Annotated in this window: 90 protein-coding genes, 1 tRNA gene, 1 riboswitch and 1 other annotated feature (2 of these 93 only partly in view); of the genes, 14 read left to right on the top strand and 77 right to left on the bottom strand. The window is 50.6% G+C overall.

From position 1 onward, the window contains the following. The 3 genes from BN7444_RS06235 to BN7444_RS06225 form a co-directional block, all read left to right on the top strand. Positions 1–111, top strand: partial view of a hypothetical protein gene (locus tag BN7444_RS06235; RefSeq protein ID WP_068457252.1) — the end only. The gene continues 1,488 nt to the left of window position 1, outside the view; only the last 111 of its 1,599 coding nucleotides appear in the window; the start codon falls outside the window, past its left edge; its stop codon occupies positions 109–111. A gap of 13 nt (positions 112–124) precedes the next feature. Beyond that, complete coding sequence (locus BN7444_RS06230) at positions 125–1,003, top strand: DMT family transporter (protein ID WP_068457248.1); 879 nt, start codon at positions 125–127, stop codon at positions 1,001–1,003. A 684-nt stretch (positions 1,004–1,687) separates the two neighbouring features. Further along, positions 1,688–3,019, top strand: coding sequence for an IS3 family transposase (locus BN7444_RS06225; protein ID WP_068455548.1), 1,332 nt, complete (start codon positions 1,688–1,690; stop codon positions 3,017–3,019). Positions 3,020–3,273: 254 nt separating this feature from the next. On the opposite strand, the gene tuf is transcribed toward BN7444_RS06225, so the two are convergent. The 10 genes from tuf to BN7444_RS06175 all read right to left on the bottom strand — a co-directional run bounded on the left by tuf (position 3,274) and on the right by BN7444_RS06175 (position 18,744). Continuing rightward, positions 3,274–4,467: an elongation factor Tu gene (gene tuf / locus BN7444_RS06220; protein ID WP_068455550.1), complete on the bottom strand. Its 1,194-nt coding sequence runs from the start codon at positions 4,465–4,467 to the stop codon at positions 3,274–3,276. 29 nt (positions 4,468–4,496) lie between these two features. After that, entirely contained in the window at positions 4,497–6,572 is a 2,076-nt protein-coding gene (gene fusA / locus BN7444_RS06215; protein WP_068457246.1) for an elongation factor G, read from the bottom strand. Positions 6,573–6,587: 15 nt separating this feature from the next. After that, on the bottom strand, positions 6,588–7,058 hold the full coding sequence (gene rpsG, locus BN7444_RS06210; protein ID WP_068457244.1) for a 30S ribosomal protein S7: 471 nt from the start codon (positions 7,056–7,058) through the stop codon (positions 6,588–6,590). A gap of 96 nt (positions 7,059–7,154) precedes the next feature. After that, positions 7,155–7,571: a 30S ribosomal protein S12 gene (gene rpsL / locus BN7444_RS06205; RefSeq protein WP_068457242.1), complete on the bottom strand. Its 417-nt coding sequence runs from the start codon at positions 7,569–7,571 to the stop codon at positions 7,155–7,157. 165 nt (positions 7,572–7,736) lie between these two features. Next, complete coding sequence (locus BN7444_RS06200; protein WP_068457239.1) at positions 7,737–8,279, bottom strand: biotin transporter BioY; 543 nt, start codon at positions 8,277–8,279, stop codon at positions 7,737–7,739. 92 nt (positions 8,280–8,371) lie between these two features. After that, the gene (rpoC, locus tag BN7444_RS06195; RefSeq protein WP_068457236.1) at positions 8,372–11,911 is read right to left on the bottom strand and encodes a DNA-directed RNA polymerase subunit beta'; all 3,540 of its coding nucleotides are present in this window, start codon (positions 11,909–11,911) and stop codon (positions 8,372–8,374) included. Positions 11,912–11,957: 46 nt separating this feature from the next. Further along, positions 11,958–15,653, bottom strand: a complete 3,696-nt coding sequence (gene rpoB / locus BN7444_RS06190) for a DNA-directed RNA polymerase subunit beta (RefSeq protein ID WP_068457234.1) — start codon at positions 15,651–15,653, stop codon at positions 11,958–11,960. 187 nt (positions 15,654–15,840) lie between these two features. Then, positions 15,841–17,193 (bottom strand): VanW family protein, encoded by a 1,353-nt coding sequence (locus BN7444_RS06185; RefSeq protein WP_068457231.1) that lies wholly within the window; start codon positions 17,191–17,193, stop codon positions 15,841–15,843. After that, a complete protein-coding gene (gene nth, locus BN7444_RS06180; protein WP_135122044.1) occupies positions 17,193–17,834 on the bottom strand; it encodes an endonuclease III in 642 nt (213 codons plus the stop codon). Before nth ends, BN7444_RS06185 begins: the two co-directional genes overlap by 1 nt. A gap of 1 nt (position 17,835) precedes the next feature. After that, positions 17,836–18,744, bottom strand: coding sequence for an epoxyqueuosine reductase (locus BN7444_RS06175; protein ID WP_068457226.1), 909 nt, complete (start codon positions 18,742–18,744; stop codon positions 17,836–17,838). Between the two features lie 58 nt (positions 18,745–18,802). Between BN7444_RS06175 and rodA the strand changes: the two genes are divergently transcribed. Then, complete coding sequence (rodA, locus tag BN7444_RS06170; RefSeq protein WP_068457223.1) at positions 18,803–20,044, top strand: rod shape-determining protein RodA; 1,242 nt, start codon at positions 18,803–18,805, stop codon at positions 20,042–20,044. A 153-nt stretch (positions 20,045–20,197) separates the two neighbouring features. Further along, positions 20,198–20,845, top strand: coding sequence for a 50S ribosomal protein L25 (locus BN7444_RS06165; protein ID WP_068457219.1), 648 nt, complete (start codon positions 20,198–20,200; stop codon positions 20,843–20,845). 124 nt (positions 20,846–20,969) lie between these two features. Here the strand turns inward: BN7444_RS06165 and BN7444_RS06160 are convergent, their stop codons facing one another. From BN7444_RS06160 to BN7444_RS06145, 4 genes are all read right to left on the bottom strand, one after another. Continuing rightward, positions 20,970–22,349, bottom strand: a complete 1,380-nt coding sequence (locus BN7444_RS06160; protein WP_068457216.1) for a Na+/H+ antiporter NhaC family protein — start codon at positions 22,347–22,349, stop codon at positions 20,970–20,972. Between the two features lie 151 nt (positions 22,350–22,500). After that, positions 22,501–23,109: an ECF transporter S component gene (locus BN7444_RS06155; protein WP_068457214.1), complete on the bottom strand. Its 609-nt coding sequence runs from the start codon at positions 23,107–23,109 to the stop codon at positions 22,501–22,503. A gap of 59 nt (positions 23,110–23,168) precedes the next feature. Next, positions 23,169–23,283: riboswitch (FMN riboswitch) on the bottom strand. A 108-nt stretch (positions 23,284–23,391) separates the two neighbouring features. Then, entirely contained in the window at positions 23,392–24,075 is a 684-nt protein-coding gene (locus tag BN7444_RS06150; RefSeq protein ID WP_068457211.1) for a phosphoribosylaminoimidazolesuccinocarboxamide synthase, read from the bottom strand. Positions 24,076–24,217: 142 nt separating this feature from the next. Then, positions 24,218–25,600 (bottom strand): L,D-transpeptidase family protein, encoded by a 1,383-nt coding sequence (locus BN7444_RS06145; RefSeq protein ID WP_068457208.1) that lies wholly within the window; start codon positions 25,598–25,600, stop codon positions 24,218–24,220. A 138-nt stretch (positions 25,601–25,738) separates the two neighbouring features. Between BN7444_RS06145 and BN7444_RS06140 the strand changes: the two genes are divergently transcribed. Next, a complete protein-coding gene (locus BN7444_RS06140) occupies positions 25,739–26,503 on the top strand; it encodes an IclR family transcriptional regulator (protein WP_068457205.1) in 765 nt (254 codons plus the stop codon). A 40-nt stretch (positions 26,504–26,543) separates the two neighbouring features. Here BN7444_RS06140 and BN7444_RS06135 read toward each other — a convergent pair whose 3' ends face one another. The 7 genes from BN7444_RS06135 to BN7444_RS06105 all read right to left on the bottom strand — a co-directional run bounded on the left by BN7444_RS06135 (position 26,544) and on the right by BN7444_RS06105 (position 32,258). After that, positions 26,544–27,278: a cyclase family protein gene (locus BN7444_RS06135; protein ID WP_068457202.1), complete on the bottom strand. Its 735-nt coding sequence runs from the start codon at positions 27,276–27,278 to the stop codon at positions 26,544–26,546. Positions 27,279–27,388: 110 nt separating this feature from the next. Next, entirely contained in the window at positions 27,389–28,813 is a 1,425-nt protein-coding gene (locus BN7444_RS06130; RefSeq protein ID WP_068457199.1) for an NCS2 family permease, read from the bottom strand. 47 nt (positions 28,814–28,860) lie between these two features. After that, positions 28,861–29,190: a branched-chain amino acid transporter permease gene (locus tag BN7444_RS06125; RefSeq protein ID WP_068457196.1), complete on the bottom strand. Its 330-nt coding sequence runs from the start codon at positions 29,188–29,190 to the stop codon at positions 28,861–28,863. Continuing rightward, positions 29,180–29,857 (bottom strand): AzlC family ABC transporter permease, encoded by a 678-nt coding sequence (locus BN7444_RS06120; RefSeq protein WP_068457194.1) that lies wholly within the window; start codon positions 29,855–29,857, stop codon positions 29,180–29,182. The genes BN7444_RS06125 and BN7444_RS06120 overlap by 11 nt, the downstream gene beginning before the upstream one ends. A 58-nt stretch (positions 29,858–29,915) precedes the next feature. Next, the gene (gene rplL / locus BN7444_RS06115) at positions 29,916–30,308 is read right to left on the bottom strand and encodes a 50S ribosomal protein L7/L12 (protein WP_068457192.1); all 393 of its coding nucleotides are present in this window, start codon (positions 30,306–30,308) and stop codon (positions 29,916–29,918) included. Between the two features lie 32 nt (positions 30,309–30,340). Then, positions 30,341–30,877: a 50S ribosomal protein L10 gene (gene rplJ, locus BN7444_RS06110; RefSeq protein WP_068457188.1), complete on the bottom strand. Its 537-nt coding sequence runs from the start codon at positions 30,875–30,877 to the stop codon at positions 30,341–30,343. A gap of 17 nt (positions 30,878–30,894) precedes the next feature. Next, positions 30,895–31,011 (bottom strand) — a sequence feature (ribosomal protein L10 leader region). A gap of 35 nt (positions 31,012–31,046) precedes the next feature. Next, the gene (locus BN7444_RS06105; RefSeq protein ID WP_068457185.1) at positions 31,047–32,258 is read right to left on the bottom strand and encodes a BaiN/RdsA family NAD(P)/FAD-dependent oxidoreductase; all 1,212 of its coding nucleotides are present in this window, start codon (positions 32,256–32,258) and stop codon (positions 31,047–31,049) included. 80 nt (positions 32,259–32,338) lie between these two features. Here BN7444_RS06105 and pepT point away from each other — a divergent pair, with 80 nt between their 5' ends. Further along, a complete protein-coding gene (pepT, locus tag BN7444_RS06100; protein WP_068457182.1) occupies positions 32,339–33,556 on the top strand; it encodes a peptidase T in 1,218 nt (405 codons plus the stop codon). Next, complete coding sequence (gene crcB, locus BN7444_RS06095; protein WP_068457180.1) at positions 33,556–33,912, top strand: fluoride efflux transporter CrcB; 357 nt, start codon at positions 33,556–33,558, stop codon at positions 33,910–33,912. The genes pepT and crcB overlap by 1 nt, the downstream gene beginning before the upstream one ends. A 48-nt stretch (positions 33,913–33,960) precedes the next feature. Here crcB and BN7444_RS06090 read toward each other — a convergent pair whose 3' ends face one another. From BN7444_RS06090 to purF, 27 genes are all read right to left on the bottom strand, one after another. Further along, a complete protein-coding gene (locus tag BN7444_RS06090) occupies positions 33,961–35,607 on the bottom strand; it encodes an amino acid ABC transporter ATP-binding/permease protein (protein ID WP_218016014.1) in 1,647 nt (548 codons plus the stop codon). Continuing rightward, the gene (locus BN7444_RS06085; protein WP_068457176.1) at positions 35,600–37,339 is read right to left on the bottom strand and encodes an ABC transporter ATP-binding protein/permease; all 1,740 of its coding nucleotides are present in this window, start codon (positions 37,337–37,339) and stop codon (positions 35,600–35,602) included. The genes BN7444_RS06090 and BN7444_RS06085 overlap by 8 nt, the downstream gene beginning before the upstream one ends. Positions 37,340–37,397: 58 nt before the next feature. Next, a complete protein-coding gene (locus BN7444_RS06080; RefSeq protein ID WP_068457173.1) occupies positions 37,398–38,255 on the bottom strand; it encodes a stalk domain-containing protein in 858 nt (285 codons plus the stop codon). Positions 38,256–38,266: 11 nt separating this feature from the next. Beyond that, positions 38,267–40,561, bottom strand: a complete 2,295-nt coding sequence (locus BN7444_RS06075) for an S-layer homology domain-containing protein (RefSeq protein ID WP_068457170.1) — start codon at positions 40,559–40,561, stop codon at positions 38,267–38,269. After that, the gene (locus BN7444_RS06070; protein WP_068457167.1) at positions 40,558–41,073 is read right to left on the bottom strand and encodes a flavodoxin family protein; all 516 of its coding nucleotides are present in this window, start codon (positions 41,071–41,073) and stop codon (positions 40,558–40,560) included. The genes BN7444_RS06075 and BN7444_RS06070 overlap by 4 nt, the downstream gene beginning before the upstream one ends. Continuing rightward, the gene (locus tag BN7444_RS06065; RefSeq protein ID WP_068457163.1) at positions 41,074–41,841 is read right to left on the bottom strand and encodes an ABC transporter ATP-binding protein; all 768 of its coding nucleotides are present in this window, start codon (positions 41,839–41,841) and stop codon (positions 41,074–41,076) included. Next, the gene (locus tag BN7444_RS06060) at positions 41,831–42,847 is read right to left on the bottom strand and encodes a FecCD family ABC transporter permease (protein ID WP_082941294.1); all 1,017 of its coding nucleotides are present in this window, start codon (positions 42,845–42,847) and stop codon (positions 41,831–41,833) included. The genes BN7444_RS06065 and BN7444_RS06060 overlap by 11 nt, the downstream gene beginning before the upstream one ends. After that, positions 42,831–43,715: a heme ABC transporter substrate-binding protein IsdE gene (isdE, locus tag BN7444_RS06055; RefSeq protein WP_068457160.1), complete on the bottom strand. Its 885-nt coding sequence runs from the start codon at positions 43,713–43,715 to the stop codon at positions 42,831–42,833. The genes BN7444_RS06060 and isdE overlap by 17 nt, the downstream gene beginning before the upstream one ends. Next, on the bottom strand, positions 43,687–44,667 hold the full coding sequence (locus BN7444_RS06050) for a heme-binding Shp domain-containing protein (RefSeq protein ID WP_068457158.1): 981 nt from the start codon (positions 44,665–44,667) through the stop codon (positions 43,687–43,689). Before BN7444_RS06050 ends, isdE begins: the two co-directional genes overlap by 29 nt. Beyond that, positions 44,664–46,526: an NEAT domain-containing protein gene (locus tag BN7444_RS06045; RefSeq protein ID WP_167627203.1), complete on the bottom strand. Its 1,863-nt coding sequence runs from the start codon at positions 46,524–46,526 to the stop codon at positions 44,664–44,666. The genes BN7444_RS06050 and BN7444_RS06045 overlap by 4 nt, the downstream gene beginning before the upstream one ends. A gap of 20 nt (positions 46,527–46,546) precedes the next feature. Beyond that, complete coding sequence (locus tag BN7444_RS06040) at positions 46,547–46,924, bottom strand: YbaN family protein (RefSeq protein ID WP_068457153.1); 378 nt, start codon at positions 46,922–46,924, stop codon at positions 46,547–46,549. A 16-nt stretch (positions 46,925–46,940) separates the two neighbouring features. Then, positions 46,941–47,774 (bottom strand): helix-turn-helix domain-containing protein, encoded by an 834-nt coding sequence (locus BN7444_RS06035; protein WP_068457150.1) that lies wholly within the window; start codon positions 47,772–47,774, stop codon positions 46,941–46,943. Positions 47,775–47,910: 136 nt separating this feature from the next. Next, the gene (locus tag BN7444_RS06030; protein WP_068457148.1) at positions 47,911–54,156 is read right to left on the bottom strand and encodes a S8 family serine peptidase; all 6,246 of its coding nucleotides are present in this window, start codon (positions 54,154–54,156) and stop codon (positions 47,911–47,913) included. A gap of 35 nt (positions 54,157–54,191) precedes the next feature. Further along, the gene (locus tag BN7444_RS06025) at positions 54,192–59,639 is read right to left on the bottom strand and encodes an S-layer homology domain-containing protein (RefSeq protein WP_068457145.1); all 5,448 of its coding nucleotides are present in this window, start codon (positions 59,637–59,639) and stop codon (positions 54,192–54,194) included. A 292-nt stretch (positions 59,640–59,931) separates the two neighbouring features. Then, positions 59,932–60,648: a hypothetical protein gene (locus BN7444_RS06020; RefSeq protein WP_068457143.1), complete on the bottom strand. Its 717-nt coding sequence runs from the start codon at positions 60,646–60,648 to the stop codon at positions 59,932–59,934. A gap of 139 nt (positions 60,649–60,787) precedes the next feature. Further along, complete coding sequence (gene rplA, locus BN7444_RS06015) at positions 60,788–61,486, bottom strand: 50S ribosomal protein L1 (protein ID WP_068457139.1); 699 nt, start codon at positions 61,484–61,486, stop codon at positions 60,788–60,790. Between the two features lie 42 nt (positions 61,487–61,528). Beyond that, positions 61,529–61,954 (bottom strand): 50S ribosomal protein L11, encoded by a 426-nt coding sequence (rplK, locus tag BN7444_RS06010; protein ID WP_068457136.1) that lies wholly within the window; start codon positions 61,952–61,954, stop codon positions 61,529–61,531. A gap of 58 nt (positions 61,955–62,012) precedes the next feature. After that, on the bottom strand, positions 62,013–62,570 hold the full coding sequence (gene nusG / locus BN7444_RS06005) for a transcription termination/antitermination protein NusG (RefSeq protein ID WP_068457134.1): 558 nt from the start codon (positions 62,568–62,570) through the stop codon (positions 62,013–62,015). A gap of 19 nt (positions 62,571–62,589) precedes the next feature. Further along, a complete protein-coding gene (gene secE, locus BN7444_RS06000; protein WP_068457131.1) occupies positions 62,590–62,811 on the bottom strand; it encodes a preprotein translocase subunit SecE in 222 nt (73 codons plus the stop codon). Between the two features lie 11 nt (positions 62,812–62,822). Continuing rightward, a complete protein-coding gene (gene rpmG, locus BN7444_RS05995; protein ID WP_068457129.1) occupies positions 62,823–62,972 on the bottom strand; it encodes a 50S ribosomal protein L33 in 150 nt (49 codons plus the stop codon). A gap of 135 nt (positions 62,973–63,107) precedes the next feature. Beyond that, positions 63,108–63,671, bottom strand: coding sequence for a hemerythrin domain-containing protein (locus BN7444_RS05990; protein WP_068457126.1), 564 nt, complete (start codon positions 63,669–63,671; stop codon positions 63,108–63,110). After that, entirely contained in the window at positions 63,658–65,208 is a 1,551-nt protein-coding gene (locus BN7444_RS05985) for an NAD(P)/FAD-dependent oxidoreductase (protein ID WP_068457123.1), read from the bottom strand. Before BN7444_RS05985 ends, BN7444_RS05990 begins: the two co-directional genes overlap by 14 nt. 114 nt (positions 65,209–65,322) lie before the next feature. Then, positions 65,323–70,266, bottom strand: a complete 4,944-nt coding sequence (locus BN7444_RS05980; protein WP_068457120.1) for a phosphoribosylformylglycinamidine synthase — start codon at positions 70,264–70,266, stop codon at positions 65,323–65,325. Positions 70,267–70,275: 9 nt separating this feature from the next. Next, on the bottom strand, positions 70,276–71,802 hold the full coding sequence (gene purH / locus BN7444_RS05975; RefSeq protein WP_068457118.1) for a bifunctional phosphoribosylaminoimidazolecarboxamide formyltransferase/IMP cyclohydrolase: 1,527 nt from the start codon (positions 71,800–71,802) through the stop codon (positions 70,276–70,278). After that, positions 71,799–72,353, bottom strand: coding sequence for a phosphoribosylglycinamide formyltransferase (purN, locus tag BN7444_RS05970; protein WP_068457114.1), 555 nt, complete (start codon positions 72,351–72,353; stop codon positions 71,799–71,801). Before purN ends, purH begins: the two co-directional genes overlap by 4 nt. After that, a complete protein-coding gene (purM, locus tag BN7444_RS05965; RefSeq protein WP_068457110.1) occupies positions 72,350–73,384 on the bottom strand; it encodes a phosphoribosylformylglycinamidine cyclo-ligase in 1,035 nt (344 codons plus the stop codon). The genes purN and purM overlap by 4 nt, the downstream gene beginning before the upstream one ends. Positions 73,385–73,392: 8 nt before the next feature. Then, the gene (gene purF, locus BN7444_RS05960; protein ID WP_068457108.1) at positions 73,393–74,739 is read right to left on the bottom strand and encodes an amidophosphoribosyltransferase; all 1,347 of its coding nucleotides are present in this window, start codon (positions 74,737–74,739) and stop codon (positions 73,393–73,395) included. Positions 74,740–75,165: 426 nt separating this feature from the next. On the opposite strand from purF, the gene BN7444_RS05955 reads away from it, so the two are divergent. Beyond that, positions 75,166–76,002 carry a patatin-like phospholipase family protein gene (locus tag BN7444_RS05955; RefSeq protein ID WP_068457105.1) on the top strand — a complete coding sequence of 279 codons (837 nt, stop codon included), beginning with the start codon at positions 75,166–75,168 and terminating at the stop codon, positions 76,000–76,002. 115 nt (positions 76,003–76,117) lie between these two features. On the opposite strand, the gene BN7444_RS09525 is transcribed toward BN7444_RS05955, so the two are convergent. From BN7444_RS09525 to BN7444_RS05935, 4 genes are all read right to left on the bottom strand, one after another. Next, complete coding sequence (locus BN7444_RS09525) at positions 76,118–78,748, bottom strand: S-layer homology domain-containing protein (RefSeq protein WP_245654202.1); 2,631 nt, start codon at positions 78,746–78,748, stop codon at positions 76,118–76,120. Between the two features lie 181 nt (positions 78,749–78,929). Further along, positions 78,930–79,559, bottom strand: a complete 630-nt coding sequence (locus tag BN7444_RS05945; RefSeq protein ID WP_068457102.1) for a hypothetical protein — start codon at positions 79,557–79,559, stop codon at positions 78,930–78,932. A 68-nt stretch (positions 79,560–79,627) separates the two neighbouring features. Continuing rightward, complete coding sequence (gene mgtE / locus BN7444_RS05940) at positions 79,628–80,953, bottom strand: magnesium transporter (RefSeq protein ID WP_082941292.1); 1,326 nt, start codon at positions 80,951–80,953, stop codon at positions 79,628–79,630. 195 nt (positions 80,954–81,148) lie between these two features. Continuing rightward, positions 81,149–81,225: transfer RNA gene (locus BN7444_RS05935), tRNA-Pro, on the bottom strand. Between the two features lie 134 nt (positions 81,226–81,359). Here BN7444_RS05935 and BN7444_RS05930 point away from each other — a divergent pair. Further along, on the top strand, positions 81,360–81,830 hold the full coding sequence (locus BN7444_RS05930; RefSeq protein WP_068457099.1) for a hypothetical protein: 471 nt from the start codon (positions 81,360–81,362) through the stop codon (positions 81,828–81,830). A gap of 48 nt (positions 81,831–81,878) precedes the next feature. On the opposite strand, the gene gloB is transcribed toward BN7444_RS05930, so the two are convergent. The 19 genes from gloB to rpsF all read right to left on the bottom strand — a co-directional run bounded on the left by gloB (position 81,879) and on the right by rpsF (position 103,245). Beyond that, positions 81,879–82,571 carry a hydroxyacylglutathione hydrolase gene (gloB, locus tag BN7444_RS05925; RefSeq protein ID WP_068457097.1) on the bottom strand — a complete coding sequence of 231 codons (693 nt, stop codon included), beginning with the start codon at positions 82,569–82,571 and terminating at the stop codon, positions 81,879–81,881. A gap of 81 nt (positions 82,572–82,652) precedes the next feature. Further along, on the bottom strand, positions 82,653–83,813 hold the full coding sequence (locus tag BN7444_RS05920; protein WP_068457094.1) for a double-cubane-cluster-containing anaerobic reductase: 1,161 nt from the start codon (positions 83,811–83,813) through the stop codon (positions 82,653–82,655). A gap of 26 nt (positions 83,814–83,839) precedes the next feature. Beyond that, positions 83,840–84,607 (bottom strand): acyl-CoA dehydratase activase, encoded by a 768-nt coding sequence (locus BN7444_RS05915; protein ID WP_068457093.1) that lies wholly within the window; start codon positions 84,605–84,607, stop codon positions 83,840–83,842. 4 nt (positions 84,608–84,611) lie between these two features. Next, positions 84,612–84,839: a putative Se/S carrier protein gene (locus tag BN7444_RS05910; protein WP_068457090.1), complete on the bottom strand. Its 228-nt coding sequence runs from the start codon at positions 84,837–84,839 to the stop codon at positions 84,612–84,614. Further along, a complete protein-coding gene (locus BN7444_RS05905; RefSeq protein WP_068457087.1) occupies positions 84,832–85,971 on the bottom strand; it encodes an aminotransferase class V-fold PLP-dependent enzyme in 1,140 nt (379 codons plus the stop codon). Before BN7444_RS05905 ends, BN7444_RS05910 begins: the two co-directional genes overlap by 8 nt. Positions 85,972–86,220: 249 nt before the next feature. Continuing rightward, complete coding sequence (locus BN7444_RS09155; protein ID WP_082941291.1) at positions 86,221–86,388, bottom strand: DUF362 domain-containing protein; 168 nt, start codon at positions 86,386–86,388, stop codon at positions 86,221–86,223. A 228-nt stretch (positions 86,389–86,616) separates the two neighbouring features. After that, on the bottom strand, positions 86,617–86,778 hold the full coding sequence (locus BN7444_RS09150) for a FeoB-associated Cys-rich membrane protein (protein ID WP_082941290.1): 162 nt from the start codon (positions 86,776–86,778) through the stop codon (positions 86,617–86,619). A gap of 9 nt (positions 86,779–86,787) precedes the next feature. Then, entirely contained in the window at positions 86,788–88,893 is a 2,106-nt protein-coding gene (feoB, locus tag BN7444_RS05900) for a ferrous iron transport protein B (RefSeq protein ID WP_068457085.1), read from the bottom strand. Further along, positions 88,890–89,138, bottom strand: a complete 249-nt coding sequence (locus BN7444_RS05895; RefSeq protein ID WP_068457082.1) for a FeoA family protein — start codon at positions 89,136–89,138, stop codon at positions 88,890–88,892. Before BN7444_RS05895 ends, feoB begins: the two co-directional genes overlap by 4 nt. A gap of 8 nt (positions 89,139–89,146) precedes the next feature. Continuing rightward, on the bottom strand, positions 89,147–89,371 hold the full coding sequence (locus tag BN7444_RS05890; RefSeq protein WP_068457078.1) for a FeoA family protein: 225 nt from the start codon (positions 89,369–89,371) through the stop codon (positions 89,147–89,149). A gap of 349 nt (positions 89,372–89,720) precedes the next feature. Beyond that, the gene (locus BN7444_RS05885) at positions 89,721–90,539 is read right to left on the bottom strand and encodes an undecaprenyl-diphosphate phosphatase (protein ID WP_068457076.1); all 819 of its coding nucleotides are present in this window, start codon (positions 90,537–90,539) and stop codon (positions 89,721–89,723) included. A 9-nt stretch (positions 90,540–90,548) separates the two neighbouring features. Then, complete coding sequence (dnaB, locus tag BN7444_RS05880; RefSeq protein WP_068457072.1) at positions 90,549–91,877, bottom strand: replicative DNA helicase; 1,329 nt, start codon at positions 91,875–91,877, stop codon at positions 90,549–90,551. Next, positions 91,877–92,323, bottom strand: coding sequence for a 50S ribosomal protein L9 (gene rplI, locus BN7444_RS05875; protein ID WP_068457068.1), 447 nt, complete (start codon positions 92,321–92,323; stop codon positions 91,877–91,879). Before rplI ends, dnaB begins: the two co-directional genes overlap by 1 nt. Continuing rightward, the gene (locus BN7444_RS05870; protein ID WP_068457065.1) at positions 92,320–94,320 is read right to left on the bottom strand and encodes a DHH family phosphoesterase; all 2,001 of its coding nucleotides are present in this window, start codon (positions 94,318–94,320) and stop codon (positions 92,320–92,322) included. The genes rplI and BN7444_RS05870 overlap by 4 nt, the downstream gene beginning before the upstream one ends. A 3-nt stretch (positions 94,321–94,323) precedes the next feature. Next, positions 94,324–95,190 carry a DUF2232 domain-containing protein gene (locus BN7444_RS05865; protein ID WP_281189586.1) on the bottom strand — a complete coding sequence of 289 codons (867 nt, stop codon included), beginning with the start codon at positions 95,188–95,190 and terminating at the stop codon, positions 94,324–94,326. Between the two features lie 196 nt (positions 95,191–95,386). Beyond that, the gene (locus BN7444_RS05860) at positions 95,387–101,878 is read right to left on the bottom strand and encodes an S-layer homology domain-containing protein (protein WP_068457060.1); all 6,492 of its coding nucleotides are present in this window, start codon (positions 101,876–101,878) and stop codon (positions 95,387–95,389) included. 322 nt (positions 101,879–102,200) lie between these two features. Continuing rightward, the gene (rpsR, locus tag BN7444_RS05855) at positions 102,201–102,425 is read right to left on the bottom strand and encodes a 30S ribosomal protein S18 (RefSeq protein ID WP_068457057.1); all 225 of its coding nucleotides are present in this window, start codon (positions 102,423–102,425) and stop codon (positions 102,201–102,203) included. Positions 102,426–102,446: 21 nt separating this feature from the next. After that, complete coding sequence (locus BN7444_RS05850; protein ID WP_068457054.1) at positions 102,447–102,941, bottom strand: single-stranded DNA-binding protein; 495 nt, start codon at positions 102,939–102,941, stop codon at positions 102,447–102,449. 19 nt (positions 102,942–102,960) lie between these two features. After that, positions 102,961–103,245 (bottom strand): 30S ribosomal protein S6, encoded by a 285-nt coding sequence (rpsF, locus tag BN7444_RS05845; protein ID WP_068457050.1) that lies wholly within the window; start codon positions 103,243–103,245, stop codon positions 102,961–102,963. A 298-nt stretch (positions 103,246–103,543) separates the two neighbouring features. Here rpsF and BN7444_RS05840 point away from each other — a divergent pair, with 298 nt between their 5' ends. Beyond that, positions 103,544–104,473, top strand: coding sequence for a DMT family transporter (locus BN7444_RS05840; RefSeq protein ID WP_068457047.1), 930 nt, complete (start codon positions 103,544–103,546; stop codon positions 104,471–104,473). 18 nt (positions 104,474–104,491) lie between these two features. On the opposite strand, the gene BN7444_RS05835 is transcribed toward BN7444_RS05840, so the two are convergent. The 3 genes from BN7444_RS05835 to BN7444_RS05825 are packed head-to-tail and all read right to left on the bottom strand — an operon-like array spanning position 104,492 to position 108,927. Next, the gene (locus BN7444_RS05835) at positions 104,492–105,454 is read right to left on the bottom strand and encodes an AraC family transcriptional regulator (RefSeq protein ID WP_068457044.1); all 963 of its coding nucleotides are present in this window, start codon (positions 105,452–105,454) and stop codon (positions 104,492–104,494) included. Positions 105,455–105,463: 9 nt separating this feature from the next. Beyond that, the gene (locus BN7444_RS05830) at positions 105,464–107,185 is read right to left on the bottom strand and encodes an ABC transporter ATP-binding protein (protein WP_068457042.1); all 1,722 of its coding nucleotides are present in this window, start codon (positions 107,183–107,185) and stop codon (positions 105,464–105,466) included. Beyond that, positions 107,182–108,927, bottom strand: coding sequence for an ABC transporter ATP-binding protein (locus tag BN7444_RS05825; RefSeq protein ID WP_068457039.1), 1,746 nt, complete (start codon positions 108,925–108,927; stop codon positions 107,182–107,184). The genes BN7444_RS05830 and BN7444_RS05825 overlap by 4 nt, the downstream gene beginning before the upstream one ends. 265 nt (positions 108,928–109,192) lie before the next feature. Between BN7444_RS05825 and BN7444_RS05820 the strand changes: the two genes are divergently transcribed. Genes BN7444_RS05820 through BN7444_RS05810 form a run of 3 tightly spaced genes read left to right on the top strand, consistent with a single transcriptional unit; the run spans position 109,193 to position 112,726 of the window. Beyond that, positions 109,193–110,848, top strand: a complete 1,656-nt coding sequence (locus BN7444_RS05820) for a histidine kinase N-terminal 7TM domain-containing protein (RefSeq protein ID WP_068457037.1) — start codon at positions 109,193–109,195, stop codon at positions 110,846–110,848. Next, complete coding sequence (locus tag BN7444_RS05815; RefSeq protein ID WP_068457034.1) at positions 110,845–112,110, top strand: sensor histidine kinase; 1,266 nt, start codon at positions 110,845–110,847, stop codon at positions 112,108–112,110. Before BN7444_RS05820 ends, BN7444_RS05815 begins: the two co-directional genes overlap by 4 nt. Then, positions 112,100–112,726: a response regulator transcription factor gene (locus tag BN7444_RS05810; RefSeq protein ID WP_082941289.1), complete on the top strand. Its 627-nt coding sequence runs from the start codon at positions 112,100–112,102 to the stop codon at positions 112,724–112,726. Before BN7444_RS05815 ends, BN7444_RS05810 begins: the two co-directional genes overlap by 11 nt. 90 nt (positions 112,727–112,816) lie before the next feature. Here BN7444_RS05810 and BN7444_RS05805 read toward each other — a convergent pair whose 3' ends face one another. The 3 genes in view from BN7444_RS05805 to BN7444_RS05795 are tightly spaced (at most 27 nt apart) and all read right to left on the bottom strand, a layout consistent with a single transcriptional unit that may run on beyond the window. Continuing rightward, positions 112,817–113,548, bottom strand: a complete 732-nt coding sequence (locus BN7444_RS05805; protein WP_068457031.1) for a copper amine oxidase N-terminal domain-containing protein — start codon at positions 113,546–113,548, stop codon at positions 112,817–112,819. A gap of 27 nt (positions 113,549–113,575) precedes the next feature. Then, entirely contained in the window at positions 113,576–115,045 is a 1,470-nt protein-coding gene (locus BN7444_RS05800) for a TFIIB-type zinc ribbon-containing protein (RefSeq protein WP_245654201.1), read from the bottom strand. Between the two features lie 9 nt (positions 115,046–115,054). After that, positions 115,055–115,343: the end of an SHOCT domain-containing protein gene (locus BN7444_RS05795; protein ID WP_068457028.1), read on the bottom strand. 902 nt of this gene lie beyond the right edge of the window; the window shows 289 of its 1,191 coding nt (coding positions 903–1,191); its start codon lies off the right edge, out of view; its stop codon occupies positions 115,055–115,057.

The following is a 115,343-nucleotide window of genomic DNA, read 5'->3' as shown; positions in this document are numbered from 1 at the left end:
ATTATGACCAAGGCGCCCCTTCTCTACGCCGCCCTGCTCACCCTTATTTTTGTGGCGGGCAATGTGGTCCTCTACTTTCTCACCCGAGACATGACCGTCTATCATCAATAATTAAGGAGGTATTATGAGCGAAAAAAGCGCATCTATACTCCTGGCCGCCGTCATCATCGCCCGCGCCACGAGCTACTACTTTATAAAAATCGGCATGCAGGGACTGGACGTCTTCAATCTTCTGTCCGTCCGCTTTACCATCGCCACGATTCTACTCACGACACTGTTTTTTAAAAAGCTTCACCCCATGACGCGAAGCACCTTTGCCCACGGCACCGTTTTAGGCGTGGCATTCTTTGCCGTCATGGCCTTTGAATTTATGGCACTGAAGACGGCAGCGGCATCTACCGTGGCGTTTTTGGAAAACACATCCATCGTCATCGTGCCCATACTAATCGCTATTACCACTCGCAGCCTGCCCACGAAAAGTGCCCTCATCGGCATCGCCGTGACCGTCTTAGGCGTCGGCTTTTTAACCTACAACCCCGGCGGCCTCTCCCTGTCCCGCGGCGAAATCTACGCCCTCCTGGCGGCAGTAAGCTACGCCGTGGTCATCCTTTTGACCGCCCGCTACGCCTCCGGCAGAGACGATTCCTTTCAGTTGGGCTACCTGCAGGTCTTTTGGATCTTTATCTTCTCCACGGCAGCCACCTTTTTACTCGAAACACCCCAAATGCCCCAAAGCCAAACGGAATGGACGGCTATCCTCGCCCTTGCCGTCGTCTGCACCGGCTTCGGTTTTACCCTGCAACCCGTGGCGCAACAACACACCACCCCGGAGCGGGCGGGTATGTTCTGCGCCCTGAACCCCCTCTGCGCCACCATTATGGGCACCACACTGCTGGGCGAAACCCTGTCCGTCTACAAACTCCTGGGCATCGCCTGCATCATCGTAGGCCTTACATTGCCCATCCTGTTAGACATCCGAGAAAAGAAAAAACAAATACAATGACGATAGAAAAATCCATTGGGAGAAAGATCCCCAATGGATTTTTTAGTGGCTACTTTTTCTTTTCTCGATTAATATTCTTTCTTCCATTTTTTCTAAAGATGTGAGAAATCCCATCACCCTGAATTTAATTGCGCAACTGAATTCTTAAAATCAATTTATTTTTTCGTTTAAAATTTCATCCCTACATGGTTTTTAGACCCGGGGAAGGGCCTAGGGCGTTGCGATTCGCCCTCTGGCCCTTCCCCTGGACCCCATCCCACTCGACCCACAAAACGCCTTTTAGCAGAGCAAATGCCTGACGGCATTTGATTCCTGTTGGGCTTCTTCGCTACTGGATGATTTTTATTTGGGCAATTTCTCTGTTGAGTGTTTTAAGTGCGACACTCATGAGCGAGCAAGTCTAAAATGGAAGGCGATCGCTCAGAGTAACAGGGGCGGCGGGTTATCAGTGAAGCCAGTCATCTGCATAGTGCCGCTCAGCTTTTGTGTCATAGGTGTCCTATCGCGTCAACGAAAAGGGAAATATGTAGAAAATGCCGCAGGCATTTTCTTTCCAATCACACGCGGCCAGAAAGGGGGCAAGGGGTCCCGGGGACGGGGGAAATGCGGCCTTTAACCCGGTCCCCAAGATTTGGACATTCCCCCTACCTTAAATCGTGTATAATTCAATTAAGGAGGGAAACCATGGGACGAGGAAAACTAACTGCTGAAGAGCAAGCCATCTTACGCACCAATCCAAATGTCAAATCAGTCAACGATAAATGTATTCTCTATACGGATGAATTTAAAAAACACTTCATTGATGCGCTGAGCACAGGCAAGCGGCCTAAACAAATCTTTGTTGAAGCCGGTTTTGACCTGGAAATCTTAGGCGACAAACGCATCGAGCGGGCCACCGCGCGGTGGAAAGAGCGCCACATTCGGGACACCATTCTCGCATCAATAGACCAAGAAGCCGCAAAAGAAGCCCTTCAGGCTATCGATGCCATTGACGATCTGAAAAAAGCCAAAGAGCAACTGGCAAAGCAAGAAAAAACCATACAACAACAAGCTGCGGAGATCGAAGCATTAAAAAAAGCTGGCTGGCTAGGAGGGAGGCGATGCGACAAGAAGGAATATGGAACGACTGATCTCTGTAAAATTATCGAAGAAACCGTCGAAATCTACGGGAAAGCCATTAACATCAAAGCCCTTTGCGAAAATCTTCAACTGCCTCGAAGCACCTATTACTACTACAAAGCCAGCAAAGAAAACCGGCAACGAAGAGAAGAAGCAGATCAAGAAGCCCTGTACTTCATACAAAAAGCCTATGACCATAGCGGCAAATACTACCACAAAGGCAGCCGCTCCCTTCGCATGGTCCTGAAAAACGACTACGACATCATCTACAATCGCAAAAAAATCCAACGCATCATGCGGAAATACCAACTCAAATGCCCGGTGAAAAAAGCACGGCCCTACGACAAACGGAAAAACGACGGCCAAGAAAGCAAAATCGCCCCGAACCGCGTCAAGCGCGCCTTCAAGCCGGGCAAAGCCAGAAAACTCTTCCTCACCGACATCACCTACATCAAACACCAAGGCCACTTCTCCTACGTCTCCGTCATCATCGACGCCCAAACCAACGAACCCGTCGCCTACAAAACCAGCACAAGCTACAGCCTCGACTTCGTCCTCGAGACCCTCGAGCAACTCAACGCCTGTGGCTACAGCCAAAACGCCATCATCCACTCCGATCAAGGCGTTCACTACACAGCAAAAAAATTCCGAGACACCGTCCAATCCATGGGCCTCATCCAATCCATGTCAAGAAAAGGCAACTGCTGGGACAACGCGCCCTGCGAATCCTTCTTCGGAAAAATGAAACAAGAAGTCCCATTTGACGAAAACGCCGACGACCAAGAGATTGAAGCCGCCGTCGCCGACTACATAAACTACTACCGCTACCGCCGATACCAAGAAGGCCTCGGCGATATGACGCCATACGAATACGGCTCAACACTGCTCCACGCATAGGGGTTGACGTGTCCAAAGAACCGGGTCCACCTTACTTCGCTCTGAGCCCTTTCCCCCGTCCCCGGGTTTAAGAGGCATGTAAGAATGAATATTTTAATTAAAGAAGTATCTTGATTATAGTCAGTCGGCTATGCCGTTAAGGATGAGTCGTTACTCAAAAAAAAGAGAAAGGGGTATGATCCCGCCGAGAAATATGTATTTTTAAATAGAGAAAGGACGTGTTTCCACGTCCTTTTCTCTATTTGTTTTGGTTTTTATTCTACGATTTTGGATACAACCCCGGAGGCGACGGTGCGACCGCCTTCTCTGATGGCGAAGCGTAATCCTTCGTCCATGGCGACGGGGGTGATGAGTTCTACTTTGAAGGTGGCGTTGTCGCCGGGCATAACCATTTCCACGCCGTCAGCGAGGGTGATGTCGCCGGTTACGTCGGTGGTTCTGAAGTAGAATTGGGGACGGTAGCCGTTAAAGAACGGGGTGTGGCGTCCGCCTTCTTCTTTGCTCAGGACGTAGACTTCGGCTTCGAATTTGGTGTGGGGATGGATGCTGCCGGGGGCTGCAAGTACTTGGCCGCGTTCGATGTCGTCTCTTTGGACGCCACGAAGGAGGAGGCCGACGTTGTCGCCTGCTTCGGCGCGGTCGAGTTGTTTTCTGAACATTTCAACCCCGGTAACGACGACGGTTCTCTTTTCGGTGGTGAGGCCGACGATTTCGACGTTGTCGTTGATTTGGATGGTTCCGCGTTCTACACGGCCGGTAGCGACGGTGCCGCGGCCGGTGATGGAGAAGATGTCTTCCACGGGCATGAGGAAGGGGTGGTCGATGTCACGAACGGGATCGTCGATCCATTCGTCGACGGTTTCCATAAGGGCGACGATTTTGTCTCCCCATTCTCCGTCCGGATCTTCTAATGCTTTTAAGGCGCTGCCCACGGTGATGGGGGTGTTGTCGCCGTCGAATTCGTATTCGCTTAAGAGGTCGCGTACTTCCATTTCGACGAGTTCGATGAGTTCGTCGTCATCGACTTGGTCTTGTTTGTTGAGGAATACGACGATTTTGGGTACACCGACTTGGCGGGCCAAGAGGATGTGTTCACGGGTTTGGGGCATGGGGCCGTCTGCTGCGGAGACGACGAGGATGGCGCCGTCCATTTGGGCTGCACCAGTGATCATGTTTTTAACGTAGTCGGCGTGGCCGGGGCAGTCGACGTGAGCGTAGTGACGCTTTTCGGTTTCGTATTCGACGTGGGAAGTGGAGATGGTGATTCCACGTTCTCTTTCTTCGGGGGCTTTGTCGATGTTTGCGTAGTCGACGAATTCGCCGCTGCCGAAGCGTTTGTTTAATACGAGGGTGATTGCTGCCGTAAGGGTGGTCTTGCCGTGGTCGACGTGGCCGATGGTGCCGACGTTGACGTGGGGTTTGTTTCTTTCAAATTTTCCTTTTGCCATTGTAAATCCTCCTTTAGTGTAGAATAAACTTATTTATTTTTTCCGTTGAGTACTTCTTCGGACACGTTCTTGGGAACTTGTTCGTAGTGGTCGAATTGCATGGAGTAGTTGGCACGACCTTGGGTGTTGGAACGCAAGCTGGTTGCGTAGCCGAACATTTCAGCCAAGGGGACGTAGCAGGTGACGATTTGTGCGCCGGCTACCAGTTCCATCCCTTCCATGCGGCCGCGGCGAGAGTTGATGTCGCCGATAACATCGCCCATGTACTCTTCGGGAGTGACGATTTCAACTTTCATGACCGGTTCTAACAGGACGGGGTTTGCCTTGGACAGTGCGTCGCGCAGTGCCATGGAGCCGGCGATCTTAAATGCCATTTCCGAGGAGTCCACGTCGTGGTAAGAGCCGTCATAGAGGCTGACTTTGACGTCCAGGACTTCGTAACCGCCCAGGACACCGTTTTGCATAGCTTCTTCGATCCCTTGTTGGGTGGGGCCGATAAATTCCTTGGGAATAACGCCGCCCACGATGTTGTTTTCGAATACGAAGCCTTGACCTGCTTCCAAGGGTTCGACCTTGATTTTGGCGTGGCCGTATTGACCGCGACCACCGGATTGACGAACGAATTTGCCTTCGCCGTCTGCGGATCCGAGGATCCCTTCGCGATAAGATACTTTCGGGTTACCGATGTTTGCTTCGACTTTAAATTCGCGGAGCAGACGGTCGACGATAATATCCAAGTGCAATTCGCCCATGCCGGCGATAATGGTTTGTCCGGTTTCTTCGTCGGTGTAGGTTCTGAAGGTGGGGTCTTCTTCGGCGAGCTTTTGCAGGCCGATGGACATTTTGTCTTGAGACGCCTTGGTCTTCGGTTCGATGGCGACGGAGATAACGGGTTCGGGGAATTCCATGTTTTCCAAAATGATTTGATCATCTTCGTCACAGAGGGTGTCCCCGGTGGATGTATCTTTTAAACCGACGGCAGCGGCGATTTCACCGGCGTAGATTTCTTCCACTTCCTCACGCTTATTGGCGTGCATTAAAAGGATACGACCGACGCGTTCTCTCTTGCCCTTGCTGGAGTTGTAGACGTAGCTACCGGCCTTCAAGGTACCGGAGTAAACGCGGAAGTAAGAAAGTTTCCCTACATAGGGGTCGGTAACGATTTTAAATGCCAATGCGGAGAAGGGTTCTTCGTCGCTTGCGTGGCGATCTTCTTCCGCTTCCGTATCGGGGTCGATGCCCACGATGGCGGGAATGTCTACCGGCGAGGGCAGGTAGTCGATAATGGCATCCAGCAGTAACTGAACCCCTTTGTTCTTGTAAGAGGAACCGCAGGTTACCGGGGTCATTTCCACGGCCAAGGTTCCCTTACGGATGGCGCGCTTAATATCTTCTTGGGTTACTTCTTCCCCTTCGAGATAGGCCATCATTAAGTCTTCGTCGAATTCGGAGACTTTTTCGATGAGGTTTTCGCGCCATTCTTCGGCTTGTGCCTTGTATTCTTCCGGCACTTCCGTAATTTCGATTTCGGTTCCCATGTCGTCTTTGTAGATTTCAGCTTCCATGGTGACCAAGTCGATCATGCCGATGAAGTTTTCTTCGGCGCCCATGGGAATTTGAATGGGCACGGGATTGCCGTGTAATTTATCTTCGATGGTTTTAACCGAACGGAAGAAGTCCGCGCCGGTTACGTCCATTTTGTTAATGTGCGCAATTCGGGGGACGTGGTAGCGGTCAGCTTGACGCCAAACCGTTTCCGATTGGGGCTCAACGCCGCTCTTGGCGTCGAAGAGGGATACGGCACCGTCCAACACGCGAAGGGAACGTTCAACTTCGACGGTGAAGTCAACGTGGCCCGGTGTGTCGATGATGTTCAGGCGGTAGCCCTTCCAGTGTGCGGTGGTAGCAGCCGAGGTAATGGTGATACCACGCTCTTGTTCTTGCTCCATCCAGTCCATTTGGGCGCCACCGTCGTGGGTTTCTCCGATCTTATGAATCCGACCGGTGTAATACAGGATACGTTCGGTCGTCGTCGTTTTACCGGCGTCGATGTGCGCCATAATTCCGATATTGCGTACTTTATTAAGCGGCACTTCTCTAGCCACGTAATTTCCCCTTTCTTACCATCTGAAATGAGCAAAAGCTTTGTTCGCTTCTGCTGCACGATGCATTTCGTCTTTACGCTTTACAGCGCCGCCTAAGTCGTTGGATGCATCCAAGATTTCTTTGGCTAAGCGTTCGACCATGGTTTTTTCACCGCGGGCTCTGGCGTAGCGGACGATCCAGCGAAGTCCCAGGGTTTGACGTCTTTCGGGACGTACTTCCAAGGGTACTTGATAGTTGGCACCGCCGATACGGCGTGCTTTAACTTCCAAAACCGGCATGGCGTTGTTTAACGCTTTGTAGAATACTTCTAAGGGTTCTTCACCGGTTGCTTCTTTTACGGCATCCAATGCGCCGTAGACGATTCGTTGGGCCGTGCCTCTCTTGCCGTCCAACATGACATTGTTGATTAATTTGGTAATAACAACATCGCCGTAGACGGGATCGGGCATGACCTCTCTTTTAGGAATATGTCCTTTTCTTGGCATTCTCTTCCCTCCTTAACTATTTGGTTGAGAAAAATCAACGGTACTCGACATACGTCGTGTGCCAAGAGCATCTATTAAAAAGATTGTGCTCTTTGATTAGTTACTTTTCGGTTTCTTTGCACCATATTTGGAACGCGCTTGTCTTCTTCCGTCGACGCCGGCGGTATCCAAGCTTCCGCGTACGACGTGATAACGTACACCGGGAAGGTCTTTGACACGACCACCGCGAACTAAGACGACACTGTGTTCTTGTAAGTTATGGCCGATTCCGGGAATGTATGCCATGACTTCATAGCCGTTGGAAAGACGAACACGGGCAACTTTACGAAGCGCGGAGTTCGGTTTCTTCGGCGTTACAGTACGAACCGCGACGCAAACGCCTCTTTTTTGAGGAGAATTGACGACGGTTTGCTCTTTTAGTAAAGAGTCGTAGTTGAATCCTAAAGCCGGAGATTTCGACTTGGTTTCGGATTTCTTTCTACCTTTCTTTACAAGTTGGTTGATTGTAGGCACTTAGTGCACCTCCTTTAATAATTGGGATTTTCTAACAGCACAAATCGATTTCAATCATGAAAAACTACCCGTAGAGCGGGTAGTTCCTAATGCGTTCGATTTACACTCTGGTAGTGTACCATCTTTTCCTTCAATTTTCAAGCATTTTGCGGGATTTATCCCCTTTTATCCCTGAATTTCTTTTAAAAAACCGGGCTTCGATACGTAAATCCGTTGCGCCACCCAGGCGACAGGCACGGCCTTGATGAGATCCACGGGAATAAAGGCGATCATGGTCTTAAAGGCGGCGGATAAACTTTCGCTGTTATGGTACAGACTCAACAGGCCCGAGAAGTTAATGAGCAGGGCGCCGAAGAGGACGAAGACGATCAGATAGGTCACATAGCTGCGACTCGTTACCTTTTCCAGGGCGAGGCCCACAAAGTAAGGCGAAAGCAGGTAGCCGATAAAGTAAGAGCCGGTGGCGCCTAAAAAGACGGCGGCGCCGCCGCGACCTCCGGGCAGCACGGGAAGCCCCAAGGCAATGCAAAGCAAGAAGACGAGGACGGTGAGTGTGCCGTGTTTCTTCCCGAGGACCGCGCCCGCCATGGCACAGACCATGTTTTGAAGCACGATGGGCACGCCAACAGGCGTGGGAATAATCAATAAACCGCTGAGAATAATAAGGGCCAGGTACATGGCCATGGCCGTCAAGTGTTTTGTTTTCATTGGACATCTCCTTTTACAATGTTATTGTAAATGGTATTCCTTTACGGCTTTCTTGTCAATAGAAAAAACTCCGCCGAAGCGGAGTTTCTTATTTACAGGCTCATTCCTTCGAGAATGTCCAAATCTATTTTTCGCTTGTCCTCTTCTTCCCAGTAGACCGTGCCGTTCTTGCGAACGCCGGTACCGGCGGGAATCAGTTGGCCGATGATGATATTTTCCTTTAAGCCCTTGAGGTAGTCCTGCTTTCCTTCAATGGCCGCATCGGTTAAGACGCGGGTCGTTTCTTGGAAGGACGCCGCAGAGAGGAAGGAATCCGTAGCCAGGGAGGCCTTGGTAATCCCGAGTAAGGTGGGGATCGCCGTGGCTTCTTGAAGGCCGGCTTCCGCCGCCTTTTTGTTGGCCCGTTCGAATTCTTTTTTGCTCACCATGCTGCCGGGGAGGAGGCTGGTTTCGCCGGCATCGTCGATGCGGACCTTGGACATCATTTGTTTAACGATGACTTCGATGTGCTTGTCGTCGATGTCTACCCCTTGCAGACGGTAAACCCGTTGTACTTCTCTGACGATGTATTCCTGAACGCCCATGACGCCTTTGACGCGAAGCAGGTCTTGGGGATAGACGGAGCCTTGGGTAAGCTCGTCGCCCTTTTCTACCCGGTCGCCGGGTTTTACCTTGATGCGGGCGCCGTAAACCACGGTGTAAGCTTCCGAGGTGCCGTCGTCGGCGGTAATGACGATTTCACGCTTCTTCGACGTTTCGCGAATGTCCACCGTGCCGCTGATCTCGGCGATAATGGCGAGACCCTTGGGCTTACGCACTTCGAAAAGTTCTTCGACACGAGGCAAACCTTGGGTAATGTCCGCTGCCGCTGCGACCCCGCCGGTGTGGAAGGTACGCATGGTCAGCTGAGTCCCGGGCTCGCCAATGGATTGTGCGGCGATGACGCCGACGGCTTCGCCGATGCCCACGGGGCGACCCGTAGCCATGTTTTCGCCGTAGCACTTGGCGCAGACGCCATCTTCGGAATTACAGCCCAAGACGGAGCGAATCTTCACTTCTTCGATGCCGGCGGCAATAATGGCTTCGGCTTCTTTGGAACCGATCATGTCACCCGCCTTGACGAGGAGGGCGCCGGTTTCCGGATGATGCACGTCTTCGTAAGAGGTTCTGCCTTCGATACGATCCTGCATTTCTTCGATCATTTCGCGACCGTCTTTAAAGGACTTGGCCACGATGTAGCTGTCCGAACCGCAATCTTCCTCGGTGACGGTCACTTGTTGAGATACGTCGACCAAACGACGGGTCAGGTAACCGGAGTCGGCGGTACGCAGTGCCGTATCCGCCAAGCCCTTCCGAGAACCGTGAGTGGACATAAAGAATTCCAGTACGTCCAGACCTTCGCGGAAGTTTGAGGTAATGGGAACTTCGATGGTACGTCCGGAAGGCGAGGCCATGAGCCCGCGCATACCGGCCAATTGACGAATTTGGTTCTTGGAACCACGGGCTCCGGAGTCGGCGAAAATAAAGATATTGTTTAATTCGCCGAAGCCTTCCATAACCTTGTCCGTTAAGTGGTCCGTGGCTTCGTTCCAAATGTCGATAACGTGTTCGTAGCGCTCTTCGTCGCTGATGAGACCCTTGCGGAACGCCTTTTCGTATTTTTCAACGTCCAGATCCGCTTGATGGAGAATGTCCGGCTTTTCCTTGGGAATTTCAACGTCGCCCATGGAAATGGACATGGCGCCGATGGTGGAGTAGTGGTAGCCTAAGCTCTTCACTTCGTCGAGGAAGGCCGCGGTTTCCAAATTGTCGTGGAGTTTATAGCAGCGATCGATGATTTTGCCTAAGAGCTTTTTGTTAATCACCTGATCGATTTCCAAGCCGTAGGGATCTTTTTCCCTGTCCACAAAACCAAGGTCTTGGGGAATGGCGCGGTTGATCATAAAGCGACCGACGGTGCTTTCCACGATCTTGCCCCGCTTGTCTTCTTCATCTTTAAAGCGACGCACCTTGACGTGGGAATGGAGATGAACCCAGCCGCAGGCATAGGCATGCAACATTTCCTTTTCATCCATAAAGGTCATGCCGTCGCCTTTGACGTGGCTCTTTCTGTCCATGGTCAGGTAGTACATCCCTAGAACCATGTCTTGAGACGGCGTGGTAATGGGCTTGCCGTCTTTCAATGCCAAAATATTGTTTGTGGAAAGCATTAAGAGGCGAGCTTCCGCTTGGGCTTCCGCCGACAAGGGCAAGTGAACCGCCATTTGGTCCCCGTCGAAGTCGGCATTGTAGGCCGTACATGCCAGGGGATGGAGTTTAATGGCTTTGCCTTCCACGAGCACCGGTTCGAAGGCTTGAATCCCCAAACGGTGCAGGGTAGGCGCACGGTTTAAGAGCACGGGATGGTCTTTAATGACATCTTCCAGCACGTCCCATACTTCGGGGCGCACCCGTTCCACCATGCGCTTGGCGCTTTTAATATTGTGGGCCAGTTCCCGTTCCACGAGCTCCCGCATTACGAAGGGCTTGAACAGTTCCAAGGCCATGTTTTTCGGCAGACCGCATTGATAGAATTTCAAGGACGGTCCGACGACGATAACGGAACGACCGGAGTAGTCCACCCGCTTACCCAGCAGGTTTTGACGGAAGCGCCCTTGCTTGCCCTTCAACATTTCGGAAAGGCTCTTTAAGGGGCGGTTCCCCGCGCCGGTGACCGGGCGGCCGCGGCGGCCGTTGTCGATTAAGGCGTCCACGGATTCTTGGAGCATGCGCTTTTCATTGCGCACGATGATTTCAGGCGCACCGATGTCCATGAGCTTTCTCAGGCGGTTGTTCCGGTTAATGACGCGGCGGTACAGGTCGTTTAAGTCCGATGTGGCGAAGCGACCGCCGTCTAATTGCACCATGGGGCGCAGTTCCGGCGGAATGACGGGGATGCAATCCAAGATCATCCACTCGCATTTGTTTCCGGAGCTTCTGAAGGCTTCGATGACTTCCAAGCGGCGGGTAATGCGCACCCGCTTTTGCCCGGTGGCGTCGTCTAATTGTTCTCTGAGATCCTTGGAAATCTCGTCTAAATCGATTTTGCGCAACAGATCCCGAATGGCTTCGGCACCCATATTCGCTTCGAATTTGTCGCCGTATTCCCGCTTAAATTCGCGGTATTCCGTTTCGGTCAAAAGTTGCTTTTCGTATAGATCCGGCACCCCTTCGTCGACGCGTGTGACGATGTAGGATGCGAAGTAGAGGACTTTTTCCAGTGCCCGGGGGCTGATGTCCATGACCAGGCCCATGCGGGAAGGAATGCCCTTAAAGTACCAAATGTGAGAGACCGGTGCGGCCAATTCGATGTGGCCCATGCGTTCCCGGCGCACCTTGGACTTGGTGACTTCCACGCCGCACTTTTCGCAGACCACGCCTTTGTAGCGCAGGCGCTTATACTTTCCGCAGGAACATTCCCAGTCTTTCGTGGGTCCGAAAATCTTTTCGCAGAAAAGACCTTCTTTTTCGGGCTTTAATGTTCTGTAGTTAATGGTTTCCGGCTTCTTGACTTCCCCATAGGACCAAGATCTGATTTTTTCCGAGGATGCTAAGCCGATTTTAATGGAATGAAATAATTCGTTTCTGCTCAAGGAGCAAGACTCCTTTCTTTATATACCTTCAACTGCCGAAAAGGACTTATTCCTCTTCTTCGTCTTGTGTAAAGCCTGTCGGAATCGTATCGCCGGAAATCTTGCGAATGCCGGCCAAGGCATCCACCGCAGATTTTCCTTCGATAAGCTCCCCAGCATCTTCTCCGTCAATTTTTCCGTCCATGGAATCCAAGTGGTTGAGATCGTCGTCATCGGTGCTCAGATCCACTTCGTTTTCGTCTTCGTCCAGGACTTGTATTTCAAGAGCCAGTGCTTCCAGCTCTTTAATCAGAACCTTAAAGGATTCGGGAATGCCCGGTTGCGGAATATTTTCGCCCTTGACGATGGCTTCGTAGGTCTTGACACGGCCCACGATATCGTCGGATTTAACCGTCAGCATTTCCTGCAAGGTGTGGCTTGCGCCGTATGCTTCCAGGGCCCACACTTCCATTTCCCCGAACCGTTGGCCGCCGAATTGAGCACGGCCGCCCAAAGGTTGTTGGGTGACGAGGGAATAGGGACCGGTGGAGCGGGAGTGGATTTTTTCGTCGACCAGGTGGTGAAGCTTAAGCATGTACATATAGCCCACGGTGACCGGGTGATCGAAATCTTCGCCGGTGCGGCCGTCTCGAAGCTGTACCTTGCCGTCGGCGGAGTAGCCGGCTTCCTCCAAGGTGTCGAAAATATCCTGTTCGTTGGCGCCGTCGAATACGGGGGTGGCTACGTGCCAGCCCAGCTTTTTAGCGGCGAGGCCCAAGTGCACTTCCAGTACTTGACCCAAGTTCATACGAGAAGGTACGCCCAAGGGGTTCAGTACGATTTGAATGGGACGTCCGTCGGGCATATAGGGCATGTCTTCCTTGGGAAGGACGCGGGAGATAACCCCCTTGTTCCCGTGGCGACCGCACATCTTGTCCCCGACTTGAATCTTGCGCTTCGTGGCGATAAAGACGCGGACCATTTCGTTGACGCCGGGCTGCAGCTCGTCGTCATCGGCGCGGCTGAAGACCTTCACGTCCACGACGATCCCCGCTTCCCCGTGGGGCAGGCGGAGGGAGGTGTCTCTGACTTCTCTTGCCTTTTCGCCGAAGATGGCGCGCAAGAGACGTTCTTCTGCGGAAAGCTCCGTCTCACCCTTGGGCGTGACTTTGCCGACGAGAATGTCGCCGGGATTGACTTCCGCACCGACACGAATAATACCGCGTTCGTCCAAGTCTTTAAGCATGTCGTCGCTGACATTGGAAATGTCCCGGGTGATTTCTTCCGGTCCCAATTTCGTGTCGCGAGCTTCGGCTTCGTATTCCTCGATGTGGAGGGAGGTCAACACGTCGTCGATCACCAGCTCTTCGTTAATGAGCATGGCATCTTCGTAGTTGTAACCTTCCCAGTTCATAAAAGCGATGAGAATATTTTTACCCAAGGCCATTTCCCCTAAGTCCGTGGAGGGGCCGTCGGCGATGACTTCGCCGCGCTTCACCTTTTGACCTTCCGTCACAATCGGGCGTTGGTTAATGGTGGTGCCTTGGTTGGCCTTTTCGAATTTGTGGAGGCGGAAGACGATGTCGTCTTTGCCGCCATCCGGTGTCAGGACGATTTTATCGCTGGCAACTTTTTTAATGGTACCGTCGTCGGTGGAAATGACGCAGACGCCGGAGTCGCGAGCCGCCTTGTATTCGATCCCCGTAGCCACGATGGGGGCTTCAGTTTTCAACAAGGGCACCGCTTGACGCTGCATGTTCGAACCCATGAGGGCGCGGTTGGCGTCGTCGTTTTCCAAGAAGGGAATCATGCTGGTCCCTACGGCGACGATTTGTTGCGGCGAGACGTCCATGTAGCTGATGTCTTCGCTCTTGTAAACGTCGACTAAGCCGTCGATGCCTCGGGCGATTACCCGATCGTTAATGAAGTGGCCGCTTTCGTCCACTTTTTCGTCGGCTTGGGCGATGATGTTTTCGTCTTCCACATCGGCGGTAATGTATTCGATTTCGTTGGTAACCAAGCCTTCGCCTTTGACGACCTTTCTGTAGGGCGCTTCAATGAAGCCGTATTCGTTAATACGGGCAAAGGTGGTTAAGGATGTGATCAAGCCGATGTTCGGACCTTCAGGCGTTTCAATGGGGCACATTCTTCCGTAGTGGGAGTTGTGCACGTCACGAACTTCCATGCCGGCACGGTCTCTGGACAGACCGCCGGGCCCCAAGGCGGAGAGACGACGCTTGTGGGTCAGCTCCGACAGGGGATTGTTTTGGTCCATAAATTGTGACAATTGGGAGGAACCGAAAAATTCCTTAATGGCCGCCGTCACCGGACGAATATTGATCAAGGATTGAGGCGTGGCGGAATCGGGATCTTGCACCGCCATGCGTTCGCGAATCACCCGTTCCATACGGGTTAAGCCGATTCGGAATTGATTTTGCAAAAGCTCGCCCACGGAACGGATGCGACGATTGCCCAAGTGGTCGATGTCGTCGGTTTTACCGATGCCGTAGAACAAGTTAAATTCGTAGTTAACCGCCGCCAAAATATCGTCCACTAAAATATGTTTCGGGGACAGTTCTTTATAATGTAATTTCAAACGGGTAAGGAGCTCTTCCCCTTCGTACTCTTCCATGAGTTCTTTCAGGCGTGGCAGATAGATTTTTTCTCTAAAGCCCAGGGCTTCAAAGTCGATGTCCGTATCCAAGGCATCGGGATCCACGAAATTATTTCCGAGGAGGACGATTTTCATCTTTTCCCCTAATTCGTCGGGATCGTCGACGAGGATTTCCACCCGATTGATGCCGGCATTTTCGATGGCCACGGCTTGCTCGCGGCTGACGCGTTCGCCGGCGGTGCCCATGACTTCGCCGGTTTCGCCGTCGATGACATCTTCCGCCAAAATTTGATTTTGCAGGCGTTCGCGCAGGGCGAGTTTCTTATTGAATTTATAGCGGCCCACTTTCGCCATGTCGTAGCGACGGGCATCGAAAAACATGTTCTCGAAAAGGGATTGGGCGCTTTCCACCGTGGGCGGTTCGCCGGGACGCAGCTTTTTGTAGATTTCCAGGAGCGCTTCCTGTTTATTGCTGGTTTGATCCTTTTCAAAAACTTTTAAGAGCTCTTCCGTTTCGCCCATAAGGTGGGTGATTTCCATATTGCTTTCCACACCGATAGCACGGAGCAAAATCGTAATGGGAATCTTTCGCGTGCGGTCGATGCGCACATTGACCACGCCTTGGGCGTCGGTTTCGAATTCCAACCAGGCACCGCGATTGGGAATCAGGGTCGACGAGAACAATTGCTTGCCCGTCTTGTCGAATTCCACCTTATAATAGGCGCCGGGGGAGCGAACCAATTGGCTGACCACGACACGTTCCGCCCCGTTAATGACAAAGGTGCCCGTGGCGCTCATTAAGGGGAGGTCTCCCATAAAGACCTCTTGTTCCTTGACTTCGCCGGTTTCCGTATTAATGAGCCGGACCTTAACTTTTAAAGGTGCCGAATAATTGGTGTCCTTTTCCTTTGCTTCTTCGAAATCATACTTTTTCTCCTCGGACACGTAGTAGTCCACGAATTCCAGTATTAGATTTCCCGCAAAGTCTTCGATCGGCGAAATATCCCGAAACACTTCCCTGAGACCTTCGTCGATGAGCCACTTGAACGAATCGGTTTGAACGCCCAAAAGATTTGGGATTTCCAACACGTCATCGATTCTGGAGTAGCTCATTCTCTCCCGTTTACCATATTGAACAGGATGTACCATCTAAATTCCTCACCCCTTACAGTTTCTTCGAAAAACAAAAAATGTATGTGTAAGAATTTCCTCATGCATGAATCGTCAATAACTTACAAATACATCTTCTTCCGTAGCTGCGACCGTCTTTTCCATATAATTTTAGATTATTATGCAATTTATTATATTAACATGACGCGTTTTAAAAAGCAAGGATTTATTTTCCCTTCCCGATTAAAACTTTTCCGTCCACGGGGACGTAGCGGCTCTTTGCCACCAACAGCCGTTTGCTTCCCTTTCCCTCTTGGGAATAGACGGCATAGGTATTGTAGATCGATCCGTTCACTTGCTTTTGCAGCACTTTGATTTCCCCTGCGGGCAGATCCGTGGTGTAGCTTTCTTCATTGGATGCCGGCAGGTCTCGCACCTTTTCCGGCACCAGGTCGATGGTGTAGGGCTTTTCTTCTCCGGGGCCGTAGACGGTGCAACTGAGCTTGCCGTCCGTGGCCGTGGTTTCTATATACACGGGCTTGGTATAGGGATTGGCGAAGATAAAATCTTTGTAGCCGTCGCTCACGGCGCAGTCCAAGCCTTCTCTTGCATAGGGCACGGGTTTGGAGTGATTGAATTTTGTGATGATGTTGAGCCCCGCCCGGGCCACGGCATTGTACATGGTGGTGGACACTTGGCAGACACCGCCGCCGATACCTTCGGTCTCTACGCCGTTTGATACGGTCTTGCCCTTGACGAAACCGTGGGCCTCGTCGATGCCGCCGATGGTGGAGAGGAAGGAAATCTTTTCTCCCGGCGCCAAGACGATGCGGCGGAAAAATCCCGCGCCCACTTCCACATTGGTGGTGCGGTTTTTGTCCTTCACATCGTATTCGGTGACGGCCGTGGCCATTTTTGCGTCGATCCCCGCCAGGGCCTGTGCTTCGATGGCGGGCTCCACGATTTTCGTTTGAATCTCCACGGGCTCGTCGATGCCGTGAGACAAGTCCACGATGGCGCGGGCCGTGTCGGGCATTTCTCCTTGATTACCCGGGCGAATGACTACCTTCTCCCCTTCCATTGCCACGGTGGCGGGCTTCGCCGTGGCGTACAGGACGCCGTCGAGGCTCCCGAGCCGGCGGTTAAGTACGGCTTCATCCACCTGAATGGGCGTGTGCACGGCTTCCCGCTTAAACACCTGGCCCATGCGGCCGAGGAAGTGACGGCTCCGACTTTCCTTCAATGCATCTTTCGCCGCCTGCTCGCCGTTGACGGAAAGGCCCATCTGGCCGGCGGTTAAGGCGGTGGATTTTTCCTTGTGAGTCAGGGTGACGGTCTTTGTTTGAAAATCTTCGCGATGCTTATTGATTTTTTCCTCTGCGGCCTTCACCGTCAAAAAACCCAGTCTGTTGCCGCAGTAATGGGTCCCGGGGCTGATGATCCCGAAGGTGGGCAGAAAGCCCACGGCGATGAAACAGACCAGGACCGCGGCGCCCGCCACGGTGGCCATGCGCTTTCTCTTCTGTTTTTTTAAATGGCGCCGCTTCTTGCGACGAAAGTGTAAGTAATTTTTCTCCATTAATTCGATGCTCCTTGCACATGGAGGCAGAGATCCTTCAGATCGCAGTCTTCGCAAAGGGGCCGTTGCGCCTTACAGATTCTTCTGCCTAAAAAGATTAAGAGATGATGCCCCTTGGTCCAACACTCTTTCGGCCAAATGGCCATGAGTTGTTTTTCCGTCCCGTCCACATTTTTGCTTTCGGCGAGGCCCAGGCGATTGGACACGCGAAAGACGTGAGTGTCCACGGCGATGGCGGGAATGCCCAGCACATTGGATGCCACCACATTGGCAGTCTTTCGCCCCACGCCGGGGAGGGTCATTAAATCTTCGATGGTAGGCGGAATTTCCCCGCCCCAGGATTCTAAAATAATGCGGGATGCCGCCAAGATGTTTTTCGCCTTGTTTCGATAGACGCCGCAGCTTTTCACATAGCTTTCCAGCTCTTCTTGAGACAAGGTCACCATTTTTTCCGGCGTGTTGTACTCTTGGAACAGAACCTTGGTCACTTTATTTACCCGCACGTCCGTGCATTGGGCCGACAAAATCGTGGCGATTAAAAGTTCGTAGGGGGTGGTGTAATCCAGCTCCGCCCGCGCGTCGGGAAACATGGTTTCCAATCGTTCATAGACTTTTAAAGCGTCTTCTTTCGTTAAAGGCATATTACTTCTTCCTCTCATCAAAATAACGGCGAATGTAGGCGGCGTTTTTCACCCACTGCTTCTTTCCCCGCCAGGAGCCGCTCAAGTGCCCGTAGCGTTTTTTAAAGGAGCGATTCGATTCCTCTTCCAGCCCTTCCAGGGGAATGTGGTGGACGGGATCTTCCATCTCGAATACCTCGTCGATCCCCACGTTCTTCGGGCAGACCATTTGACACACGTCGCAGCCGTAGATCCAATCGGCCATGACCGCCCGCTCTCCTTCCGTCAATTCGCCCCGCTTTTGGGTGATCCATGAGCGGCAGCGGCCGGGATGGAGCACGCCGCTCATGTCGATGGCCCGGCCCGGGCAGGCGTCGACACAGGCTCTGCAATCTCCGCAGCTGTCTTCGGAGCTCAGGACTTCGCCGCCTTCCACATTCGTAAGCAAGAGGCCGATGGCCACATAGCTTCCCAGGCGATGATGAATGAAGCTGCCGTTTCTTCCGATATAGCCCCTCCCCGTCATGGCGGCAAAGCCCCGCTCGTATAAGGGCCCCGTGTCCACTTGGCGGTGGTATTCGATGCCGGGGACGGTATCCTGTAAGTAATTTTCCAGACGGGCCATTTTTTCATTTAGAATCAAGTGGTAATCCCTGTCCCGTGAAAAGCCCGCCAAGCGGCCGTAGCCTTCCTTCGGCGCCGGCTCGCAATGGGAAAAGGGCACTTGTTCAAAGGCGACGAAAATAGACTTCACCGAGGGCAGGGACTGTGCCGGATCCATGCGCAGGAGCAGATCCTCTTCTTCGATGGGCAGCATGTCCCCCGCCGCTTTTCTTTTCGCGAAAACAGAAGCCATGGCATCCAGCGAGCGGGCCGGCACCAAAGCCAAATCGTGAAAGTGCAAGCGGTCTTTGATTCTGTCTACTTCCATCCCAAGTCCTTTCTATTGTTGTATAATAATACTATCACACTCTGACAAAGGAGATACTATGATTCAGCGAAAGCTTTTTGAAAAAATCAAGCCTTTTTTTAAACGGGAGAATCCGGGCAAGTGGGACGTGGATCGAAGCCTGGTTTTGATCGTCGCCGCCATTATCCTCTTGGGCTTCGTGGTGCTGTCCTCGGCGACCCTGTCCTACGGCAACCGGCCCTTTTTAATCAAACAGGGCGTCGCCACCCTGCTGGGCGCGGCCATTGCCTGCGGGCTCATGCTGGTGGACTACCGCATCTGGCGAAGCTATTATCCATTTCTTTACGGCCTCAGCGTCTTGCTTTTAGTGGCCACGCTCCTCTTCGGCCACGGGGACACGACCTGGGGATCCAAGAGCTGGCTCGCCATCGGCCCCATTAACTTTCAGCCGGCGGAATTCGTCAAGATCTTTCTCGTCATCTGCTTCGCCTTTTATTTAGAGGCCCACGGCGACAAGATCAACGAGCCGAAAGAACTGGCGAAAGCCCTGGTTTTTGCGGGCTTTCCCGTCGGGCTCATTATGCTCCAGCCCGACTTCGGCACGGCCATGGTCTTTCTGTTTTTCATCGCCGTCATGTTGTTCTTTTCCGACTTGGACTGGAAATATATTTTCGGCGCCATGGGGGCGGGCTTTTTGTCTCTGCCCATTCTCTATGCCCGCCTGGACGATTACCAGAAGGACCGGATCCTGGACTTTTTAAAACCCGACGCCAACACATCGGGCAGCGGCTACCAAGCTTACGAAGGTCGCATCGCCATCGGCGACGGCCGCCTCTTCGGCCGAGGCCTTTACAAGGGACCCCAGACCCAATTTAATTTTATTCCTACGAAGGAAACGGACTTTATCTTCCCCGTCCTCGTGGAAGAATTGGGCTTTCTCGGCGGCGCCCTTCTGATTCTCTTATACGCCCTGTTATTTTACCGCCTCTTGCAACTGACGAAGCTTGCCAAAGACAAGGGCGGACAATTGATGATATTCGGCTTTTTAAGCGTTCTCTTCATCCACATCTGGGAGAACATGGGCATGACCTTGGGGCTCATGCCCGTCACCGGCATTCCCCTTCCCTTCATCAGCTACGGTGGCACCTTCCAAATGGTGAATCTGGCCATGATCGGCCTATGCCTCAGCGTGCGCTACCACCGCTCCACCGGAGTAAGGGAGCATCACATGCCGAGCTTTCTCACCGGCATAAGCGATCGAATTGCCGACTTTCAAGATCGCCAGTGGAATAAGGAGCGCTTGAAGCGCTGGAGAAGATAGACCGAGAAGCTTCGTCTATTCGCCCGGATTTTTTCTTTTTCGCAGGAATTTTCTCCCTCTTCCGGAGAAAAACCCGACGAAGTGAATGAAAACGTGGAAATCAAGCACAATTTCAGGTATAATAGATTGCTGAGTAAACAAAGGAGGAAATGAATGAACACCATTAAATTAAATTTAGTTAATCGCGAACACACGGGCACGGCCGGCGCGAAGAAGACCAGAGGCGAAGGTTACGTCCCCGGCATCTTCTATGCTCAAGACTCCGAACCCGTCGCCGTTGCCGCCAAGGCCAACGAATTGGAAAAAGTCGTCGATGAAGCCGGTACATCCGCTTTGGTCGACGTCAATGTCAACGGAAAGGATTACAAGATCCTGTTTAAGGAAATCCAATCCCACCCCTTCAAGAATCAACTGATTCACTTCGACGCATACGGCGTTAACTTGAAGGAAAAAATCAAGCTGTCCATTCCCGTCGTATTGGAAGGTCGCGAAGACATTCGCGTAGAACCCTCCGTCTTATTGCAACTGTTGGAAGAAGTGGAAGTCGAATGCTTGCCCACCAGCCTTCCCTCCGACGCCATCGTCAATGTTGCCGATATGCAAATTGGCGATACCTTAACCGTCGCCGACTTAGACGTCGCATCCATCGACGACATCGAAGTCTTGACGGATTTGGAAGAAGCCGTCTGCTCCTTACAAGAACCTCGTGAAGAAGAAATCGTCGAAGACGAAGACGATGCCGATGCAGCCGAAGTTCCCACTGTAGACGAAACCGAATCGGAAGACGAAGACGAAGAATAAGACAGACCGCTCCGGCGGCCTATGAAAAGATAAGATCGGACGAGCCGGTCTTATTTTTTTGTGCCTGAACATGGCGGAGCATGAAAAAAGCGCCGAGGAGATTTCTCTCATCGACGCTTTGTTTTTACTTACTAACGGAAGACGGCATGGGCACATCATTTTCAAAATCCCATTCGTCCTTGGGATCGGCGAAGCGAATGAAAATGGAGGCCAGGGCGAAGACCGCCAACAGACCTTGGTACCAGAGGAAGGGAATAATTTCCACGGGAGAGACCGCCGCCGCCCCCAGTTCCTTGGTGAGCCCCGCGGCGATTAAAATTTGCGCGCCATAAGGGATGATCCCCTGCATGACACAGGAGAAGGCGTCGAGCAAGGAGGCGGAACGCCTGGGATCCACTTTAAAATCCCTGGAAATTTCCTTGGCCACCGGCCCGTCGATAATAATGGCCACCGTGTTGTTCGCCGTTGCGGCGTCGGTGACGAGGGTCAGAAGGGCGATGGATAGTTCCGCCGATTTCACGTCTTTTGCAAAGCCGCGAATCTTTTGCACCAACCATTCGATGCCTCCGTTTTGAGACACCATGTAAGAAAGGCCGCCGGTAAGCATGGATAGGAGAAAGATCTCGAACATGCCGCTAAAGCCCTCGAAAATGTTTTGGGCGAAGCTCATCATGGTAAGCCCGCCGGTGGCCATGCCGATGATCCCGGAAAGGACGATGCCGCTGGTCAGAACCAAAAAGACATTCATGCCGGCGAGGGCGGAAATTAATACGAAGAGATAGGGAATGATCAAAACGAAACTGTAGCTCAAATCGTCCAACACCACATCGCCCGCAGGCTTGCCTACAAAGAGCAAGATGATGAAGGTAATAATCGCCGCGGGAAGGGCGATTTTTATATTCGTGCGGAACTTATCTTTCATTTCCACATTTTGCGTCCGCGTCGCGGCAATGGTGGTGTCGGATATGACGGAGAGATTGTCGCCGAACATGGCGCCGCCCACCAAGGCACCGATGACCAGCGCCAAGGGCAGATTCCCCTTTTGCGCCACGCCGACGGCAATAGGGCCCACGGCGGAGATGGTGCCTACGGACGTGCCCGTGGAAAGGGAAATAAAACAGCTGATAAGAAAGATCCCCGCGGTAATGTATTGAACGGGAATCAGAGACAGGGCGAAGTTGACCACGGAGTCCACGCCGCCGGAGGATTTCGACACGGTGGCAAAGGCGCCGGCCAATATGTAAATCAAACACATGATGATGATGTTTTCGTCGCCGCAGCCTCGCACAAAGGCGTTGAACTTGTCGTCGATCGAGCCCTTAAACATAATAAAGGCCAAAATAATGGCGGGAAGAATACATACCGGTGCCGCCACTTGGTAAAAGGCCATTTCTACGCCCATGGCATTTAAAATCAGGCCCGTGGCGAGATAAACCAACACGAAAAGAATAAAGGGCAAGAGCGCCGCGCCGTTGGCTTTCACTTTTACTTTATCGTCTCCCATAACATCCTCCTAAATTTTTTCAATGTAACAAATGATGGTCCTCCCCTTTCGAGACGAACCATTTCCTCAAGGTCATTATAGTGGAGGGACTATCCTTTGTAAAGAACGCTCCGCCCCACGAAAAAAACTCCCGCATCGGCGGGAGTTTCCATCAGTCGTGTAAGAATCGTGAGATGCGCTTGTACAAGGCCAAGGTCGCCGCCGAAATAATGAGCCCTTTGACGAGATTGAAGGGCACGATGCAATAGATCATCAGATCCCACAAGGTGTTGACCCGAGGGGTGACGGCGCGGCCCATGTTTATAATGGCATCCATGGGCATGATTTTTCCGTAAAGGGGAAAGACCACGAAGTAATTGCTCAAGGTCGCCACCACGGTCATGCCGACGACGCCGAGCAAGAGGCCGACGACGGCACCGCGATAGGTTCTGCGCTCGCTGTAAAATTTCGCCGAAAGGCCGACGAACAAAGCGCCGACGATAAAGTTCGACAGTTCCCCGACGCCGCCGGTGGTGGTGCCGCGGACGAAAAAGGTGAGGATGCACTTCACCAGCTCGATGGTGATCCCCGCCACGGGACCCATGGCAAAGCCGCCGATGAGGGCAGGAATGTCGGACAGGTCGATTTTAATAAAGGGCGGCGCGATAAAGGCCAAGGGAAATTCGATGTACATAAATAAAAATGCGATGACGGATAAGAGGGAAAGGCGGGTTAAACTCCTCGTGGAATAGCGCGCCTTTGTCCGCTGAATTTGGTTCATGGTTCCTCCTTTGTCGGGCACAAAAAAAGCCCGCGTCTCCGGGCATCAAAACATGAAAAAATTATCTTCTTCCATCCGGACTGTCACCGTCGGTATTGGAATTGCACCAATTCAGTCTTTCGACACGTGGACTTTACCACCGATGAGGAATTTCACCTCGCCCTGAAGATCATTATCTTATTCTGTTTTTATTATACCACGTCCATAGAGAAATGAAACCATTTTATATTCGGGCACAAAAAAAGCCCCGAAGGGCTCTTTTCGCGATTTCGAAAACAGTGCTTACTTGCCGACGATCATATCGGAAAGACGTAAGGGTTCGATGTATTCGTCCCCTTTAAAGACGCGCATATTGCCGCCGGAGACTTCGTCGATTAATACGACTTCGTCGCTGCCTTCCAGGCGACCGAATTCCAATTTAATATCGTACATTTCCAGGCCACGTGCCTTTAAGTCATCGTAGATGACTTGGGAAATGGAACGAGTGAGTTCCTTAATGCGGTCGTATTCCCCTTCCTTCAAAATGCCCAAGAGAACCAAAGCATCTTCGTTGATCAGGGGATCTTGGCGTTCGTCGTCCTTTAAAGTAAATTCCACGTAGCGATTTAAATCGTCGCCGTCGTTGGCGTATTTGCCGTAGCGGCGAATGAAGCTGCCCGTGGCTTTAAAGCGGCAGATGACTTCCAAGCCCTTGCCGAAAACTTTGGCGGGCTTGATTTCCATGAGACGATTGTCCACGTCGGCGGAAATAAAGTGTGTAGGGATTTTTTCTTCTTCGAATTTTTCAAAGAAGTATTTGCTCATGGCGATGCATGCGCGGCCCGAACCTTCGATGGAAAGGCCTACTTGGTTTTCACCGGGATCGAAGACGCCGTCTTTGCCCGTCACGTCGTCCTTGAAATAAAAGTAAGTCTTGCCGTCTTCTTGAAGAATGTTCTTCGTCTTTCCTTCGTAAATAGTTTTCAAAAAAAACCCTCCTGTCATACAAGCAAATCGTACAATTTATTTTACAACAAATGACCGCGGGAAAACAGACTCCGATTCATATTTTCCCATAATTTTCACGACAAATTTTCCTTCAAGCAAAAAAGCGCCCGCAGGCGCTTCCTTAAATAGCGTGTTTGTTGGAATTGTAGACGATGACAGGCATGCCTATAAAGGCATTTTCGTAGAAGGTCGGCGCCTTGGAGGGAGGCGTGTTCACGCAGCCGTGGCTCCCGCCGCCGCGGTAGATGTTGCCGCCGTAGCTTCCCCGCCAACTGGAGTCGTGAATGCCGCAGCCCGTCCAGTTAAAGGGCATCCAGTATTTGACGTAGCTCTTCCAGGTGTCCCCGGTCAGGTAGCGGTTGCGCTCCATCATCCAGACTTCGTGGGTCCCGGTGGGCGTGCTGTTGCCGGCGTAGGGATTGCCGGTGACCACCGGCGTGTCGATGACCAAATTGCCTTCTTTGTACAGCCACATATGCTGACGGGCGATGTCGATTTCGATGTAGCTGTTGCCGATGTCGTTCACATTCCGGCTCCTGGCCCGGCGCTTATACACCGGCTCCATGGTTTGAGTCTTCATGTCATTCATGGCCGTCATCAGCTGCTCCACGGTCTTGGGCCGGTCGATTTGCCAGCCGTAAATGCCGCCCACTACGCGCATCATGGCGCCGCCGGTGGCTTGGAAGTCGCGGGTGCCTTTAAAGGTGTCGTACTTTTCCCCGAGCCCGGCCACATAGGCCTTGACCTTTTCCTCGTCGGGCTCCAAGCTGCCGTCTTCGGCAGATTTATAGAGATTGATTAAAGGTTCCCCGGCCAAGACTTCTTCTCTGTCGGAGAAATTGTAGGTCAGCTTGTATCCTTCGATGGTATTTAAACTGGCTACGTGCTTTTTCATGTGGTCCAAATCTTCCGCCGGTGCGGCCTTCAGATAAAGATCCGCTTTCTTCGCGTCCAGCTCTTTGTCCTGCTTATGGAAGGAATCCAGCACGGCCTTCTTCAGCTTGGGTCCGTCTAAGCGGGTGCCTTCCTTGGCATCGGCAATGGAGTAGCCTTCCCCTTCCTTGTAGACGATCATCTGTGGGGTGGGATCCGTAATATCTTTGTCCGCCACCATGTGCATGTACGCCAAAGCAGTTTCAAGCTTTGCGTCGTCGTAGCTGATGTTTGTCTTCACCTTATAATCTTTTTCCGTAAAGGCGTAAACGGGCCATCCCCAGGAACTGTATTCTTTTATTTTAAAATCGGGCATGGTTTCCACGTAGTCGATGGTCGATGCCTTGATGGTGTCGGTCTTTTCGTCCTTGCCTACGACGGTTAAGGCATAATCCTTCCATGACTTTTTAAAATTCTCCTTTAAGTCCGCCTTGGGCTGCAGGGATATATCGGCTCCGTTTACGGAAGTCTTCGGCATGTAAACCTGCGTAAACAGAATGCCGCCCAGAATGTATATGACAGCCAAGATGCCCAGCACGATGGCCGCAATTTTTCCGAATCGATTGCTCAAAGTTGTTCTCCTTTTCTAATCACTCGCTCTATTAGTGTACCATAAAATTTTTACGGTTCAAGATGATTTTTCCCTTTCTATTCAATGAAATGTGGTGTAATCTAACTATAGAACGATTCAACACACGAGGAGGTTGTTATGGATAAGACGCCCCGAACCATTCAGTCCCTTGCCAGGGCCTTTGCTATTTTAGATTGCTTCGATGCCGTGCATCCGAAGTTGAGCTTGTCGGAAATTTCTAAATTGGTGAAATTAAATGTTAACACCACCCGCGGGTTGGTCAATACACTGGTTCACTTTCAATATTTAAGCCGCGACGAAGCGGAGAACGACTACCACTTGGGCGTCGCCTTTATTCCCAAAGCCAATTTGGTGGAAGATCAATATCTCTTCCACGTCAAAAATATCATTCAACCCATGCTCAGAGTCTGGGCCAATCAATTTGAGCTGAGCGCCCGCCTGAACATGGTGGAAGACGGCCAGCTCCTCACCGTGTTTACCGAGGTGCCGGACAATACACGCTATCTGATCATGACCCGCTCCCGCACGCCCTTTCCCCTTCACGCCACGGCGTCGGGGAAGGCTTATCTGGCCAGTTTGCCGGAATCGGTGGTAGATAATTACATCGCCGACACCCGCCTCGTTCCCTACACGGATAAAACCATTACGAAGGATTCCGCCCTGAAAGAGGAAATGGAGGCCACGCGAGAAAAGGGCTACGCCTTGGAGATCGGCGAGATCAATGACGGCATCGGCTCCATCGCCATTCCCATTTTCGACAAACGGGAGGATTGCATCGGCACCATTTCCCTTTCCGGCGCCAACGAGCAAATTTTGGAAGAAGAGGCCGAGGCCTTCGCCACGGTTCACGATTTTTTAGAAGAATTGAATCCCTTATGGTAAAGAAAAAGCTATTGCCCATATCGCGGCAATAGCTTTATTTTTATGCGTCGAAGACGGCGGTGACTTCGGCGGGGAAGGCCACGGCGCCTTTGATGTGAAGGACATTGATCATGATCACGGCGCCGGTCGCGGGCACCTGATCTAAATTGGCCATGACCTCCACTTGGTATTTGTTTTCGTTGAGCCAGAAGCGTTGGGCCACCAAGTCCCCCGCCTCGGCGGCTTCGGGACCGGCGTCGGTGTTTAAGGTTTCGTGACCGATGGCGGCAATCTTTCGCGTGCGGCTCAAGTACTCCAGCGCCGCCACGGACCAACCCGGCGTCACTTCCACGCCCTCATGGGTGTTGGTGAAGTCTTCTTGGGAGTAGATGCGCTTGTACCAGCCCGAGGAAAAGGCCACAAAGGCGCCTTCCGGAATGGGGCCGTGTTCGTCTTCAAATGCCAGAATGTCGTCCACGGTGACGGCATAGCCCGGCTCTTCCTTAACCTTATCTTCCAAGTGGATGACGTACAGAGGCAGGTAGCGCTCCTTGGGCGAAATGTCCGAAAGGATCTTTCCTCCCGCCATAAAGTGGGCCGGTGCGTCCACGTGGGTGCCGTGGGAGGTGCCCAAGGTGTACTCCCGATTGTCCGATCCCGTTTCCTCCAAGGTGGTGAGCACGCGCTCGCCTAAGGGATTAAAGGCCTGGTAAATGGCCATGTCTTTCGTCACTTCGTGGGTCAGGCTCACCCAAGTCTTTTCTTTTAACGCCTGCAATAAATCTTGAGTCTTCATGTGATCTCCTTTCCGTCTTGCTTTCTGTGCTGCATCCATTATAACCTTTCTCCCCTATTTTCTACAGCCCTCTTTGCGGCATAAAAAAAGAGGCCGAAGCCTCCTTTTTCCTACATAGCCAAATAGGCCATCAGGGCGTAGTTGATTAAGAATAAAACCGTGGATCCGATAAGGATCGGGTGCAGCTCTTTGGCCTTGCCCTTTAAGATCATGACGACGCAGTAGAAAATAAAACCTGCGGCAATGCCGTTGCTGATGGAGTAGCTGAGGCCCATGAAGATCGATGCGAAGAAGGCCGGTACGGCACATTCCAAATCGGTCCATTCGATTTCTTTAAAGCTGGCACACATCATAATGCCCACGATAATCAAAACGGGAGCCGTGGCTTGTGCGGGAACCAGACCCGCCACCGGTGCAATGACGATGGCCAACAGGAACATAATCGCCGTCACCACGGAGGTGAGACCCGTGCGTCCGCCGGCGCCGATGCCCGCCGCACTTTCCACATAGGTGGTGGTGTTGCTGGTGCCGATAAAAGCGCCGATGACCGTGCCGACGGAGTCGGCGAAGAGAGCCTTGTCCAGTTTCGATTTAAAGCCGGAGCTCGTTTGCATATTGCGAATATCGTCTTCGCTGAAGATTCCCGAGCGGCGACCGGTGCCGATAAAGGTGCCCAATGTGTCGAAGGTGTCGCTGAGGGAGAAGGCGAAGATGGTCATGAGGACCAAGGGAATGCGGCCGGGATCGGAAAAGAGGCCCAGGAGCCCTTCTTTACCCAGTGCCACGCCGAAGACCGTGGACAGGTCTTGGAAGGAGCTTGCCACGGAAGGACTTTCCGAAAGTTTGGACAGATCCACGACGCCCATAGGGATGCCGATAATCGTCGTAGCCAAAATACTGATTAAGATGGCACCCTTCACATTCTTCAGCACCAGGACCACGGTGATCAACAGGCCGATCATGGCGAGAAGCACGCCGGCGTTGTTGAAGGTAACCAGGGCGGGAACGGCGGCGGATGAACCGATAATGGTGCCCCCGTCCAGGGCTTGATAGGTGCCCGGATCCAGGGTGAAGTTCAAGAGGCCGCAGTTTTTAATGCCGATGTAGCCGATAAAGACGCCGATACCGCCGCTAATGGCATGTTGCAGCGACTCGGGAATGGCCGTGATGATCATCTTCCGTACTTTCGTCACGGTGATCAACACATTGATGACGCCGCACAAAAAGACCATGCCCAGGGCTTCCTTCCAGGTAAAGCCCAGACCGAAGACCACGGTGTAGGTGAAAAAGGCATTTAATCCCATGCCCGGGGCCAAGGCATAGGGCACATTGGCAAACAGCCCCATAACCAAGGTGGAAACCACCGATGCGATAATCGTCGCCAGGAACACGGCGCCCCAAGGGATACCCGTTTGAGAAAGGATTGCGGGATTGACGAAAATAATATAGCTCATGGCAAAGAACGTGGTCATGCCGGCTAATACTTCCGTAGAAAAATCCGTCTTGTTCTTTTTCAACTTAAAGAATGACTCCATAGACTTCCTCCTTATGAATAGTACGGGATTAGTATATCACGATTTCATCAGACGAACACTTGCTGAATGAAAAACATATACACCGCCGTGCCGAGAATAATGGAGACGATGGATTTTCGCTTCCAAAGATAGCTCAGGGCGGTGACCAAGGTGGCGACGATTAAGGGCACATACTCCCCCGGCGCCGTAAAGCGCATGGTGCGCAGGCAGTAGACGATCAAAAGGCCCATCATGGAATAGGGCAAGAGATTGCCTAAATCGCCGACGACTTTCGGCAACTGCTTCTTTCCCGAAAAGAAAAACAGAGGAAAGGTGCGTATGGCGAAGGTAATGGCGATGACGATGGCAATGGCCAAATAAACTTCTCTAGTGGACATATTTCCTCCTGTAAATCAAATCGCCGATTAAAATCAAAACCATGGCGGGAAGAATAAATTTCTTGGGCCCCACCAAGAGCAGAGACAAGAGCGATGCCGCTACCCCTAATATGGCGGGGAAGTGATGGTCCGTCCCCTTCCACTGCTCCAAAAAGGCCGTGATAAAAAGGGCGGTCATCATAAATTCGATGCCCGTGGCGTCGATGGGCAGCAAGGTGCCGATCCATCCCCCGAGCAAGGTGGCGCCGACCCAGGTCATAAAATTGATCAGCCCCATGGAAAACATATCCTCTCCGGTGGCCATGTTCCCGTCCTCGCCGCCGGTGACGTAGAGGGAAAAAGTCTCGTCGCTGGAAAAATGAACCACGGCGATGCGTTTCCACATGGGAAGTTCGGACAGGGGGCCCAAAAGAGAGAGCGTATAAAATAAATAGCGCAGGTTAATGGAGACGGCCAAGATGGCAAGCTCCAACACATTGAGCGGATTGGAAAACAAACTGACCATGGCAAATTGCATGGCGCCGGCGTAAATGCCTCCACTCATCAGCCCGCCCACGACATTGGACTGACCTACGGATTTGATGAGGACGCCAAAGCCGATGGCCATAAAAAAGTAGCTGATCACAATGGGAACCGTGCGCGGAAAGACTTTCTTTAATCCGTTCATAAGACCTCCTGAAGGAGAAAATAAAAAACGCCCCAAAAGGGGGGCGCTCTTTACTGCTTTACTTTACTTCGACAACAGCTCCGACTTCTTCCAGTTTAGCCTTGATGTCGTCGGCTTCTTCCTTGCTTGCGCCTTCCTTAACGGGCTTCGGTGCGCCGTCAACGAGAGCTTTTGCATCCTTTAAGCCGAGGCCGGTAATGTCTTTAACAACTTTGATGACCTTCACTTTTTCTTGGCCTGCAGATTCGAGAACAACGTCGAATTCGGTTTGTTCGTCAGCAGCTCCACCAGCCGGTGCGCCTGCTGCCGGTGCGCCTGCTGCTGCAACAGCAACGGGAGCTTGTGCACTTACGCCGAATTCTTCTTCTAATGCGCTAACTAAGTCAGCAAGTTCGATAACGGTTAATTCTTTGATCTCTTCGATAAGAGCGGTTACTTTTTCAGATGCCATAATGTGTATACCTCCAAAAATGGTTTTTGCCTTTAGGCAGATTCTTCTTCTTTCTTTTCACGGATTTGGTTAAGCGCAACGGCCAGACCACGGATATTTCCGGACAAGACAGTTGCCAATCCTTGAATCGGTGCGTTTAAGCCGCCGAGCAATTGTGCGATAAGAACTTCGCGGCTCGGTAATTTTGCCAATGCCTTAACTTCGTCAACGGATACGACGCGGCCGTCTAAGAGACCGCCCTTGATTTCAAGACGATCGTTGTCTTCGGCAAAATCGTTTAAGATCTTGGCCGGTTGAACGGCATCTTCGATACCGAAAGCGACGACGGTGGGGCCGACGAGTAAATCGTTGGCTGCTTCGTTGCCGGTAGCGTCGAAGGCACGTTTCAACATGGTGTTTTTGTACACCTTGTAGTCAACGCCGTGTTCGCGCAATTCCTTTCTTAATTTGGTGACTTCTTCTACGGTTAAGCCGTGGTTGTTGACCAAAATAATGGATTGGGACTGCTCGATCTTTTCCTTGATTTCGTTCACCAAGTTAATTTTCGATTGGAGTAGCTCTTCTTTCACTGATTCACCTCCTCGTTTTCTACATAAAAAAATCACATTGCAGACACAATGCGAGTACCAAAATCAAATTCAGTCACCTCGGCAGGAAATTAAGGCAAGCCACCTGCTGTCTGCGGTTTCGACTTATCCATAATACCAAAGAAAAGCCCCTGTGTAAAGGGACTTTTTCTTAAAAATCGTCTTTTTTTATAATGGCACGGGCGATGCGATGGGCAGAGGCCAATGCCCAGTGAATATTATAGCCGCCGCAGTCCCCGTCCACGTCCAAGACCTCCCCGGCGGCGTAAAGCCCCGGTACGTGGATCGATTCCAAATCGTCGCTGAAGTCGTCGAGGGCCATGCCGCCGCAGGTCACTTGGGCGAAATCGAAGCCCCGCACGCCGGTGACGGGCATGGAAAAATGAAAGAGCAGATTCAAGAGGCGGTTCCGGTCGTGCCAAGGCAGGCCGTCCATCATCTCGTCCCCTTTCAGGCCGCATTCCTTTAGAACCACGTGAGGCCATTTGTTGGACAGAATGCCGTCGAGAAAATCTTCGACCTTCATGGGCAGATAGCTGCGCCCTTCAAGAACCTCTCGGTACCCTTCCAATTGATTCAAATGATTCAGCATGGGAAAGCCGACGGCATAATCCCCCTCTCTCTCGCCCACGGTGCGGGCCAGATCCAAGACCGGCGGGCCGCTAATACCGTCTTTGGCGAGAAGGATCTCTCCCTCTTCCTCGACGATCTTTTCCCCGTCGCGGTAAAGGGCCACGCTACCCTGCACTTTCGTACCGTTTAAATGTTTTAAATAGGGGCTATCGCAAAGCAGGGCGGAAATTCCCGGGAAGGTGCGGGTCTTTTTGTGGCCCAAAGCTTTCAACAGGCCATAGCCCTTGCCGTCGGAGCCCGATTGAGGCATGGCCATGCCTCCGGCGGCGACGATGACCTTATCCGCCGAAAAGGTCTGTCCGCTGCTTTCCAAGACAAAGCCCTTCTTTGTTCTTGTCACGGCGTCGATGCAAGTGTCCACCACTTCTTCCCCGCCGGCGGCGAAGAAGCGCCGTCTCAGAGCATTTAAGACGGTGCGTGCCTGGAGGGTGGAGGGATAGAGCTTGCCCCGGTCTTCTTCCACGAGATCGATGCCCATGGCCTCGAAAAAAGCCCGGCGATCCGCCGCGGAAAAATAGGCGCCTGGATCGAAGGGGAGCTTCCCTTCGCTGTGCCAATGGCACGCAGACAGATCCGCATTGCTCACATTGGCCCGGCCGTTTCCCGTGGCCAGTAATTTTTTTCCCACGCGATTTTTTCGCTCGTATATCGAAACGTGCATGCCCGCCTCTGCCAGCAAACATCCTGCACAGAGCCCGCTGACGCCGCCGCCTATAATGGCGATTTCCATAAAAAAACCCCTTTCTTTTCACCGAGTATAGCACGCAAATATGCTACAATACAAGTTAGAAAAATGTGAAAGGAGCCATCATGAACATTACCGAACGACTGAAAAAATACGTACAAGTTTACACCACCAGCGACGAAAATTCCGACACCTTCCCCTCCACGAAACGCCAATTCGACTTGGCCCACATCCTCGTGGACGAGCTGAAGGACATGGGTCTTGAAGACGCCAAGGTCGACGAGTACGGCTACGTCACCGCCCATCTTAAAAGCAATGTAGACAAGGATCTGCCCACACTCGGTCTTTTGGCCCACATGGACACCTCCCCCGCCGCCAAAGGCGAAGGCGTGAAGCCCCAAGTGGTTCACTACGAAGGCGGCGACATCGTCTTAAATAAAGAAAAGAACATCGTCCTCTCCGACAAAGACTTCCCCGCCTTAAAAGACGTCATCGGCTTGGACCTCATGGTCACCGACGGCACCACCCTTTTAGGCGCCGACGACAAGGCCGGCATCGCCATTATTATGGACAGCTTAAAGACCTTGATCGAAAAGGATCTGCCCCACGGAAACTTGGCCATCGGCTTTACTCCCGACGAAGAAATCGGCTGCGGCGTCGATCACTTCGACGTGGAAGGCTTCGGCGCCGACGTGGCCTTTACCTTGGACGGCTCCCGTCTGGGCGAAGTTCAATACGAATGTTTCCACGCCGTCAGCGGCAAGGTGAAGATCCAAGGCGTCAGCGTCCACCCGGGCAGCGCGAAAAATCACATGATCAACGCCATTAGCCTGGGCATGGAATTAGACGGCATGCTTCCCGAGCAAATGCGTCCCCAATACACGGAAGGCTACGAAGGCTTCTACCACCTGGATCAATTCCGCGGCAATGTGGAGGAGGCGGAAATGATTTACATCCTCCGCGACTTCGACGCCGATAAGGTCAAGAACATGGGCGAGATTTTCCAAGCCGCCGTGGACTTTATGAACAGAAAATACGGCGACCGCATCACCCTGACTTTGGAAGAAAGCTACCGCAACATGCGTGAAAAAATCGAGCCCCACATGGATCTCATCGACCTCTGCGTCGACGTCATGAAAGAAGAAGGCATCGAGCCCATCGTCGAGCCCATTCGCGGCGGCACCGACGGCAGCAAGCTTTCCTGGATGGGACTGCCCACCCCCAATCTCTTTACCGGCGGCATGAACTTCCACGGCCCCTACGAATACATTCCCATCCAACACATGGAAAAGGGCCGTGACTTCCTCACGAAGTTGATTCAGGAAATGGCGACGAGGGCGTAATGCAAGCCCTTTACGTGGCGGCGGGCGGCGCATGCGGCGCGACCTGTCGCTTCCTGCTCTCCTTGCTCCCCTTAACGGATCGGGGACTGCCCCTTCCCACCTTTCTCGCCAATGTCATCGGCTGCTTTCTCATAGGCATCATCGCCGTGAAGGGCGAAGCCCGGGGATGGGACGAGAATCTACTGCTGTTTTTAAAAACGGGCTTTTGCGGCGGACTCACCACCTTCTCAACCTTCAGCGCCGAAACCATGGCCATGGCGGAAAAAGGCCATATGACCACCTCCGTACTCTATGTCGCCGCCACCGTGGCGACGGGCTTTATCGCCCTTTATCTCGGCGGACAATTGGTAAAATAAAAAACACCTCAGGCTTCGGAGTACTCCTCCTCTGCCTGGGGTGTTTTCTTATGATCGACGTTCCGTTTCCAGCTCAATGATTCGGTCCGCCACAGTTAATGAAGAGGGCCGGTGACTGACCATAAGCACGGTTTTATCCCCGGCAGTCTCTTTCAAAGAACGCAATATCATGGCTTCGTTTAAACTATCCAGATTCGACGTCGGCTCATCCAGGAGCAAAAACGGTGCGTCGTGTAAAAAGGCGCGGGCAAGACCCAGGCGCTGACGCTCGCCCGATGATAGGCGACTGCCCATTTCGCCGATTCGACTGTCATAGCCTTCCGGCAGGGATAGAATAAAATCGTGGACAGCCGCCCGGCGGCATGCCTCTTCTATTTCTTCCTCTGTGGCATCCAATCGTGCCAGGCGCAAATTCGACGCAATGGTGTCGTTAAACAGATAGGTTTCCTGAGTCATAAAGCCTTCCGCCTCGCGAAGAGAGGCGGTCTTCACCTTTCGAATATCTTCGTCGCCGATGATAATGCGGCCGCCGCTTACGTCCCAAAAACGCATGAGAAGGCGCAGGATCGTGGATTTTCCGGAGCCGGACTTTCCTCTCAGCCCAAGGATTTCGCCCTTTCTTACCTGAAGGTCCATGGATTTTAGAATCGATGTCTCTTCATAGGAGAAGTCCACCTCCTCCAAGGCGGCACCGGTAAAGGAAACCACCGCCCCTGTTTCAACCTCTTCCACTTTCGGCGCCTCGTCTAAAATATCCAGGACACGATTGCCTGCGGCGAAGGTGGGCTGTAAGGTGTTGCCTAATGCGGCCAGGGCCAAAGTAGGCCCGTAAGAAGAGAGGATATAGACCACTGCCGTCAGCAGCATGACGGGATCTTCCGTGCCCCGGTAGTAAATGGCTCCCGCAAGAACCACAAGTCCTAAGTGCAAAAGACTCAGGACCATTCCCGTCAGAGCCATGCCGAAAGCCGTTTCGTCTTTCAGGCGGCCGTTCGCTTCAATGCTTTCGCGACTCATGTCGTCTAATTTTTTCAGATAAGCATCTTCAAAGCGGTACTGCAAGATTTCCCTCAGGCCGCGCAAGCCGTCTAAAACAAAACCGCTTAAACGACCGCCGGCGTTTCTCGCTTGAAGACCCAAGTCTTTGTTTCGCTTGGAGAGGTATAAGGGAAGCCCGATACCCACCACCGAATAGCCGAAGGCAGCGTAAAGAGCCAATAGGGGCTCGACCTTGGCGAGAAAGGCGACGGAGATCAGACAAAAAATCAAGGCGATGGCCGCCGGGGAAATGGTGTGGGCATAAAAGACTTCCAAGAGCTCGATATCGGAAGTGATGAGTGTAATGAGATTGCCCTTGTCCCTTCCCTCTAATTTCGCCGGCGCCAATTTTCTCAAAGAAGCGAATACCTGACTCCGTATGATGGCGAGAATTTTAAAGGCGATGTGGTGATTGCAGAGCTGCTCACCGTAGCGCAAGGGACCCCGAAGAAAGCCGCAAACAAGAATTGCCGTCACAAGAAAGGTGCCGCTCCATTCTCCGAAATAGGCGGAGGCCAGGCCGTAAGCTGTCAGGGCTGAAATGGCCGTGGCCGAGAAGAAGCCCAGCACCCCTAAAGTAATGGCCAGGACCATTACCGGTGCCAAGGGCTTAATCATTCCTATAAGACGCCCCATGACGGCTAAGGGTTTACGCATTGACTTCACCTCCTCGGTATTGCTCCAATTCAGCCTGTGTTTGCCACAAGCTGCGGTACATACCCCCACGTTGAATTAACTCATCGTGGCGACCTTCTTCCACCAAATGTCCTCCGTCGAGAACGAACAATCGTCCCGCCTCTTTCACATTGGCCAGGCGGTGGCTGATAAATAAAACCAGCCGCGTCTCGGCCAAGGCGCGAATTTCACCGACGATTTTTTCTTCGCTTTCCACGTCAATGTTCGACGTGACTTCATCGAAGATATAGATGGGCGTGTCGTGCAGAAGGGCCATGGCAAGGCTGAGCCGCTGCCGTTGACCGCCGGAAAGATTGCTTCCGCCGCTTTGAATCATTGTCTCCAGCCCATCTTCCGCGTCGAAATATTCTTTCAAGTTTACTCGCTCCAAGCTGTCCCACATGGCGGCCACCGTGGCCCGGGGATTGGCCATGGCCAGAAGCTCACGTACACTTCCGCCCATTAAATAGCTTTCAGCGCCTAAATAGGTGACGTGATCCAAAAGGCTTTTTTCCTTCGTGTCGGAAAGCTCCACGCCGCAAAAGGCCAGGGAGCCTTCGTAGCCCTTCAGTTGCTTCGACAAGACGGCGGCCAAAGTAGATTTCCCCGAGCCGGAAGGGCCGACGATGCCCACGAGTTGCGGTCCTTTTACGTTAAAGGACAATTTGTCTAATGCCCGCATCTCGCCGTCGTAAGACAAAACAAGGTTCCGCGCCGTTAATTCGTCGGCGGCATCTGCCATCGCCATGTGACCGTCTTCTTCCTCTTCCAATGCCAGAAGGTCAAACATTCTATCCGCCGCCGCCATGCCGTTCATGGCGATATGAAAAAAGGAACCTAATTGCCGCATGGGCAAAAAGTAATCCGCCGATAAGAGCAAAATAAACAGGGCATCGAAAAAATCCAATCGACCGCTTACGCAAGCTTTTAGACATACCACCAGGGCAATAGCGGCGCCTCCGTAAGCGACGAAGTCCATGACGATAATGGAATTGAGCTGCATGGTTAAGACCCGCATGGTCTGCACGCGAAAGGCCTCGGCGGATTTTTCCATTTTTCGGTGGCGATAGGCGTCGGTGCCGTAAATCTTTAAAGTCGTCAGACCCTGAAGATTTTCCAAAAACTCGTCGCCTACATCGGTGTACTCCGTCCAATACTTAGCGAAGGTTTTTTTCGCAAAGGTTTGAATCAAAGCAATAGCCAAAGGAATCATGGGCACGCCGATTAAAAGGACGATGGCCACAGTCCATGACATGGAGCCGATAACAAAAAACAGAAATACCGGCGCAATCATACTGTAAAAAAACTGAGGCAAATAGGCGGAAAAATAAATCTCCAGTTGATCGATCCCTTCTCCGATGATCTGTACCGCCTCCGCAGAGCGCAGGCGCTCTTTATAATGCACGCCGAAGCACATAAGCTTTTGAAAAAGCCTGTTGCGCATCGTTTCCTTTACCGACGCCGACGCCTGATAGGCGAGGCGCACTTCTTTTTTTGCGACGAAAAAACGAATCCCGTAGATCAAAAAGCTGATCAGAAGAACAAGGGACAGCGGTCTTTGCCAATGATTTTCCGTGAAAAACAGGCGCAGGGCATAGACCAAAAGCCCTGTTGCCAAACTATTGAGAACCAGCAGAATGCACTTAAGCCCCACTACCCGGGCAATGGCTTTTTTCGCTTCGCTGAAATATTGGAGTAATCGTTTATCGATCAATCCCTTCCATCCTTTCTGTCAGATAATGAAAAGAGCCGGCGAAGGCGCCGGCCCCCTTCTACTTTTGAATAATTACTTCACGATTCGCTGCATTCCAGTCCACCTTGGCGCCGGAGAGCTCGCTGATGGCACGAATAGGTACCATGGTGCGGCCGTTTTGAATCATAGCGGCCACGTCGATGGCTGTTTTCTTGCCATTTGCACGAACGATATTCTTTGAACCGATGGCAAGCTTCATGCTGCTTGCCCCTTCTCCAACGGTGACCGTGCGGGTTTTTTGATCCCAGCCCACTTTCAGGCCCAGGGCTTCGGAGATAAAGCGTACGGGCACCATGGTGCGACCGTCTTTAATAAATGCCGGGCTGTCCGTTTTGACTTCCTTGCCGTTCACTAAAATGGTAATGGCGTTTTTGTTGGCCTTGGGCGCAACAGGCGTTTTTTTCGATTCGACGGCCTTCATCACCTTCGCTTGCGACCAATCGAAAGCCAAGCGGGCTTTTTGTTCACCGGCACCGGGTGTACCGCCTTGCATTTGATCCATGACATCCACCCATACGGCGACGTCGACGACATTTTCTTTTCCGCTTTGTACAAAGCTGAAGCTGTTTGCATATTCACCTTTGCCGGCGCCTTTTACAGCTTCCTCACGACCGCCGGCGGTGACAAAGAGATTCGTCAAATTCCCTTGTTGATTCATAAAGCTCAATGGCTTTATAAAGACCTTGTAGGTGAACTTGCCTCCTTCTTCCTTCACCTCTGCGACGGGGCAAAGGGCCTTGTTGGCCATGGATTCCTTTTCGCTTGTGGCGTGTTTCAAAACCACGGGAACTTCATAGGTTTTACTCGATTCGGCGCGGGCCACATTAGGTGCCAGTAAGCATACAAGGGCCAGTGCTAAAGATAAAAGTTTTTTCATCGTCAATCTCCTTATTTCATATCTTTGGTATCAATGGTGTACAACACTTGAGCGGCTTGGGCGCGGCTGAAACTTTCCTTCGGTGCAAAGTTTCCATTGCCCATGCCGGATAAAAGACCTTGGCGGGTCATCTTGTCTACGGAATCCTTCGCCCAGCCTGCTATGGAGCCTCCATCGGAGAAATTCCCGTAGCCTGTGGCGGCGTAGGATTTATTTTGAGACGCGAGGAATTTATTCAGCATAACCGCCATTTCCTCGCGGGTAATGGTGCGGTTGGGTTCAAAACGTCCTTGGCCGACACCTGCTACGATGCCCTTCGATTGTGCCCATGCCACATAGCCAGCGTAATAAGCGCCGGAGGACACGTCTTGGTAAATCGTCGCCGTGTTCGATGCCGCGGCCCCTGCCTTTCTGCCGAGGATCGTGACAAATTCGCCGCGGGTAATGGCCCGCTCAGGTGCAAAGCGTCCTTCTCCTTCGCCTTTAAAGTAACCGCGCGCATAGCTGTGGGCGATGGCATCCAGTGCCCAGTGATTGGCACTCATGTCAGAGAAGGCTCTTAAAACGACCTGCCGCTCCCGTTCTCTTTGTGCTTTTAAAAATTCCTTCTTCTTTTCTTCCAAGGCCTTTTCGTCGAGCTTTTTCTTTTCTTCTTCCTTCTTCTCGTCTTCCTTTTTCTTTTCAGGCTCTTTCACTTGGCCGTCAAAGCGTTTGGTTTCCTTCGCGCGGTACCAATTAAATTGAATATAGGCTTCTTTTTCGCCCTTGCCTGCGCCCCCTGCTATTTCGTCCATTATATCGACCCAAACGGCAATTTTTTGTGAGCTTACTCTTTCATCCAAGGTAAAGGACCATAAATCGCCGCCGTGGTAGCGGGCGCGATACTTTCTTCCGTTTTCGTAATAGAAGAGATTGGTTAAGCGCCCTTCCTTGTCGCCGAATTTCATGGGCTTAAATTGAATGTAATAGGTGTAGGCGCCGCGATAAGCATCCACCGTGGCCCAGCTACTCAATGCAGAGGACGCCATGGACTCCCTGCCGTCGGATTGGACCAGCTCCACCGGCACATCATAGCGAACGGTTTGATCCTTTTTCTTTTCGTCTTTTTTGTCGTCCTTCTTGTCTTCCTTCGGTTTTTCGGGGGCTTTTAATTCACCGTGCCAGCTGTTGATGGCCGTTTCCAATTCCCAAACGCGCCCTTTTGTCAGCTTGCCGGCTTCAATTTCTTTCTCCGCCGTTGCCAAAAGATCCTTTAATTTCTTTTGAGATTCTTCCGTATAAGAGGAGGAATCGACTTTTTTCTTTTTCTCGACCAGTTCCTTTAAATGGCCTATATCCGTATCATCGGCAGCCTTGGAATTTCCCATAAAGAGGGCGAAGGCATCGCCTGCTTTTTTTAGATCTTCTTCTTTTTTATCCGCAGCTTTCAATAGCTTGGCATTTTCATCGAGGTTCTTTTTCAGCGATCCTTTATCGGCAAGCTTTGCATCTTTTAACTCCGACGCGACCGTTAAAAATCCCTTGTAAGCTTTTTTGGCCGTATCATCCATGCCCCTGGTTTTCTCACCGAGGGCGAGGAGGAAGTTCAATTCGCTTACTTTTAGAGCGAGGTCATCTTCCTTGGCTGATGCCTCTTTTAAAAGGGCACCGGCTGATTCTGTAGAATCATTAAGGGCATTTACAACTTTTACATCCAACTTGTCTCTGTCCGCATCGTTTGCCTTTTCAATGGCATCCTCCAAAGCTTTTTTCGCCTTTTCAAGGGGCGTATCTTCCTTCGGATTTTGTCCGGGTGTTTCCGGCTCTTGCGATGCCTCGCCTTTTATTCCCTTGTAATCCGAAATTTCGAGGAAAGCTTCCTTTTCTTTTCCCTGCATGACAGTAATGGCAAATGCCAGCTTAATCGGATTCTCAGGTTTTGAATCAAGGGTAAAGGACCAGTCATTTCCATTTTGTTGAGCCTCAAACTTAGTTCCATCCTTGTAGTAGTAAAACTTGGCAATCAATTGACTCGACTCCGGCTTAGTAGAAATGGTAAATGTCCACTTACCGTCCTTTTCCACAGCCGTTACTTTCTCTATATAGTCCTGAGCCATGGAATCCTTACCCGAGCCGTCCGCCATCTTTAATTTCCATTTCAAATCATAATGCTTTTCCTTTGCCGCAGCCTGTTCACCTTCAGCAAAAGGCTGTGCGTAAATACCTTGGGGCATTTCCGGTGCCTTGGCCAATACATTTATCGGCGCAGCTAAAAAGCCGGCACTCATCATGGCCGCCATGGCCAAGCTTGTCGAACGAATTTTCATCGAACTCCTCCTTTTTCCAATTGTTCTGCGAAATACATCGCCGCTTCCTTCAGCTCATCCTCCGTCGCCTCTCTGGAATCCCGGGAGGCTTCCTTCATCTGCTCCCGCGCATCCTTGGGCACGAAGAGGAGTAAGTCGATGCGGGCGGCTAATTTTTCGTCTACCTTCCCGGGGCACAAGTAAGTGCCCAAGCTTTCCTTTTTATGATCGGCGAGGCATTTTTCGAGGCCTTCCATGGCCCGGTCGCCGTGCTCGGAATCGGGCATGGCGCCCATGGTTAAAAAGAGCCCGAGTTTTTTCGGCGCCCCTTCCAAGGCCTTCATTACCGCCTTGTCGGGCAAGGCCCGATCACACCAGCCGCCGAGGAGGCCGTAATCGTAGATCGCCAGATCCGGCTTGTCCTTTAAATCCAGCAGGACCAAATCCCGGTCCTCTTTCATGGCCTGGTATAAATATTGCGCCATGCGCTTTGTATTGCCCGTCTTCGACGAATACGCAATAAATCCTTTCATCTAATCCTCCTTCGGTTTCACAATGGACGCATCGCCTACGTGAAGCAATTCCAGTTCCGTGCCGTATAATTTACTGATGATCCGGCTGTTGAGCACTTCTTTGGGATCCCCTTGGTAGACGATTTTACCGTGGTACATGCCGATAACTTCATCGGAATAATTTATCGCCTGCATAATATCGTGGAGCACCATGACGATGGTGGTGTTGCGCTCTTCGTTGATTTTTTTCACCAGGCGCAAAATTTCCAGCTGATACTTAATGTCCAAATAAGTGGTGGGCTCGTCCAGCAAAAGAATATCGGAACATTGAGCCAATGCCATGGCGATAAACACCCGCTGCTTTTGCCCGCCGGATAGGGTTCTGATTTCTCTCTGCCCCAATTCCGTGATGCCGGTCATTTCCATGGCCCGCTCGATTTCTTCCATGTCCTCCGCGGAATACTTCTGCAGGGGCTTTAAGTAAGGATTTCTGCCGTAGGAGACATAGTCTTTCACCTTTAAATCGCCGATGATTCGATTTTGCTGATGCACGATGCCCAGCTCACGGGCGTAGTCTTTCGGCGGATAGGAGAAAATATCTTTTCCGTGCAAAAGCACTCGACCGCGGCTCGGCTTCATTTGGCGGCTCAATATTTTCAATAGAGTGGATTTTCCCGAGCCATTGGCGCCCATTAAGGTGGTAATAGCGCCGGGTGTCACTTTTAAATTGAGCTTGTTGAGAATCAAGTGGCCCTTGGTATAGGCGTAGCTTAGGTTTTTAATCTCCATAGTTTTCGCCTCCCAGCTTCAACAATGCGATAAAGAAGGGCCCGCCGAAGACGGCCATAATGACCGCCGCCGGTATTTCGTAGGGGTAGGCCGCGATGCGCCCCACCGTGTCCGACAGAAGCAAGACCAAACTGCCGAGGAGCATATTAAAGGGCAGAAGGTATTTGTGATCGCCCCCAACGAGAACCCGGCCGATGTGGGGCACGATGAGACCCAAAAAGCCGATGACCCCCGCCACCGCCGTGGTCACCGACGCCAAAATAATGGCGATAAGGGCCACGATAAAGCGGTCCCGGTCCACGCGCACACCCAGGGCGCGGGCGGTTTTATCTTCCAGGCTCAATAGATTCAGAGAGCGGATGGTAAATAACGCCGCCACTAAAAAGATTATTACGTAGAGGCAGAGAATATGCACATCGCTCCAGGTTTTCTGTGCCACATTCCCTTCGATAATGGCTTGAGTGGTGCTCAAATTTCTTCCCATCAGGGATTTAATGCCTTCGCCGATGCCGATGAAGGTCATGTTCAGCGCCACGCCCACGAGAATCAGCCGCGTCGGGCGAACGCCGCCGTCCCATGCCAGGGTATAGATCAAAAAGTAGGCGAAAAGACCGCCGGCAATGGAGAACAGGGGCGAGAAGCCCATAAGGGCAGGCGACAGGGCCAGGACCATGGAGTTTACAAAGTTGGCCGCCGCAGAAATGCCGATGATCCCGGGATCCGTTAAGGGATTTTTCATCACCGCCTGCAAAAGCGTACCCGATGTAGCGAGGGCCGCACCGGCTAAGATGGCGATAAAGACGCGGGGGAAGCGCAAATCGTAAATCCGCGCCACATCTCCGTCGTAGGAGGAGAAAAGCCCCCGCAGAATTTGACCCACGCCTAATTTTAAAGAGCCTTCCGTCAGGGAGAAGAAAAAGACCACGACCAAAAGGACGGCGACGGCGGCGAAGGAAATCCATCGCCTCAATGCTTTTTGTTTTAATTCGTCAATTCCCTTGTCCATAGAACACCTTTTCTAAATCACCCAGTGCCTCTTTGTAGGAAAAATTGGCACTCATACCAAATATCTTCGTATTAAGGTCATACACTTTATTCTCTTTTACAGCTCGGAAATGTTTCCAGACGTCGTTGTTTTTAAATTCATCCTGAAACATTTGATGCACCTTCTCGGGCATGGCGTGTGCCGTTCTGAGGATAATGTCCGGATCTTTTTCCAACATATCTTCTGTATTGACCGTTAAAAATTGCTGATCGTCGTCGGGGTAGACATTCTCTCCCCCCGCCAATTTAACGAGGCTACCTACATAGGATTTGTCTGTCGCCACCACATAGGATCCGGGAAGGCCCATTAAAATTAACACTTTTGGGGCGGGGCCTTTGTTTCTCGATTTAAAATCCTTCATGAACTCGTCGTAATCTTTTACGAGGGCTTCCGCTTCTTTTTCCCGATTGAGTAAATGGCCTAAATCTTCAATCGAACGGTACATCCCCGGCACATTGGATAGGTTCATGAAACCGAAATGGATGCCCGCCGCTCGATACTTGGGAAGTAAATCGGGTATAAGGCTCGCCGGCGAAAAAACGTAATCCGGATTGAGGGATGATATTTTTTCCATATCCGGATTCATGGCCATGCCGATGGTGGGCAAGTTGGCGTATCGCGCCGGCGGCGATTCCAATTGCGAATCCGCAATGGCGACGAGATCCACATCCAGCTTGTCCATAATGTCGGCACAAGCCGCCGATGTGGTAATGATCCGCGCGTGATCACCGTCCATGCGCTTTTCCGGTTTCGCCTTTTGATTGACGCAACCCGCGAGCAAAAAGAGGGCGAGGGCGACACTAAAAATCTTCAAAACTGAAGTCTTCATCGTCATCTTCCTCTCTTAATTCATTGAGCAGGCGCTTTTTCTGTGCCAAAACATAAAACAGGCCGCCGGCCGCCAGGGCGCCGCAAGTCACAAAGACCAAAATCGCCATCATGGACGCGAAGACAATTCGCGTCGCAGGCCCCCAAGGGGCTTTTTTCTTTGGCGTCTCGGTTTTGTCGTCCTTGGCGGTTTCGCCGCCTTCAAGAGATTTTATCTCCGGCGAATCTTCCGTTAAAAGACCGTGCTCGTATCCGATGTCGCTTTCCGTATCGCCGAGGCCCGATTCGCCGCCGTGGGTCGTGGCGTCGGCATTTTCATTCGGTGCCGATGCATCCTGAGTGGCGCTCTCTACAGGAGAAGGGCTCGCCGGCGTCGCCGCAGGGGCTTTGCCGGGCGAGGCGTTGTCCACTTTGGCTTGGGAAGCCGAAGGGCTTTTCGCCGGAGCCGCCGCCTTTTGTGCCGAACCACCGCCGGCGGATAAAACGAAATCCGTATTCCCCGGCGTCATCTTACCCATGTCGCCATAGAAGATGACTTCCCTGCCCATGGCGTCGATGAAAAGACTTAGTCGAATCACACATTCCTTCGCCGGCAGCTGAAAGCGAAAATCTTTCCATTCGCCGCCGCCTTGAGGTGAGTCGTAGCTCGCATTGCTAAAGCCGCTCGCCCCCTTTCTCTGTACGGCAATGCCGACCTTGGACACATTGTCCATCATGTGGAGGCGAATGGTTAATAAGCGCTTGCCGCCCACTTCCTCGTAAAGGGCCTGTGGATGCAAGACGCCTTCCGCCATGCCCTGACCGATGCCTTCGTTTTTGCCGGAATCCTCAATGACCCCTGTGGCGGGATGGCGATAGGATGCTCGCATATCTACAATGCACGGTCCATTGGCAAAGGCACGAGACGGCAACAACAGAAGCAGAGCCAAAAGAAGAGAGAGAATTTTTTTCATCGTTCCTCCTTCTTTCTGTCCGCTTCATAAATAAGCTCGTCCATGTACATGAGGTAATACTTTCGCGTCATATATAGACCGCCTGCGAGGGCGGCAAAGATAATCATTAAACAGAAAATAATCAGACCCGGCCTCTCTTTCTCTTGCAAAGCTTCATTATTCGTCGGATGTAGGTCTGCGGTATCGCCCGCTTCATCGGCGAGTTGGGAGTCTTCCTGACCGTCCCCTTCCGGGATATCCTCCGCATCCCAATCATCGGCCCCTTCATAGCCGTCCTCCCCTTCGGGGGCGGGGGCTTCGGGAGCACTCGATGAGACAGGTGCCGCAGCAGAAGCACTTGCCAACCTTGCCGGCGAGGGTTGAACAGCCGCAGGGGCGACAGGCGCAGCGGCTTTTGCCGGAGGTTTCGCTGTAAAGCCGCTGTTTTTGCCAACTTGTTTCGGTAAAGCTGCCTGAGTTTTAATAAAAAAGACGCCCAGGCTTTTCGTTTCGAAGGAAATTTTTCCGCCACTCGCCTTCGATTTCAGCTTTTCACCTTTTTCGTTATAAATCTCCCCCGATCCGCTGAAGGGAAGGGCGACGGTCACCGGCTTTAGCGGCTCCAGTCTTTTTCCCAGTGTCTGCACCGAATCCTTGTAATCCTTCGGAATCGACTTAATGGGCCGACGTGCTTCGATGCGATAGGCTTTCGTTCCGAGGGGAAGCTGAAGCTTTTGCAGCTGATTTTGAAGATCGCCTCCCACAAGGGCATTGGCGTAAAACTCAAAGGCCTCGTCAAAGCCGTTGGCCGGCACCGAAAGCACGACGCCTTTATCCACGTAGTCGTGGGCTTCCTTGAAGGAAGGCCTCTTTGCGCCGTTTTTTGCCTGCAGGGCCAATGTCGTCTCATCGGCATTGATCGTCTTCAGGCTTTTAAAATCCAATTTCAACCGGGCATTTAATGGCTCATCCCCCATAGGCGCCACCTTTGGATCCACCTTCACCTTCATCATGTCGGTTTTTTCTTTTAAGGGCAGGGCGAAAATCCTCGGCCGCGGCAGCTCTTCTCCCTCTACCTTTAAGTCGTAGCAGTGAGGGACTGCGGCGGAAAAGCCTTCATCGGTTTCATAAAACACCCGACACAAAGACGCCTGAATGTTTGAAACGCTTAAGGCCTTCGTTCCCAAAAACAAAGTGGCTTTGCCGTCTTTTACGAAAAGCTCCGCCTTATGATCCAGGGCACCGTTGCCCATAGAGGGCTTGTCTTCCGTTTCGTGCCATAACGACACGTCGATGGCATAAAGGCCGTCCTTTAAATCCATAGGGGCCGAGGCCTTTTGTAAAGGCGCCCTTTGGGAGGGGAGAGAACGCTTCTCTTCTCGGGATGCCCCGCCCTTATCGGCATCGGGCCATTCAATTTTCAGTCGCGCCTCTTGCTCGCCAAAGCCCATTTCGCCCATGACCGGGACGTAAAATTTCAAATCACAAAGAGATGTGCTGGGGCTCACGGAAAATTCCAAGGTTTTCGGATAGGGCTTCCCCTTCATGCGTCTATCTTTTCCGTTTTTCGGATGATTGTGACTGTCATACTCTTTGTAGTAGCTCGTAACACGACACGCATGCCCCGCCACAGTGACTTCGCCTAAATAGCCCCGGGTGCCCATAAACTCCAGGGGCAAAAATTCCAGGGTAATCACTCGTTCATTGCCCTTGTCAACCCATTTCGCCTCCGGCCTTAATGCCTTTTGCGCCATAGACGGTACGTCTTCCGATTTTTTTAAAAGCTTAACTTTGACCGCGCCTTGGCCGGCGCTTGCCCCGCCAGGGATAAGTAAAAAGACGAGGACCATCAGAAGTATGAAGTTATATCGTCGTTTCATGTCCCCGTCCTTTGTAGTCATTATTCGCCTGCAGTTGATGCAGGCCGAGTCGGTATGCGTTTCAGGAAAATATAGTAGTGTAGCGCCAGTACGAAGACGATGGCCATGCGGGCGTGTTTCACGGGAATCACGAAAAAGCAAATGGCCAGAAGCACGGTAATGAGCGCGAGCACTTTGTACTTTTTCTCTTTGGTCATGCCCTTTCCTTCCAACAGGGGCGCCACATTGTCTTGATACATGGACAATTGGGTGAGCCATGTGTGAAATTTTTCCGAGCCGCGGGCAAAACACGCCGCCGCCAAAAGCAAAAAGGGCGTAGTGGGAAGCAACGGCAGATACACACCGATCAGGCCGATTCCTGTAAAAAGAAAGCCCAAGGCCATAAAAAGTATTTTCAAAAATCCGCTCCTTTAACTAACATTGTGCAAGATTTAAAACCAAGAGATAATTCGCCTCGGCCCGGTGGCCGGAAAAGTTTACCGCCGCATGGGAGCGGAACCAGGTGTAAGACACCAAGACGCCGCCGCCTAAATAGGTCCACTCGCCGAAAACATCCAGAGGAATTTCCACTCGCTGATCCTTAAAGGGGATGGCGTAGCTTTCGCCGTCTTTTTGGTAAACTAACTCTTTAACCGCACCGTGTTTCATATGCCCTTTGTGTTCCTTTTTTAAAGGACGGGTGGCAAATACCACATGGGGCGATGCGCTGATGACCAGATCCGCTTTGTGCTCAAAGACGTTGTTGGCCATGGAAGGGCGAATCACCGCTTCATTTTCGTCAATATGCTGTTGAAAAATAGTGAGATAAACGGGATAGGTCTTCTTTTCCAAAATGTGAAGAAGAAATTCCCCGGGCACCTTCTGCCCCGGCTCCGGCAAATGCTCGAATAGCTTCGATTTTTGCGAGAGGAAGCAGGCAATGCAATCCTCTCCCCTGCCGATAAGCTGAGAGGAAAAGCTCGTGGCCCGATCTTCTTCAAGGCCGAAAATGCCTTGCATGGTTAGAGCAAGCAATTGCTTTTCCCGCTCCAATTTATCTTTAATCAACATGCCGATTTCAGTGACGTAGTAATCATTTTTTTGTTTGTATAAAATCCCGGCCTTGACCATGCGGTCCAGCATTTTCTTTGCATTAGGTCTGGAACACGCAAAGATTTGACTTAAGTCAATAATCGTGCGGCTCGGGTACTCTTCGGTAAAGCACAGTAGATATTTTTGTTGTTGTTCTGTTAAATGTAAATCCGTCATAGCGTCATCCTTCCAATGAAATCATTGATATGCTTTATCATTACATACACCTTTTCATTGTAAGCTGTTATTGTCCGGCGTGCAATCATTTTTTAATCATGGAAAGGAATGCGGAATGATCCGCACCCCTCCACAATTAATTGGCTGCCTTCTGAATTTCTTTATAGGCCCAGTGATTGGCGGGAACATCTTTAAATTGCATCGTGCCGGGTCTTCCGACAACTTTAAAGGCGCGGTTTACAATAACGACAAGCTCCGCGCGGGTTACCGTGCGCTCGCCACCAAAAGTTCCGTCGGGATAGCCGCTAATAATGCCGGCAGCTTGCACAGCACCGACGTAGCCGTTGTACCATGCACCGGACGTCACATCATTGAATCGCGCATTTTCCACTTTGAGATTTAAAATGCGGCTCATGATCGTGGCCACTTCGGCGCGGGTCATGGCGCCTTGCGGACGCACACTTCCGTCTCCAAAACCGTTTAAAATGGACAGACCGTAAAGGCGTGCTATGCTGTTGCCGTACCACGCGCCGGTATCCACGTCCGTGGGAAGACGGTAGGCGTCGCTGTTTTGAATGAATTGATTCAAAATTTGAGCCACTTCCCCGCGGGTCACTTTCTTGTTCGGCTTAAAGCTGCCGTCGGGGAAGCCTTTTACATAAGCTTTTTCAGGCGCTTTCACCGTAAAGCTGTTTCGCTTTTGTTCCGTAAGCTTCGGCTCTTCCTTCTTCACCTCAGGTTGTTTCGCCTCAGGCGCCGATCCTTGATGGCTCGGACGGTAAGAAGGTGTAGGCGATTCGTGTCTCGGCTCTTGGCGAGGCCAGGGATCCGGTTTCGGAACGGGACTCGGCTCCGGCTTCGGTGTCGGTTTCGGCTCCGGAGTCGGACTTTCTTCTAGTAGTTGACTGATTGCAAGATTTATATCTCGTCGCACAGCCTCCATAGAAGATATATCCTCTCCGCGGACAGTTATTTTTGCCTTTTCTAAGGCTGTTTCTAATGCTAAAGCACTCTCTTTCGTATAGTGCTTTCCATTATTGAGGACAGCTTCTGCAGCATCTATTGCTTTAGTCAACGCATTTCTCGCGTCGCTCAATTTCTTATTTTGATCTTCTTCAGGTTTCTTTGGATTTTTTTCTAGTTTACTTAGTTGATCTAAACTATATTTCAGGCGAATCCAATCGATATTTTCCACTCCAGAAAAATACTTAATTTGAATAAAATGAATTGGTCTAAGTGTGTTACCCATGTGTAGAGTAACCGATTTTAAATAGCCATCTTCTAATACCTTATCTGTAATCGGCATAGATCCAGAACCTTGTTGGTCCTCCGATGCACAAATAACATCTCGCATATATCCCGTAATATCGCCAATACTTAAAGGTTGAAACTCTAGCACAACTTTATAATTCACTTTGCCATCAGCTGCAGTTTCTTTTATTACTTTTGCAGGTGACTTAAAGACCGTTCCTGCCATACTTGGGGCATCTTCTGTAGCTTTCAGTGCCTCATAAGGTAATTCATAAGTTTCAGTTTCCGCTAAGTCTACATCGGACCGTTTCTCCAGTGCTCTTTCCGCAACCTGAAGAAGGTTTCGAGCATACTTCAGCCTTTCTAAACTTGAGTTTTCTTGCTTATAAATATTTTCTGCAGCCTTTAAATCCTCTTTGAATCGATGCCATGTTTCTGGCGTCCAATCAGATTCTTTTAAGGTTTTCGCATGCTGAATATCTGTCAATAAAGCTTCTCTTTCTTCCGTACGTTCTTTTTCGCCTGTCACAGATTGTAAAGAGCGCAGAGCGTTTTGAAGATTTAAAACTGCTTCGTCTATGTCCTCTTGTGAAGGAAATTTTCTTCCCAGCAATTCTTCAGCTCGTTGTACTGCTTGATACAAACGATCATAAGACTCCGGCGTATAATTATCTTCATCATAATTCTTTGCCTTGTAAGCATCCAATGCAGCCTGTAAATCTTTTTTATTGACTAGTTGTTTTCCATCACGACGAACCAATCCATCTATTGCTTCTTCTATTTGATCCTTTACTCGGTCAATATCTGCTTGTGTTTTGGCTTCGTCAGGCTTTTTCAATAATTCTTGGCCCTCTTTTACTGCAGACTCTACGATTCTAAAAGTCGCTTCCGTATACTCCTCTCCTTTGAGAGATTCTACGCGTTTTATGGCTGCCTTTAGAGCCTCCTCCTTGTAGATCGACTCGCCTTTTTTCCTTAGATTACCATAACCTTCCATAAGGTTATTATAGACTTGATCCACTTCTTCTTGCTTAGCATCCTCTTTTGCTAACATTTGTTCTGCCATGGGGAGGTATACTTTGATATAATCCCAAGCCGTTCGATCATACTCGTAATCCTTCTTCAAATCGAGCTTTCGGACTTTATCCACCAAATCTCTTAACCTTGAAAAATCGACGAAATCATCCGGTTTTTCATTAAGGCGTACTAATGTCAACTCCATCGTTTTGGCGCCACTTTGAGCATCCCACGATTTCGATCGATTGGACAAGCCATAATATCCATCTTCCATAAAGTTAAGCTTCACATCAGATGGAATGAAATCTAATCTCACCGTTTTTTCGTCTTGATTTGGTTCAATGTCAACTTTTTGAACTGTTTTTTCGAGATCCTTTCCTGTGAGTTTTAGCTGGAATCGACCAGTATAACCCTTACGCTTAATCTTTATAGTTATTTCTTTATTCTCTTTCTTCTCAATTTTTACAGTCTTATAAACGTCTTTCCTTCCTTGAACTGTAAAATCTTCACCACCTTCAACAAGGGCGTAATATCCATTTTCAAGACCACGAACGCCGATGGTATAGTTGCCTTGTGGCAATTTGATTCTCTGTTGAGTATCGTTTACTACAGTCGGCACAAACTCTTGCCCTTTTATATCTTTATTTTGAATAACTAAAGAAGCATTGGCACCATAAGTGTTTTCAACACTTAAAAATACATCATTCGTTTCCAAAGTTTCAAATCGAACAGGGACTTCCTTAACCAGATCAGACTCAGTTATTTCAAAGGGGATGGTCTTCTCTCCAATGAGCTTATAATTCGGGTCCTTTACCTCAATCACCAACACATGTTTTCCAACACTTAAGTTATTAGGATCTTCAAGGTTCCCTCCAGGACTTTGAACAGTCCAATCAAAAGCTTCCTTAGCTACGGGATCACTTCCTGCTAAAGCATTAACACGAACACTTCGTTCCTTACCCGTACGTGTTCCCGTTGACAAAGGATACGTAAGCAAATTTCGTGCTTGGTCCGATACTTCTACATCTACCTGGTCTAATGCCAAACCTTTGATGTCGAAAATATACTTATCTCCCTGAATTTTTGGTTGCGAAATTTTTTCGCCTTGTTTTAGTACAACGCTTAATAAGCCTGAACCGGTTTCTTCGATGGCCTCGATTGTATAGGTTTCTTTTTTGTTATCAAAATAAGCTTTGGTAACTCTTGGATGTACACGGTCCATCGTGAGGGGGAAAGTCATCGTCTGACTATCGGCTCCCATTTTTTTGCCAGCAGCCCACGTTTTCACAGTCATCGTGTAATGTCCGTCTGCTACTGGTTTTCCATCTAGTCCCTTTCCATCCCATTGCCAATGCGGTTTTGTTGTCATCATATTGTTGGCAAAGGTCTGAGCTTGTAGCGGATGGATGAAAAAGTTTTTTACACCTCGATCTTCAGGATTGTTGGAATAGTAAACTTGTTTTCCATGACTGTCGATAATCTTCATCTCTAAACCGGCAAAATTTCGAAGGAATGTTGCCATGAAAATAGCCTTATCAGCACGGCCATCCCCGTTGGGAGAAAAAGCAATTTTGCTCTTATCAAATACGGGGTGTTCTTTCGTGGAATTTGCTTGTGCCCCTAGAACAATGAGATTTTTGTTGATCTCACCGCCAATATTAGTACCGTAATAATCATCTTTACCGCCCATATTATAGTAGAATGAACGTTTACCTTCAGCTACCAGATCATAAAGAGGTTTTTCTGCTATATCCAATTGGTCAAAAGAACCATAAAACCCTACATATGGAGCGGATAAATCGATGCCGCCATTTTCCTTTGCGAAAACAAACCCTTCCAAGAAAAATCCATTTTTCATTGACTCATGAAAATCATCTTTCCCAGTAATCGGCATCGTCAATTCCACTTCTTTTGTCGTGCCAGCCGCTACTTTTACGATTTGTTCTTCGCTTCTTGAAATAAACTTTGGTTTTAAAACCATTTTCCCATTTTCAACCTTATCAGTGTTCAATACCCCATACACCTTATAGGTCTTGGTTTCGTTACTTAAATTTACAATCTTAAAGGGCACTTTCACCGTATCTCCCGTTAGAGATTTGCCCAGATTAATTGAAGTAAGCCCCCCATTACCTTCAATGTATGCTTTTGCTTTTAAAGCCCTATCGACTTTCATAAGGCCTGAACCTTGTTGTCTCGGCGATGCATAAGCACCGGAATCTTCATATTTATATGGCTCTGCCGTAGACATTAAAAGCTTCTTAATGAGATTATACTTCTCGCTACCCTGATAGTTTGCAAAGTCACGCTCAACCCTTTGCTTAACAAGCGCAATTCCGCCTGCGACGTGAGGCGCCGCCATGGACGTGCCGTCCATTACACCGTATTGATTGTCATTTAAAGAGGATAAAATGCCGCCGCCCGGCGCTGCAATGTCCGGCTTCAAATTTCCTTGAGGTGTCATACCCCACGAAGAAAATTCTGACGGCTCTCCGCCGTGTTCATTGGCGCCCCATACAAATTCGTCATTAAAGCGAACCTTTGCATCCAGGCGATCCTTTAGATAAAGACCATCTTTACGTTTAATAAAGGCAGCGGGAATTTTTGTTCCCGGCGCTTCCATCTGAATTAAAGGAGCATTATCCTCATTGTCATAAATAATAACGCCGCCATAACCTCTCTGTTCGGCATTTTGAATTTTATCAGTGAAGGATATAGGGTTATCTGAATCAGAAGTTGGTTCCCCACGCTCAATTAAAGCATAGGTTTCAGCATCTCCTTGCTCCTTAAAATCTTCTTTGCGTCCCCATCCACAGTCTTTTATGCCAACCCATTTATCTGCTACTTTTCCTACCGTAGTCGGTTGAAAACTGACTACTTTATCTTCACCTCTAATTTGCATTCCCTTTTTGGCTACTTGTAAATTTTGAATTGATGCAACTGCCAGAGAATTGGGACTGACAGCAGGATCTGCAAGCATTCCAATGTCCGGGTTATCTGCCTTTGGTTTTAAGTCTGTTCCTGTATTATTGCCAAAGAAACCATTGTTACCCGCCGCTACTGCTACGAGTATGCCCGCCTTTTTAGCATTTTCCAGTGCTCTTACTGTATTAGGAAAAACCCAATCTTCAGTACCGGCAGGAGAGCCGATACTGATGTTCATGGAATCGACGCCTAATTTAATGGCATCGTCAATGGCCTTGGTGTAAATTTCTGCCGTGGTGCCATTGCCGAACATGCCGCCGCCGAAGACGCGCATAAATGCAATCTGCGCTTCCGGCGCCACGCCTCTAATCTTTCCTCCATTACCGGCTACAATCCCCGATACATGCATGCCGTGGCTCATGGGATCGTGCTCTTTAATAGAGGTTGATTTGTTCGCATAGTTATATCCAAATGGTATCTTAGCAGTGAAATAATCTCCCCTTGCTATATCCAAATCCTTTATTCGTTGTTGAATATCTTGCTGGTTCTTAATGCGCCCACTATTTGTATCACTTAATTTCATCGACTCGTGATATGGGTCGATGCCGGAATCGATGACGGCAATCAAGCTTCCTTTTCCGTTATATTCTCCGCTATGAGCCTTATCCGCTTCCACCATCCCGTTGGAGGAGGTGTCCATAGGGCGGTAAGCCGAGCGCGGCATCATCGGTCGTTTGGGAGCTTTGAACTGTTGGGAAATTTCTACCGATTCCACATCGTTCATTTTTTCAATGGCCGGAATATCTTTCCGCTTTACTTCCAAGGCGACGCCGGTGTAGGCCACGTCATAAGTCTCTACGACGTGATACTTAATTCCCGCGGCCTTCAGGCTCTTGTAAAAAGTTTCCCGCGCCGCACGAGAATAGGCGACTTGTGCGCGAATATTGGCTTCCGTATTTAAATCTTCGGCATCCACAGACGGAATCCCCGTCCTTTTCTCCCGCTTGCGCTCCTTTAGCGCCACGAGCAGGGTAATGGTTTCGGAGGGATCCTTGTCGCCAAAGGAAGCAGCTTTGGCCGCCCCATTGGGGGCGGCTGCAAAGCTTGGACTTATCATCGCTGTAAAGAGCATTAAGAAACTTAATACCACAGGTATGACAAATCGTCTGATACGAACTCCTTGTATACTCATTTTATGAGCATCCTCTCTTTCTTATTTTTCCGCATTTAGTTGGCGGCTTTTTGAATGTCTTCGTAAGCCCAGTGGTTTTCCGGCAAATCGCTGAACGCCTTGCGGGATTCCTTCTTGGGAATATTAAATGCACGGTTGATCATGGCGATAATTTCAGCACGCGTTACCACGCGGTCTCCGCCAAAGGATCCGTCTTCGTAGCCGACGACGATGCCCGCTTCTTTAAGAGCACCGGCATAACCTGCATACCATGCGTTTGCGGGAACATCTTTAAATGCGCCTTGTTTCGGTTGAAGGCCTTTTAATTTGGCGATCATGGTAACCGCTTGGGCCCTGGTTACACCTCCATTGGGGCGGTAATTGCCGTCGCCGTAGCCGGTGATAATGCCTGCATTGATTAAGGTTTTAAAGCTGTCGAAATACCAATCCGTGGGGCGAATGTCTGCGAGGGCTTTTTGTAAATCGCCGCTGACGCTTACAAAACGTGCCAGCATGGTAGCGAGTTCCGAGCGTACCACTTTTTGATTCGGCTTAAAGCTTCCGTCGGGATAGCCTTTGACGAATGCCTCTTTCGGCACATTAACCGTAAAGTTCGGCTTCGTTTCCGTCGTCTTCGGTTTTTCAACCGGTTTACTTTCTTGAGGTTTCGCCGGGGTGGATTGAGAATTTCCGCCGGGTCTGTGGCCGATCCAACCGGATGAGCCGCTGTTCGGCTTGTCTTTCTTGTCGTCGGAAGGCTTCGGTTGCGGCGTCGGTTTTTGTGCTTCTTTTAAGCCTGCCACCGCTTTTTCAAGATCGGCTTTCGCCTTGTTTATAGCACCTATGTCCCTTCCCGCTACATCTTTTTCCGCTTGGGTAATGGCCTTTTCCACCGCTGCTTTCGTTTCAGCCGTGTAGGTCTTACCATCTTTTAATTTATTCTTTGCCTCTTGAATTGCTTTGGTTAACGCGTCTTTCGCTTCTTTAAGTTTTTCGTCTTCTTGGCTTGCTTTCGGCTTTTCTTTAAGGGCCTTCACAGCATTTTCCAACGCAGCTTTCGCTTTGTTCATCGCTTCGGCATCCTTGCCGTTTAATGCTCCATTAGCAGCTTTCAATTGATCCTTTACCGCTTGCTTGGTTTCGTCGGTGTAATCTTTGCCGTCTTTAAGCTTCGCTTCTGCCGCCGCGATGGCAGCCCTTAATTCGTTCTTCGCTTTTTCTGATTCTTTATTGATGTCAGGTTTTGGTAGGTCGATTTCCACGCTATAACTTAACTTTTTGGAAAAATCAACATTAGCGTGCTTTTCGTAGTAATTTCGCGTTACGCGATACTTTCCTCCATTAGCGATGGAAGTAATGGGAATTTCGATATCATTGGCATCTACCGGATCAATTTCTGACACTCTTTGATTGTGGCCCTCATTTTTTGTCCACTCATCAAATACTTTTTCTATCTCGCTTTCATCTAAGCGTTCAACGACAGTCTGGATTTTCCAGTCATGATTCTTATCTAAGATTTGAGCAAATGCTAAGTGGTCATTGTGCGTTTGAATGCTATGTTTTTTATAAATAACATCTTTTACAAACGCCAGATAATCTTGTGGTGATTTGAAGAAATCCCAATCATTAATATCTTGATTGATCCAATAAGCCATTTGTAAGAAATCCAAATCTTGCTCTAGCTTCAAACCCTTATCCGTTTTACTTAATCGGGGGTTCATAGCCGTCATTTGAGGTTGATATTGATTGTCGTTGCTCTTCATTTTCACGCCCGCTTTTTGAATGATCGCCATATCATTAGCATCTAATGAAGGTTTAAGATAATTTAAGCTGACATCAAATTTATTGAATGTTACGCGGGAACCTTGCGCTTTAGCTGCCATCTTTTCAAAAGGTATCTCTCTCAGTAAATTGCCAGTCATCAAAAACTTAGGATACTTAGTACTATTTAAACTTGCATTAGATGCCATGCGAGTCCACATAGACTCTGGTAAGCTCTCGATACGATTAAAGGATAAGTCAAGCTCAACTAATGTTCTTAATTTACTCAACCCTTCAGGAATAGAGGTCAAGTGATTGTGTGCCACTTTAATTGTTGACAATTGCTTGTAGTTTGCCAGTTCTTTTGGAAGGGTCCTTAAATGGTTCTCACTGGCAACTATGCTCTTAAACCGTCCTCCCTCTTTTGGAAGAACGCCTTCCAAGCTGGTCAAATCATTTTCTGCAAGCCACAATGCTTCAAGTTTTGTGGCGTGTGTTAAAAATCCCTTAGGAAGTTCTTTTAAACCGTTACGTGATAAAGCTACTTCACTTAACAACGGGTTGTTTTTTAATAAATCTTCAGGAAGCGATGACAATTGATTGCCTTCTAACCATAAAATAGCTAGATTTTTATTATTCTTAAATACACCTGCAGAGAGCTCTGATAATTTATTTCCGCCTAAACTGATTTTTGTCAAGCCGGTCATATTATCAAAAATTCCCTCGGGAAGTTGAGTTATGTTATTAGAATCCAGTATGATACTTGAAACACCTGGTCCTAAATCCTTCAACATCGAGATGTCCGGTGTTGCTGCATATTTTTCACCCGAAAGATCTAACTCACCAGTCGCATTGCGTAGTTCGTCTTTTGAAATAATGCCATCACCATTTTTATCGACTTTAGCTTCGATTAACTTCAGTGTTAGGTCCTTGTCATTTTTTTCTTTGACCTTCTTAGGATCCTTTAAATCATCAAATCCTTTCCATCCTTTTTTGATTGGTTGCTTAAAGTGAACATCCGCTTTCATATACTTGCCGTACTGTCCGATTTGATCTTCTGTACCCTTCATAGCAGTGACAAGTACACCCATCTTGTAGATAGTTGATAAGTCCTTTACGCTGCATGTGAAAATCTTTTCACCTGCATTAAGCCCTTCTGTCGTTTTAATGCTTGGCTTAAATTGATCACCTTTTCCAAGCACTAAATCTAATAAAATTGACGCTAACTTTCCAGATGCTCTAAAGGAAACTTTCTTATCCTTGCCATTGACGGTGAGTTTTGCCCGCTTCCCGATAACAGATTCAACCATCTTTGAACTATCGTTTGTGTTTTCTCTAGTTACCTCAAAATTGAGTGTATATTCCCCATTAGGCAAATCATCTGTCAAATCAAAATCATCCGTTTTCTTTGGCTTTTCGCTTGCTGCGCGATTTTCCCATGTGCTTCCATCAGAGAATGTTACTTTCACATGAGGATCCGTTCCCGCTTTTTTTAATGCTTCAATCAATTGAGAACCATTCCCTTGAAAATCCCAAACCTCAAATTCTTTGTTATAGTTAAATGCGCCTTCTACTCCTTTAATTCCACTGTCGCCATTGACACTAAAACCCGCATTTTTAATCGCCTCGGCAAAAGCCTCTTTATCCTCTTCCTTAAAGTTTTTAAACTTAATCTTTAGCACTTCTCCGACCCCTGAAAGATTCGGTACAAAAGAGACAGATTGGATCTGGAATCGTACTGCTTCCTTGCGTGGATCTTTAGGCTTTTCTATCTCTGCCTCTTTCCCGCTTGTTAAGAAATAGCATCCAAAAGTATTCGTATTAATTACGGCATAGCTGTCTTGAACGTTTAAAGTTAATGGATCGGCCCCTGAAATCATTCCCTCGCCCTCATCGTCTTTCTCGAGGTAAGCGTGGTAAAATTTCAAAGTCTTTCGTTCATGATTCTTAATAGGGAAAAATAATTTAACTTCCCCTTTTACAGCTTTCTTTTCCCCTCCCTTTTCTAGGGAAACTTCATAGGCTGAAAATTCTTTTATTTTATCAATAGAGGATTTTGCTCCGCCATAAGTATTTAAAAAAGCAGCCTTGTCGAGAGACTTGACCTTTAGCTCTGTCCCTTCTTCTAATGCTCCGTTTGGATATTCTACTTTTACACCGGTCGCCGCATCCGTCAATGTTTGTATTTTTGGCACTTCCGGTTGAATACTCGGATCCGACCCTTTGGGATTGGCGACGGGAGTAATGGCTTTTTCCATTTTTGATTCACTACCGTCTTCAAATTCAAGTACAACTTCTAGCTTGGTTTGGCCAAATAAATGTTCAATCGTCGATGAGTCACTACAGATTAAACCTTTATAGCTTTCCGTTAAAACGGTTTTATTTGTGAATCTCTTGCCGTTTAATTTGAATGCTTTTACTTTGCTCAAGGCCTCTCTTGCCACCTTAATGCAAAGTTCAGGATCGCCATACCCTTTTTTAAAATCGATATCCTGAATGGGGTATTGCTTATTTAACTTGTTCTCATTGCCTGGTTGCGGCTCTTGTTTTTTATCTTGCTCGGCGATGTATTTTTTTACATCGAATTTAATTTCTTGGGGCGTTACATAACCTGCTTGGGTGTAGGTAAGCGTAGTCCCATCCTTAAAGCCTATTTCAACCTTATGCGCTTCTCCATTTAACAAATTCAAGTTATCCATGGCAAATTCCAGATTTTGCCCTTGCAACCCGATGTCTCCGGATTTTTTTTTCGCATCGATAAAGAAATTGCTAAAGCCCGGTCGTAGAGCCTCACCTCCATTATCATCTACAAGAATGTATCGAATATTCCCTAAGAACTTGTCGTGCCACTCTGATTGTGGTGTATCGCTTGTAAATAAAATGGCATTGTTCCTATTGGTGATTGGTTGGGTAAATTTTACAATTTCCCATATTGCCGACATGCCACCCGTATTTACTTTCTCTAATTCTTTTTGTACTTTAGGTTCTTGAGATTTCGAAACATAACCTTCATCCGTTTTTTCGACGCTCGATCCATCTTTCATTGTAATAATGAATTGATGCTTATCATTTTTTTCAAAATTGGCAATTGCTTTTTTTGCGTCCGGCATTTTATCGTAAGTATTTAAAACCCCATTAAACCAGATAAAGTTTTTACGACCATCACTTCCCGCATAAGGTATTTTTATACCATCGATGTTTACACTCTCAATATTATGATTGCAGATATAATCTAAAGCTGCACCTCTAGTTTTATGTTTATAATCCAGTGTTGCTCCCACCGCATGGCTTGTATGTTCACCCTCTCCGGCGATACTCTTTTTAATTGACTGAATCGTTAAGCCGCTTGCCATATTTTGAATATCTGCCCGTTGGAAGGTAACAATATAGGGCTCATGCCCACGCGATCTAATTTCCACGCTGTTCTGATTTAGAATTAAACAATGATTGTCGATATAAGCACAACTATCATCACCGTCTATCTTAATTTGATAGTTTTCATGACCACCACCCGGAAGCATATAATCTACTCCATTTAATCGAATGTGCTCGATACCTTGAAGCCAATCATTCTCTTCAGTCGTTAGATCTTCTCTTCCAAAGCCTATTTTCAAACTACCGCTTGATATATCCAGTATAATACCTTGCGGTACCTTCTTTTCTCCTGCTGCCTGTACACTCCTTACAGGAAAACTTGTCAGCAGCATACAAAAAGCCAACAAGAGTGCGATATGTCGTTTCATTGATATTCCTCCTTCTGTGTATGGTTAAATGAGAGCTAACTGATTGTTGCTATCATTATATTAATTAAGTCGGTAGACTTTATCAATGGATTCGGTATAATTTTTTACGTTAACCTTGGTTAACGGAGAGGGAGTGATATCTCCTCTCATCATCCTTTTATCCCCATGATTTCAAGGTTTTTCTCACCATAAACAGGGGGTTATTTGAATTTCAATCTTTACTTTTCAACGGCACAAAAAAAGCACCTCCATGGAGATGCTTTCACTCTTTGTTATATACTTGATTCTAATTTTACATCTTTACCGAGGTCAAGACGGACATAATGCCGTCGATGGCATAGGAGCGGCGGCTCGGTACCTCTCCCTGTTTTCTCGGTTCTTTTTCTTTCAATGTGGCGACTAAATAGTTTCCGTCCTTCGCTCCTAAGAGGAGCTGATCTTTTTTCGGAAAGTCTTTTGGGTTCTCTTCGATGGTGCCCAGGATTTCACCGGTGGCTTTAAAGACAAAATCGATCCGTCCCTTTTCCTTTACCACTTCCACCCCTTCGATGCCGTCTTCCGGCCAGTCCCAGGTGATGGCGGGATCGGTGAGATTTTCTTTTTCCGTAATGTCGGTGTAGGCCAGGTCCTGCCGGTCGAAGGTGCCCAGGACGAGAAGGTTCCTGTCCTCGTCGTAGCTCACCGTTTTTTTCTGCGACTCGAAAACTTCTTCCATGTTCACGTAGCGCTTGTCATCTTGAATGAGGACGGTATCCTTTCGAATGGGAATTTGAATGATCTTCTCTTGCGTCGTTTTAAAGGACACATTGTCTTTGTCTTTCAAGGGCAGATAGCAGGCCTTTTCCATGACCACCGCTTCGTCGATAAAGACCTTGCCGTCTTTTTCGATGGTATCCGATGCGTCCAAGAGCTGTCCGCAAAGGATCACATGATCCACGGCTCGCGATGCCGGCGCCCCACAGCCCGCCAGTAAAAGCAATAGGAGCACAGCACAAAATCCCTTTTTCATTTCATCTCCCCCTTTTTTTCTCATTATAGCAGAGGATATGGCAGAAAAAAGGCGGCGGCTCTAAGCTTTTTCTAAGATTTGAGGGCGTTTATTGCAAAAGAAAAGCGCCCGCAAGGCGAGCGCATGATCTTTTATTCTGTTAATCCATTAATTTAGAGCCGTTTACGCGAACGCCTGGGCCCATGGTAGAGGCCAAGGTAACGGAGCGCAAATAGCGTCCTTTAGCTGCTGCCGGTTTCGAACGAATGATGGCAGACATTAAGGTCTTAAAGTTTTCGGTGAGCTTTTCCGTACCGAAGGATTTCTTTCCGATGGGTACGTTGATGATGGCCGCTTTGTCGACGCGGTATTCAACCTTACCTGCTTTGATTTCTTCAACGGCTTGTCCGACATCAAAGGTAACGGTGCCGGCCTTCGGGTTCGGCATGAGACCCTTGGGACCTAATACGCGACCGATACGACCGACGACGCCCATCATGTCAGGTGTCGCGACGACGACGTCGAATTCGAACCAGTTTTCGTCCTGAATTTTCTTCATGAGCTCTTCGCCACCGACGTAATCTGCGCCGGCTTCTTCCGCTTCTTTGATCTTATCGCCCTTAGCGAAAACCAAGATGCGTTCCGTACGACCGGTACCGTGGGGTAATACAACGGTGCCGCGTACCTGTTGGTCGGCGTGACGGGGATCGACGCCGAGACGAACGGCGAGCTCGATGGTTTCATCGAAATTAGCGACGGCGGTCTTTTGTACCAATTCAATGGCTTCGTTCACATCGTAAAGGTGGGAACGATCGACGAGTTTAAGACTGTCTTGATATTTTTTACCTCTCTTAGGCATGTTTAACCTCCTTGTGGTTCAAACGAAATGGAATTTCTCCCACTAACCTTCTACTTCGACGCCCATGCTGCGTGCCGTACCGGCGATCATGCGCATGGCCGCTTCGACATCGGCTGCATTTAAGTCGGGCATTTTTGTTTCGGCAATTTCACGGCATTGATCCTTGGTGATCTTAGCGACTTTCTTCTTGTTGGGTTCGCCGCTTGCCTTGTCGATGCCTGCCGCTTTTTTAATTAAGACGGCTGCCGGCGGGGTCTTGGTAATAAAGGTAAAGGAACGATCTTGATAGACGGTCATGACTACCGGAATAATCATGCCGGCTTGGTCTTGTGTCTTGGCGTTAAATGCTTTGGTAAATTCCATAATGTTAACGCCGTGGGGCCCGAGGGCGGTACCGACCGGCGGTGCCGGCGTTGCCTTGCCTGCGGGGATTTGTAATTTAACGATTGCTATGACTTTCTTTGCCATAGTACACCTCCTAATGTGGTTTGGCGGGGTTTCCCTCCCACTCTTAATGTGCTTACGTTTATGCCTCGGTTAATTGGTTCACGTCCAATTCCACCAAGGTGTCGCGGCCGAACATGGAAATGGTGACTTTCACCTTCCGGTTTTCCTCATCCAGCTCTTTGACAATGCCGACGAAATCTTCGAAGGGTCCGGTCAGGACCTTGACGCGATCGCCTACGGCATAGGTATCCGACAGGGCTTCTTTTTTCGTCACGCCTAAGTGCTTGACCTCTTCGTCGGAAAGGGGAATCGGTTTGCTTCCCGGGCCGACGAAGCCGGTGACGCCTCGTGTGTTTCTGACGACGTACCAGGATTTATCGTTCATAATCATTTTTACCAGGACGTAGGAAGGGAACATTTTGCGTTCCTTTAATTTCTTTACGCCGTCTTTTTCTTCGACGTAATCTTCCATGGGCACCTGGACATCAAAGATCATATGGCCGAGATCCTGATTTTTCACCATGGATTCCATATTGTCTTTGACTTTGTTTTCGTGGCCGGAATAGGTATGGATCACATACCAATGGGCTTCTTCCTGACCGTTTTCGCCATTGGTGCGATTTAAATCATCTGTCAATTGAAATCCTCCATACCGCTTACACGCCGAAAATCAGGCCCATAATGTGGCTGAAGACAAAGTCAACGGCGTAGATAAACAAAGCCGTGACGATGCTGACGAAAATAACGATTAAGCTATATTGGAATAATTGTTTCTTCGTCGGCCATACGACCCGTTTAAATTCCCTTTTGACACCGCGAAAATATTTCGATAAGGATTCTTTTTCCTCTACCTTCGGCGTTGTGGATTTTTGCGCCATCGTATCTCTCCTTACTTCGTCTCCTTATGGACTGTATGGGTCTTGCAGAATTTGCAATACTTTTTGATCTCCATACGTTCCGGCGTATTCTTCTTGTTCTTGTACGTTACGTAGTTTCTTTGTTTGCACTCTGTGCATTCCAATGATACGCGATCAGCCATCGCACACCTCCTCTGACTCTAATAATTAATGGAAATAAACTCAATAAAAAAGGGCTTGTCTCAAGCCGCTTTTTCCGGTAAGCCGGATTGGTTTACGGAGTAATCCTATCAAAAATCCGGCTTCCTGTCAATTGTTTAGGCCTTTTTATTTTTTAAAAGCCCTTCCCAACGATCCAATTCCTTTAAATATTTTTCTCTGCGCCCTTCGTGTTCCTTTTCAAAAATCGCCGTCTCCCGATCCACGGCCTCTAAGCGCTCGGGGCTCAGGTTTCTTTCGGCAAAGGGATAGACCACGGCATTTTCTCGATCGGCATGAGCTTCCAGCAAAAAGGCGTAGTTGTACATAAGGCCGAAGACGTCCAGGAGATGCTCATCCGTGGGTTCTTTTTCCCACACTTGGCGCGCTTCGTCTAAATTTCTGACGATGTTTCGCGCCTGATCGTGTTCGACAAACATGCCTTGGCGCACGATATATTCCGCCACATCGCCTAAATCCGCGAGCATGTAGCGAAAGAGAATGTCTTCTTCCTTGCCGTGGTGATGGGCGTCGGAGTAGTGGCGAATAAATTCGATCATGGGAAGCACTTCATCTTGAAATAAAACCTCGCCTTCCAAGGCCTTAATCAGGTAGCGGCGAATAATGCCGGTGAAACGCAGGATCTGTTCGTGTTCTTTCATGAGTACATCAATTCCGTACATGGTCTTTCTCCTTTTCGATGATTTTTTCCGCCACGCGCATGCCGTCCATGGCCGAGGAGACGATGCCTCCGGCATAGCCCGCCCCTTCGCCGGCGGGATAGAGGTTTTCGTGGCTTAAGGATTCCAATGTGGTCAGATCTCTGGTGATGCGCACCGGCGAGGAAGAGCGGGTCTCCGGCGCCGTCAAGAGTGCCTTTTCGATGAGGGCGGGAAAGCGGCGGCCCATGTCTTTAAGTCCTTCCGTTAACGCCCGGTCCAGCGCCTCGGGATAAATTTCGTGCAGATCCGCAAAAAAGGTGCCGGGCCTGTAGGTCGGCGCCACGGCATCACCTTCCTCGCCGTAAAGGTAGCTGCTCACACTTTCAACCGGCGCCTTGTAGCTCTTGGTCATGGCGAATACCTTTTGCTCGATCTCTCGCTGAAATTCCACGCCGGCCAAGGTGCCTTCGCCGTAGGTTTCATGGTCGATGGTGACGAGGACGGCGGCATTGGCATTTTCCCCGTCGCGGGCCTTGTAGCTCATGCCGTTGGTCACCACGCCGCCTTCCTCCGATGCGGCGGCCACCACTTTTCCTCCGGGGCACATGCAAAAGGTGTAGACGCCCCTCTCTCCCACCTTGGCGGTGACGCTGTAATCGGCGGCGGGCAGGAAGCGACGCATGTCTCCGTACTGGCTCTCGTCGATGGCGGCCTGGGGCTCTTCGATGCGAAAGCCCACGGCGAAGGGCTTTTGCTCCATAAAAATTCCCTTCTCGTGAAGCATGGTAAAGCTGTCCCGGGCGGAGTGGCCGAGGGCAAGCACCACGTACTTGGCGTGAAAGTCGCCCTTGCTCGTGGCCAGGCTGTAGCCACCCTTTTCTTTCGTGATGGATTTTAATGCCGTGCGGAAATGAATCTCCGCCCCCATGTCCTCGAGCTCTTTTCTCAAAAGCACCAAGACCTTTCTCAGAGCGTCGGTGCCCACGTGAGGCTTTTTCTTATAGAGGATGCTCTCGTCGTCGGCCAAGCGGCTAAACAGCTCCAGCACCGTGCGGCCACGGGGATCCTTGGATCGGCTGGTGAGCTTGCCGTCGGAGAAGGTGCCGGCGCCCCCTTCGCCGAATTGCACATTACTCTCGGGATCCAGTTCTCCCGTTTCCCAGAAGGCCTCCACCTTCTTCACACGCTCCTCTAGGGCATCGCCCCGCTCGATTAATATAGGCGCCATGCCCCGCTTGGCGAGGACCCAGGCGCAGAAAAGCCCCGCCGGTCCCGCGCCGACGACCACGGGCCGCTCCGCCGTTTCGACCTGCGACAGATCGTAGGCTTCCTCTTTTACGGGAAGGATCTGTTTGTTTTTTCGTATTTTTTTGTTTGTCGTCATGTCCACGGCGGCGATGAAGCGCATGGTGCGCCCCTTCCTTGCGTCCACGGATTCCCGGTGGCGGCGCCAGCTGTATTCGCCGTGCTTTAAGCCGGTGATTTTTTCGATTTCGGCCTCGTATGCCTCGGGCTTCGAGTCGATGGGCCGATGTAAATTATTGATTCTGTAGTTCATAGGCTTAATTATCCTTTTTCTTTTTTAAAAGGTCAAGTTCAGTGTACGGTTTTCTCCGGGAAAAATCCGTAACTTATGTAACGAAAAAGCCTTCCCGCAGGAAGGCCTTCGCGTTTATTTATTATTCTTTCCTAAAATATAATCCACGCCCGCCTGAATCACCGGCATGACTTTCATATTCGGAATATTTTTAAAGAGATTGTCTTCCACCCGTTCGATGTGGCCCATCTTTCCTAAGATGTGGCCGTCGGGGCTGATGAGCCCTTCCATATTGAACTCGCTGCCGTTGGGATTGTCCACGTAGGTGAAGGCCACTTGATTGTTTTCGACCAGTGCCTTCGCCTGTTCCTCGGAAAGAACCAATCGACCTTCCCCGTGGCTGATGGGCACGGCGTATTCGTCACCGGGATTCAAGTACATAAGCCAGGGCGAATCGTTGGTCATGACTTGGGTGGTGACCATGCGGGCCACGTGGCGGGAATTGTCGTTAAAGGTCAAAGTGGGGGAGTCGGCTTCTTGCACCCGGGCTTCGCCGTAGGGCAGATAGCCCGACTTGATCAAGGCTTGAAAGCCGTTGCAGATGCCAAGCACCAGCCCCTTCTTTTCCTTCACCAGGTAATCCACGGCGGATTTCACTACCTCGGTGCGGAGGATGTTGGCGATAAATTTCGCCGAGCCGTCCGGCTCGTCGCTGAAGCTGAAGCCGCCGGGAATGGCGAAGATGTCCGCTTCTTTAATCTTTGCGGCTAGCTCCGAAATGCTTTCGACGGTTTCTTTCGCCGTTTGATTCTTGAAGATAAAGACTTCCGCCTCGGCACCTGCCTTGGTGAACACGTCTTTCGTGTCGTACTCGCTGTTGGTTCCCGGGAAGCAAGCGATGAGCACGCGGCAGCTGTCTTTCGCCGCGGCATTTGACCTGCGGGTGCTTGCGATTTGCACCGTGGCCAGGGCTTTCTTTTGATCGTGAATTTCCGGCGGGAAGACTTTGTCCAGTCCCGTGGTGTAGGCGTTTTTAATTGCTTTTTCGTCTAATTTTTCGCCGTTAACCACATAGCCCGTTTCAGTCAAGCTACCGACGGCTTTCACTCCGTCGAAGGCATCTTTGTATTCCACGATGATGTCGCCGTAGCGGGCGTTGTAAAGGTCGTCGAGTTCCACATCGAAGCCGAGGTCGTTGCCCATGGCGGAGATGATCATGCCCGGCAAGGTGCCCTTGTGGGTCACGGCTGCGGCGGAAAGAATATTTCCCGATGCCATTTCTTTTTTCAGCACCTTGGCCCCTGCCTTAAAGGCACCGATGTCGATCCTGCCGTCTTCCGTGCGCACCGCTTCCACAATGCCCAGCTTGTTCCCCGCTGCCGTAAAGACATTGCTCACCACGTCTTTCGCCGCTATGGGGGCGATGGCGAAGGACACCAGGGTAGGCGGTACGTCTTTGTCGCGGAAGGTGCCGCTCATGGAGTCTTTTCCGCCAATGGGAGGAATTTCCAGATCCATGCAGGCGTCGAAGGCACCTAAGAGGGCCTTCAAAGGCTTTTGCCAACGCAATTCGTCTTCTGCGAGTTTTTCGAAATACTCTTGGAAGGTGAAGTACATGTCGCAGATTTCAGCGCCGGTAGCCACCAACTTCGCCACGGATTCCACCACGGCGTAGTAGGCGCCAAAGTATTGGTTTTCCGAAAGGAATTCGGGATTGCAGCCGTAGCTCATGACGCTGGCCGTTTGGCTCTTCTTGCCTTCCACAGGAATGAGCCCCGCCATGGCTTGGGTGGGCGTCAGTTGCTTCTTGCCGCCCAAGGGCATCAGCACCGTGCCCCGGCCCACGCTGTTGTCAAATTTTTCGATTAAATTCTTTTGGCTCACCACATTTAAATCGCCCATGCGTTTTACGATATCCGACGCCTTCAGGTCGTCGCAGCGATTCAGGTAATGGCAGATAGGATCTTTTTCCACCTTCACCTTTTGGCTCCGGTCCACGCCAGCGGTGTCGATAAAGGCGCGGTCCAAATCCACGATGAGCTTGTCTTCGTAGTAGAGGCGCATGGCGGCTTCTTCCGTCACTTCTGCCACGACGGTCATTTCAAGATTTTCTTCCCGGCTCATTTCCTCGAAGAGGGGCAAATCTTCTTTCTCGATGACCACGGCCATCCGTTCCTGAGATTCGGAGATGGCGATTTCCTTCGGCTTGAGGCCCGCATACTTCAAAGGCACCTTGTCCAGTTGCACGCGGATTCCGGGAGCCAGCTCGCCGATGGCCACGGAGACGCCGCCGGCACCGAAGTCGTTGCAGCGCTTAATGCGAGATGCGATTTCCGGACGGCGGAACAGGCGCAGGAGCTTCCGCTCTTGAGGCGCGTTGCCCTTTTGTACCTCCGCGCCGGCCGTAGCCAAGGAGGCCGCCGTGTGTTTCTTGCTGCTGCCCGTGGCGCCGCCGACGCCGTCGCGGCCCGTGCGGCCGCCCATCAAGAGGATTAAGTCCCCGGGCATGGGTTCGCCGCGCCATACATTGCTCCTCGGTGCGGCACCGACCACGGCGCCCACTTCCATGCGCTTGGCCATGTAGCCGTCGTGGTAAAGCTCTTCCACGAGGCCGGCGGGAATGCCGATTTGATTGCCGTAAGAGGCGTAGCCGTTGGCGGCTTCCGTGGTGATCTTCTTTTGAGGCAGCTTGCTTTCCCAAGTGTCTTCAATGGGCATGGTGGGATCGCCGCTGCCCGTAAGGCGCATGGCCTGATAGACAAAGGCTCTGCCGGAAAGGGGGTCGCGAATGCAGCCGCCCAAGCAGGTGGATGCGCCGCCGTAGGGCTCGATTTCCGTGGGGTGGTTATGGGTTTCGTTTTTAAACATGAGGAGATAGGGAATGGTCTCTTCCTTCCCCGTCCTGAGATCTTCCGCCACCACGTCCACGCAAATGGAGCAGGCGTTGATCTCTTCCGACACCTCCATATTGGTCTTCACGCCCTCGGCCTTTAGGTGTTTCGCTACCAAGGTGCCCAGGTCCATGAGGCTCACGGGTTTTTTGCGATTTAATTCTTTCCGCGTCTTTAGATAGCGGTCGTAGGCGGCGGTGATTGTTTCATCCACATCGTCGTCGAATTCGATCTCCAGGGCCGTGTTAAAGGTGGTGTGGCGGCAGTGGTCGGACCAGTAGGTATCTAAAATCGCCAGTTCCGTTTCGTTAATGTCCCGGCCCACTTCTTTAAAGTGTTCTTGAATAAAGGCGAAGTCTTCGAAGCTCATGGCCAGATCCATGGATTCGAAGCGGCGCTTCAATTCCCCTTCGTCCCAGGAAATAAAGCCTTCGATGACGGCGTTATCCGTATTTTTTTCCAATTCCTTTTTAATGGTGGTGGGCACGCCGAAGAGGCCGCCGATTTTTTGATCCACCGGGTTCACCAAATGCTTCACGATGGCGGCGTAATCTTTTTCGTCGATGTCGCCGATAAAATCGTACACCGTGGCACAGGCCGCATCTAAATTGGTGTGGCCGAAGATGGCCGTCGCCGTGTCCAGGACCCCGGCCTGCCGTTGATCGTATTGGCCCGGTTGGTATTCCACCACGAGGCCGTGATCCATATGGGCTTGAAGCTTAAAGGCGTCACTGCCTGCGAAGACTTTATCGCTGGGCGCTTCGGAAAGCACTTCTTTGGCCAGGCGATCCACTTCCGCTTTCGTCAGGCCTTCCAAATCGTAGCGGGCGTAGATCTTCACGTCGTCCAGGTGAATGCCCAGCTCTTCGTTTAACTGCGCCGCAAGGCCCTTGGCCGCGTTGTCGAAGCCGGGCTTTCTGCCCACGTAGACGCGGCTGGTCATGGGGCCGATGTCTCGGCGAATTTGTTTATGTTCGAATTGAATCTTATCCGCACCGGCGTAGGCTTTGGCTATGGCTTCTTCGAAAGTGTCCGCCGTGGCGGTAACGGTAAGCACCCGTCCCCCGTCGGTGACGAGCTTGCCGTCTTGGATCTTCGTGCCGGCGTGGAAGACGGTGACGTCTTTTAAATCGTTGGGAATGGTAATTTCCACGCCCTTTTCCGAGGACTCGGGATAGCCGCCGCTGGCCAAGGTGAGGGACACGACCTTCTTGTCGTTTTCCTTCACGGACACTTTATCCAGCTCGCCCTTGGCCGTGGCCATCATAATTTCCAAGAGATCGCCGTCTAAGCGTTCCAACACCGATTGGGTTTCCGGATCGCCGAAGCGGCAGTTGTATTCGAGAATTTCCGGGCCGGCATCGGTAATCATAATGCCCATAAAGATCAAGCCGCGGAAATCCATGGCGTCTTTTTTCAGGCCCGCCATAAAGGGGCGCACCAATTTTTCGTCGATGGCATCCAACAGGGGCAAGGCTTCCACATTGGGAGCGTAGCTGCCCATGCCGCCGGTGTTCGGTCCCCGTCCCCCTTCGTAAATGGACTTGTGGTCCTTGGCCGTGGAGAGGGGCACGATGGTTTTGCCGTCGCAGAAGGCGAGGAGGCTCATTTCGAAGCCTTCCAAAAATTCTTCCACGACGACGCGATCCGTGTGGAAACGGTTCTTTTCGTACACGTCGATTAAAAAGGCTTCCACTTCTTCTTCCGTATAGGCGATGACCACGCCCTTACCTGCGGCCAAGCCGTCTGCCTTTAAGACGCAGACGCCCTTTTCCGCCAAGAGATTGACGGCCCCTTGCCGCACGGCATCCCGATCCGTGGATTCGAAATAGCCCGCCGTGGGGATATTGTGGCGCACGCAGAATTCCTTCGTAAAGAGCTTGGAGCCTTCCAGCTGAGCCGCTTCTTTTCTCGGGCCGAAAATAGCCAGGCCCGCCTCTTCAAAGGCATCGGCAATGCCATCCACCAAGGGCGCCTCGGGACCGACTACGGTGAAATCCACCGCCATGTCCTTGGCAAATTTCAAAAGGCCTTGAATGTCGCCGCTTGAAATCGCGATATTTTCGCCTACATCTTCCGTGCCGCCGTTGCCCGGTGCAAAGTAAATCTTCTCTACCTCTTTGTTTTTCGCGATGGCATGGCCGATTGCGTGCTCGCGACCGCCGCCGCCGACAATTAGTACCTTCACAATGCCTCCTTAATGTTTAAAGTGACGGACGCCCGTAAATACCATGGACAGTCCTTTTTCGTTACATGCCTTAACAGAATCCTCGTCGCGGATGGAGCCGCCCGGTTGAATAATGGCGCTGACGCCTTTTTCCGCCGCCGCTTTGACGCAGTCGTCGAAGGGGAAGAAGGCGTCGCTTGCCATGACCGAGCCCTCGAAATCGCGGCCCGGGTTGTGATTAAAGATATTTTCCAGAGCCCAGATGCGGCTGGTTTCGCCGCCGCCGACGCCTAAGGTCATGCCGTCTTTAATGAGAACCACGGCGTTGGAGCGCACGTACTTGACCACCTTCATGCCGAAGAGGAGATCCCGCTTTTCGGCATCCGTCGGCGCCTTGTCCGTGACCACCTTGTAGTCTTCGTCTGCGTCGAGATCCGCATCCTGTACCAAGACCTTGCCGCTGGCAAAGCGCATTTCTTTTTTCAACGGGCCGGCGGCGTAGTCCACTTGAATGACGCGGAGGTTTTTCTTTTGCTTAAAGACCTCCAAGGCTTCTTCGGTAAAATCTTTTGCCGCAACCACTTCCAGGAAGATCTTCACCATTTCTTCGGCGCATGCCTTGTCCACCGTGGTGTTTAATGCCACGATGCCGCCGAAAATAGACAGGCTGTCCGCTTCAAACATTTTCTTGTAAGCGTCCACGTCGCTTTCGCCTAAGGCGACGCCGCAGGGCGTGGCATGCTTTAAGCCGACGCAGATAATGCCGTCCTTGTCTTCGTCGAATTCCCCGGCGAGGCTGACCGCCGTGTTAAAGTCGTTGAGATTGTTGTAGGAAAGCTCCTTGCCTTGGAACTGTTTCATGTGGCTGAAGTAGCTGTTCACCATGGGATCTTCATAGACCGCCGCCTTTTGATGGGGGTTTTCTCCGTAGCGCAGGTCCGCTTCCTTCTTCAGGCCGATGGTCAAGAGATCGTCCTCTTCCCCGGTGACTTCCTTAAAGTAGCGGGCGATCATGGAATCGTAGTAGGCGGTCTTGCTGAAAGCCTTCATGGCGAGCTTCCGGCGGAAGGTGAGATCGTCTTTGCCTTCCACCAATGCCTCGAGGACACTGTCGTAATCCGAGGGATCGGTGACGATGAGCACGTCCTTGTGGTTCTTCGCCGCCGAGCGCACCATGGAGGGGCCGCCGATGTCAATGTTTTCGATCATGTCGGCTTCGGATTTATGTTGCTTGTAGCTTTCTTCAAAGGCGTAGAGATTGACGCAGACCAAATCGATATTGCCGATGCCGTGTTCCTTCACCGTGTCCGCGTGGCTCTTTTCGTCCCGCTTATAGAGAATGCCTCCGTGTACCTTCGGGTGCAGGGTCTTTACCCGGCCGTCCAGCATTTCGGGAAAGCCCGTGTAGGCGTCGATGGGGGTGACTTCCACGCCGCCTTCTTCAATGGCTTTTAATGTGCCGCCGGTGGAGAGAATGGTGAAGCCCAACTCCCTCAGGCCCTTGGCGAAGCTCACGATATTCGTCTTGTCCGTTACGGACAACAATGCGTATTTCATAGTATGCCCTCCTCGCAAAATCGAATGGCTGTCTTAAGTAATTGATGCTCCAAGACGAGCACCGTTTGTTGAATAGCTTCCGGCGAATCCAGCTTCTGTATATCCACGGAGGATTGGAGCAGGATGGCGCCGCCGTCCACGGTTTCGGTGACGTAGTGCACCGTGGCGCCGCTTCTCTTTTCCCCGTGGGCAAACACCGCCTCGTGGACGTTGAGGCCGTACATGCCCTTGCCGCCGTAAGCGGGAAGCAGGGCCGGGTGAATATTGATCATGCGACCGTCGTAGCGGCTCAAAAGCTCCTTGCCCAGGATTTTTAAATAGCCCGCCAAGACGATAAAGTCGATGTGATTCTCCTCCAGCACCTCTAAGAGGTCGCCGTCACCTTCTACAAAGGTGGCCTTTCCCGCCTCTTGCGCCCGCACGAGGCCATAGGCGTCGCGGCGATTGGACACCACCAGCGCAATCTCCGACTGAAAAAATCCTTCCCTCTCGGCATCTAACAGAGACTGTAAATTGGTCCCGGAGCCGGAAATAAACACGGCGATTTTCATTTCAGCACAGTCTTGCCTTCGCCCTTGGTGATTTTTCCAATCACCGTGGCTTTCTCGTCGGTCTTGTCGTTCAGGTAAGCCAGAGCCTTTTCCGCCTCGTCCTCGCCTACGATAATCACCATGCCGATGCCCATGTTAAAGGAGCGATAGAGCTCTTCTTCCGCAATGGCGCCGGTGTTTTCGATAAAGGTAAAGAGGTCGCCCTTGTCCCAGCTGCCCATTTCGATGGTGCAGTCTAAGTCGTCGGACAAAATGCGGGGAATGTTTTCGATAAAGCCGCCGCCGGTAATATTGCACACGCCCTTCACTTCCACCTCGTCCATTAAACCCAAGACGGGCTTTACATAGAGGCGTGTGGGGCGCAGCAGGGCTTCCCCTACGGTGCCTTTAAGGCCTTCGGCGGTATCATTAATGCCCAACTTCAAGTGATCGAAGAACAGCTTCCGCGCCAAGCTGTAGCCGTTGGAGTGGAGGCCGCTGGATGCGAGACCGATGACCACGTCCCCTTCCTTCACCTTGCTGCCGTCGATGATTTTATTCTTATCACAAAGACCCACGGCAAAGCCCGCCAGATCGTACTCGTCTTCGGCGTAAAGGCCCGGCATTTCCGCCGTCTCCCCGCCGATTAAAGCGCAACCCGATTGACGACAGCCTTCCGCCACACCTTCCACGATCTTTTGCATCTTTTCCGCGGACACGTGACCCGTGGCCACGTAGTCCAAAAAGAACAGGGGCTTGGCGCCTTGGCAGATCAAGTCGTTCACGCTCATGGCCACGAGATCGATGCCCACCGTGTCGTGGATATCCATCATCTGTGCCACCATGAGCTTCGTGCCTACGCCGTCCGTGGCGCCTAAAAGCACCGGGTGCTCCATGTCCTTGGCGGCGGAAAGATCGTAGCCGCCGGAGAACAAACCGATGTCTCCCAAGACATTCTTGTCGTAAGTGGATGCGACGGCCTTCTTCATGAGCTCGACGGCACGATTGCCTTCGGTAATGTCGACGCCGGCGTCTTTGTAAGATAATGTCATAATGCCTCCTATATCACCGTGGGGTCTACCGGGTAGTCCCCGTCAAAACAAGCGGTACAGTATTGGTTGATCTCTTTCTTTCCGGCCCGGGCCAAGCCTTCCATGGAGATAAAGGCCAGGGAATCGGCGCCGATATTTTCTTCGATTTCCTTAATCGTTTGATTGGCGGCGATTAAATGCTTCCGGTACGGGGTGTCGATGCCGTAGTAACAGGAATATTTTACCGGCGGCGAGGTGATGCGCATATGCACTTCCTTGGCGCCGGCATCCCGCAGGCGATGGATCAGATTGCGGCTCGTGGTTCCCCGTACAATGGAGTCGTCCAAGAGGACGATGGACTTGCCCTTGACCACATCTCCCAAGGGATTGAGCTTGAGTTTCACCGCCATGTCCCTTTCCTTTTGGGTGGGCTTAATAAAGGTGCGGCCCATGTAGCGGTTCTTTACCAGACCTTCGCCATAGGGAATTTGCGACGCTTGGGCGTATCCGATGGCCGAGGGAATGCCGCTGTCGGGCACCGGGACCACCAAGTCTACATCACAGGGCGCTTCCTCCCACAAAATTTCCCCGCAGCGACGGCGGAAAGTGTAGGCGTTAATGTCGTCCAGATTGGCGTCGTTACGCGCAAAGTACACGTACTCGAAAATGCAGTTCTTCGGCGTAGCGTCCGATTCGTAGTGATCGGAATGAATGCCCGTTTCGTCGACGACGAGGATTTCCCCGGCTTCGATGTCCCGGATCATGCGTCCGCCGATAATTTCAATGGGGGCGTTTTCGCTGGCCACGATGACGTCGTCTTCGTCCCGACCCAAGACCAAGGGGCGGAAGCCGTGGGGATCCCTAAAGGCCACCACCTTGCCCTTGACCAGGGCCGTCACCGAATAGGCGCCCTCGATGACGCTCATGGTCTTTTTAATGGCTTCCACGATGTCCCCGTCGTAGTAGCGGGTAATTAAGTACAAAATCACTTCCGTGTCGTTGGTGGTTTGGAACATCATCCCCTCTTCTTCCAAACGCTCCCGCAAAATATGGTAGTTCACCAGATTGCCGTCGTTGGCGATGGCGATGGTTTCCCCGCCGATGAAACCCATAATCGGCTGAATATTATAATCGTGGGAACCTTCCGCCGTGGAATAGCGCACGTGACCGATTCCGATATCCCCTTCCAAATCCCGTAAGCTTTCTTCCGTGTAGGCGTCGATAACCAAACCCATGGACCGCTTTCTTAAAATTTCTTCCCCGTTGAAAACGGCCATCCCCGTGGCTTCCTGTCCCCGGTGTTGCAACGAATTCAAGCCGTAAAACAGACTGGTTGCCACTTGCGATTTACTATAAATTCCAATAACTCCACACATTGTTTGCGTTAGATCCTTTCTATTCTTAGCGATGTCTCAATTTCGGGTGCTGCTTTCATCTCGTTAAAGGATACTCTTCATTGGCTCCCCTCGGGAAGCCCCGCACAAAACCTCCTGAAAATTAAAAAAAGAGATACGGGTATCGTATCTCTTAAAAGCCTACACTGAGAGCGCAGCTTGGCCATTTTTTAACGCAAGAAAATACAAGCGCACAAACAGCCGAGTGCTTTAAATGCAATTGACGGAAATAAAATCGGATCAATCCCACGCCCCCCTTTTGTCAAAAGTATTGTACCATATTTTTTTATGAGGAACAATCGACCGGGAAAAAATACGGGACGTGCCGGGAAAATCCGTCTTGTCAGTCCGGGAAATTCGTGAAATAATGAAATCGATAGAACACGACCTCAAGGAAAGGATGAAAACATGCTGGGAATTATCGATGTCGGCGGAGGCATGCGCGACGTATTCGGCGCCGGCGTATTGGACTATTGCATAGATCAGAACATTCGCTTCGACTACTGCATCGGCGTATCCGCCGGGGCGAGCAATCTCATCGGCTATGCGGCCCATCAAAAGGGTCGCTCCAAAACCTTTTACCTGGACTACGCCTTCCGCAAAGAATACATGGGCGTGGAACACTTTAAGGAAACCGGCGACTACTTAAATCTGGAATACATTTACCACACACTGTCTAAGGAAGACGGCGAAAACCCCCTAGATTACGACGCCTTTTGCGCCTCGGGCATCCGCTTCAGCTGCGTCGCCACCGACGCCGCCACGGGCATGCCCGCCTACTTTACGGAAAAAGACATATCGCGAAATCACTACGAGCCCTTGGCGGCCAGCGCCTCCTTGCCCGTCGTCAATCAGCCCTATGCCTTTCGCGGGAAAAGCTACGTAGACGGCGGCCTTTCCGATCCCATTCCCTATATGAAAGCAAAGGCCGACGGCGTCACGCGAAGCGTCGTCATCCTCACGCGGCCGAAAGACTTTTTCAGAAAACCCCGGCGAGATTTCTACTTCGCCTTGCGCCTGCGGCACCATTACCCGGAACTCGCCCACGCCATGTTCCGGCGGGCAGACCTTTATAACGCCCAGCTACGCCACATCCTAAAAAACGAAGGGAAAAATTGCCTCATCATCGCACCGGAATCCACCCTCCACATGAAGACATTGAAATTGGACCGGGAAAAAATGAACATCCTTTACGACGAAGGCTACGAAAAAGGCGCCCATATCGCCCGCTGGCTTTCGCGGTAAAATAAATCAGCATCCACAGGAGCTCGAGACGGGCTCCTTTTTTCATGAAAAAATCGGCACGAATCCATCGTGCCGATTTTCCTTTCGGGATAAACTTGTGAAAATGTTCCGCCTCTTACTTGGCGATCTTCAGATCCAAGGGCAGTATGCGCAACCAAGTTTCGGCTTGCGTTCCCTTTTCACGTTGGTATTCGTGATTGTTGGCCGCTTCCATCACTTCACAATAAGCCCAGTGGCTGGGAGTGATGTCGGTGAATTGAATCAAATCCTTTGCCACGCCGGCCATGCCTTCCAAGGTCGTGCCGCGGTTGGCGTATTGATTCAAAATGCGCGCCACTTCGGCCCGTTGAATCTTGGCATCGGGACGGAAAGTGCCGTCGGGATAGCCGCTAATACGGTTGTTGCCGTAAGCTTGATTAATGGCATCTTCGTAGACGTGACCCTTCACGTCGGCGAAGGGAGCCACCGTGTCGTTCTTCTTGTCCACGTAGTACAGTGCCCGTGCAAATTCAGCCCGGGTAATGGGCTCGTTGGGACGGAAATTGCCGTCCTTGTCGGCAAACATCAATTCCATCTTCACTGCAATGTTAATGGCCGAGTTGTACCATGCGGAAGGCGTGTCCGCAAAATTCGGTTTCGAATCGTCGCTCATATCCAAGCCGGCCAAGCGGGCGATGAGAGCCGCCGCTTCGGCGCGGGTAATATTGCCTTCGGGACGCACGGTCTTGTCGGTGTAACCGTAAAGGTATCTGTAGTGACGACCGATTTCCATTTCCTTAGCTTCACTTCTCGGGAAGACGAAGCCGGGAGAATCGTTCCAGCGGGGAGCGTCCGGTTTCGAGGGATCTGCGGGAGACGCTTTAGCTTTCCAAATAGCTTTTACTACCGTATCGCCGTTGACAGTGATTTCAGTTCCCGGTGCGACTTCCTTGCCATCTACTTCCCAAGTTTTGAATTCTTGTTTGTCTGATGGTGCTTTGAAAGCATTGGATAGAATCTCATATTTAGCGCCCTTATTTACGGTCTTACCTGTCATTTCGCCGGTGCCTTTGTTGGCATCGTAGCTAACAGTTGCAGTTTCGAGAGTCTTGGTTGCCGGATCTGAATCGAGCTTATCGGTGTCGCCCTCAAGACCACCATTATCCTTTGCGGTTGCCTTGACAGTTCCACCAACTTCGATGTCTTCCACACTCAGAGTAATCACACCGGTGTTCTCATCAACGCTAGTTCCGCTCCATTTATTGGTTTGCAAATCTCGCGTTGCAGTTATGGTTTTATCGTTACCATCAGCATCCTTATAGGTCACGGTGTAAGACAGCAAATCGGTATCATCGCCAGGCTTTTCATAAGCCGGTGGGGTAATAGTTACTTCACCCTTATCCGTATCTACCGCAACTGTAGGTGGTTCTGGTTTAATGTTTTTTAAAAGGTCTTTGGCCGGGATTGTTATTTTTGGTTCAGCTCCATCTTTTATCTTAACTGAGCCATCTTCATTTTTTTCCGGAACAAATATCCCGCCATTGTTCCAGTCCCAATCACCTGCTACATCATTACCCCTAAATATCTTGACGTTTCCGCTGTCATCTATTTGTATAACTGCCGGTACTCCATCATAGTCTCCAGTTCCGTTTGGTAATTTAGATGTGCCATCTGGTGCTTTGTATGCTTCTTTAATAGCATTAACGATAGCTGTTTTATCATCTTCTGTTAATTTTCTAGGGTCTTTAACTTCTGTTTTTTCAGGTATTACCGGTTTAACAGTTGTTGTTGAACAAGATACAAATTTATGGGGTTCTTTTACGGAAACACCAACTATTTGATCGAGTTCTAAACTTTCCCCTGCTTGTAAAGTATAGGAAAAAGTTCCATCAGTTTTTAACGTTACATCGATCGGTTTAGATGAGTCTTTATCAACTGTACACTTATTTTCATTACAATATTGACCTAATTTATTCTTATTAACATTAAGGACTAATTGTACTTTTATGCCGTCAAAAGGTCCCGGTCCTGCCAGTTTTCCCTTAATTACATTGTCTACAATTGTAATACTGCCAAGAGTAGCTCCTCTCGAATGTTCTGTAACTTGTTTTATTTTTAAGTCTGGAGCTTCAACTTTACCTGATGTTGAACCATCATCGTAAGTTACTTCATAATAAGCATGTTCAGTACCATCAATAGAAAACTTAACTGATTTAATATCACCGGCTATATCAGTGTTTGCATCTTTCAACTTTTGAACAGCTTCTGCTTGTTCATCAGCGTTAACTATATTGGATGAAGTTTGTTCTATCCAAATTTCGCCTTGCGGCATTTTTAGCTTGTCTTTATTTTGTTTTGCAAGTGATACCATCGCATTGGCAGTTGTCACCGGTGAGCTTTGTCCATCAAACTCTTGATAAGCAGTAATCGTATCTCCTTCTGCAATTGTAACACCACCAGTTAAGTTTACTGTCCAGGTTGTTCCACTTTTCGGAGTAACGGAAACAGTGGCTTTTTCATTCCCACTACTATCCTTTAATGTTACATGAATTGTTCCTCTTGCATTCTTGCCATTAATTTTACCTCTATGGAGATTACCTCCAGAGATAGTATTTTTCCCTATAAATGCTTTTGTAATTGTAGGTGCTTCTATCCCAGCCGCCTGTACTTCCACCGCACCCAACACATTGGTCAGGATCATGACGAAAGCTAAAAAGCAGGCGCCCAAGGATTGGAACAGCTTTTTCCTCGCATCGTGTCGTGTCATTTTCTTACTCCCTCTCTTCTTTTTTCATCGGCGTATTTCTATGCCTTTTTCGACATTTTACATGCATCTTAACATACCAATGATATCGGATTTCCTTTGTTTATTCAAGGCTTGGGGCCCTTTACCGCGGTGATTTTCCATTACAATACCGTTACGATTACATATTAAGGGGTGCCGCTTTTTATTCCGGTTCCACCGGCGTATTTAATGTTTCGTTTTCGAAAAAGTCCGTGCCGTCTTCCACATTGCCTTGGAAGGCGCCGAAGGTGGAGATGTAGTTTTCTCCGTCGACGGTGTAATGGACCTCCACCTGCAGGTATTCCAGGAAGTCTTTTTCGTATTGGCGGCTGTAGCGCTTGGTGGTGTAGCTGTAGCCCAAGTCCCCTTCGTCTTTCGGCTCGCCTGTAATAACCCGCGTCTTTTGGGGATCGTCGTAGTGGGAGGCGTGGGCGATAATTTTAATGCTTGCCTTTTCAGGCTTCACGGGCTTTTCGTCTTTTTCGAATTGAAAAAAGATTTTCGGATCTTTGTTCAGGGAAAGATAGGGAATGTCGCCTTCGATCTTTCCGTCGATGGTATCCCGCACCTTGGCCAGTTGATTGTCCGTCAGGGCAAGGTAGTCTTTTTCTTTAAAGGTTCTGATAATGGGCTTGCGCTCGTCCCACGCCACCACGGCGTCCATGCGCATGCCGTCCACCGTTTCATTGCGCCGAAAGTCCGGCGTCGGCGAGAAGGCATAAGACAAAAAGGCCGCAAAAGCCACCCCCGCCGCAAAAAGAATCCCCAGGGCGATCAAAACTTTCTTTCTCATGGCCCACCTCCTTTCTCTTTATTTTACTCTTTTTTACCGCAATAAAAAACCGGCCCGAGGCCGGTGTTTTACAGATTGATTAGATGGGTGGCCACTTCGAAGTAGATCAACAGGGCGAAGGTGTCCACCAAGGTGGTAATGATGGGCCCCGCCATGACCGTCGGGTCCACGTTTACCTTGTCGGCGATCAGGGGCAGGACGCCACCGATGATTTTCGACAGGGTGACGGTTAAGAGCAAGGTGGCGGACACGGTGAGGCTGATGGCCAGGCCGTGGTCTCCCAAAAGGGTCATGCGGACGAAGTTTACCGCCACCAAGATGGTGCCGGTGATGATGCCCACTTTCAGCTCTTTGCTCATAACGGCAAAAATGTTTTTGAAGTGGACCTTCCCCGTGTACAGGGCCCGAATCACCGTGGTGGATGATTGGGTGCCGGCGTTTCCGCCGCTGTCCATGAGCATGGGGATGTAGGCGGCGAGGGCCACGCTGGATGCCAACAGGGACTCGTAGCGCTGGATGATAAAGCCCGTCATGGTGGCCGTAATCAAACAGATGATGAGCCAGGTGGTGCGGCCTTTGGCGATGGCGAAGCTGGAGCGTTCCAGATAGTCTTCGTCGGAGGTGTCCTGTACCCCGTGGATATTGGACAAGTCTTCTTCGTACTCTTCGTGCATGATGTCGATGGCATCTTCCAAGGGGACGGTACCGATGAGGCGCCCCTCGGAGTCGGTGACGGGGATTTCGGAAAGGTCGTAGCGGTAAGCGAGCTTTGCGACGATTTCCTGGTCGTCCAATGCCTCTACGGTGCGAGGCAAGGGATTGAGCAGATCTTCCACGGACTCATCTTTGTAGCGCATGACATCGGCCAGGTAGACGTAGCCCAAAAGCACCAGGGAGTCGTCGGTGATCCAGATTTGCTCCAGCTTGTCGCCGTCCAGGGGCGAGCGCAGCACCCGCTCCAGAATGTATTCCGCGCCGGATGAGGCTTTGATGGAGAGAAACTCCACGGTCATAATGGCGCCGACACTGTCTTCCGGATAGCCTAAGAGTTTGTTGACGATGACGCGGCGCTCCCCGGTAACGAATTCGTCCATGAGACGGCGCACCATATTGGCGGGGAGCTCCTGCAAGGTGTCCACCAGCTCGTCTTCGTCGAGCTCTTTAATCAGGGAGCGAATGGCGTCGTCGGTGTAGCTGTCGATGAGATCGCGCTTGGTATCGGCGTCCAATTCGGCAAAGGTATCCGCCGCCTTGTCTTTCTCCAATAGCTTCAGCCACAGGGCCACGGACACCGGGTCCATGTCCCGCAGGCGATCCGCCAAGTCCACCGGGTCCATTTGATTGATTTCGATTTTTAAGGATTTAATTGCATCCACGTCGTAATTTCGTGTCACGCCATCCCCCCTCTTCTCAAGAAAAAAGGATCGAGCACACTCAATCCTTTTGAATATATCGTTCTTTTCAGTCTATGATGAGTATAACACAGAACGAATGCTTTCCATAATCTCACCGATAAAAAACGGACCGAGCCAATCGATCCGTAAAAATAAAAACGACCGAGGCGCGTTTGCGCTTCGGCCGCTTGTGCATGGTCGAGATGACAGGATTTGAACCTGCGACCCCATGTCCCCCAGACATGTACGCTACCAAACTGCGCCACATCTCGATGCAACAATGGTATTATAACAACTTTACGACCTCTTTGCAAGTGGGCTTGTCTATATTTTTATTTTTTCGCCGAAGCTCTTCTATCATGCACTCTTATCGTGTACAATAGGAACGATGAACGGAGGGGAGTTTATGAGTTTAAGAGTAGACGGAAGGGCCATTTTGGAATTGTTGGCCGAAAACAAATCGGAGTCGGCGCAGTTGTATCGCCGCTTTACCGCCGATAATGAGCTCGGCGGTCCTTTTTTCGAAGCCATGGCGGAAAATTGTGATGAGATGCACGATGTTTTCCTGGCCTTGGCGAAGCAGGCCGAGGCCGACGGCGGTTGGGTGGTGGAAGAAAGCGACCACCACTATTTCCGCCTGCGTCTGGAGCGCACCTTTTTGTCGGATCCCGCCAAGTTCCGGGAGAGGGCGGATAAAGCGCAAAGCCGGATGGATGTGTTGGAGCTGGCGGAGCGCGTGGAGTGCAATACTTTGGAGATTCTGCGGGAGCTGGATGATATCGTCCCCCGCTTTGCGCCGAAAGAATTAAAGGCCATCGAGACGCAGACCAAGGTCCATTTGAAAAAGATTACGGAGGGCATCCGCAGTCTGTCGTAATATCGGGCGCCGCCCAAAGCAAAAGCGAAGGATTTTTCCTTCGCTTTTTTACGTGTGGTCCCTTAGTTCGCGATAGGCTTTAAAGCTTTTCACATCGTCGAAGTTCAAAAAGGGGTTCACGGCTTTTTCTTTTTTTATGGTGGTGGGCAAGGTAGTCTTCCCCGCTTCCCGCAGCTTCCGCACTCGAGCCAGCTCTTCTTTCACCGCCTTGGAGGGGTAGGCCTTCACCGTTTGCTCCAAATTGGAGAGGGAGTATTCGTGGGCGGGGTAGATTTTGGTGTCCTCGTCCAGTTTTTTTAGTTCCTCGAGGGTGTGAAACATGGCGTCGTAGTCGCCGCTAAAGACGCGGCCGCAGCTGGAAAGAAAGAGGGTGTCGCCGATAAAGAGATGCTCTTTCATTTGATAGGCCACGTGTCCCGCCGTATGGCCCGGCGTGGCCATGACTTTCACTTCTTCGCCGAGAAGGGAGAGCGCCTCGCCGCCTTTTACGATTTCCGTAGCCACGCCCGTTTCCTTGGGGCCGTAGACCGGGGCGGGGTGGGCTGCGATAAGCTTCCTCACGCCGCCGATGTGGTCTTGGTGCTTGTGGGTCAGGAGCACGGCTTCAAGAATGTAGCCTTTGCTTTTTATGATCTGAAGGAGCAGATCCGCTTCCGAGGGATCTACGACGACGATGCGATTATTTTTTTCGATGATCCAAATGTAATTGTCCGACAGTGCCGGCAGGGGCATAATATTCATTTTATTCACCTCCTTGGATTCATACCCTTCGCCGACTTTTCTCCACAATAAAAAAACGCCGCCGAAGCGACGTTTTTGTCTTTACAGCATTTCGATAAATGCGGTTAAGCGGGTGTTCAATTGGCCGACGTCTGCTTGAGAGTAGTCGGTTTCTACTGCGAGGTAGGGAATGTTCTTTTCTTCGTTGCAGAATTTTTGAATCGAAGAGGATTCGATATTATAGGTGTGGCATGCGGTTAAGACGATTTCGACCACGCCGTCTGCTTTGTATTTGTCGATGAGGTAGCTCAGCAGTTCGTAGCGGTTCGGGTTCGGCGTCATAACGGAGCAGCCGATGTTGATGTAGCGTTCGGCAAGTGCATCGAGCAACTCGTCAATGGTTTCGCCGCTTTCGTCGACGAAGTATTGGGATTGTTTTTCGCCGATGCAGTTTTCGAAGCTGACGACGACGGCGCCGTTGTCTTCCAATGCCTTAATAACTTTTTGCGGAGCGCCGCCGGAGGGGCAACCGGTAATTAAGATTCTCGGTTTCTTTTCACGTTTCGACGGATCGTATTCGCTCATAATCTTTTCTTTCAGATTGCCTAATTCTTCGGGAATGGCTTCTTTGTTGAAATTATAGAAGTTGGAGTTTAATACGGTGTGGATGTCGAAGCCGTTGACGGGGGTCGGTTCGTTTTCCATGACTTCGCAAAGCTCTTGTCTTGCGCGACGAATGTCGTTGGTCATGACGATGGCTTTTTTCAAATCTTCGTAGGTGAGTTTTCTGTCGAAGCGTTTTTCAAGGAAGTCAACGACTTTGTGAACTTCTTTTTTCCACAGTTCGCGGGCGTCGGCGGATTGGGAGTTGGGAAGTTCCATGATGTAGACGTCTTTGAAGTCGCTCATCATTTCGTACATTTTTTTCTTGCCGTCGCAAGTGGTTTCGCCGATGACTACGTCGGAGAAGTGGAAGAAGGGGCATTTGTCGGTTTTACCGAAACCGTAGCTGGATTTAATTAAGGGGCAGAGGTTCTTCGGAAGGTCTTTTTCCGCTTCGGCAATGGTTTCATCGCTGGTGGAGCAGAGGCCCACGGTAGCGATGCCCATGGCGTTGGCGACTTCTTGGGGGAAGTAGGTACAGTAGGTGCCTACGACGGGGATATCTTGATCTTTGATCTTTTTCACGTTCATGAAGCCGGTTTTTCTTGCATCGGCAAATTCGTCAAAAATTTTCGGTAAGTCCTTAATAATTTCTTTCATGTTTTTCCTCCTATATTCGCAATGGCTTAGTTTCTGATTTTCTTTTCCTTCGCCAACATGGCTGCGCCGATGGCGCCGGCAAATTGGCCTTTTTCGCTTCCGATGACATGGCGATCCAATTTCTTCGAGAGTATCTCTGCGAAATAAGGTACTTGGCTTAAACCGCCGGTCAAGATGACTTTTTCGGGAAAATCCATGCGGCCGGTGAGGGCCACAACTTTGTTGGCGACCGAGTCGACGACACCTGCGGCGATGTCTTCGCGATCCCGGCCTTCGCCGATGTAGCTGATGATTTCCGATTCGGCAAAGACGGTGCAAAGGGAGCTGATGGCGATCTCTTCCCCTTCTTTCGCCAAGTCGAAAAGTTCGTTAATGTCCACGGCCAAACGGTTCGCCATGACTTCCAAAAATTTACCCGTACCGGCGGAGCATTTGTCATTCATTAAGAAGTCTTTGACCATGCCGTTTTCCACCAGGATCACTTTCGTGTCCTGACCGCCGACGTCGATCACGCCTACATCCCCGCCGGCGAGCTCTCTGGCGCCTCGGCCGTGGCAGGTAATTTCGGTGATGACGAAATCGGCGAAGTCGACGGAAATGCGGCCGTAGCCTGTGGCCACGACGCGCACGTCGTCGCTTCTGACGTCGATCCCTTGACGCATGAGGTGATTTTCAATGCCCCGCGCCGTTTCCACCGAACTCCAACCTGTGGGCTGAACGAAGTGGATGTCTTTGTCGCCAAAGCCCCACACTTTCGCAGCCGTCGATCCGATGTCGATTCCGATAAATTCCAAGGCATTACTCCTTCCAGTGTAAAATCTTGGTAAAATCCAATTCCTTCTCTTCGATTAAGGCAGTGAGGGCCGCCTCTTCCTCCAAGGCGTGTTTCCACGCATAACCGCAACCGGCGGAAAGGGCATCGGGCAGGGGGATCAATTTCCCGTCCAGGCCCGCCGCTTCCACGGCCTCTTCCATGGCCATGGCGTCGGTTACGTTTTCAAAGGTGACGATAAGCGTCTCACTCATAGGCAGACTCCTTTCTGATTTCCTCCAAAGCACGAAGGGCCGCATCGACTTCTTCTTCCGTGGTGAAGTAGGAAAAAGAAAAGCGTACCGCGCCCGTGTTCCGGGTGCCCATGGCCTCGTGGATCAAGGGGGCGCAGTGAGCGCCGGTGCGAACCACGATGCCGTAGCGGGATTCCAGCTTCTCTCCGACCACCGAGGAAGGCATGCCCTGAATGTTCAGGCTGACGACGGCGGTCTTCTTTTTGGGATCTTTGGAGCCGTAGACGGTAATGTTGTCCATGGCGGAAAGACCTTCCAAGAAGCGGATCAGCAAGGCCTCTTCGTGGGCATGAATCTTGTCGATCCCCACACCTTTTAAAAAGGTCAGCGCGCCGTGGAGCCCGGCAATGCCGTGGCCGTTTTGCGTGCCCGCTTCCAAACGGGTGGGCATGGCTTCGGGGTGATGCTTGTTGTAGGAATCGATTCCGCTTCCGCCTACCTTAAAGGGCTTCACGTCCACGCCTTCTCTGACGTAAATGCCGCCGGTCCCTTGGGGTCCTAAAAGGGATTTGTGTCCCGTAAAGGCCAGAATGTCGATGTGGCACTTTTCCACGTCGATGGGAACGACCCCCGCCGTTTGGCTGGCATCCACAATAAAGAGGAGGCCGTGGGCGCAGCAAAAGGCACCGATCTTCTCGATGTCCAGGACATTGCCTGTCACATTGGACGCGTGATTGGCAATCACCGCCTTGGTGTTGGGCTTCAAGAGCCCTTCAAGGCCCGTGAGGTCTACTTCTTCCTCATGGGTCACGGGCAAGAAGTCCAGCTCGCAACCGATGCGGTACAGGGGCCTTAAAACGGAATTGTGTTCCGTCACCGTGGTGATCACGTGATCGCCCTTTTCAATGGTGCCGTTGATGGCCGCATTCAGCGCCTCTGTGGCATTGAGGGCAAAAGCAATATGCTTGGCCCCCTCACCGTGAAAAAGATCCGAAAGCATCACGCGGGTTCTGTACTCCACGCGGGCCGCCTCGAGGGCGCTTTGTCCCGTGCCTCGGCCGGCGTTGCCCAGGGAATTGAGAGCGCTTAAAATGCCCTCTTCCACTTCCTTCGGCTTCTTCATGGACGTGGCCGCATTATCTAAATAGATCATAGATACCTCCTTTCGAATCTATGTCTAATATAGCAAATTCCACCTAAGTATTGGATAAAAAATCAGCTTATTCGAAAATTCTATGGATGCGTTTTCGTATCATCTTTTTCTATCGCCCTGCATTTTAAAAAGGTTTTATGACTCTCCGTCCTTACTCTTTACGCCTGATGGGTATGAAAATCTTCGACCCTATATTTTTGCAAGAAAAAAAGACGTCCTTGCGGAGAACGTCTTTTTTATTTCCCTATTTTATTCCGGTTGTGCAGCGCCGGTGGGGCATACAGCGGAGCAGGATCCGCAGTCGATGCAAGCACTTGCGTCGATGGAATAGATGTCGCCTTCGGAAATGCAGTCAACGGGACATTCGGGTTTGCAAGCGCCACAAGCGATGCAGTCGTCAGAAATTTTATGTGCCATAATGATACCTCCATGAATTTATTTAGGTATGTGCAGCGTGCTTAACCTAAACACTCTATGTTTGCTTTCTGGAATCATTATATCATTACCGCCATGTATTTCAAGGTCTAATTGAAAATAATACAATCTTTTCCGCCGATTTTTCACATATCATAGTAAATCACTTTGAATTTTGCAGTGCAGCTCCAATAAAAAAGGATGCCGAAGCATCCTCTTTATCATTTACTATTAGTGGCTATGGCTGTGGCTGTGCTCGTGGTCGTGATCACAGCTCGCCGTACCGCAGTGGGAGCAACCGCAACAGCTGCCCTCTTCGCGGGACTTGCGCATGGATCTAACGGCACCGAAGACGGCTAAGCCGACGACGGCCAATACAATAATGGTTCCCATAGTATCTCCTTAATTTAATTGTTCGCGACCGATGGGTACGTCCTTGACTCGGGGTTTTCTCACAATGGCCCAAATAATTCCTGCCAAGAGGACGAAGGCCACGCCGGTCCATACAGTGAAGGATCCGCCGGTCAACAGTGATCCGATTTGGAAGACGATGAGGGCGATGGCATAAGCGAAGCCCGTTTGAAAAGTCAGGGCGAAGGCGGTCCAGAATTTCGATTGCATTTCCTCGCGAATGGCGCCGGTGGCGGCGAAGCAAGGAACGTTTAATTGGTTAAAGAGCATAAATGCCAATGCGCCGAGGAAGGTAAATTGGGTGGCGACGAAGGCGTTTAAGCTGGCACCTTCGGCGACACCGTTGATGATGCCGTAGGTGGATACGACGGCTTCCTTGGCCACGAGGCCGGTAATGCTTGCCACGGTGGCTTGCCATGTGCCGAAGCCCAAGGGAATGAAGATGGGGGCAATGACTTTACCCAGCGCGGCGAGAATGCTGTCTTGGTTTTCCGCAAATTCTACGAATTCGCCGTGGACGGAAATGTTTTGCAAGAACCAAATGATGATACTTGCGACGAGAATAATGGTCCCGGCCTTTTTAACGAAGGCTTTGCAGCGGCTCCATACGCTCTTAAAGACATTTTCTGCCGAGGGAATGTGGTATTCCGGAAGTTCCATAACGAAGGGTGCCGGATCGCCTTGGAAGATCGAAGTCTTCTTGAGCATTAAGCCCGCAATAATAACGGCGATGATACCCGAGAAGTAAGCGATGGGCAAGAAGTACCAGAAGCCGAAAGAGGCGACGAAGAGGCCGATAAGGTTCACTTTTGCCCCGCAAGGCATAAAGCTTGCCACGACGACGGTCATGCGGCGGTCGTTTTCGTTTTCGATGGTACGTGTGGCCATGACGCCGGGGACGGAGCAGCCGGTACCGATAAGAATCGGAATGAAGCTCTTGCCCGAGAGGCCGAATTTTCTAAAGATTCTGTCTAAGATAAAGGCGATACGGGACATGTAGCCCACATCTTCCATAATGGCGAGGAAGAAGTACAGGGTGGCGATCAAAGGCAAAAAGCCCAAGACGGCGCTGACCCCGGCGACAATCCCGTCCATAACCAAGGATTCCAGCCACGGTGCCGTGTCCATAGAGGAAACCACATTGTTGATGGCATCGGCAACGTAGGTGCCCAGCAGGGTGTCGTTGACCCAGTCGGTAACGGGGCCGCCGACCAGCTTGGCACTGATGTAGTAGACGCCGGTCATAATGATGATGAAGATGGGCAGTGCCAGGATGCGGTTGGTGACCACGGCGTCGATTTTGTCGCTGGTGGTCATGCCCCGCTTACCTTGCTTATAATTGCCTGCGACGATACCGGCAATGGCGTTGTAGCGCATTTCCGTCATAATACCTTCGCCGTCGTCTTCGTAATATTCTTCCAGTTCCGTAATGACGTCTGCAATCTTCTTTTCTTCATCGGCGCTCAGATTCAGCCCGAGCTTTTGATCGCCTTCGATGAGCTTCAAGGCATAGAAGCGCTTGGCGTCTAATGCGCCCACGGAGGGGGCGATGTCGTAAATGGACTTCGCCGCATCTTCCAAGTGCTCGTCGTAGTAAACGTTGTTTTCAGCGGCGGTGCCGTGGACTTTTTTCGCCATTTCCATGAGCCCGTCGAGATTTTCTTTCTTCAATGCGGAAATTTCAACCACCGGTGCGCCCAATGCCTTTTCCAGGCCGGAGCGGTCGATGACGTCGCCCTTGTTACGAACCACGTCCATGCGGTTCACGGCGACGACCACGGGAATGCCCAGATCCAAGAGTTGGGTGGTTAGGTAAAGGTTACGCTCTAAGTTGACCCCGTCGATAATGTTGATGATGACTTCCGGTTTTTCATTTAATAAATACTTCCGGCTGACCACTTCTTCCAATGTGTAAGGGCTCAAACTGTAGATACCGGGAAGGTCCGTAATGGTGACGTCAGTGTCTTTTCTATACTTGCCTTCCTTTTTTTCCACGGTGACGCCGGGCCAGTTTCCGACAAATTGGTGGGAACCGGTCAGAGCGTTAAATAAGGTCGTCTTCCCGCTGTTCGGGTTACCCGCTAATGCTATTCTCACGCTTCTTCCTCCTTCGGTCCTTGAATTTCTTCTACTTGCACCAACTCCGCATCGCCTTTTCTAAGGCTTAACTCGTAGCCGCGGACGGTGAGTTGAATGGGATCTCCCAAGGGCGCGAACTTTCTCACGAAGATTTCCGTGCCCTTTGTAATGCCCATGTCCATAATGCGGCGCTTCAAGGGGCCCTGCCCGTTGATTTTTTTCACCACGTAATACTTGTCTACCGACGCTTCATTTAAATTCATACAACACCTCACACAGTTACTCGAATGCATTCAGCCAAATCTTTGCCCAGGCCGACGCGCACACCTTTGATAATGACGATCACCGAACCCTGCACGTCGGATACGACGCGGCATATGGCACCTTCCACGAAACCCATGTTCTGCAAGTGGGTCACCTGGCTTTTGTCCAATTTTTGGTCCCGTATTCTCAACACTTTCAAATCCACGTTTTTCGGCGCAACAACTAAGTTCATATATAGCTCCTTACAATAACGATTATCAGCGAAGGGCCAAAAGAAAAAGGCTCTTACCTTCCAATGAAAACACCTCTCATCGCAGAGATTATAACACCCGGTGTATTTCTTTTCAAGGAAGTAAGAAAGGCTCTCATTCTAATTTATAATCAAAACAATCGTCAAAGCCCCTTTTCGCCGCAGAATCTTTCCTTAAATAAACCCGGGTTAATTCTTGTCGGCTTGTTCGTGGATTTGTCGAGATTTTCTTAGCTCACGTAAACCCGGGTTAATTGTTCTCGACTTTTTTATGGCGCTGTTAAAAATTTCTTTTCTCAAATAAAAAAACACGCGGTTGACCCGCGCGCTTTTACGAGAATGTGAAGTACAAAAAGACGATGAGGCCCAGAACGATTCGGTAGGTGCCGAAGATTCTGAAGTCCCGCTTCCTGATGTAGTCCATGAATTTTTGAATGACCACCACGGCCACGACGAAGCTCACCACGGCGCCCAGGGCGATTAAAAACCATTGGTAGGCGCTGAAGGCCAGGCCGTTTTTCACGATTTTTAATAAGGTGGCGCCGAACATGGTGGGAATGGCGAGGAAGAATGAAAATTCCGCCGCCGCCCCGCGGCTCGCGCCGAGGAGCAGGGCCCCTAAGATCGTGGCGGCGCTTCGGCTGGTGCCGGGCACCATGGCCAAACATTGAAAGAGGCCGATGGCGAAGGCCATGGCATAGGGGATGTTTTCTACCCTGCTCACTTTCGCCTTCACATGCTTGCTTTCGTTTCGATTTTCGATGACGAGAATGAGAATCCCGTAGATGAGCAAGGTGGCTGCCACCACTTGGGGCTTAAAGAGATGCTCGTCGATAAAGTCGTCGAACAGAAAGCCCAACACCGCCGAGGGAATCACCCCGACGATGACTTTCAGCCAGAGGGCGAAGGTGTCTTTTTCCGCTACGACTTTTCCCTCTTCCCGCTTAAAGGGCCAGAGCTTCCAAAAGTACAGCACCACCACGGCCAATATGGCGCCGAGCTGGATGCAGACGTCGAAGGCGTTTTGAAAGCTTTGGGGCTCGAGGCCGATAAATTCGTGGGCCAGAATCAAATGGCCCGTGCTGGAGATGGGAAGAAATTCCGTTACCCCTTCCACGATTCCCAGCAATATAACTTTTATAATATCCATAGTTCCTCCCTAGGCCTGCAGATTGACAAACTTCGTGTATTCGCCTTTAAACAGGAGTTCCACCGTGCCCGTGGGGCCGTTTCGGTGCTTGGCGAGGATCAGCTCGCCCAAGCCCTGTTTTTCCGTGTCGGGATTGTAGTATTCGTCCCGATAGAGAAACATGACGATGTCCGCGTCCTGCTCAATGGCCCCGGACTCCCGAAGGTCCGAAAGGATGGGCCGGTGATCGGCGCGCATTTCCGGCGCACGGGAGAGTTGGGACAGGGCGATGACCGGCACGTCCAGTTCCTTGGCGATGCCCTTTAATTGACGGGAGATGGCGGAAATTTCCTGTTGCCTGCTCTCGGCACGGCCGCCCACTTCCATGAGCTGCAGGTAGTCGATGACCACGAGGTCCAATCCTTTTTCCGCCTTTAAGCGGCGGCACTTGGCCTTTACTTCCAGAGGGGTAATCCCCGCCGTGTCGTCGATGTAGATGGCCATTTCGTTCATATAGGTCATGGTCTCGATGACTTTGGACCATTCCTCCGTAGTCAGGTCCCCGGAAATAATTTTCATGAGGTCCACGTGGCTTAAGGACGACAGGATCCGCTGAGACAATTGATTGCGGCTCATTTCCAAAGAGAACATGGCCACGGTGGCCCCGGCCTTTAAGGCGGAGTTGGTGGCGATATTCACCATGAGGGCGGTCTTTCCCATGGAGGGGCGGGCGGCGAGAAGAACCAGATCCGCCTTCTGCATGCCCGATGTCTTTCGGTCCAGATCGATAAAGCCCGTGGTGAGCCCCGTGAGGCCTCCCTTGTTTTCCGAGCGCTTCTGCATGACGTCGAAAGTGGTGATCATGACCTCGCCCATGTCCATCAGGCCGTTTCGTTGATTGTCCTGGGTAATGTCGAAAATGGATTTCTCCGCCTTTTCGATAATGGCGCCCACGTCGTCGTCGTCCCGATAGCTGTCTTCCACGATGTCGCTGCCCGCGCGAATTAACGCCCGCAGCGTGGACTTCTCTTTAATAATATTGGCATAGGCTTCCGTATTGCTCACGGCGCCTGCGCCGGAGGTGAGTCTGCCTAAATAAGTATAGCCGCCGACGGCCTCCAACTGCCCGTTCTTTTTCAGAAAATCGGATAGGGTGATCATGTCGGCGGGCTCGTTTTTGTTGTAGAGGCGCAAAATGCCTTCGAAGATGGCCTTGTGGCTGTCGTAGTAAAAGTCCTCGGCGTGGATGATCTCCACCGCCGTGGTAATGGCACTTTTGTCCAACAGCATGGCGCCTAAAACCGACGCCTCCGCCTGTTCGTCATAGGGCGGCGTCCGACCCTCCGCGCGATCGACCATTATTCCGCGTCGATGACCAGATCCACGTCGGCGGAAACATCGCCGTATAATTTGACGACGACTTGGTGTTTGCCCGTGGTCTTAATATTTTCCGCAAGGACGATTTTCTTCTTGTCGATCTTCACGCCGAAAATATCGTTCATGCGATCGGCGATGTCTTTTGCCGTAATGGCGCCGAATAATTTGCCGTTGGCGCCGCCCTTGGCCTTTAAGTCCACCACCTTGGATTCCAATTGCTTCTTTTGCTCTTCGGCTTCGGCGATGCGGGCCGCTTCGTCGGCGGCTTCCTTCGCCTTCATTTCTTTCCAGTTTTTCATATTTTCAGGCGTGGCTTCCACAGCCGCCTTGTTCGGGAAGAGGAAATTTCTGGCATAACCGCTCTTGGCGTCCACTAAGTCCCCTTCTTTTCCTAATTTGTCTACGTTTTTTAATAAGATGACTTTCATGCTTCCTTTTCTCCTTTATCTTTTTCTAAATAATCGGAAATGGCCTCAACTAATTGTTGTTCCACTTCGTCGATGTCGTCGCTTTTCACTTGGGCTCCGGCCATATTTAAGTGGCCGCCGCCGCCTAATTGTTCAAGAATCAGCTGCACGCTGATGTCGCCGAAGCTTCGGCCGGAAATGTGGATCACGTCTTTCTTCTTGTTCAGGACGAAGGAGGCTTTCACGCCGTGAATCCCCAAAAGTTCGTCGGCGGCTTGGGCACTGACGAGGACGGAATTAGGCATGTCCTCCGCCAGTTTGGAAATGGCGATATTGTCGAAAATAATTCGGGCATTGTGGACCACTTCCGCCCGGGAAATAATGGTGTCGTAATCGTCTTCGAAAAAAAACCGCACCTGGCTCATGTCCGCCCCGGCACGCTTTAATACCGACGCCGCTTCAAAGGTGCGCACCCCGGTTTTAAAGGTAAAGTTCTTCGTATCCACGACGACGCCGCTCATGAGGGCGTTGGCCTCGAAATTGGTCAGCTCCGTGTCGTCGTACATGTAGGTGAGCATTTCCGTAATGAGCTCGCAGGTGGAAGAGGCGTAGGGCTCTACATAGGAGAGCAAGGGATTGCTGACGAATTCCCCGCCTCGGCGGTGGTGGTCGATGACCACGACATTGGCCGTGCGCTCCAGAAGGGGCGGATGCTCCGTAAAAGAGGGCTTGTGATTGTCCACGAGGATCACCAAGTCCCTTTGGCGAATCAATTCCTCGGCCCGCTCGCCGGTAATGATGCGCTTGTACAGCTCCGGCTCGTCCCGCTTCATGACCTTCACCAAAACCTCGATGGAAGGATTCACATCGCCTAAGACGATGTAGCCTTCTTTCTCTTGATTGGATACGGCACGCATGACGCCGACAGCGGCGCCGATGGCATCCATATCCGCGTTTTTATGACCCATGACAAAGACCCGGGGCGATTTGTCGATAAGCTGTCTGAGGGCGATGCCCAGCACACGAGCCTTGACCTTGTTTCGCTTTTCCACGGCCTTGGATTTGCCGCCGAAATAGGTGTAGGTGTCGTCGCTTCTCAGGGCCACTTGGTCGCCACCGCGGCCCAGGGCTACGTCTAAGCAGGTGTCCGCTTCTTTATAGGCCTCGGTAAAGGGCAGGCCCGGGCGACTGACGCCGGCGGAAATGGTGACACTCGCCGAGGTGCCCGCGTCGATTTCCCGGATCTCGTCTAAAATGTCAAACTTCTGCTCTAAAATCACTTCCATATCGGATTTGCGCATGACCACCAGATACATATCTTCTTGGAACTTTCGCACCAAGGCTTCCTTGGAACGGAAGTATTCGTTGATGCGATGGTCGATTTCCGCAATGAGCAGGGGCTTTTTCGACGTAGGCGCCGCGTCCACCACTTCGTCGAAATTGTCTACCTCCACGATAAGTACCACGCCGGCATTGTCTTCATAGAGCTTTTCCATATGCTTGTACTGGCTGTGATCCACGAAGTAAAAGAGGGAGAGCGCGTCTTCCTTGCCGCCTCGCTGTAATTCCACATGGGTATTAAAGACCCGGTAGGGCACCTCTTTGATCTCCACGGTGGCGCCGTTTTCTATCGGCTTTAAAGCCTTGCCTTCCCCTGCAAAGTCTTCCACATAGGCGGTCAGGGACTTGCCCTTTAAGACATCCGTGTCGAAAATATCGGCGAAGAGGGAATTGTGCCACACGATGTTGCCCGTTTCGTCGGTGACCACCAGGGGAAAGGGCATGGAAAAAATAGTCCGCTCCGTGATCTTTTCGAAATCCTTGTGCAGATTCTTAAAATGATCTTTAAAGCGGCTGTTGTACTTCTTTACATTGCTGTAGGCATAGGAGCCCGTAAAGGCCAAAAACACCGCACCAATAGTTCCCAGAACGGGATTGTAGAAAAACAGGGCGATGGTCAATAGGGCGATCACCGCCAGGTAGAAGTAAAAATCTTTTAATGAAAAGGACTCATTCATAATCTACACTCCCTCTATGCCGCGCACGTCGATGAATTGATCGAGCAGCCCCAGTGCCGCCAGACCCATTTGCCCGACGGGTACCACTAAAATAAAAAGCATAAGCATGCCTCGCACAAAGGGCGAGGGAAAGAAACGAAGCAGGTAGTAGTTCACGATGCTCATGCCTTGAAAGGCCAATAGACTCACGAGAACCACCAGCCCGTTTAAAAGATAGGGCTCGATTCCCAGAGAGAAAAAGTAATTCATGGCTGCCGTCGTCGCCAAGAGACCCAGGGAAAGAAAGACCAAGGGCCGGGGCAAGTGCATGAGAAAAAAGGGCTCGGGGCAGATGACCTTTTCGCCGCTGATGCGCATATTCCGCCCGCTGATGCGGTAGGAAATATACACGATGCCCAAGCCGGAAAGAAGGGCGAAGGCGGGCAGCAAGGTCACGGCCCGGCTCACGGCGGTCTTTAATGTCAGGGCGATGCGGGATTTTTCCACATCGGTGAGCGCCGCCTTTTGGACGATCTCCCCTTGGATCCCGTTGATGTTTTCGACAAAGGCGCCGGATTCAATGGCCTGAAGGGTGCCCGTTTGGTATAGGATAAGCCCCAAGCTCACGAGAAAGAGCACGGTTCCCACCGCCATGGTGGTCTCCACACTTCTGTCCGTGCGCATGCAGTAGTCTAATATTAAAATCAATGGCCCCATAACGGTTAAAAGGGACAGGCCCAGAATGGGGTCTGTGAGAAAACCGATTAAGGCACAGGCGCCGACAAAGACGGCGGAAATGGGAAGCACGCCTTGAATGCGCATTTCCGATAAAAACAGTGCCGGTATAAAGGCAAATAATACGGGCACAAAGAGCCCGCCTATAACCAGCAAAACAGAATATAAAAGCAGCTTGAGCGCGCGCAAGCCGTAAGTTTTCCGATACAATCTATCACCTCATATCAGGTTATTTTACCATATTTCCGCAGTTTACGCCATTGGCGGCCATTCTCCTCTTTCGAACATAAAAATAGGTCTCAAGGCCCTCGGCACTTGAAACCTATTTTAAACAATTGGAGGTCTTTAATATTTATTTATTGTGATCCATGTTGTAGAGAACTTGCGCTACTTGTGCGCGGGTAAAGCCGGATTTCGGTCTAAAGGCTCCGTCGTCCATGCCCTTGACGATTCCCAGCTTCGTCATGTGTTGCACTGCCTCTTTTGCCCATGGAGCAATGGTTCCATCATCAGTAAAGTTCTTGCTTTCTTTTTCGGAAAACTTTTTATTCGTTACTTGTAAGAACTTGTCCATGATAACGGCCATTTCCTCGCGAGTGATGGGTCGCTTCGGATCGAATTTTCCTTGGCCGACGCCTTGCACAATGCCGTTTTCACTCGCCCAGTTGACATAGGCGGCGTAGTAGCCTCCGTTAACGTCTTTAAACGCATTCTTCATAAACTTGCTTTGGTCGATGCCCGCCATACGTCCCAGGACGGTGACGAAGTCCGCACGGGTAATGGATTGCTCGGGCGCAAAGCGATTGCCGCCAACGCCTTTAAAGTATCCTTTGCTGACAACATAGTTAATAGACTCTTTCGCCCAGTGGTTGACAGTGTCGCTGAAGTTTGCTTCGGGCGCTTTCGGTGACTCCGTATTCTTTTGGCTCTTTTCGGGTTCCGTTTGTTTTCCTTCAGATTTCGACGATGCCCCAGAGAAATACCATCCGCCTCCGGAATAACCCGGCTTCACATCAGGTTTTTTCGTATCCGGCTTCACATCAGGCTTCGGCGTATCCGGTTTTTCTTCAGGCGTCGGGGCTTTCTTTTGTACTAAAGCTCCTTTTGCCTGTTGCAGCTTTGTAAGTGCCAGTTCCACATCCTCTTTGGTTGCGGTGCTCTTTGCTGAAACAGCCTTCGCATCTTTTAATGCCGCAATAAAATCGCTCTTACCTTTTTCTTCATATCGGCTTAGATCCAGAGCATCACATTCGGCGATCAGTTGATTCAATGCCTTTTTGTCCACTTTGGGCGCAGGTTGTGCCGGCGTTTTTCCGCCGCCATCGACAACAAAGTCTGCCGATGCCTTGCCCTTCATTCCCTTTGCTCCAACGGTTACTGTCAATCTAAAGGTCTTGTTCACATCATTCATATCCACGGGAATATCAAATGCCGCAGGCTTCGTTTGAGTCACACCGCCGACGGTCACCTCTGTCGTCTTCGACGGCACGAGGGTTTCACCTTTATAGGCCATGTCGGTAACGTAGATTTCTTCGCTTGCATCTTGCAGTTCTACTCTGAAGAAAGCCTTTCCGTCTTTGACGATTAACTGTGCCGGATGCTTAAAGACCTTACCCATCATGGCGTCGACATCGCTATTCGTCTGTTTCCAAGTAAATTCAACTTGGTAAATAGCCTCTTGAACGGCAGGTGCTTCCATTTTTTCCCAGCGAGCGGTTAACCTTTTGTCGCCGTTAACAGGTTTTGTAAAGTCGAATTTTTCCTCGCCGTCGAACCAGCCCTTGAAAACATAGGTAACCTCGCCTACCTTGACTTTTGAAGCATTTTCTTCAAAGCCGGCGGGGGCGGAAATCGCCGAGCCTTTTTCGACGGTAACGGCAGCTGGCGCCGTTCCCTTGTCGCTCACAAAGGTGACGGTTACTTTTTCCTTGGGTGCTTGCTTTTCTACAAGTCCCTCTTTTGCCGCCTTCAAATCCTTTAAGGCATTGGCGACATCTTCCTTCGTTGCCATGTCGTCATTGGCTACGGTTCTCGCTTCGTTTAGCTTCTTGTCAAATTCCGTTTTGCTTTCATCGGTATACTTGCTGAGATCCATGCCTTCACATTCGCGGATAAGGTCTTTCAGCTTCGTCTTGTCCACTTTTGCCGGTGCTTCGCCTTCTTTTACCATGGCCTTCATGGCGGTGTCCAAGGCCTTGGTCAGCTCAGGCGCCTTATACCCGGCTTTAATGCCTTTTTCTTTTGCTTCCTTAATCCACTTCTTCGCATCCTTAATCTTGACATCCAGATTATCTTTGCTGTCTTGCGTGTATTGGCCGCTCATCATGGCGGAAGCTTTTTCGACTTTGGCTTCTAAGGCCGAGGTGTCGTAGCGCAGATTATCGTCGATGGCTTTAATGGCGTCGTAAGCTTCTTTTATCTCCTCGTATGTCTTGGCCTTTTGCAGGGCTTTTTTGCCTTGCGTAATGACCGCTTCATACTTCGCAATGGAAGCCGCCGTATATTTGCCTTGCTCTTGTTTGAATTCTCTTAAATTCGCCTCCAGCTGTGCCAGATGCACGCGGTAAATTTCATCGGCAAATTTCACGGCGCTGCCCGCTTTATCCAAGTCGCTGTAAACGGCTTTGACCTCTTGAATGGTGGCGTCGCCATTTTTGATCACTGCTTTTGCCTTTTCAAGATTTGCCTGTAATCCCTTAATTAAATCTTGATTGACGCCTTGTGCACCATTCGCCAGCATCTCATAAACTTTGACGGCATCGATCAATTGCCCTTTGTCCACCTTGTACGTGTTTTCGTTAAAGCCGTCGGTCGCCGATTTCCAGTCGATGGCGATGCGCGCTGCCGGTGAATGGACCTCCGGCCCGAGAGATGTCTTGTAAGACACGATTACCGGAACAAAACGCTCATTTTCAGTCACTTCGATTTTTACACGGGTGGGTGAGGTAAATGTATTTGTTCCGATCTTTACCTCGTGTTCCGCCAACACTTGTGCCTTTTTCTTTTCGCCATTAATCGTGTAGGTCAGCTCTGTAATGGCTCCGGTGGATTGATAATCGCCGTTGATCATGTCGACCCATTGCATTTCCAAATACCACTTGCCGTTTTCTTTGGTAAGCTTTCCTTGATTCCAAAGGGCACTGTGGGCCATGGACGGCTCATCTTTATTTTCTTTATACAGCTGAATGTTGACGGTCTTCGTCGCTTCAATATGAGCGTTCGGATCCTCTATGTCGGGGGATGCTTGGAATTCTTCTACGGCTGCTTGTAAGGTCTTTAAGGCAGCATCGACTTTATCTTGGCTGTCTGCGTTCAAGCCCTTTTTCGCTTCTTGAATGGCAATGGCAAGCTTTTCATTAACTTCTTCTGCCTTCTTCGTTGCTTTTAAGAGCTTCTCCGCCTTGTCGATTTCAGCTTGTAAGGCTTCAGTCTTAAAGACATCTTTCGATGCTCCATAGGTTTTCACTGCGGTATTTAATTTTTCAACCGCTTCATCGATTTTATCTTGTTCCGTAAAGTCCATTGCCTTTTTCGCTTCGGCAATGGCCGCACGCAACTTATCCTTTTCCTCTTTCGACTTATTCTTTTCCAGCGCCTTTTCAGCCTTTTCAATGGCATCTTCCAGGGCCGTCTTGGTGACGTCGCCGGGTTGTTTTTCCTTTAGGTCCTTTAGTGCTTCTTTGATGTAGTAAACCCACGAGTCGTAAAGGGTTGTATCCAAATTTGCGCCGCTTACATCATCGCCTTTAACTTCGGCCAAATATGCCTTGGCTCCATGAGAATTTCTTAAAACCATGGGCTGCATTTGACCCGGGTTGAAGGCATCGTCGGCACTGGCTCGGCGAAGGGCTCGGTCTTTTCCGTTGTAGCCATAAAGAATTTCTCTAAGTGCTTTCACGCCGGCATCTTGATACTTTCCGGAATTGATTTTTTGCTCCGCCTCGTTGATTAACTCTTCCAGTTCCGTATAATCCAAACGCAAATACTCATACACACTGAGCATCGCATCATGGTTTTGAGCCACGCGTTCTCGCTCCATTGGCGCATTCATTTGATCCCGAACGCCTTTGATAATGCCCTCGATCTTCTCAAGGGATGCCTTTGTAAAGTGACCGTCGGATTTATACTTATCTAAATTCTTCTCTGCGCCGTGGAACGTATTGCTAAAACTTACCCAAGGCAAAATCGCTTCCGAAAGATTGTCCAATTGTTGGATGGTGCGCCGAATTTGTTCCGCATCCTTTTCGTTTACCTTTTCCGACTTTTGCAACGATTCCTTAACGGCTTCTTTGATCGCCACTTGCCTCGAAGACTGCTCTGCCTCTTCCGGCGATTCAAAGAAATCGCCCACTTTTATAACCTCAGGCAATAATTTATCCACCGCGGCGGCATTTACCTTTAATTCGCTTCGACGTTTTGCCAAGGTATCTGAAAGTAACTTCAGTTCCTCTTCTCCGGTTTTACTTTCCGCCTTTTTAATGCGCAGACGCACAATATCCCCGGTCTTTTGTTTGTCCCTATTCGTATGGCCGATGACGATATCCGTAGTGACATTAATCGTATCGCCCCGTGCGATGTCGTACTTCATTACGAAAGTTTTCGGAATACTCACGCGTTCAGAAGCACTTTCCGCTACAAGCTCGCGTTCCTCTTTTTTTGTAATATCCACCGGTTTGTACGTTCCGCCCGTTGCGTAGTTAATCATGGCTACATAGGACTTCACTTTCGCTCCCGCCATTTCAGGCATCGCCGTAAAAGTAAGGGTCTTCTTAACCGGATCGTAGGTGACTTTATCGGACACCAACTGCTCCATGTAGGTCTTGCCGGCGCCGTTTTGATTTTCGTAGCTTACCTTTACATCATAAGGGGCTGTTTCCGGCTTTTCTTCCGCACCGCCGAGCAATTTTTTCTTGTCCATGTCCAAGGTGAACTGCACGTTCGGTTTCTCTTCAATGCCCAAGCGCTCCGCATTGTAGTATTTTACGTGAAGATACATTCCAAGACTGTTGTCCGGATCTATAAATTCGATGGTTTTTGCGATTTTATGTCCGCTCTCTTCACCTGCGGTTTCAGTCACCGTACCTGTTTTATCTGCATAATTCGACGTATTTGATTTCGCTTCCTTGACAAAATTATCCCCGTCCTTCTTAAAGGAGAAAATGTATTTCTTTTCCGAGGGAATGTATTTTACAGGCCCATCTAAGCACTTCATAATCGCCGTATCTCGACAGGTCACAGGCACTTCATAGATCGCTTTCGACGGTTTTTTCGCGTCATCGTCTTTAATTTCCGGCGGCGTCATGCCGGGCTTCGCCTTTAAATTTGCAATTGCCCTTTCCAACAGACGATAGTGATCCTCCGTTTCGTCCAAAGCGGGCGAATAGGTCTTGTTGGCTTCCACCCACTTCTTCGCCTTGGCTTCAGCCGTCTTAAACTCAAAAAAGGACTCTTCTTCGTAATACGCCGCCTCGTACTTTTCCGCCTTCTTCAAAAGCTTATCCAGTTTTTTCGTCGTATATTTAAGCACTTGATTTTGTCCGGCACTTTGGACGTCGCTAATCGCCGCCACCAGCTGGACGACATTCATGTCCGCCGCATCTTTTTGGAGCTTTTCCAGATACTTCTTAAAGGCATCCAAACTTTCCTTCGTGTATTTCTTTTCGTTGTAAATCGTGCCGGATTTTAAGTCCTCCAACGCCACATGAATGTAGCCGCTCAAAATTTCTCTTAAGGTAAATTCATTTTCCGTTTCGTAAATGGGTTGAGCGTACTTCAATGCTTCCGTCATCGAAGGCGCATCGGAATTTCTCAATGCATTCAGCTTGACAATACTTTGGCGTATCGTCTTAATCTTTTCCAAATCCTTCGGCGCACGGCTGTCCAAGTAACTGCCTATTAAAATATCGCCGCGCTTGATCCAATACTTGATCCGCGCCTTGGTTTTTTTCTCGTAACGTTTATAATTTGACGACGACTTTTTCATATTTTTATAATCAATGTCGATGCCGAATTTTCCCGTTTTTTGGGTGACACCTTGATTATCCACATAAGTCATCCCCTCGACGACCAATTGCGATCCGTCCAATTCCGCAGGAATAGGAATGGCCACTAAATTCGTTTTCGTCGGATCTTGTGCATCCCCCGAGCCGAGAGAAACGCGGATTTCTTTTCCCGCCACATTTTTTATGAGCATGGAATTGATTTTGGACACCTTTTTTTGGTTGGCGACAAACAACACTTCCAGCTCGTTGCCCCACTTCACCACTTCCATTTCTTGGAACAGATCCTTTACGTCCTGTTTTTCCGTGCCTAAATTTTGATACACATTCGTCTGTCCATCTTGGGAAATCAGCTGCACATCCACCAAACGGTACGTACCCGTATAATCCCCGTCATCCTTCAATTGAGGGCTGCTGTTCAGTGCGTAGATCTGCAAGACCATGTTTAACTCATCCAAGAGGCGATCGGCCACATTCTGATCCAAACTGTTCACGTGTTCTTTCGCCCGCGTCGCTAAGGAATAAATCTCATACCAATGGGTTGCTTTTAGCTGATCCGGCGTTAAAATATAGCCGTCTTTGCCGTAAAGCTTTCCCTTGCCTTCTACATCTTCGTAGTCACTGAGATCGATGCCCGGCGTATAAGTAGAGTTATGCTTCGGCGCTAAGTAATCGGTGCCCAACAAATGCTTTTGAATGGCGGGGTTTTTTAGTATGTCATCCGCCTTTGACACTATCGCCTGCTTTGTTTCTTCTTTCGCCGGCGTAAAAGCGAAAATCGGTTGAGCCGAGCTCATGACCGTTAACAAAGCCATGGCTAAGCTGATTTTTTGTTTTCCTTTCATTCTATCCTCCTACTGGTTATTAACGAAACCGAGTGTATCAAACTGGTTTCGATTTTTACCTGATAACATTTATCATTTATAGGGTAATAGATAGCTTTTCCCCTGTCAAGTTTTTTCTTCAAATGTTTTGCGCAATATCAGGTTTCTTTTAATCGCATGTCTTGGAAGAAAACGGCTGATTATAGGCTTTCCTCTTCAAAATAACCTCGGTTAACAATTAATCGTGTTTTTCGCCTCTCCAAAGAAAACTCGTTAACGTCTGAATTTTTTCAATAAAAAAACTCCCGCCGAAGCGGGAGCTGTGTGTATTTAAATTCTTTAATTAGTCGGCGCTGTAGGGCAAAAGAGCCACTTGTCTAGCGCGCTTAATGGCCGTGGTAATCTTCCGTTGGTGCTTGGCGCAGGCGCCGGTCACGCGACGGGGAAGGATTTTCCCGCGGTCGGAAATAAAACGCTTTAAGGTTTGCGTATCTTTATAATCGATTTGTTTTTCCTTGTCTGCGCAGTAAATGCAGACTTTTTTTCTGGCACGATATCTTCTTTGCATGTTCTCACCCCTTAACCTTGGTTAAAATGGGATATCATTGTTGTCGATCGGGTAATAACCCTCGTCATCGGATTTCGGTCCAAAGGCGTTGGGATTGTTGGGCTGATTGTCGTTGTTCGATTGATAAGCCATATTCGTCGGCGGCGCCATATTGCCGGCACCTGCACCGTTGCCCGATTCTTTTGCACTTTCTATAAAGTGAACGCGGTTGACCACAACGTCGGTGGTGTAGACCCGTTCGCCGTTTTTCTCGTAACTGCCCGTGGAAATTCTTCCTTCCACGGCGATGCGATTGCCCTTGTGGAAGTAATTGCCTAATAATTCGGCGGTCTTTCCAAATGCTTTAATGCCGATGAAATCGGCGGTGGGCTGGCCGGATGCTTCCGCTTCCTGACGTTTTTCGCGACTCAAGCCGCGGTCGACGGCGATGGTGGCAAAGGTGTTTGCCATGCCGTTTTGGCTGTAGCGAAGTTCCGGATCTCTCGTCAGTCTCCCGTAAAGTACAACTAAATTCACGATATCACCAATCCGTTTCTTATTCGTCTACGCGGACGACCATTTCTCTCATGACCGTATCGGAAATGCTTGCAATACGGCTGAATTCCTTAATGATGCCGGGTTCTGCGTCGAATTCGACGAGAATGTAGTAGGCCTCTTTGTAATCTTCGATTTCATAGGCGAGCTTGCGCATGCCCCATTCATCTTCCGATTTAATCACGCCGGCACCGGCAATGATGCCCTTTAATCTTTCATATTGCTTTTCACGCTTTTCAGATTCGGCATCGGGATAGAACATAAGGATTACTTCATAACTGTTCATGTCTGTCACCTCCTTGTGGACTGACGGCTCGACGATTCGAGCAAGGATAACTATCTGATTCATTATATTCGCAGCCGAGGGCCATGTCAAGGATTTTATCCTACCCCCTCCCCTTTTCTTCGCCCCTTTCTCGTTGCTCTGTAAGGGCCGGCGCCCATTGCAAGAGCTAGTATTTTAACAATCTTTCGCCTTGACTTTCCTTTCATCGGGCCCCCATAATAGACGTAGTGTTTCATTTTTATAAGTAATTATTTTCTGTCTGCATTCGGTCGAAGCACTACATAGGAAAGGAGTCGATATGATTAAGGGTATCCTTTTAATTTTTTTATGCACTTTTTTATGGGCCTTAAACGGCAATGTCGGCGCTTACGTCTTTCAAAATAAAGGCTTTACCCCCGAGGTCCTCGTCGCCATTCGTCTCACCGCCGTGGGACTGATGCTCTTGGTCAACGACCTGTACCGCAGTGGGCGCTACGCCTTCCGCGTGGTGCGGAAGCGGGAAAATATCCCCAACTTCCTTCTCTACTCCCTGGGCGGCATTTTGTGTATGCAGTTCGGCTACTTCTCTTCCATTTCCTATTCCAATGCGCCGACGGCGACGCTGTTTCAATACACGGGAATGTTTTTCGTCATCTTTACCGTGGCGATTATGACCAAAACCTGGCCCAAGCCCATCGTCTATCCCACCTTATTTTTATGTACCCTGGGACTCTTTCTCATGGTCACCGGCGGCGACCCGAGTAGCTTAAACGTCAATAGCAAGGCCATCTTTTGGGGTTTGATTTCCGCCGTGGGCTTTACGAATTTCAACTTGGCGCCCACCGGACTCTCCAAGACCTATCGCTCCATGGAGATTATGGGGCCCTCCATGCTTTTGGGCGGGCTCTTCCTCACCTTGGTGACGCGGCCGGATTTCACCGCCCCCACCTGGGACACCGTGTCCATACTCTGCGTGCTCTTCTGCATTATCGGCGGCACCATGATTCCCTTCTGGGCCTTTCTCGAAGGGGCGCGCTACACCGGCGCCACGAAATCCAGCATCTTCTCCCTGTCGGAGGCGGTGTTTTCCACCATCGTCGCCGTGGTCCTTTACAAGCTGGACTTCAAGCTGACGGACTTTGCGGGCATGCTCTTGATCTTAGGCTCCGTCCTTCTTCTGAGTCTGCCGGAGAAAAAGAAACCGAAAAAACAAAAACCTCTTCGGGAGCGCGTCCGCGAAGAGGATTAAGGAAGACCCATGTCTTCCTTATTTTTTTTCGTTATTTTCCGGCCGGCCGTAGCATTTTCTGTACTCCCGGGGAGACATGCCCGTAAACTGCTTAAAAGCCCGAGCGAAATTCGACGGATTGTCGTAGCCCACGGATTCGGCAATATGGGTCATGGCGGCATCACTCTCGATTAAAAGCCGCTCCGCTTCCATCATGCGCAAATTGGCCAAATATTTCATGGGGGTGTACTGGCAACGGCGAATAAATCGGTTGATGATCGTGGATTTGGAGCAGTTAAACTCACGCTCCATGGATTCCAGGGTGATGCGCCGGCTCAAATTCTCTTTTAAGTATTGCTCCATAGGCTCCACGGATTCGTTGGCGGTCTCTTGAAAATAGCGCATGCGATTGGCGCTGACCCGTTCCTTGGAGATCAATTCCATCAGCTGGAAGGTCCACAGGCCGATGCGCCCCCGTTCCGCCTCCTTCAAGGCGTCGATTAAACGGCGAGCCGTATCCAAGGCGTCTTTTCGCTTCACGGTAAAGCCCATATTGTTCACGTCTTTCACCGCTTCCACAAAGTTTTGAGACAGCTCCGTCAGGAAACTGTGCCCTTCGATTTCATTGGGTGCCACCATAATGTTAAATGCGACGATGCCCTCTTGGGTGCCGTAGGAGGCCTTGGCTTCGGGAATGGCCCTGCCGACAAAAACTTCCGCCGAGGTGATTAAGACCTTGCTGTCGTTAATGTGGGTGTAGTAATTGCCGTTGAGGCAATAGGCAATGCGAAAACCCCGCCTGCCGCTGTGGACGGCATTTTCCGAGTGGTAGCGACTTTTTATGTTGATGTAGGCGACGAAGACGCCGGGGGCGATGCGATAGGTGACCATGGTGTCCTCGTCGCTTTCAATGCCTTCAAAATACATGGTGTCCTCGTCGTAATCGACGACGCGAAAGCCCCAAGACTCAACGCCGTCAACCCAATCTTCTAAATTTGTCATGGCTTTCTCCTAATAGACATAGGCGTCGGAGCGCTCGAAGCTTTCGATCATGGTACGGTAGGTGGGGCTATCATCCAAAAGCGCCTCGTGGCACCCGCAGGCTTCGATTTTTCCGTCTTTCATGACGATGATCTGATCCACCCCTTCGATGGATTTCATGCGATGGGAAATAATCATCACCGTCTTATTTTTTATCAGTCGGTTTAATGATTCCTGAATATACTTTTCGTTTTCCACGTCTAAAGACGCGGCGATTTCATCTAAAAGAATGATCTCCGCATCTTTTAAAAAGGCGCGGGCGATGGAAATCCGCTGCCGCTCGCCCCCGGAAAGGCGGGAGCCGTTTTCGCCGATGATCGTGTCGTAGCCTTGGGGCAATTGCTTCACGAAATCGTCGCAGCCTGCCTGCTTCGCCGCTTCGTAGACTTCCTCTTCCGTAGCGTCGTATTTTCCGATGCGAATGTTATCGAAGACGGAGCCGTTGAAGAGGAGCACGTCTTGAAAGACCATGGACACGTGCTTAAACAAATCCTCCGTTTGAATGGAGGAAAGCTCTTTTCCGTCCAGCATCATATGCCCGGCGTCGTAATCGTAGAGGCGGCTCACCAGGCGCAGCAAAGTGGATTTGCCGCAGCCCGAGGGGCCCACCAGTGCCGTGACCGTGTTTTGTTTCGCTTCAAAGGAGATGCCGTCGATGACTTTCTTTTTCTTGTCGTAGGAGAAGCAGACATCTTCCCCGGTAATATCGAAGTGGGCGAGCTCCGCCGGGCCGCCGGTCTGTGCCGGTGCATCCACTAAGCTTTTAATTTTATCGACGCTGCTTGAAATGTAGGCGATTTCGCCATGGGCCAAAATAAAGGCGGAAGTGCCGTCGATGAGGCGGGCCGCCGCAAAGACATAGCCTGCAAAGTAAAGCACGTTGATGGTGCCGCTTTGCAGCAGGCGGGTGCCCACCACCATGGCAAAACCGAGAGACAGAAAGCAGATTGCGCCGGCAAAGATCACGGGCAGGGCCTGGCCCAGCTCCGAGCGAATGTGCACGGCTTCGTTTCGCCGCACCATGGCCGTGACTTCCTTTTTCTTTTTCTCACTTAAATGATAGGACTGAATCTCCTCGTGAAGATCGATGAGCTCTTGAAAGGCTTTCGAGGACTTGCGCTGACGAAGATAATACTTTTTCGTCGCCCGTTTTTGCATTTTTTGCGACAGATGGGAGAGAAAAATGCTGAGCAAGATAGGCCCTAATACGGCGAGCCCCAAAACGGGTTGGCCGATGAGAAGCATGATGCCGATGACGACCACCGTGGCGAGAAAGGCGTAGTAGGTGGGCACGGAGTGAGAGAGGGCGTGCTCGATGGCTTCCACGTCCTTCATCATGGTTTGGGACACATCGGTTAAGTCCTTTTTGTTAAAGGACGACAGGGGCAATTGCCTGATTCCCTCGGCAATTTCCATGCGCAGATTCGCCGATTCTTTGTAGGTTTCGTTAAAAGTGGTGTGGTACTCCTTATTGATGACCAGAAACATGACCACGCCGATAAGCGCAAATCCGAGGGCGCCGTAGGCCATATTGAAGCTTCCGAAGCCCAAGAGGCCGTTAGTGGCATACATTAAGAGAAACATGGGGAGCATGTAGGTGATATTTTTTAAAAAGCCGTAAACCGTCGCTCGCCACAGGCCGTCGGCTCCCCGTTCCGTGAGGGCGTAGGTTTTTTGCAAATACTTTTTCATCCGTCGATCCTCCATTCATTGGCCTCGTGATACAAGTTGACGAAGCGGGCGTAGCGGCCGTCCTCTTTCATGAGGGCGTCGTGATCGCCTCTTTCCACGACCTTTCCCCCTTCGATAAAGAGAATCTCGTCGACGCCGCGAATGCTGCTCATGCGATGGGCGATCATGATGGTGGTGCGGCCCTTCATTAGGTTCGAAAAGGCCTTTTGGATCTCGTATTCGTTTTCGGGATCCGCCGCCGCAGAGGCTTCATCCAGAATGAGGATTTTCGGATCTTTTAAAAACAATCGGGCGATGGCGACCCGTTGGCACTCGCCGCCGGAAAGCTTCACGCCTTCGGCGCCGATGACGGTGTCGTAGCCTGCGGGAAATTTCTCCTTAAACTCTTCGCAGCGAGCCAAGTCCAGGGCGCGATGCACTTCATCTTGGTTTGCCTCGAGGTCTGCCAGCCGGACATTGTCGTAAATGGACAGGCCTTCAAAAAGTTTCGCCTGTTGAAACACCATGCCCACCATTTCCATGACCCCATCTTTATCGTAGGCGGCGATGGGCTTCTCGCCGATCATCACGTCGCCTTTATTTACCGGATAGAGCCCGGAGACGAGCTTGGCGATGGTGGACTTGCCGCCGCCGGAGGGGCCGACGAAAGCATAGATTTTTCCCGCATCCAAGTGGAGGGAGAAGTCGGAGAGAATTTTTTCGTCCTCATAAGAAAAGTCCACATGATTAAAGGTAATGGAGCTATCGCCGAAGTCCTTTTCCTTTCCGAAGACCATTCTCTTTTCTTCCATCTCCTTAAACAGGCCCTCCAGAGTATCCACGGCGCGATTGGCCTGCACGTGGTACATGGACACGTACATAATTTTCATAATGTTGGCAAAGAACATGCCCATAAACAGAGCGAAGAACAGGGCTTTTGCCGCCCACAGGCCGCCGTCGTCCCCTGCGCCCACGCGATAAACGGCGTAGAAAACAGGCACGACGATGAATAAATTCAACAGCCACTGAAAGGTGACATAGGGAATGCGACAGGACATGGAGTAGTTGTAAACCATGTCGGCGTAATCGTTGATGGTGGCGTAAAGGCGCTTAAAGCTCACGATGGGCGCGGCAAAAAGCTTTACCACCTGCATCCCCCGCACGTATTCCACGGCTTCGGCATTTAACAGATCCAGCTGCTCCATATAGGCGCTCATAAATTCTTTTTCCCCCATCATTTTGAAGCAGAGGAAGCCCGACAAGAGGACGATGACGCCGAAAAAGGCCGCCAGACGCAGATCCACCAGGCCGATGACGACAAACATTAGGATCGGCGTTAAAATGGCCACGGTTTGATCGGGAATCAAATGGGCCACGGCCATGTGGGTCTGCTCCACATTATCGTCGATGATTTTTCGCACGCGACCCGATTGGTTTTTATCGTAAAAAGTATTGGACGCCGTCAAGAGATGATCGATGCCCTTTTCTCTCAAGCGGGTCTCCAAGCGAAAGGCCGCCAAGTGGCTCATCCATGTGCCGAGAAAATAGAGGATCCCATAGGCGATAAATGCCACTACCACGCGAAGGGCGTAATCGCTGCCCGCGCTGAAATTCTGTTGAACGAAAATCGCCTTTAGGGCGAGCCACAGACAGTAATAGCCGAGGAGATGGCAGCACACGGCGGCCACGGAAAAGGCGGCCGACAAAAAGCCGTTGCCGCGCTTCTCCGGTATGTAAGCAAATAGCTTTCGATAGGTATTCAATTAAATCTCCTTTCATTAATGATATTGTTTATCTTTTAATCACAGTGTAGCGATTTTTTCTCCCCTTGTCTATTCCTAAAGGCGAAACTATTTATTTTGTTTGGTGGTATCCGCCTCGGCAAGTGCCGATGATTTTCGCCCCTTGCAGGAAAGAAAGGGCATTGTCCCCTTATTCTTGGTATAATAAAGGAAACAATGTCGCACACAGATGCAAGGCATCTCTTCCTGCGCGCCGGCTCGCGCGAAGCTCCGTCGGGAGGCTCTTATGTATCGCAAAGAAATCCTCATCTACTTGTTTTCCGTTCTCTTCATCGCATTGGCCGCCCTACTACATATTTTCTACGAACGGCAGGCTCTTCCCTTTACCGTCATCACCCTGGTCTTTTTTCTCTACGCCCTGGTGATTCTTCTTTGGGCGCGCAATATGGAAAACCGCGTCTTAAGCACTTCGGTGGCGAAACGCTTTAAGGTCGTCGCCTTTTTGCTCATCGGCTATTTAGGCACCCGCACGTTGAAGTACCAGGTGCTGATTCAATCCCCCGCCGCCGTACCGCGGATTCGCTACGCTTATTATTTCTTTATCCTCACCATCGTCCACATGGTCTTTCTCACCTCCCTCAATGTAGGTCGCTCGGAAAGAGATTCCATCGACGAGCGGTGGCATCTGCTGTGGGCGCCCACGGGGCTGTTGATTCTTATGATTTTAACCAACGACTTCCACGGCCTCGTCTTTGTGCCGGGCGACCAAACCACGGGCTTCGGTCAATACGGCCCGGTCTATACCCTTACCTTGGCCTACATTCTTTTTCTCGCCGTCCTGACCCTGATCTTTACATCGAAGCAATCCTTGGCGGAGAAGCGGCTGAAATCTATTTCATGGCCCCTGTTGGTTTTGGGCATTTGTTTTCTCTACACCGTTCTCTACATCATCGACTGGCCGCCCTTTCACTACGTCAAAATCGCCTTTCAAAGTGCGGAGTTTAATATTCTCACCGTCGTCCTCTTTATCGAGTCCTTGGTCTTTGCCCGGCTCATTCCCTCCAATCGAGATTACGAAAGCTTTTTGAGCCTCTCTTCTCTGAATATGGGCATGATGGATTTAAAGGGAAACATGGTCTTGCAGCCGGATAGCGGGCCGAAGGTCGACGCCGACGAGGTCAGGCGGGCATCGGAGCGCGCCCTGGCCATCGACGAGAACACCCTTTTGGAAAGCTCCCCCATTCAGGGCGGCACCTGCTTCTGGTTTATGGACCTTACGGATTTCAACCGGCTGAAGTCTCAGCTGGTGGCGGCCAATGAAGAAATGCTCAGCGAAAACGAGCTCCTTATGGCAAACAATAAGTTGAAAGAGAAAATGGCGAAGGTGCGGGAGCAAAGGGAAATTCGCGAAACCATCCACGAAAAACTTCAACCCCAATTCGCCCGACTGAAGGCCATCATGGATCACCTCCCCGATGAAAAAGACGCCTATGAAGACGCCTTAAAGGACGCCTGCATCCTCAATGTCTACATCAAGCGTTTTTCCAATCTGTATCTGCTGTCGAGAAACAAGACCACTCTTCCCCTGTCGGAACTGCGCCTGTCCTTCGACGAATCTCTGGACTATCTGCGCCTGAAAAGCAAAATCACCTCCCTCCGTTGGGACGCCGCAGGCCCCGTGGACACCGCCGTGGGCATCGGCTTGTACGCCGCCTTCGAAAAAATTCTGGAAAGCAATCTGGCTTCCCTCACCGCCGTCTTCGTCCATTTAAAAGAAGGCGAGGACGCCTATGAACTGGCGATCTATGTGGAATCCGCCGCAGAGATTTCTCTCTTGGAGGAAATACATCGGCTGCTGCCCCAAGGCGTCGGCTTGTCCGAAGAATCGGAAGATGGGATGAAAGTTTGGGCCATCTCCTTTGAAAAGGAGGTGAGGGCATGATTCAACATCTACCGATTTATGCCATGGCCATTCTCTTCGTCTCGAGCCTGATTATTTTGCTAATCAGCATGGACATTTGTATCGACGTGCTCCAGGCGGCGCCGAAATCCGCCCTGTGCTGCGGCGCTGTTCTCCTTGTCTTGGCGAGCCTGGTGCCGGCGCAAATCCTGGCGGAAATCGGCACGGGCGAAATGCTTTTCGGCAGATACTTTCTTTCCGCGCCCCTGCGCCTTTTCGTCCTGTATTATATTTTCATCCTCATTTTGGAATGGGTGGTCTATAAAAAAGTTTCCTCGATTAAAAAGAACCAAATCGGGAAAAACTCCATTAAGGAGAGCATGGACAATCTACCCGACGGCATCTGCTTTTCCAAGCTCGACGGCACGCCTCTTCTGGTCAATCGCCAAATGCAGGAGATCAGCTACGATGTTTTCGGCAAGCGACTGGTCAACGACGTGGTCTGTGCCCGCAATATCCGATCCAATCGTTTCAATCCCGCGACGAAAATTTTGCAGTGGGACCCGCTGATCTTCGAAAGCAACGGCAAGGTATGGCAGATCAAAATTATCTACCACGGCTTGGTCAAGGAGACCTTGATCTACAACATTACCCTGGAGTGGGCCCTCTACGAGGAGATCAAGAAAATTTCCGAAGCCAATCGGCGAATGAACGCCGACTTAAAGGCTTATCAGGAAAAAATCGGCGAGTATACCCGCCAAAAGGAAAACCTGCAGGCGAAAATAAAAATTCACGACCGCCTGGGCCAGTCCCTCATCTACTTCAGACGCTATTTGGAAAAGGCGGACAAGACGCCCGAGGACCGCATCCGCCTCGAAACCCTTTGGAGAGAAAGCCTCCTGCTCTTCGAGGAAAAGAAAGAAGCGCCGAAGGAGCCCTCCTCCTGGGACAAGCTGATTTCCACGGCCAAGGCCATCGGTGTCGAAGTTATCGCGGAAGGGGAGCTGCCCGAGGGCGAACAGGACCGGCGCCTCTTGGTGGATTTCGTCCACGAGGCCATGAACAATGCCATACGCCACGGTCGGGCGAAGAAAATTCGGATTACGCTGAAAGACGACGGCCCCACTTTCCGCTGCCGCATCGTCAACGACGGTCTGCCGCCTCAAGGCCCCATTGAGGAAAAGGGCGGCCTGAAGAACATGCGCCAGCGCCTGGCCTATTACGGCGGCGAGCTCTCCGTGAATACCGACGAGGGCTTTCAACTGGATCTCTCTTGGACCAAAGGAGGTTACCGTGACCTATAAAATCATGATCGTCGACGATCAATACGTCTCCCGGGAACTGTTTAAGTTGACCATCGATACCTGCCCGGACTTCGAGGTGGTCTACACCGTGGACACGGCCATGTTCGCCGATACCTACGTGTTGAATCGTCCGCCGGATTTGGTCATTATGGACATTCTCATGCAGGACGGATCCAACGGATTGGATGCGGCGGAGAAAATAAAGAAATTAAAGCCGGATCTGAAAATCGTCGCCGTCACCAGCATGCCCGAGGTGTCCTGGATGGAACGGGCAAAGGAGATCGGCATCGACAGCTTTTGGTACAAGGAGGCGTCGGAGGAGACCATTCTCAACATTATTCGACGCACCTTGGAAGGGGAATCCATCTATCCCGAGGCCACGCCGGTGATTCAGTTGGGCCTCGCCCAATCCACGGAGTTCACGCCTCGAGAGATTCAGGTGCTGCGCCTCTTGACCACGGGCGCAGGCAATGAAGACATCGCCAATCAATTGGATATCTCCCTCAATACGGTGAAGACCCACGTGCAGCATTTAATGGACAAGACCGGCTTTATCAGCCGCACTCAGCTGGCCATTCAGGCGCGAATCACGGGATTCGTCATCGAAGACAAATAAACGACGCCGCGGAAAATCCTCCGCGGCTTTTTCATTGTCCGAATCGTTGCCGCACAAAAAGAGCCCGCCTTCGCGAGCTCTTCAGATAAATTAATTGACGCCTATCACCAATTTAAAGCCGTCGGTCACCGGATCGTATTCCAAAATCTCGGTGCCGTATCTGTTGATAAAGAAGTGGCGCACGTGATCGGTGAGGTTTTTGTCCACGGGATTGTCCCTGCGCACGGTGACGAGAAAGCCGGGCACTTCCTGACCGTTGAAGTTTGCCAGCTCCGGCCGCATGTCCGTGGCGTAGTAGCTGTCGTCCAAGGTGCCTTTTTTTCTCAGGCGGCTTAGGACTTCCTCCACGGCATTTTCGTCGTTGACATAGGCCTTTAAATAGTGATCGGGTGAGGTGATCTTCACCTCCCGCGCCTCGCCGTCCCACTGCACGTCCATATCGAACATTTCCGCAATGGCGCGCAGAGGCAGCATGGTGCGATTGTTTTTTATAAAGGCCGGCGAATCCAAAGGCACGGGCCCGGCCAGCTCGGTGGTGCTTATGCTCATCTCCTTCTTCCCGATGGGAATGTAGATGTTCTTGTCCCCCTTTTCGATGGACACGGCCCTTTCATTACTTAGGTAGAAGACCTGTGCCCCTAAATTTTCGGCAATGACACGCACAGGGACAAAGGTTCTGGAATTTTTGATCACCGGCGGCTGATCTGTGGAGACGACCTCCCCGTTTATGGTAATCGTCACATCCTTCGGCGCCTTAAATGCCAGGGTGAAGAGAAGCAGGGGCAAAAGCCACAGCCATTTTCTTCGAAACGTCTTTTTCATCATCGTCTCCCTTTCCTTTTCGGACCCTTATTTTTTGTTTTTCTTTTTCTTCTTCTCTTTCATAACCTTCTTCACATCGTCGCCTTTTAATACAAAGCTGTTTTCGCCTCTCACCCGACTGGTCGTCACGCCGTGTTCCTTGTGCAAAAAACTGTCGACGCAACGCAAATGGGTGACGTCGCTTTTCGTCTCGAATTCGTAAGTATGGCGGGCGTCTTGATTTCTGTATTCACTCACCATTTTGAAGAAGTAGATAAAGCCGCCGACGAGCAGGAACCAAACGATGCTCCTGTTTTCTTGGATCTGAGTCCCGTTGAAGAGATTCAGGCCGAAAAAGATTCGTAAAATAATTGCGGCGATAAAGCTCAACACTTCGATCAGGAGGGAGACGAGAAACAGCTTGCCGTAGTTAATGGGGACGCTGCCCATGGTCTCCTTGGTTCTGGCGTTAACCGCCACGTAGTGGAGCAGGTGCCTTCTCCCCTTTATCTGCATATAGCTGTATAGCCACACGGGCAGGTAAGCCGCCTTCCACGAGTCGCCCTTAATGGTAAAGTCTTCATCCTCCCAGCGGACGCCGCGGTCGTAATCCCACAGGGTATCTAAAATGGCCATCCGTGCCACGTCGCCACTTTGCACGTCGGTAACGTCTTTCAGCCCCTCGATGTTTGTATCCCGCTTCTCCGAGGTATAGCCCTTCAGGTAATTGGCATTGTACTTGACGCAATTTTCCGTATCGAAGGGCAAGATGGAGTTGATAATGTTGGTGGTCTTGGTCTTGGACCTGTAGTCCAGCTTGTCGCTGCTGGATTCGATGGGAAGATCGTCGATGGTAATATCAAACTCCCGCTCGATGTGGTAGGTGTCCACATCGTATTCCCTGTGTTCCCCGTCGTCGTCTTTCACCAGGTAGCTGTTGGTTTCAATTTCCCCTTCCCCGGCCAGCCTCATGTGGCCATTCACGTCCACCAGCATATAGGGCAAATAGACGCCGCAAATATTCTCCGTAGTAAATTCCCTGGCGAACTTCGGATGGGCGAATTTCCTTCGTTGACTAACGAATTTTTCAATCTTTTCTTGTGCCTCTTCCTTGGAAATACTGAAGGGCAGAAGCACGTCGGGAACGGCGCCGTTGGGGACGACGTCATTAATGGAAAGGGTGTTGCGACACCAGTGGCAGCGGGCTTGGGTGGAGGAAGCCGTATCGATGACCACCTCCGCGCCGCAGCTTTCGCATTTCAGGGTGATGACATCTCCGGCATCGGCGTCGATGTCCTGCGCCCCGCTACGAACCGTGCTTCCTTCTAATGTCTCGATGGCCTCATCGTCCGCCGCGCGAATCAGTTCAAATTCGTGGCGACAGAAATTGCAACGCAGCTTCCCCGTCTTCGTATTCGTTTGAATGTCCGTGGCGCCGCACTTGGGACACTTGATCTGGCCGTTGGCCGAATCGCGTTCTTTTTCCGCTACAGCGGTATTCATCTTGTCTTCAGCCATAATGCACCTCTAAAGCCCCAACAATTCGGCTTTCATCTTGTTAAATTCTTCCTCGGTTACGACGCCCGCATCCAGTAATTTTTTCATTTGAATCAATTTCTCCGTCGGGTCGCCTCCCTGAGCCTGAGGAGCGGGCTCAGCGGGCTGTTGATTGCCGGCATTTTGGTTCACGGGCTGCTGTGTGGCGCCCATGACATTGCCTGCCGCGCCCATGCCCATGCCCATAAAGGCCATGTTGGCGCCGCCGCCGTTTTCTCCCGCCGCCTGCATGCCGCGGGCCACGGATTGTTGCATAAAG

The sequence above is a fragment of the Peptoniphilus pacaensis genome (assembly GCF_900088125.1).
In the GTDB taxonomy this organism is placed as follows: Bacteria; Bacillota; Clostridia; order Tissierellales; family Peptoniphilaceae; genus Aedoeadaptatus; species Aedoeadaptatus pacaensis.
The sequence above is the reverse complement of the archived record's forward strand: the minus strand, read 5'-3'. Positions and strand labels throughout refer to the sequence as shown.

Excerpts from the sequence above, each read along its gene's own strand:
- BN7444_RS06050 (WP_068457158.1), bottom strand. The coding sequence starts at position 44,667 with ATGAAAAAAATTCTCTCTCTTCTTTTGGCTCTGCTTCTGTTGTTGCCG.
- BN7444_RS06025 (WP_068457145.1), bottom strand. The coding sequence starts at position 59,639 with ATGAAACGACATATCGCACTCTTGTTGGCTTTTTGTATGCTGCTGACA.
- BN7444_RS06130 (WP_068457199.1), bottom strand. The coding sequence starts at position 28,813 with ATGGAGTCATTCTTTAAGTTGAAAAAGAACAAGACGGATTTTTCTACG.
- BN7444_RS05820 (WP_068457037.1), top strand. The coding sequence starts at position 109,193 with ATGTATCGCAAAGAAATCCTCATCTACTTGTTTTCCGTTCTCTTCATC.
- BN7444_RS05890 (WP_068457078.1), bottom strand. The coding sequence starts at position 89,371 with ATGAACTTAGTTGTTGCGCCGAAAAACGTGGATTTGAAAGTGTTGAGA.
- purN (WP_068457114.1), bottom strand. The coding sequence starts at position 72,353 with ATGAAAATCGCCGTGTTTATTTCCGGCTCCGGGACCAATTTACAGTCT.
- dnaB (WP_068457072.1), bottom strand. The coding sequence starts at position 91,877 with ATGGTCGATCGCGCGGAGGGTCGGACGCCGCCCTATGACGAACAGGCG.
- purF (WP_068457108.1), bottom strand. The coding sequence starts at position 74,739 with ATGTGTGGAGTTATTGGAATTTATAGTAAATCGCAAGTGGCAACCAGT.
- BN7444_RS06230 (WP_068457248.1), top strand. The coding sequence starts at position 125 with ATGAGCGAAAAAAGCGCATCTATACTCCTGGCCGCCGTCATCATCGCC.
- BN7444_RS06175 (WP_068457226.1), bottom strand. The coding sequence starts at position 18,744 with ATGGAAGTAGACAGAATCAAAGACCGCTTGCACTTTCACGATTTGGCT.
- purM (WP_068457110.1), bottom strand. The coding sequence starts at position 73,384 with ATGACATTATCTTACAAAGACGCCGGCGTCGACATTACCGAAGGCAAT.
- BN7444_RS05905 (WP_068457087.1), bottom strand. The coding sequence starts at position 85,971 with ATGATCTATTTAGATAATGCGGCCACGTCCATGAAGAAGCCGAAGGAA.
- BN7444_RS06075 (WP_068457170.1), bottom strand. The coding sequence starts at position 40,561 with ATGAAAATTCGTTCGACAAGCTTGGCCATGGCGGCCATGATGAGTGCC.
- BN7444_RS06060 (WP_082941294.1), bottom strand. The coding sequence starts at position 42,847 with ATGGACAAGGGAATTGACGAATTAAAACAAAAAGCATTGAGGCGATGG.
- gloB (WP_068457097.1), bottom strand. The coding sequence starts at position 82,571 with ATGAATATTATGCCCCTGCCGGCACTGTCGGACAATTACATTTGGATC.
- BN7444_RS05885 (WP_068457076.1), bottom strand. The coding sequence starts at position 90,539 with ATGGATATTATAAAAGTTATATTGCTGGGAATCGTGGAAGGGGTAACG.
- BN7444_RS06080 (WP_068457173.1), bottom strand. The coding sequence starts at position 38,255 with ATGAAAAAACTTTTATCTTTAGCACTGGCCCTTGTATGCTTACTGGCA.
- tuf (WP_068455550.1), bottom strand. The coding sequence starts at position 4,467 with ATGGCAAAAGGAAAATTTGAAAGAAACAAACCCCACGTCAACGTCGGC.
- BN7444_RS09155 (WP_082941291.1), bottom strand. The coding sequence starts at position 86,388 with ATGGCACATAAAATTTCTGACGACTGCATCGCTTGTGGCGCTTGCAAA.
- BN7444_RS05945 (WP_068457102.1), bottom strand. The coding sequence starts at position 79,559 with ATGAGAAAGAAAGTTTTGATCGCCCTGGGGATTCTTTTTGCGGCGGGG.
- rpsG (WP_068457244.1), bottom strand. The coding sequence starts at position 7,058 with ATGCCAAGAAAAGGACATATTCCTAAAAGAGAGGTCATGCCCGATCCC.
- rpsF (WP_068457050.1), bottom strand. The coding sequence starts at position 103,245 with ATGAACAGTTATGAAGTAATCCTTATGTTCTATCCCGATGCCGAATCT.
- BN7444_RS09150 (WP_082941290.1), bottom strand. The coding sequence starts at position 86,778 with ATGGGAACCATTATTGTATTGGCCGTCGTCGGCTTAGCCGTCTTCGGT.
- BN7444_RS06120 (WP_068457194.1), bottom strand. The coding sequence starts at position 29,857 with ATGAACGGATTAAAGAAAGTCTTTCCGCGCACGGTTCCCATTGTGATC.
- isdE (WP_068457160.1), bottom strand. The coding sequence starts at position 43,715 with ATGAAGACTTCAGTTTTGAAGATTTTTAGTGTCGCCCTCGCCCTCTTT.
- BN7444_RS06070 (WP_068457167.1), bottom strand. The coding sequence starts at position 41,073 with ATGAAAGGATTTATTGCGTATTCGTCGAAGACGGGCAATACAAAGCGC.
- crcB (WP_068457180.1), top strand. The coding sequence starts at position 33,556 with ATGCAAGCCCTTTACGTGGCGGCGGGCGGCGCATGCGGCGCGACCTGT.
- BN7444_RS06225 (WP_068455548.1), top strand. The coding sequence starts at position 1,688 with ATGGGACGAGGAAAACTAACTGCTGAAGAGCAAGCCATCTTACGCACC.
- BN7444_RS06140 (WP_068457205.1), top strand. The coding sequence starts at position 25,739 with ATGGATAAGACGCCCCGAACCATTCAGTCCCTTGCCAGGGCCTTTGCT.
- nth (WP_135122044.1), bottom strand. The coding sequence starts at position 17,834 with ATGCCTTTAACGAAAGAAGACGCTTTAAAAGTCTATGAACGATTGGAA.
- rpoB (WP_068457234.1), bottom strand. The coding sequence starts at position 15,653 with ATGGTACATCCTGTTCAATATGGTAAACGGGAGAGAATGAGCTACTCC.
- secE (WP_068457131.1), bottom strand. The coding sequence starts at position 62,811 with ATGGCGCAAAAATCCACAACGCCGAAGGTAGAGGAAAAAGAATCCTTA.
- rplA (WP_068457139.1), bottom strand. The coding sequence starts at position 61,486 with ATGCCTAAGAGAGGTAAAAAATATCAAGACAGTCTTAAACTCGTCGAT.
- BN7444_RS05870 (WP_068457065.1), bottom strand. The coding sequence starts at position 94,320 with ATGAATGAGTCCTTTTCATTAAAAGATTTTTACTTCTACCTGGCGGTG.
- rplK (WP_068457136.1), bottom strand. The coding sequence starts at position 61,954 with ATGGCAAAGAAAGTCATAGCAATCGTTAAATTACAAATCCCCGCAGGC.
- rodA (WP_068457223.1), top strand. The coding sequence starts at position 18,803 with ATGATTCAGCGAAAGCTTTTTGAAAAAATCAAGCCTTTTTTTAAACGG.
- BN7444_RS06065 (WP_068457163.1), bottom strand. The coding sequence starts at position 41,841 with ATGGAGATTAAAAACCTAAGCTACGCCTATACCAAGGGCCACTTGATT.
- purH (WP_068457118.1), bottom strand. The coding sequence starts at position 71,802 with ATGAAATACGCATTGTTGTCCGTAACGGACAAGACGAATATCGTGAGC.
- BN7444_RS05800 (WP_245654201.1), bottom strand. The coding sequence starts at position 115,045 with ATGGCTGAAGACAAGATGAATACCGCTGTAGCGGAAAAAGAACGCGAT.
- pepT (WP_068457182.1), top strand. The coding sequence starts at position 32,339 with ATGAACATTACCGAACGACTGAAAAAATACGTACAAGTTTACACCACC.
- BN7444_RS05830 (WP_068457042.1), bottom strand. The coding sequence starts at position 107,185 with ATGAAAAAGTATTTGCAAAAAACCTACGCCCTCACGGAACGGGGAGCC.
- BN7444_RS05815 (WP_068457034.1), top strand. The coding sequence starts at position 110,845 with ATGATTCAACATCTACCGATTTATGCCATGGCCATTCTCTTCGTCTCG.
- BN7444_RS05910 (WP_068457090.1), bottom strand. The coding sequence starts at position 84,839 with ATGAGTGAGACGCTTATCGTCACCTTTGAAAACGTAACCGACGCCATG.
- BN7444_RS06155 (WP_068457214.1), bottom strand. The coding sequence starts at position 23,109 with ATGAACCAAATTCAGCGGACAAAGGCGCGCTATTCCACGAGGAGTTTA.
- BN7444_RS05930 (WP_068457099.1), top strand. The coding sequence starts at position 81,360 with ATGAGTTTAAGAGTAGACGGAAGGGCCATTTTGGAATTGTTGGCCGAA.
- BN7444_RS06125 (WP_068457196.1), bottom strand. The coding sequence starts at position 29,190 with ATGTCCACTAGAGAAGTTTATTTGGCCATTGCCATCGTCATCGCCATT.
- BN7444_RS05860 (WP_068457060.1), bottom strand. The coding sequence starts at position 101,878 with ATGAAAGGAAAACAAAAAATCAGCTTAGCCATGGCTTTGTTAACGGTC.
- BN7444_RS05805 (WP_068457031.1), bottom strand. The coding sequence starts at position 113,548 with ATGAAAAAGACGTTTCGAAGAAAATGGCTGTGGCTTTTGCCCCTGCTT.
- BN7444_RS06135 (WP_068457202.1), bottom strand. The coding sequence starts at position 27,278 with ATGAAGACTCAAGATTTATTGCAGGCGTTAAAAGAAAAGACTTGGGTG.
- rplI (WP_068457068.1), bottom strand. The coding sequence starts at position 92,323 with ATGAAAGTCATCTTATTAAAAAACGTAGACAAATTAGGAAAAGAAGGG.
- BN7444_RS05895 (WP_068457082.1), bottom strand. The coding sequence starts at position 89,138 with ATGAATTTAAATGAAGCGTCGGTAGACAAGTATTACGTGGTGAAAAAA.
- BN7444_RS05985 (WP_068457123.1), bottom strand. The coding sequence starts at position 65,208 with ATGAACTACAGAATCAATAATTTACATCGGCCCATCGACTCGAAGCCC.
- BN7444_RS06200 (WP_068457239.1), bottom strand. The coding sequence starts at position 8,279 with ATGAAAACAAAACACTTGACGGCCATGGCCATGTACCTGGCCCTTATT.
- BN7444_RS05955 (WP_068457105.1), top strand. The coding sequence starts at position 75,166 with ATGCTGGGAATTATCGATGTCGGCGGAGGCATGCGCGACGTATTCGGC.
- BN7444_RS05920 (WP_068457094.1), bottom strand. The coding sequence starts at position 83,813 with ATGAAAGAAATTATTAAGGACTTACCGAAAATTTTTGACGAATTTGCC.
- BN7444_RS05840 (WP_068457047.1), top strand. The coding sequence starts at position 103,544 with ATGATTAAGGGTATCCTTTTAATTTTTTTATGCACTTTTTTATGGGCC.
- BN7444_RS06020 (WP_068457143.1), bottom strand. The coding sequence starts at position 60,648 with ATGAAAAAGGGATTTTGTGCTGTGCTCCTATTGCTTTTACTGGCGGGC.
- BN7444_RS06035 (WP_068457150.1), bottom strand. The coding sequence starts at position 47,774 with ATGACGGATTTACATTTAACAGAACAACAACAAAAATATCTACTGTGC.
- rpmG (WP_068457129.1), bottom strand. The coding sequence starts at position 62,972 with ATGGCTGATCGCGTATCATTGGAATGCACAGAGTGCAAACAAAGAAAC.
- BN7444_RS06090 (WP_218016014.1), bottom strand. The coding sequence starts at position 35,607 with ATGCGTAAACCCTTAGCCGTCATGGGGCGTCTTATAGGAATGATTAAG.
- BN7444_RS05990 (WP_068457126.1), bottom strand. The coding sequence starts at position 63,671 with ATGTACGGAATTGATGTACTCATGAAAGAACACGAACAGATCCTGCGT.
- rplL (WP_068457192.1), bottom strand. The coding sequence starts at position 30,308 with ATGGCATCTGAAAAAGTAACCGCTCTTATCGAAGAGATCAAAGAATTA.
- BN7444_RS09525 (WP_245654202.1), bottom strand. The coding sequence starts at position 78,748 with ATGACACGACACGATGCGAGGAAAAAGCTGTTCCAATCCTTGGGCGCC.
- BN7444_RS06105 (WP_068457185.1), bottom strand. The coding sequence starts at position 32,258 with ATGGAAATCGCCATTATAGGCGGCGGCGTCAGCGGGCTCTGTGCAGGA.
- BN7444_RS06185 (WP_068457231.1), bottom strand. The coding sequence starts at position 17,193 with ATGGAGAAAAATTACTTACACTTTCGTCGCAAGAAGCGGCGCCATTTA.
- BN7444_RS06160 (WP_068457216.1), bottom strand. The coding sequence starts at position 22,349 with ATGGGAGACGATAAAGTAAAAGTGAAAGCCAACGGCGCGGCGCTCTTG.
- BN7444_RS06045 (WP_167627203.1), bottom strand. The coding sequence starts at position 46,526 with ATGAAACGACGATATAACTTCATACTTCTGATGGTCCTCGTCTTTTTA.
- BN7444_RS06030 (WP_068457148.1), bottom strand. The coding sequence starts at position 54,156 with ATGAGTATACAAGGAGTTCGTATCAGACGATTTGTCATACCTGTGGTA.
- BN7444_RS06165 (WP_068457219.1), top strand. The coding sequence starts at position 20,198 with ATGAACACCATTAAATTAAATTTAGTTAATCGCGAACACACGGGCACG.
- rpsR (WP_068457057.1), bottom strand. The coding sequence starts at position 102,425 with ATGCAAAGAAGATATCGTGCCAGAAAAAAAGTCTGCATTTACTGCGCA.
- BN7444_RS05835 (WP_068457044.1), bottom strand. The coding sequence starts at position 105,454 with ATGACAAATTTAGAAGATTGGGTTGACGGCGTTGAGTCTTGGGGCTTT.